Below are 115343 nucleotides of genomic sequence, written 5' to 3' on the forward strand. Positions count from 1 at the left end.
ATCATAAGCTGGCTTTCGACTTGATACGACAAACGAGTCATTCGCTCGTTAATTTCGAAAGCGTCAATGGCTGAAAGTTTGCAACGGAACCTGTTGATGGTGACGGACACAATCGGGACGATCCATGCACGGTATTTTGGTCAGCCGGACCTGTCAGTGGTCGTCGGTCACGATCTGCACAATGGGGTGTACCGGCTTTATCCTTCGACCAATGGTGGCGACACCGTCACGGCACATGGCGGGACGTTTGAGGATAACGACGTATTCGCAGACCGATTTGACGACCTGCGGTGGGAGAAGCCTTGCGGTTCGGTCAGCGGTCACAGGATGTGTTGGGCTGGCAGTCTTTCACCACCAAGGCTGCGATCAAGGCGGGTGTTCTCCATTGCATAACACTGGCCTTTCTGGGGCTGTTCTTTGTTGGGCTGATCGGTTGGTCCATCGACTATCAGGGAGAGTGGAATTCCGGCTCGGACAAATCCCTTGAAACCGGATTTAGCTGGCTGTGGCAAATGCACCGAACCCTGTTTCTGGCGGCAGTGTTGGCCAGTGCCGGGGCAATGATAGGGCTGGCGGTTTGGGCCCATGATCCGGATTTGGTCGAAGACTTGCAACCGGGCGACGTCTTCGCGCTGCTGCCGGACACGATCCAGCCCGACAAGGTCATACAAGGGGTCGTTGTCGATCATGCCGCGGAACAGGTTCATTTCAAAAATCAAAGCGGACCCAGTGTGTCTCACTACAATGTTCTGGTCCGGATCAACGAGGTGTTCTCTCATTCGGTCTGGCTAAGGATCAGCCTCGACAACATCAAACCGGTGCGGGATTGGGTGGAGGGCAGCGCCGTTGTCGACGGTCTGCCTCAACCCTTCGTTGTGTAAGGCGATCTGTCGATCATGCCGCAAAACCTGAACCGAACGCGCGTCGGGATCGACGGTGAATAGAGCGCTGGCTGCAGTTTTTTCTTCAGCTAAGACCGCTTTTCAAACGGAGATGACAATGACACCCACCCGATATCCCTAGTTATGCCTGATATTGCCGATGGCTTTGATTGGCACCGGTTGCAGCTCTTCCCAAAACGTCAAGTCTGATGATGCGCAGCCTGCAACAGGCGAGCAGCCGCAGCGCGCGACCATTTGGGAATTCGCCCCCGGTGATGACGGAGATCTGGTGTTGGATTGTGCTGGTGGGTCCATGAACCTCATCGCAAACTCGCAGACCTACCCGCTGAGGGAAGGCGAGTTGCTGGCCATTCCGGTCTCAAAGCCAACCGAAGTGGACCTGGAGTGCAAGGTTGCAAATGGTACTTTCTCGACCGGAAGCAAATGCTTTGATCAGGGGCATCTGCGGGCGCTGTTTCTAGATGGGAAGGCGATCCTCGGCTGCTATAAGGGCCGGTTCCGGCAGAGCTTTGATGCCCCGCCTTCGGTCAGCCGTGCAGGGCGTCGATGATCTGCCGGGGTGTCATCAGATCCTGCAGAGCCCGGTGAATGCTGGCATTTGCCTCGCTCAACGGCGCGTTGCCCACGTTAAACCCCATGAAACTATGCGGCAGGCTGAGCGCCAGATAAAACCGCCTGCCGGAGAAAGCCGCTGCGCAATAGGCCCTGCCGCCCTGATACTGCTTGGCAATGTCCACAAGCGTATAGGTGAATTCAGGTTTGATGTTTTGGGCAAGCTTGTCAGGATCGTCGGTGTAGACCTCAAACACCTGCTCTGCGTCCTGCAGCCCCAGATCCCAGCGATGGGGCGGAAGGGTGTTTCTGGAGGCCCAAGAATAGAGCTTGTTCAGCGTCTCGCCAAAGTCATGCACGAAGACGGTGCGTGGCATGTCGACGGGGCAGTCGATCTCAAGTACGATGCCGGAAAACAGGGTTCTGGTTTTTCGTTTGTCGTCGTGGTCGCGGTAACTTTCAGTGCAACCAACCTTGAGCAATTTGTAGCCCGTATCCCGCCATGTGCCGGTGATGGCAGATTCTTGTCGAACCCGCTCGGATTTTGGCAGGATTTGCAGATCAACAAGCTCATTAATGGGCAGGAACCTGGCAGGGACCTCTTGGTGCAGTTCCATGTTGCCGAGAAACCTGCACAGGATCGGACGCACGAAGTCCGTTACATCCGCGGCGACCTTGCTGCCGCGCTCGAAATAGATGATCAGCGCTGCGCCGCCCCCAAAGGCAAAGGGGAAAATCCCCAACAGCGGGTGAACTTTGAACGAGGCCAGGGCCGCAAGTATCACGGACACCGCAAGGATCAGCTTTACCCAGATCATACTGCGTGCAACTGCGGCCTGACGTTCTTGTTCCTTGTCGCGCAGAAAAGGCGCGATTTGGCGGTCATATACCTCTGAGAAACCGGTCTCATACGGGGCTTGTTCGACGAAACTATATTCTGGCATCTTCATGTCTTTGAACGTTGCACAATTCGGAGTGTAGCAGTGGCAACACTTCAGTGGGATCCCCCGCGATGTGTCAATTGTATCAGTTCTGACCTTGGCGCGCCCTGTCCCAATGGGTGCGTGCAAACTCAGCCAGTATTTTTCACAGATGCCTTGCATCGTATTTTGGGCGGTCTGGATCACCTCTGTGTACTGCGCCAGTGCGTTTAGATCAGCGGTGAAATCGTCAAGATAGTCGTAGTTGAGGTAAACCTTGCAACAGGCACGGCACTTTCTATGCTTACATGCGGCGGGGTGCCAACATAACCTATCTAACTCAAACCAAGGATAAATTCGTCTCGGGCGGTTCAGCTAGGTCCAAGATCAGCAAGAATTCCGATGAAACGTAAATTCGTCACTTCCGGAGGGAACACTATGAAGAGAATATTCCAAACTGCCGCTTTGAGCACGATCGCTTTCGTCTCGGGAATTGCATCAGCGGGTGCCGAAGAGTGGCGGTTTAATAATTTCCTGCCCGAAACCCGCCCGGAATCAGCGGAACTTGAACGCTTTGTTGAAGATGTAAACACTGCCCTTGCTGGCGAGAGTGAACTGAAGCTTTACAGTGGCGGCTCTCTGGGCTTGCCAAATACCGATACGCTGCGCTTTCTGCCCAAAGGTGCAGTTGAGATGAGCCTGATCTGGGCGAACTATCTGGGTCGCGACGCGCCTGCGCTTAGCTCGGTTGTTGTTCAGGGCACCATCGGGTCGATCGAAGAGTTCGAGAAAGCGATCCCGACGGTTCGCGAGATCTATGAAGAGGAATTTGCAGACTGGGGCGTCACGTCCGTGGGATATGTTCCGATTCCGATGCTGTCGGTTTCGGTCTTCTGCCGGGATGAGCCGGTGCGCACGATCGACGCGCTGAAGTCCAAAAAGCTGCGTGTCTGGGCGCGCGACCAGGTTGAAACTTTCACCCGTCTTGGTGTGGCCGCACAGATCATTCCGCAGGAAGAAATGTATGTCGCGTTGAAAACCGGCGTGGTTGACTGCGCTTTGTATCCGGCGCTTTACGCGCACACGGTATCTTTGCAGGAAGTCGCCAAATATGCCTCGTTCCTGTATCCGATGGCGTCCGGGCCCTACGTGATCGGGGTTGCGACCGATAAATGGGACGCCACGGACGACGCCACTAAAGCGGCGATTACCACGGCAGCAGATGCCTTGTGGAAACGTACCAACCAATATGAAGATGACTTTGAACGCGAGCTGGCTGCGCGCGACAAACTGGGCGAGGAAGGCGTGACCTGGGGTGAAGATTTCTCGCAGGAAGACCGCGATCTGTTCGTATCCAACGTCACCGAAATCTGGGCGGAGCTTGCGGAAGAGGCGGGCGGCAACGCGCCTGAATATCGCCAGCGTGTCCTGACCGCTCTGGGTCGCTGACACAAGGATGACGCGCAGCGTGAAACACATGATCGCGCGGGGGCTGGACCGTCTGGCCCTTGCCTGCGCTGCGGCGGCGGCTTTCGGAATGATCGCCATCGTTGGTCTTATCGTGACCAGCGTTTTGATGCGCAAATTTGCCAACACACCGCTGCATATCACCGAAGAAGTTGTTGGCCTGTTGCTGAGTGTTTCGCTGTTTCTGGGCCTGCCCATGGTAACGCTGCGCGCCAAACATGTCCGCGTGTCGCTGCTGGCTGACATGCTGAAAGGCAGGCTGCATGACGCGATGCAAATCGCAGCCCTTCTGGTCGGCATCGCATTTTTCCTCTGGCTGATCGTCGAGACGATCCCCTGGTTCGAATTTGCCTTCAAGCGCAGCCTCAAAACCGAGACCACTCGGATCCTGCTTTGGCCATGGATGGCGCTGATGCCGATCTCGCTTGCCCTGACCATGTCCATCTTTGTGGCGCGGCTGGTCGGTGTTCTGGACCGCGTGGACGACACCGAAGCGGACATCGAATGATCCCCCACGAAAGAGGCCGATAGATGTCGTTCTGGCTTACGTTGACAAGTGCGCTGGTTGCCACCGCCGGTACCGGCGTGGCGCTTGGGGCGGCCCTTGGCCTGACCGGGCTTCTGATCCTGCATTTTTTCTCGAACGGGGCGACCTCGCTGGCCGTAGACGCGATCTGGAGCGTCTTTAACTCGTTCACGCTCAGCGCGGTTCCGATGTTCATCCTGCTGGGCGAAGTGCTTTTACGCAGCGGCATCAGCGAACGGGCGTATTCTGCATTCTCTCCGCTGTTTCGCCGCATCCCTGGCGGGTTGCTGCACACAAATATCGCTGTCTGTACCCTGTTCGGTGCGGTCAGCGGTTCCAGCCTGTCGACCGCAGCGGCGGTGGGCTCGGTCGCTTACCCCGAGATGTCCAAACGCGGTTATGACAAGGACACCATCGTCGGCAGTCTGGCTGGCGGTGGCACCCTTGGCCTGTTGATCCCGCCCAGCCTGTCCTTCCTGATCTATGGCGCGCTGACTGAAACCTCGATCGGTCGCTTGTTCGCAGCCGGTATTATCCCGGGCTTTCTGGTTGGACTGATGTTCATGACCTACCTGTTCGTGAAAAGCACCAGGAACCCGGCCATCGCCCCCCGCGATGAGACCCCGTTACCCCTGCGCGAAACACTGGCTGGTTTCAAACAGATTTGGCCGTTGCTGGCGTTGATCGTCGCGGTCATCGGCAGCATCGTCGGTGGATTGGCAACACCCACCGAAGCGGCCGGAGTGGGCGTGGTTCTGGCCGTCATTATCTCGTCCATTTGGGGCGATCTCACCTGGAAGAAGCTTGTCGAGGCGGTCTATCAGTCCGTCCTCTTGTTCGCCTCGGTCGGGTTTTTGGTGCTGGGCGCCACCATTCTGGCGAAGTCGACCAGCATTCTGGGCGTACCACAACAGATCCTAGAGGTCGTGGCGGAAAGCGGGATGGGCACCTATAGCGTGCTGTTGATCGTGGTGCTGATCTATCTGGTGTTGGGCTGCTTTTTCGACGGTCTTTCGCTGATGATCATGACCCTGCCGGTGGTGTTTCCGCTACTGACCGGGCTGGGTTTCGACCCGATCTGGATCGGGGTTATCATCACCATCGTCATCGAGATCGGACAGGTCACCCCCCCGGTCGGGCTGAACCTGTCGGTCCTGACAGCGTTGACCAATAACGAGGTAAGCCTGGGCCGCGTCGCAGTTGCAACCGTGCCCTATTGGCTCATCCATCTGTTTACCATCCTGATCCTGACCCTGTTCCCGGCGCTGGCGCTGTTCCTGCCAGACCTGTTGTTCTGAGGGCGGCCATTTGCGTTAATGGATTTTAACCTCCAGGAAACCAAAGTGTCATAGCCGCCTTCCACCTGACATTCAGAGGGGGCGGGACTGTATCCGGTTGCATGTACCGGCCCGTTTCCGTTGGGAGGCATTGCCATGTATGACGACATTCAAATCAAAAGCGGACAGTTCGTCGACCATTCCAGAAACGACTTGATCGAGATTGGTCTGAAAGCCGCAAGCCTTGAGTTGCGTGAACAGGTCAAGCTGTGGGAGTGCCACACCGATGAAAAAGCGGATGTCGCCCGCGATCTGATGCGTGGGGTCAGGACGCTGTTGCGGGAATGCGTGCCGGATAGGCGGCTTCGTACACTCTCGATCGGATCAAGCGAAGAGCCGCAGTTTCAGCTGTTGCACGCGCTCTCTGATGATGGACTGTGGCTCTATGATTGCGATACTGCGGCGATTGAGGCGTTAAAAACACGCGCTGAACAGTTGTTGCTGAGCGATGTATATACGGTCCAAGGCGACTATCTTCGGGATTTCCGTAATGCGCAGGCAGCCAATGCCACATTGCACACGCGGTTGGGTGCCGCACCGTTCGATCTGGTGACCCTTCACCACGCGCTTTATTACAGCCAGCCCGAAGACTGGCCGGGACTGGTGCAGACCCTTTGCGATCAGGTTCTGCGCGCACCCGGCAGGCTGCATCTGGCTCTTATGTCCTCATCGACCAAGCGTCCTTATTCGACAACGTGGCTTTATAACCGCTTTGCCGAAAAATTCTGCGGAACGCGCAATACGCAGAACCTGTTGGAGCTGCCTGCGCGGGTCAAAGCGCTGCCAGGAGGTGGGGACTTGTATTTTACCACCCGAAGCAGCGCAGTCAGGTGCCGCCCCGAGCGGTTCGAAGACCTGATGGCGGTTGTCTGGATGATCATGCTTTTTCCGCAGGTTCATGATTTCAGCGTCGATCAGCGGGTTGAGATTACCGAATTTGTGCTGGATGAGTTCTGGCTTCCCGGGCGCGATCTTGTGCAGGTGCAGGACTATGTCACCGTCACCAAATCACTGGAAACAAGGCATGCCTGGCAGGAATGAGTTGGGGCTATTTGGCGCGGTGTTTCTCGGTCCAGTCCAGACAGGATCGCAGCAAGTCGAGATATAGCCGGGGGCTATAGCTGTCGTGATCTGCACCGCGATAGCCTACCAGATGCGCATCCGCGCATCCGCGCCAACGCGCTTCAGCGCGCGGTAGAATTCCTGCAACTGGGTGAAGGGCACATTGTCATCCAGCAGCCCGCCCTGAATCAGGATCGGCGTGGTGACGTTTTTGACGTGAAAGATCGGCGAGCGGTCAAGGAACATCTGCAGATTGTCGATGAAGCTGCCGCCAAGATACCAACTGGTCTGAAAGTACCCGTTTGTGCCTTCAAGGCTGATATAGTCGGTCTCACCTGCGATGGGGCAGGCCGACTTGAACCGGTCGGTCTGGGTCACGATCCAGCTGGTCAGGGTGCCGCCGTTGCTTTGGCCCATGACAAAAAGCTGTTCGGGGTCGGCAAGGCCTGTGTCGATGACATGATCGACACCGCTCATGATGTCCTGATAATCAGGCCCGCCGAAATGGCCGATCAGATCCTCACGGAATGTGCGGCCATATCCCAAAGTGCCGCGATAGTTCACGCGCAGTACAAAGTAACCCCGTGCAGTATAGGCGGCAGTTGCAAAGAACTTGATCAGCGGCAGGTATTCATTGAAATCGGCCCCGTTCGGCCCGCCATGGAGCTGCACCACAAGGGGATAGCTCTGGCCGGACTGATAGGTCTCGGGATAGCTCAGGACGCCCTCGACCTCAGTGCCGTCCAGCGAGGTCCATTGTACAAGTTCGGTCTTGCCCAGCGGGATTGCCAGAGAGGCATCGTTGACGCCGCTGATCTTTTGAGGGGCGAAGGTCCGAATGTCGCTCAGGTAGATCTCGGGCGGTGCGGCCGAGGTCTGGCCGATAAAGGCGAGCTTGTCGTTGTCCGGGCTGACATGCACATAAGACGAGGTCAGATAGGTGTTCAGCCCCGGTGTCGCAATATCCTCGGGCGTGCCAAACACCTTTTTGAAACCGCCCCCATCCACAGGCATCTGGTAGAAGGAATAGCTGACCCTGTCATTTTCGATGTAATAGATGCTTTGGGAATCTTGCGCCCATTGCCAGATGAAGGGCAGCCGGTTTTTTGAGGCAGGCAGTTCGACCACCTCGCCACCGTCCGTAGGCCACAGTTTGATGTCCCAAAGAAAGGACCACATAAACGCTCCGGGGGCGTTGATAAAGGCGATCCACTTGCCATCGGGCGCGTAGCGCGGGAAATATTTCCAGTTGTCATTATCCGGGGCGATTGGTGTGATCTTTTGGCTGGCGGTTTCCACAATCGACAGCTGCGCTTTTGTCCAATAGTCCAGCCCCGGGCGTTCCTGATGGGCAAAGACCAGCGCCGTGCTGTCCGGGGCCCAGTCATAAGCCCAGTTTCCGCCCCACGCACTGACCGAAAACGCGGCCTTCTATGTCAGGTTCACTGGCGCGGTGGCTTTGCCATCCTCGGCCAGCTGCATCAGCCACAGATGGTTTTTGACATAGGTGTCTGCGTCATCCAGCGGCGGTGCAACATAGGTAGGATCGGCCATCACAAACGCGATCGAGCGGCCATCGGGGGACCATTTGAAACTTTGAATATCGGTCTTTTGGTGCGTGACAGGCCGACCGTTGCCGCCCACGGCTGGCACAATCCAGATATTGTTCGCGCCAGTTTCGGATGAGAGATAGGCAACATGTCCACCATCCGGCGACCATTGCGCGCCGGAAATATGCGGCGAAGCCGCCAACAGAGTCTTGATATTCTGACCGGCCAAATCGGATACAACGAATTCGATCAGATAGGCGTCATCCGTCAGCGAGACACTGTTGATCCCATAGAGCAGGTGCTTGCCGTCCGGTGAAAAGGACAGGTCCGACAGACGCTTGACCTTCAGGCTTGCCTCGGGCGTCCAATGTTGTTGCGCCTGGGAGACCGGTGCGGACCAAGTAGCCGAAATTCCGACTGCCAAAGCCAGCGCATATCTCAGTCGGGACAAAGCCATAACGATCTCCGTCAGGTTTCAGGGGCGGGTTCGTGTCGAACCGGACATTTCATTGTGGTCGGGATCGAAGCTAGCAGAGATGGCCCGTTCCATCGACTCTAAGGTTTGGGTGGATAGAACATCTCAACCCGGATATGCTGGCATAACATTTTATCAGCAAAGGCAAATTCATCCTGCGCAATGGCAGATCAGCCCGCAAAACCTAAACCCGGCCTGTTGAGCTGGGTGCGTGCCGAAATCCCGACGGCACTGATTATCGTAACGCTGGGCATATTCCAGTTCGGGGCGGACGGGTTGCTGTACGATCTGACAAACCTCTGGCTGGCGGGGCTGCTATTTGCGGTGATCTTCACGGTCATGATGTGGGCCTGCTTTGCAGTTGTCCGTCATGCCGACGCGCTGGCCGAGCTTCTGGGTGAACCCTTTGGCACGCTGATCCTGACGCTGGCTGTGATCGGGATCGAGGTTTCGCTGATCGCAGCCATCATGCTGACGGGCGAGGCTGCGCCCACGCTGGCGCGCGATACCATGTTTGCGGTGTTGATGATCGTGCTCAACGGTCTGGTCGGGCTGGCGTTGTTGATCGGCGCGCTGCGCCATCGTGAACAGGACTACAGCCTGCAAGGGGCGCGGGCCTTTATGGCAGTTCTGCTTCCGTTGGCGGTGCTCAGCCTGATCCTGCCGAAATTTACCGTTTCAACCGATGATCCAACCTTTTCTGTCCCGCAAGCCGCGTTTTTCGGGATCATCATCGTTCTGCTTTACGCTGCATTCCTGACGGTTCAGACAATGCGGCATCAGGGCTATTTTCTGCAGCCGGAACGCGAGGACAAGACCGGGCATATCGACGATCACGGGCACGGCCCGGTACATTCAGTCGGCTATCACACGTTGCTTTTGCTTTTGACGCTTGTTCCGATCGTCCTGCTATCCAAGCGGATGGCAAAGCTTGTTGATGTCGGCATCGTTCAGGCCGGGGCGCCTCTGGCCCTCGGCGGTGTGGTCATTGCGCTGCTGGTGCTGACGCCCGAAGGGCTGGCCGCGCTCGCCGCTGCGCGAGCAAATCACCTGCAACGTTCGGTCAATCTGTTACTGGGCTCGGCTTTGGCAACCATCGGGCTGACTGTTCCTTGTGTTCTGGCGATAAGCCTGATCACCGGTGCCCACACGGTGCTTGGCCTGAGCGACAGTTCCATGGTGCTGCTGCTTCTGACACTGGTGATGAGCGTCATGACCTTTGGTGGGGTGCGCACAAATGTGCTGAACGGGGCGGTCCACTGCGTTTTGTTCATCGTCTTCGTGGTGCTGATCTTCAGCCCCTGAGACGCAGGCGCGTTAGGCAAATAGGGGACCTATGCCTTAACTAACTTTGGACGGTCGCGTCTCGGCCCAATTTTGCCAACGAACCCTTATGGTTCTGCAGAAGGACCCGCCGTTATTGAACCCATCAGTTGCAAGCCGATTGGCCTGCATACATTCCAAGGCCGGCACCGGCTGCAGTTGCAAGCGTCTGGCCTGTTCCACCGCCGAAACGGTTTCCAACTACGCCGCCAATCGCCGCACCCCCTAATATACCTGCAGCGCAACGGGCGTCATGCTGTACTTGCGCCTGGGTTGCAGTTGTCGGTGCACCACATGCCGCAAGGGCCAAGGTGCCACCGAGCAGGCACGCTGCTGTCATCTTTTTCATGACGGTTTCCTTCCGTTTACTCGTATGTCACTACCTCTTGATGTGAGACATGTAGGTTCGGTCAACGGTCACTCCAACCCATCGACGGCAAAAACTGACAGAATGCCGCGCCTCCGAAGGGCCACGGCACAGGGTTGATCCGAGTTGGCAGATGGTGATGATTGTCGAGTCTCTAACCCAGCCGCTTTTTGAACCTAAGCGTTGCTGCCAGCAGCCCGAAAATCGCAAAACCAGTCATCCAAAGAAGCCCCCAGCGTAGGTCGAATAGCGAAGCATCCCTCAGAACGACGCCCCGGATCATCTCCATGAAATGGGTTGCGGGAAGGACTTGGGCGATGATCTGAACCGGTTTGGGCATCCCGTCAAAGGGGAACATGAAGCCGGACATCAGGATCGAAGGCAGCAGGACAAAGATCGTCATTTGCATCGACTGAAGTTGGTTTTGGGCAAGAGTCGAGATCACCAGCCCCAGCGACAGGCTGGCGATGATGAACAGCAGCGTCACGACCAACAGAGCACCCAGGCCACCGTTGACCGGGACATCGAACAGGACATGCCCGAGGCCGAGGATGATTGCGACCTGTATCAGGCCTAGAAAGATATAGGGGATGATCTTGCCGATCATCAGTTCGATCGATTTGATCGGAGTGTTGATCAGCATCTCCATATTGCCCCGCTCGCGTTCCCGCACGATAGCGGCTGAGGTGAACAGGATCATCGTCATGGTCAGGATCACGCCGACAAGACCCGGCACAATATTCACCGCCGACCGCTGTTCAGGGTTGAAATACAGCGTGACCTCAAAGGTGGGTACCTGCCGGTTTGGTGGTTGCCTCAGAAGTTCGCTCAGGGGCATCGTCCTTAGCGACTTTATCGCGCTGGCGACCATTGTGTCTGAGCCATCGACGATCCAATGAGCCACAGGTCGGCTGCTGGTCTGGTCTGTCGCGTTGGGCAGGCCCAGCCCGACTGACGGGCTGCGGGCAAGGCGTTGGCTGACGTCCGGTGGGATGATCAGCGCGGCCCGCACGCGGGATTCGGTGATCGCGCGTTCGGCTTCTCGCGGAGTGGTCAGTTCTTCGGTAATGGTCACGACCTGCGTGGCCTGAACGACCTGCGCCAAGGTACGGGACAGCTCGGTCCGGGACTGGTCCACCAGTGCCACAGGCACATGGCGCAGGTTGGTGTTGATGGCATAGCCAAACAGCAGCAGCTGGATCAGAGGGATCATGATGACCATGGCAAATGTCATCTTGTCCCGCCGCAGTTGCAGCAGCTCTTTCTTCAGCACAGCAGCGATGCGGCGGGGTGAGATCACTGTTCCGGCCCCCGTGTTGCGCTGACAAACACGTCTTCCAGATTTGGTCGTTGCGGGGACAGGGACAGGCCGGTAAACGCAGCAAGTTGGCCGCGCAGCATGTCTACCGGCTGAGGTTCGGATTTGTCCACCAGAACCCGCAGCCGCGATCCCACTTGTGCGGTTGACAGGATCTTGGGTCGACCGTCCAGCGCGTGTTTGACCTTTCTCAGATCAGGCCCCTCAACTTCGACAACATCGGCCTGCAGATCATCCATCAACTGGCGCGGAGAACCATCGGCCTTTTTAACCCCATGTTGCAGGATCGCCAGCCGGTGACAGCGCTCGGCCTCGTCCATGAAATGGGTCGACACGATCATCGTCGCGCCCTGATCGACCAGATCGAACAACTGTTCCCAGAACGTCCGACGGGTTTCGGGGTCAACGGCCGAGGTCGGTTCATCCAGAAACAATAATTTGGGTCGGTGCATCAAGGTGGCGGCAAGGGCAAGTTTCTGTCGCTGCCCGCCGCTCATGCTGCCGCTGAGCTGATCAATATTGGATGTCAGGTCATAGGTCTGCAGTAACTCTTCAATCCGATCCTTGGCCATTTTCGCCGGGATGCCATAAATCTCTGCTGCGAAACGAAGGTTTTCCAGCACTGTCAGGTCACGGTAGTACGAAAAGATCTGGGTCATGTACCCGATCTCATTTTTCAGCGGTTCTGCAGCCTCGGGCATGGATCGTCCCAGAACCTCGATGGCTCCGCTCGTCGGGGTCAGCAACCCGGTCAACATGCGCATGGTCGTCGTCTTGCCGCAGCCATTGGGGCCCAGAAACCCGTAGATCTGACCAGTGTGAATCTCTAAATCCAGATTATTGACAGCAGTGTTCTCCCCAAACCGGCGGGTCAAGCCCTTCGTCGAGGCGACCACATCGCTCATGGCATGGGAACCTGCACGGGCACTCCGGCTGGTAGGTCCGGTGAGGCGTTGGGCAGGTCGATCTCGGCCAGATAGACAAGGCGCGTGCGGTCATCCTCGTTCAACCCGTAATAGGGCGTGAACGACGCGTCGTCACTGATCCAGCGGATCACACCGTCCAGCGGATCAGCCAGCCCGTCCACGCGCACGTCCAGCGTGTCGCCGGGTTTCAGATTGACGCGATGCGGCTCGGGCACATAGACGCGCGCGTATGGCGTCTGGCCAGTGACCATCACGGCAACAGGGCTGCCGGATGTCACGCGTTCGCCCAGATTCCACGGCAAGGAATCCAGCACACCGTCGCGGGTGGCCGTGACCGTCAAATCGTCCAGCACGGTCTGTTCGGCGGCGACCGAGGCTTCTGCCGCCCGCACATTGGCCTCGGCAACCGCAAGGTCTTCGGGGCGTGTGCCGTTCTGCAACTCTTTCAGGGACTCCTGAGCGCTGGCCAGTTCAGCCCGCGCGGAATCGCGCAGGGCCAGATCATTTGCCACCTGCGCCTCGGTCACGACCGAGTTTTCGACCAGTCTGGCGTTTCGGTCATAGATGGCCTCGGCATCGGCAAGGCGCGCAACAGCGCCTGCAACCTTGGCCTCGGCAATCGCAATCTCTTCCTCGCGCGGGCCCACCTGCAGTTTCAGAAGCGTGGCCTGCGCCTTTTCCAGTTCAGCCTGCGCCAGGCTGAGCTTGGCTGTCTGCAATGTCGGATCCAGCTGAACCAGAGTATCCCCGGCCTTGACAACAGTCCCTTCGGCTACCGGCAAATCTACCACGATTTCGCTGGCCGTCGCTGTTAGGGCGACCCGGTCGCGCGCCAAAACGCCCAAGGCAACGCTTGTATCCGACCCGGAGCACCGGTCCAGAAAGGCGGGAAACACGGCCGCCAAAATCAATGGTATGGGAATTGTCATGTTCAGCAAGGCGTCTCTCCGGCAACTGGCCTCTGATCGTATCGGGCTGGTTTTTGAAGCATACAATCAGCTAATTCGATTTGTATATATCGTCCTTCCGCCTGCTCATTCGGGCAGGCGCGTCAGCCAATCTTCCAGCTTTTGACCAATCAGGTGAGGGTCGTCTTCCTGCAGGAAATGAATGCCCTGTCCGAAATCCACCAATTCGAGATTGCTGATAGCCTCGCGACACCACTCGACCTCTTTTGGCCCGATGGTTCCACCGGGTGTGGCGTAGAACATCAGCATTGGAGTTTGCGTCTCGGCCAGCCAACGGCTGTAACCACTGACAATGTCATGTACATCCGCCGGTGTACCGTCGATCGGAATCTCGCAGGGCCACACCCGAAGCGGTTTGCGGCTACGCGGGGTGGGGAATGGGGCACGATAATGCTCCATCTCCTGCGGGGTCAGGTCGCGCACGATGGCACTTGGCAGGATTTTCTCGACGAACATGTTTAGTCCCGAGATCATCGCCCATCCCAGACCGGGTGTTCGCATCATGCGAAATCCGGCACGGAAATCAGGTGGAAATCCGGCCCATGTCATCGGGCGGACCACGCCTTCCATGAAGGCGATCCCGCGAATATTCTCTGGGTGTCGGTGCGCATAGTGAAAGCCCAATGCTGAACCCCAGTCGTGGATCACGAGCGTCACGTTGGTCAGCCCGAGCGCCTTGATAAACCCGTCCAAAAAGGGAACGTGGTCGACAAAGCGATAGGGAATATCCGGCTTGTCTGACTTGCCCATACCGATCAGATCCATCGCGATGGCGCGACCTTGCCGGGCGGCATAAGGGATGATGTTGCGCCACAGATAGGAAGAGGTCGGATTGCCATGTAAAAACAAAACCGGCGCGCCTTCGCCTTCGTCGACATAGTGGATACGCTGCCCATTCACCTCGACATATCTCGATTCAAACGGGAAGTCGGGTGAAATCGCCTGTGTGCTGCTCATTGGGCGGCCCTTTCTGCATTCTGGGTTTCTTCGATCAAAGCCAGCGCCTCATCATACCATGCAGGCCGGGACGCCCATCCGACGATTGAGTTAACGTGGCCGGTGGACGGGCGCGACAGGCTGCCAACGGGAACAACCAGAAACTTCCCGTTCTGCGTCTCAAAGGGCAAGGTTGTTCCGCAGCTCTCGCAAAACACGCGACGCACCTGGGAATTAGGCACATCGAAAGTTGTCAGTTGATCCTGCCCTTGCAGCCATTCGATCTGATCAGGCGTTGTGAAGGCATTCGCTACATGAGCCGACCCCGAGGCCTTTTGGCAAAAGTCGCAATAGCACAATTTGAAGGCGGCCATGTTGTCCTGCACGCGATAGCGTACCGCGCCGCAGATACATTGCCCGTCGATCATGTTCGGGTGAACCATCGGAATACTCACCTCAGCCGCGATACGCAAAATACGCGCGGACGGATGCGGTGAACGTCAGGCCCATGCCGATGATCGCGATGACAAAGCCGATGACTGCGGTGGCCGGGATCGAGACCAGAAAATCAACGGCAATTGAGGCGCGGATACCGATTAGGCTGCGTTTGAGGATGGACACCACGATGCAGGCAAAAGTCACCATGTACCCCAGCATCGTATAGAGCATCAGGTTGGCGGCTTGCGGGCCGGCCAGCTCCCCGACCTGTAGTCCGTAATATTTGAAAGCAGCGAAGAAGCCGAAGGCCAGCAGGATTTTCAGTGCATTCAGAATGAAGATCACACGCAGGATGATGGGTTTTGAGGCTCCGGTTGTCGGGTCTATGGCGGTCATATCAAGTCTCCATTTCAGTGGGGGCACGCGGCATTTGCTGTGATCCGCTCGCATTGCTATCCATGTGGATAGGAACTAATAACTATCCACATGGATAGAAAAAGCAAGGAGAATTCTGTGGCGCGCAAACGCAAGACGGATCACGACAGTGCTGTGGCAGGCGCGCTGGACCTGTTCTGGCGGCGGGGTTACCACGGTGCCAGCACGCGGGAGCTTGAACATGAGACAGGTCTTACCCGGTTCACACTGCAGACCACCTATGGCGGGAAAGAGAAGTTTTTCCTAAAGACTCTCGACACTTATCTGGACAACGCCGAAGCGCGGCACTTTCCCGACCCCGACACCTGTTCGCTGGAAGACCTCGGCAACTGGTTCCGGAGCATCGCCTCGGCAGATCGTATGCCGAAGATCGAGGATGCGGGGTGCCTTGCCTTCAACTCGATCAGTTCATTTGACCGCACAGACCCCGAGGTGAACGCCCGAATCGAGAGATACCTGACCGCGCTGGAGGGTCGCTTTGCAACAATCCTTAGCCGCGCCAGATCACAGGGCGAGCTGCGCGCCGATGTCGATCCGGATGAAGGCGCAAAACTGCTGATCGGTCTTTTATTGGGGCTTCACACCATCATGAAGGCCCGGACGTCTGACCAGTTCCCGCAGAGCTATGCTGACGCGGCGGTTGGACTGATCAAGGGGTGGAAAAGTCGGTAGGTGACGCGGGACAAGGTTCGAGCCGCTCTGGCGGTGGTCGCTAACGGGGTTGCGATGGCTCGTGGTTCAGGCGAGGTCGCGTATTGCAGCGTAAAGCCTGCGAAATCGCGATAGCCGTTCGGATAATGCTTCGGGGTTGTGCGGCTCGAACCTGTCGGTCGCGTCGGGTTGAACTGCCAGATCGGCAATGGCCAGGGCTCCGTCACCGCAGGCGGCGAGCAAAGCCGCGCCATAAGCCGGGCCCGCGTCTGATCCATCTGACCGTACGACGGGTTTGCCGGTGACCGTTGCGATCAGGCCGAGCAAGAAGTCCGACCGGCTGCCTCCACCGATGGCGGCCAGTTCCGGCAGATGATCTATCGTGTCGCCGAAACTTTGGACTGCATCGGCAAAGCAGAATGCAATGGATTCAACCACGGAACGGCAAATCTCGGCACGCGTTGTCGAATCCTCAAGGCCATAGAAACAAGCGCGTATATGCGGGTCTCCCAGGGGGCTGCGTTCGCCTGTTAGATAGGGCAGGAAAATCGGAACCCGATCACTGTTGGCTGTTTCGGCCAATGCAACTACCTCGGCTGCGGTCAGGCCCAGTTGACCGCCTATCCACGATATGGGCCGCGCTCCGTTCAGCATGGCGGCCATCTGATACCAGCGATCAGGAAGCGTATGGGCAAACGCGTGCACATAGAGATCCGGGTTAGGTTGATAGGCTTGATCCGCCACGAACAACTGGCCAGACGTTCCAAGAGAGATAAAGCCGCGCCCAGGTTCAGTGACCCCCAAAGAGACCGCTCCGGTCGCCGCATCTCCTCCGCCCGCGACAACCGGGGTGCCGAGTTTCAACCCTGTTTCAGTCGCAGCCTGCCTGGTCACGGTGCCCACAACATCGTGGCCGTTGAATAACTGCGGCAACCAGTCGGGTGAAACCCCGGTGGCCGCGACAAGGTCGGCGTGCCATTTGCGCGCAGCCTGATCCAGCCAGAGCGTCCCGGCGGCATCGGACGTGTCGGTCGCAAACTGTCCGTGCAGGCGTAGGCCGACATAATCTTTGGGCAGTAGAATATGGCCGATGCAGGCATAGTTTTCGGGTTCGTTCCGCAGCAGCCATGCGATCTTGGGTGCGGTAAAGCCCGGTAAGGGAAGAATGCCCGCAATATGTCCGATCTGAGGTTCAGCCGCCCGCAACGCATCGCATTCTTCTGTCGCGCGGCTGTCATTCCACAAGATTGCCGGACGTATGGGGTGCCGATCGCGATCCAACAGAACGGCCCCATGCATCTGGCCCGACAATCCAACGGATTTTACATTTGCCAGAGGAATCTGTCCGCCCAGCTGTTGCAAAGCATCGCAGGTCGCCCGCCACCACAGATCGGGATGTTGTTCGGACCAGCCGGGCCGGGGCGAGTTTGTTTCGAGTCCGACAGAGGCCGTTGCAAGAATTCGGCCCGTATCCGCACAGGCAATCTTGACTGCTGATGTTCCGATGTCGATCCCGAGATACATTTGCCTCCCGCGCAGGGCGTGTTGTCCTGTCCAGCTATTGATTTTTAGCGCGCGCAAAGAATATGTAAAACTATGACAAGATCAAGGTGGCGAAGATCCCCAGGCAGACCGGCATGACCAAAATAAAGAATATGGAGGAGTTCGCAGCCCTCAGCGGGATATCGCGACCCACAGTGTCCAAGTATTTTCACGATCCCGACAGTGTTCGCCCGACAACAAGGGCGCGCATTGAAGAGGCGCTCGAACGGTTTGATTATCGCCCGAATATATATGCGGTGAACCAGAACCGGAAACTCACAAAGAATATCGGCATTGTTGTTCCTTATCTGGCGGATCCGTTCTTTGCCGAGATCGCACGCTATCTGGAACAAAGCTGCATCGCCGCAGGCTATCGCCCATCGCTCTTCAGCTCTCATGGCGAGCAGAAGCTGGAGAACGAAATTCTGGACGGCTTGCAATCGATGAAACCCGCCGGTGTTCTTTTGGCCCCTTTGGGCCGAATTTCAGACAGATCAGCGATCGAGAAATTCTGTGCCAATGTGCCGACCGTTCTATTCGACAGCAATCTTGATGGTTTGGGGGCAGCCTTTGTCGGATCGGATAACTTTAGCTTTGTGTCGCAAACCGTCGAATACATGACCCGCACGGGCGAACCGCCTGTATTCTTTGAAATGCGGACACCTGCGAACCCAAACGCGAACAAACGCCGAAAGGCCTATTTCGAGGTGATGGAACGCCTGGGCTTTGAGCCTCATATCATCAGGGTCGATGGCAAGGGTTGGGCGTTTGAAGAGATCGGCCATAAGGGTGCTCTGAAAGTTCTGGCGGAACAAGGGCTGCGGACGAATTCGGTTCTGTGCAGCAATGACCGGCTGGCCATCGGCTTTCTAGCAGCCTGTTACGAGCAGGGGATTCGGGTTGGCCGAAAGGGTGATTGCACGTTGCGCGTGGCCTCGAACGACGATCATCCCTTTGCCAAATTCACCTGCCCATCCCTGACAACGGCGGCGCATGACTATGACAATGTAGCGGCGCGTAGTGTCGAAACCCTGTTCGAACTGATTGAAAGCGGGGGGAAATTTGACACCCGGTCGGAAACGTTGTTCCCAGCGCGACTTGTATTGAGAGACTCGGCGTAGCTGTCAAATTTTAACGCGCGTAAAGTTTATATTGACTGCGCGACAATTATTAATCTACCTTCCCTGCACGACATCCAAGCTCAGGGAGGACAGGGATGTATTTGAAACACGCACTTCGTGCGGCGACTGCGTTGACATTCGTCGCCACGGCAGCAGCCCATGCGCAATCCATCACAATCGCGACCGTGAACAACGGCGACATGATCCGGATGCAGGGCTATACCGACAAATTCACCGAGGCGACCGGCATTGATGTGGAATGGGTGACACTGGAAGAAAACGTGCTGCGTCAGCGCGTAACCACTGACATCACCACCAAGGGCGGCCAGTTCGATATCATGACTATCGGCATGTACGAAACGCCGATCTGGGGCGCAAATGGTTGGCTGGTTCCGTTGGATGGCATGTCTGCCGAATATGATGTTGGTGATCTTCTGCCCGCCATGGCTGGCGGCCTGAGCAATGACGGCACGCTGTACGCGGCCCCGTTCTACGGTGAAAGCTCGATGATCATGTATCGCACCGACCTGATGGAACAGGCTGGTATGGAGATGCCCGAAGCCCCCACTTGGCAGTTCATCCGCGAAGCGGCTGCGGCCATGACGGACCGGGACAACGACATCAACGGCATCTGTCTGCGCGGCAAAGCCGGTTGGGGTGAGGGCGGAGCCTTTATCACAGTGACCGCGAATTCGTTCGGCGCGCGCTGGTTTGATGAGGACTGGAAACCTCAGTTCGATCAGCCTGAATGGAAAGAGGCGCTGACCTTCTTCGTCGACATGATGAATGAATCCGGCCCGGCAGGGTATGCGACCAATGGGTTCAACGAAAACCTGTCTCTGTTCCAACAGGGCAAGTGCGGCATGTGGATCGACGCCACGGTTGCGGCATCCTTCGTGACCAACCCCAATGACTCGACCGTGGCCGACAAGGTCGGCTTTGCACTGGCTCCAAATGCTGAAGGTGTCGACAAGCGCGCAAACTGGCTCTGGGCCTGGGCGCTGGCGATCCCGGCAGGGACCCAGCAAGAGGATGCAGCCAAGCAGTTCATCGAATGGGCGACATCGAAGGACTACATCGAATTGGTGGCCGAAAACGAAGGCTGGGCAAACGTCCCGCCGGGTGCGCGGACCTCGCTCTATGAGAACGATAACTACAAGGATATTCCGTTCGCCAAAATGACGCTGGAATCAATCCTGCTGGCTGATCCCCAGAATTGCTGCGCGCAACCGACGCCCTATACCGGCATCCAGTTTGTTGCGATCCCAGAATTCGCAGGCATCGCCACACAGGTGAGCCAAGAATTCTCGGCGGTCTACGCCGGTCAGCAAACGGTGGATGAGGCGCTGGCCAAAGCGCAGGCCTTCACCGCCGAAGAAATGGAAGCCGCAGGGTACTGAGGCATCCTCCTCAGTGGGGGGCAGGCGATCTGTCCCCTGCTCCCCACTTCCACAATCCGCGTTATTCTCGCAGGCTAGGTTATGCCTGAACAGAGAGGTCTTGCGTCATGGCTACCCAACATTCCCGATCCGTTGCTCGCCTGATGATGGCACCCGCAGTGGTCCTGCTGCTTGGCTGGATGCTCGTGCCGCTGACGATGACCCTGTACTTCTCCTTCAAGAAATACCTGCCCCTTCGCGGCGGTGATCTGGGCTGGGTCGGGTTCGACAACTATGTCCGGTTCGTCTCCTCCAGCACCTTTTGGCCCGCTGTACAGGCAACCCTGCTGATTGTCGGAGGCGTGCTGGTCATAACGGTCGTTCTGGGCGTTTTGCTGGCGATGCTGCTGGATCAGCCGATGTGGGGGCAAGGTGTTGTTCGTATCCTTGTGATTGCCCCGTTCTTCGTGATGCCCACCGTATCCGCGCTGGTTTGGAAGAACATGTTTATGGACCCGGTGAACGGTCTGCTGGCCCATCTGTGGCGCTTTTTCGGGGCCGAGCCGATCTCGTGGCTGTCCGAGGCATCCATGACTTCGATCATCATGATCGTATCGTGGCAGTGGCTACCCTTTGCGACCCTCATCCTGCTGACCGCGATCCAGTCGCTGGACAGCGAACAACTGGAAGCCGCCGAGATGGATGGCGCGCCACCGCTGAAACGCTTTTACCACATTATCCTGCCGCATCTGAGCCGTGCGATCACCATTGTGATCCTGATCCAGACCATCTTCCTTCTGTCGATCTTCGCCGAGATTTTCGTGACCACCGGTGGCGCGTTCGGCACCCGTACACTCACCTATCTGATCTTCCAGCGCGTGTTGGAAAGCCAGAATGTCGGCCTTGGATCAGCCGGAGGTGTCTACGCTATCATTCTTGCCAATATCGTTGCAATCTTCCTGATGCGCATCGTCGGCAAGAACCTGGACGCGTGAGGAGATAAGACCATGGCCCGCGCCGTCACACCCCGCCGCAAATCGCTGAACACCGCCCTCGCATGGGCTGTTGGTCTGCTGATCTTTTTCCCGATCCTCTGGACCATCCTGACCAGCTTCAAGACCGAGGCACAGGCCATCGCCAGCCCGCCCCTGTTCCTGAACTTCGATTGGACGCTGGAGAACTACGCCATCGTGCAAGAGCGTTCCGATTACATGCGGTTCTTGTGGAACTCGGTCATAATCGCAGGGGGCTCGACCATACTGGGCGTGGTCATTGCCGTGCCTGCCGCGTGGGCGATGGCCTTTGTGCCCTCGAAACGCACCAAGGACATCCTGCTGTGGATGTTGTCCACCAAGATGTTGCCCGCGGTCGGTGTGCTGTATCCGATCTACCTGCTGTTCATTCAGTTGGGTCTGCTGGATACGCGCGGGGGGCTGGTCGTCGTCTTGATGCTGATCAACCTGCCGATCATCGTCTGGATGCTCTATACGTATTTCCGCGAAATTCCCGGTGAAATCCTGGAAGCGGCGCGGATGGACGGGGCGACGTTGAAAGAGGAAATCCTTTACGTCCTAACCCCCATGGCCATCCCTGGCATCGCGTCAACTGTGCTGCTGAACTTCATTCTGGCATGGAATGAGGCGTTCTGGACCCTCAACCTGACCGCCGTCGATGCGGCGCCGCTGACAGCCTTCATAGCCAGCTATTCCAGCCCCGAAGGTCTGTTCTTCGCCAAGCTCAGCGCGGCCTCGACAATGGCGATTGCGCCAATCCTCATCCTCGGCTGGTTCAGCCAGAAACAACTTGTACGCGGCCTGACCTTCGGCGCTGTGAAATAAGGAACACGACACATGGGACGCATCCAACTCAAGTCCGTGACCAAAAGCTTCGGCGACGTGCAGGTTATTCCTCCGCTGGACCTGACCATCGAAAATGGCGAATTCACCGTTTTTGTCGGCCCCTCGGGTTGCGGCAAATCCACCCTGCTGCGTCTGATCGCCGGGTTAGAGGACATCACCAGCGGCCATATCGAGATCGACGGGTCGGACGCCACCGATGTACCGCCCGCCAAGCGCGGACTAGCGATGGTATTCCAATCCTACGCTCTGTATCCGCATATGACGGTTCGCAAGAATATCGCCTTCCCCTTGCGCATGGCCAAGCTGGAGCAGGCCGAGATCGACAAACGTGTCGAAGGCGCAGCGAGCGTTTTGAACTTGTCCGATTATCTGGATCGCCGTCCCGGCCAATTGTCCGGTGGCCAACGACAACGTGTTGCCATTGGTCGCGCCATTGTCCGCGAACCGGCAGCGTTTCTTTTTGATGAGCCGCTTTCGAACCTCGACGCTGCCCTGCGCGTTGGTATGCGTCTGGAAATCAGCGAGTTGCACGAACGTCTGGCCACCACGATGATCTATGTGACCCACGATCAGGTCGAGGCGATGACAATGGCCGACAAGATCGTGGTGCTTCAGGCCGGGGTGATCGAACAGGTCGGTAGCCCGCTGGAACTGTACCGGACACCGCGCAACCTGTTTGTGGCGGGGTTCATCGGGTCGCCTAAAATGAATTTCATCGAAGGATCTGAAGCGGCCAAACACGGGGCGCAGACCATAGGGATCCGGCCTGAGCATATCACAGTCTCAGAAACCGAAGGGGACTGGTCCGGGGTGGTTAGCGTTTCCGAACATCTGGGCTCGGATACGTTTTTTCACGTCCACGAGACCGGTTTGGCCGACACAATCACCGTCCGAGCAGATGGTGAGGTCGGGTTCCGTCATGGCGATCGTATCCACCTGACCCCACGCGCTGATGTGATCCACCGGTTTGATGCGAAAGGCTTGCGGATCGAATGACACGTCTGGCAGGCAAAACTGCCCTGATCACCGGGGCTGCGCGCGGCATCGGGCTTGCCTTTGCCAAAGCTTATGTCGCCGAGGGTGCCAAAGTGGCAATCGCGGACATAAACATCGAGCGCGCGCAAGAAACAGCGACCGAGATTGGTGAGGCCGCCCTTGCCATCGAAATGGATGTGACCAACCAACAAAGTATAGACAACGCAGTTGCACAAACGGCGGCGCATTTCGGCCCCATCGATATTCTGATCAATAACGCAGCGATCTTCTCTGCCGCCCCGATTGCCGAGATCGAGCGCGCCGATTATAAGCGTGTCTTTGACATCAACGTGGCCGGAACTCTGTTCACCATGCAAGCCGTTGCGCGCCACATGATCGAACAGGGAACCAAAGGCCGGATCATCAACATGGCGTCACAAGCGGGGCGACGGGGTGAGCCTTTGGTTGCCGTGTACTGCGCCAGTAAGGCCGCGATCATTTCGCTGACGCAATCAGCGGGGCTGAATCTGATCTCGCATGGGATCAACGTGAATGCCATCGCCCCGGGTGTTGTCGATGGTGAGCATTGGGATGGTGTCGATGCGTTCTTTGCCAAATATGAAAGCAAAGCCCCGGGTCAAAAGAAACGGGAAGTGGGCGCGGCGGTGCCATATGGCCGGATGGGTCGTGCTGAAGACCTGACGGGCATGGCGGTGTTTCTGGCCTCGGACGATGCCAGATACATCGTCGCCCAGACCTACAATGTCGATGGCGGAAACTGGATGAGCTGATGGACCCGCTGGCGCGCCTAACACCTCCGGTCCGGTTGCGACGCAACAGCCTTGCAGACCTGCCCGCGACGGTCAGGACGCCGGCATATGGTGCGGCGGACCTTAAACCGGGCATCGTCCATATCGGGCTGGGCAATTTCCACCGCGCGCATCAGGCCTGGTATATCCACAGGTTGATGCAACAGGGGCAGGCGCGGGACTGGGCGATCATAGGGGCCAGTGTCCGAGATTCTGACGCTGATATGCGCGAGAAACTTCTGGATCAGGACTGTCTGACCTCTCTGATCGAGCTTGATCCCAGAGGTATCTCGGTCGAGGTTATTGGTCCGATGATCGGCTACCTGCCGATTGAAGCCGGGCACGTCGCGCTGATTCGAAAGATGGCCGACCCCGACATCCGGATCGTATCGCTTACCGTGACTGAAGGCGGGTATTTTCTGGATACAGACACCGGCGCGTTCAACACAGAGCACAAAGACATTCAACACGACGCGCAATCCCCGGATCGGCCGCGAACGGTATTTGGCGCCATCGTTGCGGCGCTGAAACACCGTCGGGACAATGGTCTGCCCCCCTTTACGGCGCTCAGCTGCGATAACCTTCAGGGCAACGGTGCGATCCTGCGCAGTTGCGTTGTCGAACTTGCCCGGCTGTCCGACCCTGATCTGGCTCTTTGGATCGACCGGCATTGTACGTTTCCGAATTCGATGGTGGATTGCATCGTGCCTGCCACCACCAAGCAAGTCATCACGCAATGTCGCACATTTGGCATAGATGATCACGCGCCCGTATCGCACGAGAATTTTCGCCAATGGGTGATCGAGGATGACTTTTGCGTCGGACGACCGCCGCTTGAACAGGTTGGGGCAACGCTGACGCATGACGTTCACAGCTATGAGACTATGAAACTGCGCATTCTGAACGGCGGCCACCAATTGCTGGCGAATGTCGGAGAGGTGCTGAACATCTCGACGATATCTGACTGCATGCAGGACCCGGATATCGTGGCCTATTTCAGAAAGGTTCAGGCAGAAGAGATTTTGCCCCAGGTCGAGGCTGTCCCTGGAACAACCCCGTCGGAATATCTTGAACTGGTCGAGAGGCGTTTTGCCAACACCGCTATTCACGATACAACGCGCCGGGTCGCATTTGACGGCTCTGCACGCCATCCAGGTTTCTTGTTGCCGTCGCTGCGCGATGCTCTGGCCTCGGGCGCTTCTCCGAGCGGTCTGGCGCTGGCGGAAGCGTTCTGGTGCCGAATGTGCGCTGGCGTTCGTGAAGATAGCACCGAAATAGTGCCAAACGATCCCCGATGGGCTGACCTAAAGCATACCGCAACAGCGGCCAGGTCCAACCCGAAGCTCTGGGTAAAACAGCGCCAGTATTATGGTGACCTTGGTGATGATACGGGTTTTGTCGATGCCTTTTCCACATGGCTGAATACAATTTGGCAGCGCGGATGCCGGGGCGCGCTGTCGGATTTTACCGCTGGGGTTTCAAAACCAGCCTGACAAGTTAGTCAAAACCTCAGAACGGTGCGCTATTGCCCAGTTTCCGGATCACCTGCCTTGGTCGAAGCGATTATTCAACTTCGGATCGGTCACGCGAGCGACGCACACGCTGGTTCAGTCTTCTAGGTCGCAGCCTCAAGCGCTTGGTCCAGGCCAGTTGCAACCTGATCCACGTCACCCATTGACAGACAAAGCGGGGGAACCATGCGCAGGCATTGCTGGAATGGGCCGGATTTTGACAGGATAATGCCCTGCGCACGGCAGGCTTCGAATACTTCGTTGGTCATGTCCCTGTCTGGCGTTTTGCTGCCGCGGTCCTTGACGAATTCAAGCGCCAGCATCAGGCCCTTGCCCCGCACGTCCCCGATGGCGTGGTATCTGTCTTTCAAGTCGTGCAAACGCTCCAGCAGCGCGTCGCCAACTGCGCGCGCGTTTTCCTGCAGGCCTTCGTCGCGCAAGACGGCCAAGACCGCCCGCGCGGCAGCCGCTGAGGTCGGGTTGGCCCCATAGGTATGGAACATGAACTTTTCAGCCATCGGTTCTGCGATATGCTTTTTGGCAACAACCGCGCCGATGGGAAAGCCGTTGCCCAGACCTTTGGCCATGACGATGATGTCGGGCACAACGCCATCGGCTTCAAAGCCCCAGAAATGCGCGCCGGTGCGGCCAAAGCCCGATTGCACCTCATCCGCAATATAAAGCCCCCCCGCCGCGCGCACTTTTTCGGCCGCGCCGGACATGTAGCCGGGCGGCATTTCGATGATCCCGCCATAGCCCTGAACGCTTTCGACGAACATCCCCGCAATCTGCCCGGATGTGGCCGAGGCGATAGTGCGGCCGATCTCGTCCAGATAGGGTTGTGTACCGGGTCCGAAGATGCCGCGATATTGGTTGGGTTCGGGGATAAAGGCGACGTTTCCGGGCATTCCAGGATGACGCCAGCCTGAAATACCGGTGATCGATTGGGCCGCTGCAGTCGGGCCGTGATAGGCGGTGCGCAGGGCCAGCAAGTCCAGATTGCCGGTAAAGGTGCGGGCCATTGTCATCGCCAGATCGACCGCCTCGGACCCCGAATTGGTCAGATGCACCACCCAGTCATGGCCCTTTGGCATTGTGGCCGCCAGTTCCTCGGCCAGATGAGCGGGTGTCGGGTGATAGAACATGGTTGTGCAATGCGTCAGTTCTTGCGCCTGCGCCGTGGCGGCGGCCACCACGCGCGGATGGGAATGGCCGACCGAGATACAGACATTCATACCCAAAAGGTCGGTGTATTGCCGCCTGTCCGTGTCCCACAGATATTGCCCATGCCCTTTGCGGAACACGATCGGGTCGCGAAACGGGGTAAAGCGGGTCAGTGAAGCGGCGTAATACCGGTCACGCCGGGCGGCTGTGTTGTCGAAATTCCAATCGGTGTGCAGGGGATGATCGGTCATGAGATGGCTCCGGCTTTCATGCGGGTGTTGTCGGGGTCAAACGGGGCAGCGGGCAGTACGGTCGCGCGCCGGTGCCGCCCTAGAATCGAAACGGTCAGGCCACCGCGCGCCGATGCGTCGCGCAGATAGGCCAGTGCCAGGACCTTGCCGGTGCGATGACCATATGCGCCCGAGGTGACGATCCCGACGGACCGCCCCTTCTGCCACAGGCCATGCGCATAGAACGGATCGACCTCGCCGCTCTCAATCTCGAGCAGGATCATGTCCCACGGAGTTTCGCGCGCAAGCCTACCCCGCAGGTCCTTGCGCACGAATGAGGTCAATCCAGCCTCGAGCGGGCTGCGTTCGGTGGTCAGGTCGCTACCCCAAGCGCGATAGCCCTTTTCCAGTCGCATGGAATTGGCAGCATAGGCTCCGTAGTATCCAAGACCATGCGGCAAGGCAGCCTGTTCCAGCTTTGCAAACAAGTCCACCGCATTGTCGCGGGGAACGTGCAACTCCCACCCGCATTCACCCAGATAGGACACTCGCAACGCGCGCAGAGCAACCCCGTTCACGTCGGCCTCGCGGGCGGACAGCCACGGCATATCGGCCAGACCGGGCAGGACGTTGGGGGCTTTGGGCCCCATCACTCCGATAACGGCGTAATCTTCGGTCACATTTTCGATTTTGACGTGAAAACCTGCGGCGCGGTTTTGCAGCAGGTCAAAGTCGATCTCTTCCGCCGCTGCGGCTGACGTAAGATAAGCAAGGTCTTCGCGCAGCCGGGTCACGGTGAATTCGGACAACACACCACCCGCAGGGGTCAGCGCATGGGTCAGCCCGATGCGCCCGGGTTTGGGTGCACGATTTGCCCCAAGCGCCTCGAGAAAGGCGGCCACGTCCGGGCCGCTGACTTCGAATTTCGAGAATACGGACAGATCAGCCATTGCGATGCGGTTGGTGGCCGCGTCCACCTCGGCGGCCACGGGCGCGAACCAGTTGGCCCGGCGAAAGGTATCATCCGCTTTGGTATTGGGTGCATCGGTGAACCAGTTGGGTCTTTCCCATCCATGGGCGAACCCCATCACCGCACCGCGTTCGATCATCAGCTCATTCAGCGGCGACAGTCGCAGGCCGCGTCCGGCGGGGCGTTCCTCGTGCGGGTAATGCACACCGAATTGCAGGCCGAAACTCTCGATGGCCTTGGCGACGCGATAGTCGCGATCCACCCAAGCGCCAAAGCGGCGGCTGTCCACGGCCAGCGCGTCCATCGGCGGCGCGCCGTTGGTCATCCAATGTGCCAGGAACCAGCCCGCACCGCCGCCCTCCATCACGCCCATCGAGGACCCGGTCAACAGCCACACATTTTCCAGCCCGTTTGCAGGGCCGATCAGTGGGTTGGCGTCGGGCGTGAAAGTGATCGGCCCATTGATCACTGACTTGACTCCGCCGGTTTCCAGCGCCGGGATGCGGTCCATCGCGGCCAAGATGATATGTTCGACGCTGTCCAGATCGGGGGGCAGCAGATCCGCACCAAACTCGGGCGGCACGCCATCGATAGACCAAACTTTGGCGTTTTTTTCGTATGGCCCCAAAATCAAGCCATCGCGCTCCTGGCGCACATACCAGCTTTCCTCGGGATCGCGGATGATGGGCAGTTCGGGCAGATCATGCGCGATGCGCTCGGCAATTGCAGGCACGGTATCGGTCACCAGATACTGGTGCAGCACCGGGACTGACGGGATGTTGAGGCCCATCATATGCCCTATTTCCCAACCCCAGGTCCCGGCGGCGTTCACCACATGCATTGTCTTGACCGGCCCTTTGGACGTATCGATCAACCAATTGTCGTCCTCGCGGCGGATGTCGGTCACCGGACAATTGCGCCAGATCTGCGCGCCGCCCTTGCGGGCAACCTCAGCCATCGCATGTGTCGCAAGCGTGGGGTCTACGTGGCCGTCGTCTGGCTCGTAAATGCCGCCGATCAGCCCGTCGAGTTTCGCCAGAGGGTGCAGCTCGGCTATGCGTTCGGGAGTCAGAACCTCCAGCGGATAGCCGGTGAAGTCCGATATGCCCGCCACATGGCGGAACTCATCCATCCTATCCGGGTTTCGCGTGATCCGCATCGCGCCCGAGCGATGGAACCCGCAATCCCGCCCTGTCTCTTGTGGCAGGATATCACGGTAGAGCCTGACCGACGTGGCACGCAATTCCTGAATTGTCGGATTATGGGCGAAATGGGTACACAAGCCCGCCGCGTGCCAGGTGGAGCCGTGGGTCAGGTCGTTTTTCTCAACCAACAGCACGTCGGACCACCCGGCCTTGACCAGATGATACATCAGCGACACGCCCATCGCGCCGCCTCCGATGATGACGACCTGGCATTTAGTCATGCGCGCATCCTTTCGTTGGTCGGGTCAAAGGGCGGGTAGCGCAGTGGTGTTGCCGCATAGCTTTGCCCCGCCACCTTGACCGCGAACTGCCGTTGACAGGTCTCGGCCAAAACCTCGCCCGGTTTGGTTGAAACCAGCGCAAGGCACAGGTTCAGCCCGGTACGCGGGCCACGCGCGCCCGAGGTGGTAAATCCCACGTGGCGTTCTGCTTCAAAAACCGGCTCATCATGCAGCATGAGCGCGTCACCTTCGATCTGCATCAGCACCAGCCGTTTACGCACACCTTCGGCCTTTTGCGCGGCAAGAGCATCCTTGCCGATGAAATCCTTGGTCCAGTCGATGGTGAAATCCAGCCCCGCCTCAAGCGGCGTGATCGTCGGATCAAGGTCATGACCCCAATGCTTGAAACCCTTTTCGATCCGGCAGCCATCGACGGCGAAATGGCCCAGAGGGGTTGCGCCCGCAGCGATCAGTTTATCGAACACTGCGGGCGCTATGGCATTGGGCAGCGTCAGTTCCCAGCCATATTCTCCGACAAAGCTGATACGGGTGGCGCGGGCGCGTTCGCCCTCAAGAGCAATGCTGCGCACCTGACCCGGCGGAGCACACGCCCAAGTCGCGTTGGCATTGAGGTGCTGCAGGGTCCGGCCTGCACCTTCACCCATGACGCCAAGTGTGCAGAAGTCTTCGGTCACATCCACAATGGCGAAACCTTCCGGCAAAGCCCGACGCATAAACGACAGATCCCGCGCTCGTGTCGCCGCACCCGAGGTGATGTGGAAATGATCCTGAGCCAAACGCGAAATGGTCACGTCCATTTCGATGCCGCCGCGCGCATTCAGGATCTGCGTGTAAACCGCGCGCCCGACCGGCACATCCATCTGCGCCGTGCAAATCCGGTTCAGCGCCGCGACCACGCCGGCGCCGGTAACGTCGATTTTGGTAAAGGGGCTTAGGTCAATCAGTGCGGTGTCTTCCGCCATCGCTTCGGCCTCGTGGGCCGCATTGGCCCACCAGCTCTGTGTGCCGACGGAATAGGGATGCGCATCGCCGTACCAAAGCCCGCGCTCCCACCCGGCGGTCTGGCCGAATTGCGCGCCAAGCTGCGCCCAATGGTCGTGCAAGGCAGATTTGCGCAAGCCCCGACCCGCTTTGGGTTGCTTATAGGGCCAGTGCAGGGCGAACAGGTCCGAGACGGCCTCTTCCATGCGGGCAGCCATATGAGAGGGCGTTGCCGCGATCGGATCCGCGCGAGCGACATCGACCTCCCACATATTCATCGGTGGGCATTCATCGACGATGCAGTCCGCCAGCGCCCGCCCGATCCCGGCCGAGGACATCACGCCGACCGAGTTCATACCAGCAGCGATAAACAATCCGTCCACATGGGTTTCGCCAACCAGCGGGCGGGTGTCGGTGGTAAAGCTTTCGGGGCCGTTCATAAAATGCTGGATGCCCACGGTTTCCAGCGCGGGGCACAGCGCCAGCGCGGCCTCCATGAACGGCGCAAACTGATTCCAGTCTTCGGCCATTTCCAGAAAGGCGCGGTCGCCTTCGGGCCCATAGGCATCCCAGCATTTGGCGTCGGGTTCAAAACCGCCGATCACCAGCTTGCCCGCATCCCCCTTGATGTAGATGCCGCGATCCAGATCGCGGATCACCGGGAACGGGTCCGTCAGATCGGGCATGGGTTCCGTGACCACATACATATGTTCGACCGCCTGCAAGGGTAGGGCGACGCCCGCAGTTGCCGCAAGCTCTCGCGACCATGCGCCGGTGGCAATCACCACCCTGTCGGCCAGCATCTCGGTCCCGTCGGACAGGGCAACGCCGGTGACCCTTGCACCCTCTGTCAAAAGCCGTTCGACCTGTACATGTTCGCGGATGGTGACGCCCCGTGTCTTTGCGGCGCGGGCATAGGCCATGCACAGGTCCACCGGGTTGACATTGGCATCCTCGGGAACGTGCAGCGCGCCGACATGGCTTGTGAGGTCCAGCATGGGCAACGGCACTTGGTCTGTGGCAATGACCTGTGGCGACAGCCCCTGCACCGCGCCCAGATCGGCAATGCGGTGCAGCTCATCCATCCGCGCGGTCTCGCGCGCTAGCCAATAGCCACCGGTCCGCCGATACCCGGTGGACATGCCGGTTTCGGCCTCAAGCGCCGGAAATACCTCCAACGCGGCCGAGGCCAACCGGGTCATGTTGGGCGTCGCTCTCAACGGCCCGACGATACCCGCCGCGTGCCACGAGGTGCCCGAGGTCAACTGGTTGCGCTCCAGCAGCGTCACATCTGTCGCGCCGCGTTTGGCAAGGTGATAAGCCACGCTCAACCCGATGGCCCCGCCGCCGATGATCAGAACGCGCGTCATCAGAAGTAATCCCGGTCCGGCTGTTCGGCCTTGCGCATCGCGATGTAATCCTGCAGCGCGGCGTCGATATCCGGATCAAGGCCGGGGTCTTCATAGACCTCCAGCCGCTCTTTCCAGATCGTATTTGCCCGGGCAGCGGCGTCTTGTTCCCCCGCCGCCAGCCATTGCTCGAATGAATTGTCATCAGGCGTCCAGGGGCGGAACAGGGCCGACATGAAATTGGCCTGTGTGTGTTCTGACCCAAGAAAATGCTGACCCGGCCCTGTTGCGGCAATCGCCTCCATCGCCTGTGCGTTTTCGCTCATGTCGATGCCATCGAAAAAGCGCCCAATCTTGCCGCAGATGTCGTGATCGAGGATGGTTTTTTCAAAAGACGTCACCAGCCCGCCTTCCAGCCATCCGGTGGCGTGGTTGATCAGGTTGGCCCCGGCAAACATCGACATCAACAGGCCCCAGGTGGCCTCTTGCTGGCTTTGGGCATCCGGTACTTTCGACGCGCTCAGAGTGCCGACCGTGTGCAGCGGCACGCCCAACCGGCGGGCAAGCTGGCCTGCGGCCAGAACCATCAGCCCGGCTTCGGGCGTGCCAAAGGTCGGTGCGCCGGATTTCATTGACATGGTCGAGGCAAAGCTCCCCATCAGACAAGGCGCACCGGGGTTTACCAACTGGGTCAGCGTCATCGCTGCCATGGTTTCTGCCAGCACCTGCGCCAGCGTCCCGGCCACGGTCGAGGGCGACATGGCCCCGGTCAGCACCCACGGCGTACAGGCAACGGGTTGACCGGCGCGCGCATAGGTTTTGAGCGCACCGGACATGTGACTGTCCATCACCAGCGGCGCGTTTGTGTTCGAGACGCAATAGAGCACGGCGTTTTCGGCCAGGTAGTCTTTGTCAAACACGATCCTCGCCATGTCGATGGCATGGCCGGCCCGTTCGGCCCCGATAAAAGCCCCCATGAAAGCCCGATCAGAGTGGCGGATATGGCCGTAAAGCATATCGAGATGGCGTTTATTTGCAGGCAGGTCTACCGGCTCGCAGACCACTCCGCCTGAATGGTGTAGCCACGGCAGGCTGTGATGCAGCTTTATCAGATCGATGAAATCCCGGTGCGAAGCATAGCGACGGCCCCTGTCCAGATCGTGCACGAAGGGCGGCCCCCAGGCGGGGCACAAAACGCTGGCATCGCCACCAAGCTGCACGTTGTTGGCGGGATTACGCGCATGTTGAATGAACTGCGCAGGCGCGGTTGCAGTGATGATCTTGCGGCAGAAATCGGGGGCAAAGCGCACGCGGGTCCCGTCCACGTCACATCCCGACCGCGCGAATATCTCAAGGATTTCGGGATCGTCAGGAAACTCCATCCCCGTCTCGGCCAGAATGGTATCGGCATTGGCCTCGATTTGTTCCAGCCCGGCTTCGCTGAGCACGTTGAATGTCGACAGCTTGCGCAGAATGAACGGCGCGCGCGACCCCGAGGTCGCGCGATCAGTTGCCGCATTCCGGCGGCGAGAGGATCTGAGTCTTGCCATGATCACACTCTTGCGCAGGTGCTTGACCCGAACCAAGAATTTCCCAACAGTATAAGAAAGAATTATACTAAGGATGCGCCATGCTGGATCGCCGTAGCCTGCCACCCGGCCTGATACGTTCGCTTGAAGTTTTCGTCGCCGTGGCGGAAACCGGGCAGATGCGCGCGGGTGCGAAACTGCTCAACCTGTCGCAGCCGGCAGCATCGCAGCATATAACCGCATTGGAAACGGCGTTTGGCACGACGCTGCTGGATCGCAGCTCTCGTCCGGCGCGGCTGACATATGCTGGGCTGCGTTTGCACGGAAAGGCGCAGAGAATACTGGACGCGATATCAGACATGGAAACCGAACTACGCCATGTCGGTCAGAAATCGTTAAGCTTGTTGCGGGTCGGCCTTCAGGCTTCCATCGCAACAACCCTGACCCCATCCCTGATTGATCTCGCCCAGCGGGCATTCGGGGTCGAAGACATCACTCTTCACGCGGGGCAAAGCGGCAACCACGAACACCTGCTTCGGACCAAGCGCGCGGATCTGGCGATTACCTCCAACCCGTTCCTCGACATGGATGGGCTGGAGCGACACCACGTCCTGACCGAGAAATACCTGCTGGTGCTGCCCGGAGCCTATGAAGGCCCAACCAACAGTCTGGAGGCGATCCAGACCCGGCTCCCGCTTGTGCGGTTTGGCGATACCACAAATGCAGGCCGTCAGATTGCCCAGCATCTGCGCCGCCTGCGGTTCGAGCCGAACAAAGTCATCCAGGCTGATCGATCCAGCATGGTAACGTCTTGCGTCTCGGCGGGTCAGGGCTTCAGCTTGCTGACGCCTACATTGCTGATTGACGGCATGGTTGAAAACATGAACCTCCGCCTACAGGAGCTGCCGGTCTCGGGCTTGTCGCGCACCTTGACGGTTGTTGCCAGAAAAGGCGAACTTCGGGATCTGCCCAAGGCTTTTGCGGATGCGTCGAAGCAGAAACTGTCAGAGCAGATCGGCGCGCAGATGGGCGCTATTGCGGATAAAAACGTGGCCTATCACTGAACATGCCAGCGCCGGGTCACGCCGCTGTGGATGCCATTGACTCGCGCGCGGCAAAATGGGTCCTCGAACAAGGACCTGCCCGGACCCTAGTCCGCGTTCAGCAGGCCCTGAGTTTGTAACTGAATAGCCTGCCGTACGCGAAGATCGTTTTCGAACAGAGCATTCGCCTGCTCGGCGGCCTGACGCGCCTTGTCGTGTTCACCAAGTGTCGCGTAGGACCGGACCAGCATCACCCAGCCGTCGGGATCGTTCGGGTCTGAGTCCAGGCGCGCCGCGAGGCCAGCGACCATGCCGGCGATCATGTCGTCGCGCTCGGACCGGGACAGGGTTGCGGCGTCGGCCATGTCCTCGGTTGTGGGGCCGCGGGATTGAGGCGGAAGAAGGTCCAGACCCAGATCGAACTCGGCCTGCGCGATGAGGTCCAGCACAAAGGGGGCCGCTGCAAAGTGGCGGCGGGCCGAGGTGATGGCCTCGGCTGCGCCTTCCGTATCGCCCTGATCCGCGCGGGCGCGGGCGAGCGCGATCCAGCTTTTGTGATCCATCGGGTCCGCTTCGAGTGATGCAACCAGTGCGGCGACCTGATCGGATGCAGCGTCGCTTTGGCCCGAGCTTACAATCTCGGCCCCGGTGGCATCCGGCAGATACATGGTGACATCGGTTTGCAGGAACCGAGCCATGTTGACGATATCGCGCCGGACCAGCGGCATCCACGGGGCATCCGCCGCCGAGTCGCGGGCCAGCAGGGACCAGCCCTGGATCGCGCCCTCGAAATCCTGCGCCTGCGCCTTGGCCAGCGCGACATAGTAGCGGGCGCGGGGGTCGGCGTGATCGGTGGCAAGCTGTTCAAAGATCACCCTGGCGGCACCGGGCACCTTGTTGCCATTGGCCAGTGTCATCGCCTCGGCATAGGCAGACAGAACGCCGGGCCGGTCCTGCGCCAGATCGGCGGCTTGACGGTAGGCATCCGCCGCTGAAGCATGATCACCAAGCGCGGCATAGGATTGTGCAAGGGTCCACCACGTTTCAAAGCTATTGGGCTGCTCTTGAGTCTGTTCGATCAGCAATTGAATGCGGCTGCCGATATCACCGGCATCGGCGCGGCGGATCATTTCTTCGGTCTTGCGCGCCGCCAGCGGCATGTCGGGGTGCCGGGGGTTCCCGATTCCGGAATACATCGCGATCGTCGCAGCGCCAACAAACAGGGCCAGACCCGCCGCTGTTGCCAGCGAACGGGGCGAGGACAGGAAACCCGCATCAAGCCGACGGGCAGCGCCAAGCGCCCGACGTTCGATCTCCATCCTGGCAGACTCGCATTCGCCTTCGCTGATCTGACCGGCCGTGAGATCGCGCTCCAGCTCGTCCAGTTGATCCCGGTAGATTGAAATTGCGCCGTCGGAACTGGTCATTTCGATCGAGCGGGCCCGGAAATAGGGGCGTGCCATCCAGAGACCGGCAAGACCGGTGACTGCACCTGCTATGAGCCAAAATTCCATCACCCAACCTCGTTTTTCAGAATGCGTTGTGCTTCGGCGCGTGCGGCGCTGTCCAGATCGGAGGTGTCTTTTTGTGGTTTTCTTCCGCGCAGGTAAAACGCGGCCGATAACCCGCCGATGGACAAAAGCAGAATCGGCGTCAGCCATAGAATATAGGTATGGCGTTCGACCGGCGGTTTCATCAGAACATAGTCGCCGAACCGCTCCCTCACATATGCAAGGATCTCCTGATCGCTGTCGCCTGCGGTGATCCTTTCGCGCACCACGATGCGCAGGTCCTTTGCTATTCCGGCATTGGAATCGAAGATCGACTGATTGCGGCATTTCAGGCACCGAAGGTCGCGGCCAATCTCGCGCGCGCGTTCTTCCATCGCAGGGTCGGCGAACATCTCGTCCGGGTCCAAAGCGGCTGCACCGGTGGCAAACCCCGCAAGGATGAGTGAGAGGAAAAGGCGTTTCATGTCGCCTCCTATTCTGCTGGTGCAAGCACAGGGTTGCGTTTACCTGCGGGCACGCCGACCCGCAGGCGGCGGTCGGCCACCGATATCAGCGCCGCAAAGGCCATCAAAGCCGCGCCAAGCCACATCCAGGGAATGCCAGGGTTGTAGTAGTAGCGGGTCACAAAGCCGCCGTTTCCGTCGGGGTCGCCGAGCACTGCGTAGAGGTCTCCGTGCCAGGTGGTTTCGATCCCGGCCTCGGTGGTCGGTTTCTGCTCGACGGGATACCATCTGCGTTCGGGGAACAGCACGGTCACCAGATCCCCACCACGCGTGACGCGAACCGCCGCGATTGAGGTCTGGTAGTTTGGTCCGCGTCGGTTTTCGATATCCATCAGAGTGAATTCGTACTGGCCGACGGACACCTCTTCGTCGATGGCGACGGTCTGGATGCTCTCATGGCTCCAAAGGCTTACGGCGACAACACCAGCGGCGGCTGTGGCAAGACCGAGATGACCCAGATACAGCCCCCATGCAGACAGGGGCAGCCCGATCAGACGGCGCAGGGTGGCATAGGGTTTTGCCGTGCCGAGGCCAATTCTGCGACCCAGATCCTGAAGGGTGGCGACCGCCAGAAAGCCGGTTACAAAAACCCCGAACAGACCCGCAATTCCGGGATTGCCAAGAAATACGATGACAGCCACGGTGATGGCAAGCGCGCTGAGGGCTGCGATCCCTGTGCGCCGCAACACCTCGGCACCGCGTGCCCGTTTCCAGCTGAAGAACGGGCCGATCCCCGCCGCAAACATGGTGATCCCGAAGATCGGCAGGAATGTGCGGTTGAAATAGGGGGCTCCAACCGTGATCTTGTCGCCGGTTATGACTTCCAGCGCCAGGGGATAAAGCGTTCCGACAAAGACAACGCCGGTTGCCGCTGCGATCAGCACATTATTCGCCAAAAGCCCGGTTTCTCGGGAAACGGTTGCAAACACGCCGCCTTCGTCAAGATCACCCGCGCGGAAGGCGAAGAGTGTCAGGGCCCCGCCGATGGCGATGGACAGCAGCAACAGAATGAATACACCTCGTTCAGGGTCGGTGGCAAATGCATGTACCGATGTCAGGATACCGGACCGCACCAGAAACGTGCCGATCAGCGACAGTGAAAATGTCAGGATCGCCAGCAGGACAGTCCACTTCAGCAATGCATTGCGCTTTTCCACGACGATGGCCGAATGCAGCAGCGCCGTGCCTATGAGCCAGGGCATGAAGGATGCGTTTTCCACCGGGTCCCAGAACCAGAAGCCACCCCAGCCCAGTTCGTAATAGGCCCACCAGGACCCAAGGGCGATCCCGGCGGTAAGCCCGGACCAAGCCAGCAACACCCATGGACGCATCCAGCGCGCCCATGCCGGATCGATCCGACCCGTCATCAGGGCGGCCACGGCAAAGGAAAAGGCGGTGGAAAAGCCGACATATCCAAGATACAGCAGCGGCGGATGCAGGGCGACGCCAATATCCTGCAGCAATGGGTTCATCCCCTGACCATCGATGGGTGGATTGGCGACACGTTCGAACGGGTTCGAGGTGATGAGGATGAACAGAAAGAAACCGACGCCGATCATGGCCTGAACCGACAATACTCTGGCGCGTATCTCGATCGGGATCATGCGCCCAAAGACCGAGATCAGAACGCCGAACAGGGCCAGCATCAGCACCCACAACAGCATCGACCCTTCGTGGTTGGCCCAGACACCGGTAACCTTGTAGATCATCGGCTTGGCCGAATGCGAATTGAGTGCAACGGTCAGCACAGAAAAGTCCGACACCACAAAGGCATAGGTCAATGCGGCAAACGCGGCGGCGGCCCCCAGGAATTGCACCTGTGCGGCGCTGTCAGCCACACGCATCCCCGAGGCCGATCCGCGCCATGTGGCGACCAGTGGCACCACAGATTGAACCATAGCGGCAACCAGCGCCAAACACAGGGCCAAATGTCCAAGCTCGACAATCATTGTGCGGCCTCCAATGCCGGTGTGTGCAGACGCTGGGTCTCGGGGTGTGGAACGGGAACCGGCAGGCGGCGCGCGACCGCGTCCGCATCGCTCAGAACGAACTCGCTTTTGTTCAGGAACTTGACCAAACCGGATTTCCTGATCCGGCTGAGGATGCGGCTGACGGTCTCTGAGTTCAGGCCCAGATAGTCCGCGATATCCTCGCGCGACATTGTCAGGCGGATGACCGGAACAGCCGGTTGCTGGGCCATCTGGCGCGACGCGGTTTCCGCCAGAAACATCAGCACACGCTCATAACTGTCCAGCCGTCCAAGTGTTGTCATATGCTGCTGGCTGCGCAGCAGGCGGTGATGCACCAGCTTAAAGCTGTCGGTCAGGAACTGTGTGTGCCTGCTTAGATCGTCAGCGGCCGAGGACAGGTCGAGATCGCAGATCAGGCAGGGCTCAAGCGCCTCGAGCCAGCTTGATCGTCCGGGCCCGGCCATTCCGCTGCAGATGATCTCGCCGGGTTCCTCGATTCCAAGGATTTGCCGCCGCCCGTCTTCGAACACCGTGCAGGTGGCGGCTGTGCCCCTGAGCACGATCCAGAATCGCAGGCAATGCGATCTTGCATCGGCCTCGATCCGGTCGCCACGGTCCAGCCTGTGAAAGCGCGGTGCAATCTTTGGCGAGTCGCAAAAACGCACGGGGCACTTGTCCCGTAAGCTGCAGCTGGCAGGGGAGTCTTTCAGAGGCTTGCGGGCCGGAAATTGCATGGCTGTCTCACGGCGGTTGCTGGCTTTCGCAGATCATTTACCATTCGCGCGCAGTTGGCTTTGAGGTAAATCAAACAAAATGGGCCTTATAAATAAGGCGTTCCCGCGCAAACTCGTCTTTTCTGACAATTGTCAGGGCGGTGAAACTCACAGGATTGTTACCATTGCGTGACCGGTAGCCCCTTTCAGGAGTGAGTCCCCGTGAGACGCATTGCAGCCACCTTCTTCGCATTTATGATCGCCGCAGGCTGGGCCGTGGCGCAAGACGCCCCTGAACAAGTCGACCCGGACCGCGCAGCCGAAATGGGCTGCCTGTCCTGCCATGAAGGTATCGAGGATTTCACCACCGGCGTGATGATGGATACGATCAAGGCGCTGGGGCCGGATTACAACGACCCCGACGGCTGTGTTGTCTGCCACGGCGGCAACCCTCAGGGTCTGACAGCTGATGAGGCGCACGCTGGAACACCCACTGAACTGGCCGAAGCGGGCGGGCCGCACACATTCTACCCTGACCCCGGCGCTGTCTGGATCGCGGACAAGTCCTGCGGTCAGTGTCACGATGGATATTCCGAACGCCTGATCAAGTCGCTGATGAACACCGAGGCCGGTAAATTGCAGGGCAACCTGTGGTCCTGGGGCGTTTTGGATACGCGCCGGTCTGTTTATGGCAACTATGATCTGGTCGATGAAGACGGGTACGAGCCTTCGGTGGGCACCGATGCCTATAAGGAATACATGCTGGCCTATGCCGAGTCGCATCCTGATCAGTTGCCCCCTTCGATGGAGCAGGTGCCGGATGTCGATGTCAACGCAATCTCTGAACATCCCAATCTTGCCGGTATCACCTATTCGCGCCAGCAGTGTCAGCGGTGCCATGTCGGTGTGAACGGGCGCGAAAAGCGCGGTGACTTCCGCGGGGCCGGGTGTTCCTCGTGCCATGTGCCGTATTCGAACGAAGGGCTGTACGAGGGCGGCGACCCGATGATCGCCAAAGACCAGCCCGGCAAATTGCTGACCCACCAGATGCAGGCAAGCCGGAAATCCGTCGTCAAACACGGGGATCTGGAGTATTCCGGTATACCGACCGAAACCTGCGTCAGCTGCCACAATCGCGGCAAGCGGATCGGTGTCAGCTATCAGGGGATCATGGAGTTCCCCTATGGCTCGCCCTATAACGAGACCGGCGGCAAGCAGCCCAAACTGCACACCAAGAATTACCTCTATATCAAGGAAGACCTGCACCACGCGGTTGAATCGCGCGAAGGCAACCCCGAGGGCGGGATGCTCTGTCAGGATTGCCACACCACCGTCGATATGCACGGTGACGGCAACCTGCCCGGAACCACGCTCGCTCAGGTCGAGGTCGAGTGTGAAGACTGCCATGGCACCGTCAGCAAATTCCCCTGGGAACTGCCGCTGGGCTATGGTGAGGAATTCCAGACAGATCTGGAGCAGGCACCGCGTGGCCTGACCGATGAGCTGACGGACGAACAGTATTTTGCCGAGGTCTATGATGAGGAAGACGGCTATCTTCTGACCGCACGTGGCAACCCGTTTGGCAACGTTGTCAAGCGCGGCAGCAAGGTGATCATGCACTCGGCCAGCGGTCTGGATTTCGAAGTGCCGGTTCTGGCGCAGATCGCTCGGGACGGGACGTGGAAATCGCCGAACGCAAAGGTCGCGATGGGCAGTGTCAACAAGCATATGGAAAGCATGGAATGTTATGCCTGCCACGCGGACTGGGCGCCGCAATGCTATGGCTGTCACATCACCGTCGACTATAGCGAAGGCAAGACGGATGTGGACTGGATCACCAACGCCAACAACCGGCTGGACAATGGTCTGACGGCGGATGCTCCGCTGGGCACCAACGGTCTGACCGGGCCGGGCAAGGTTTCGGAAACCCGCAGCTATCTACGCTGGGAAGAACCTACCCTTGGCATCAATGGCGAAGGCCGCGTCAGTCCGCTGATGCCCGGTTGTCAGGTGATCACCACCGTGATCGACAAGGATGGCAACACTGTTGTTCAGAACGAAACCTGGATGACGCCGGATGCCGGAGGCACCAAGGGTCTGGATCACGCCGCTGTTCAGCCGCATACCGCCGGACGCGAGGCCCGGACCTGCGAGAGCTGCCACAACAATCCGAAAGCGCTCGGATATGGTATCTCGGGCGGGCGCTTCCTGCAAAACTATGACAAGGGCTTTGTTGTCGATCTGAAAACCGAAGACGGTCAGGTTATTCCACGTCAGTCGCAGTACCAGTCGGTGCCGATCCCGTCGCTGGATCACGACCTGAGTCGGATCGTGACCGAAGAGGGCAAGCAACTGGTAACCGTCGGATCGCATTGGGATCTGACCGGCCCCCTGCCGCAGGAGATGCGTGAAAAGATGGAACGCACCGGCCTGTGTATGGGTTGCCATCAGAACATGACCAACGAAGATCTGTGGGATCAGGTAAATTCCGAGAAGTTCGTCAACAATCGCGAACATCAGGATGTCATGGATCAGGCGCTTCACGCACTGGCCGACAAGAAATCGGATAACTGACACCAGACAAATCCGCCACCTGTGACGGGTGGCGGGTCAACCAAATTATCTCAGGGGATACGTCATGCGCCCATCGATCCTGATCTCTGCCGCTCTGCTGCTCGGTACGCCGGTATTCGCCCAGTCCGAGGGAACATCCGCCGGATATGCCGCGGCAGACCTGATGAAACCCTGTCAGGAGGCCGATAACGACGCGCGTGACGGAGGCCCGGCCGAAACCGAGTGCGAACAATACATCATTGGCTTCGTTCAGGCGCTTGAAGTGACCGGTATGTCCGGCCCGGGAACAGATACCTGCCCGCCCGCGATCAACACCGCTGACGAAGTCCGTTGGGCGCTTATTCGCTGGATTTATGGCGATTTCAGCAATCGCAAAGCAATACCCGCTTCGCAGGCTGTCATGGGCACGTTGAAAGAAGCGTTTCCCTGTTCGAGTTGAGGTTTTCTATCGAAGTTCTCTAACCAGAATGAATTTGAAACGCGTTGCAGATGGCATTGAATGGGTTTGTCTGCTTTGCAGCAAAGATCTGGCCCAGATTCGGCTTCAATCTGCAGCAGAAACTTCCAACCTTTTACCTGTTTCAGGATCAAACAGGTGCATATGCGCAGGCACGACTGAGAACCGCATATTCGGGTGGCGACCCTCGATCGGGTGGACACCTGGAAGGCTGATCGTGATCATCTCGTCAGATCCCGTCAGGTGGCCGTGCAACAGGGTGTTGGCCCCAAGCGGTTCCGCCATCTGAATCCCCGCCTCTATAGGGCCATTTTCATCCAGCACCAGATGCTCTGGGCGTATGCCAAGTTTCAAAGCGGTGTCTGGCCCCTGTGACGCTCCAACGCCGATGTCTCCGATATTGATGGTCCCGTTCTCGCGCCTTGCGTCAAAGATGTTCATCGCGGGGCTGCCAATGAATTGCGCAGCGAACAGAGACTGCGGTGTCTCATAGACCTCAAGCGGGGTTCCGATCTGTTCGGCGATACCGCCGTTCATCACAATCATCCTGTCTGCCATTGTCATGGCTTCGACCTGATCATGGGTCACATAAAGCGACGTGATCCCCAGTTTTTCCTGAAGCTCGCGAATCTCCAGCCGCATTTGAACGCGCAGCTTGGCGTCGAGGTTGGAAAGCGGTTCGTCAAACAGGAAAACCGCAGGTTCGCGGACAATTGCCCGCCCCATCGCCACCCGTTGACGTTGACCCCCGGACAGTTGTCTGGGTTTACGATCCAGCAAAGGTTCCAATTGCAGCAGTTTTGCAGCATCAGTCACCTTTTTGTCGATCTCGGCTTTGGGCAATCCGGCGATCTTCAGTCCATAACCCATGTTTTGTCGCACCGACATATGCGGATAAAGCGCATAGTTCTGGAACACCATGGCGATATCGCGATCCATCGGCTCTTTGTCGTTGGCACGTTCATCGCCGATCCGAATTTCGCCCGATGTTACGGTTTCAAGCCCCGCAACCATGCGCAACAGGGTGGATTTCCCGCAGCCCGACGGGCCGACAATCACGATGAACTCACCATCTGCGATGTTGATGTCGATGCCGTGTATGACGTCAGTTGGGCCAAAGCTCTTTTTGACGTTTTCAAGTGATACAGTTGCCATTTCTTATTTCTCGCTATCGACAAGGCCGCGGACAAAGAGCTTTTGCATTGACACCACAACGATGACTGGTGGGATCATCGCCAGAATGGATGTCGCCATGATCGTCGGCCAATGCGCAAAATCATCGCCCGAAGGGAACATCTGTTTGATACCCATAACGATGGTGTTCATTTCGGGATCAGTGGTGATCAAAAGCGGCCAGAGGTATTGGTTCCACCCATAGATGAACAGGATCACGAACAGTGCGGCGATATTGGTCCGGCTCATCGGCACCACGATGTCGATGAAAAACCGCATCGGTCGTGCCCCATCAACCCGCGCGGCCTCGGCAAGTTCATCGGGGATCGTCAGAAAGAACTGACGAAACAGGAAGGTGGCCGTGGCTGAGGCGATCAGGGGAAAGATCAACCCGTAATAACTGTTGAGCATTCCAAACCCGGCTACGACTTCGAAGGTGGGAACGATCCGCACTTCGACTGGCAGCATCAGGGTCAGGAAGATCAGCCAGAAGAACGTCGTCCGACCCGGAAATCGGAAATAGACAATCGCAAAGGCCGACAACAGAGAGATAATGATCTTTCCAACGGCAATGCCAATTGCCATCACCAGACTGTTAAACAGCATCGTCGCCACTGGCACGTTGACGCCCGAGAACAGCGCCGCCTTATAGTTCACCCAGAACTGATCTCCGGGCACGACAGGCATCGGCGGCGAGACGATATCGGCCTGTGTAACGGTCGATGCGACAAAGGCCAGCCAGATGGGGAAAAAGATGATCAGAACGCCAAGGATCATGAAAGCGTGCGTCAGCCAGATGCCCGCGCCTCGTTTCTCGACCATACCGTGTTGTTGGGCAGCCATCAGTAGTGCACCCTCTTTTCCACGTATTTGAACTGTATGACGGTCAGCAGACCCACGACGATCAGTAGGATAACCGACTGGGCCGAAGACGAACCCAGATCCTGGCCCACAAACCCGTCCGAGAAGACCTTGTAGACCAGAATGGTCGTCGCCTGCTGCGGCCCTCCTGCAGTGATGGTGTGGATCACACCGAAGGTCTCAAAGAAGGCGTAGACGACATTTACAACCAGCAGGAAAAACGCGGTCGGCGAAAGAAGTGGCAGAACAATCGTAAAGAACCTTCGCCAGAAATGGGCCCCATCAATCGCCGCCGCCTCGATGACCGAGCGGGGCACAGATTGCAGCGCCGCGAAGAAGAACAAGAAGTTATAACTGATGCGACCCCAGGCCGAAGCGACAACCACCAGCACCATGGCCTCGGTGTCATTGAGAACGTGATTCCAGTCATACCCGAGTTGCCCAAGATACCAGGACACGACGCCGACGCGTGTGTTGAACATGAACAGCCACAGCACACCTGCAACCGCCGGGGCGACAGCGTAGGGCCAGATCAGCAACGTCCGATAGACACCGGACCCTTTGATCAGACGATCCGCGATCACGGCCAGAAACAGGGCCGGGATCATCGAGCACAATGTCACCAGCGTTGAAAAGATCGCCGTCGTCACGAATGACGCGCGGTAATACTTGTCGCTCAGCAGAAACTCAAAGTTGCCGAGGCCGACGAACTGCGCTGAAAGCCCAAAGGGATCGGGTATGAACAACGATTGCCATACGGCCTGACCAGCGGGATAGAAGAAGAATACCGCGGAAATGATGACCTGAGGTGCAATCAGGGCCAACGGCAAAAGCCAGCCGCGAAATGTGACGCGTTTTTCCATCGATATTGCCCACTAAAATAGAAAATGCGGGCACGATGAAGGCCCGCATTGTATTACGCCTTACTGATTGGCGGATTCGAACCGGCGCAGCAGCGCGTCACCACGTTCTTTTGCACTGTCCATCGCTTCCTGAGCGGTCTTTTCGCCGGACCAGACAGCCTCAAGCTCTTCATCGATGATACCGCGGATCTGATCGAAGGATCCCAGCCGCAGACCTTTGGAATTGGCCGTCGGTTCTTTTGCGGTCATCTGGATCACCGCGATATCGGTGCCCGGGTTTTGTTCGTAGAAACCTGCGGCACGCGTAACTTCGCCAGCATCCGCCGTAATGGGAAGATAGCCGGTGTTCTGGTGCCACGAGGCCTGCACGCCCGAAGATGACAGGAAGCTGAGGAATTCACCCACGCCTTTGTAGGCTTCGGGATCATGACCTTCCATCACCCAAAGCGAAGCGCCACCGATGATGGTGTTCTGCGGCTCGCTCACCAGGGCTTCCCAGTAGGGCAGGGGGCGCACGTCAAAGTCAAACTCGGCCTCTGCCTTGATACCGGCATAGCCTGCCGAACTTTCGGTAAACAGGGCACATTCCCCGGCCCGGAAGTTCGCGCCGCCTTCGTTTCTGCGGCCGGTATAGATGAACTTGCCATCCTTGGCCCAGTCACCCATCGCCGTCAGGTGCGCAACCTGCGCCGGACCGTTCAGCATCAGCTCGGTATCGAGACCGGCAAAGCCGTTATCCTTCGACGCAAACGGGACGTCGTGGTAGGCCGACATATTTTCAAGATGAATCCAGCTTTGCCATGCAGTCACCAATGGGCATTCTTCGCCCCCGGCCTTGAGCTGTTCAAGCACATCTCCGACCTTTTCCCAGGTTGAAAGGTCCGTGTCGGGATCCACACCTGCTGCCTGCATTGCGTCACGGTTGACCCAAAGAACCGGCGTCGAAGAGTTGAACGGCAAGGACAGCATATCGCCATCCGTTGTGGTGTAATACCCTTTGACCGAGCCGATATAAGCATCCGGATCAAAGGAAGCACCGCTTTCGGCCATCACTTCGTGAACGGGTTTGATCGCCCCTTCGGCCGACATCATTGTTGCCGTTCCGACCTCGAACACCATCAGGATATGCGGCTGTTCACCGGCGCGGAACGCAGCGATCCCGGCATTCAGGGTTTCCGAGTAGTTGCCCTTATGGGCTTCAACAACAACAAACTCGTCCTGGCTTGCGTTGAACTCCTCGACCTGCGCTTTCACAAGTTCACCCAGCCGACCGGTGAAGGCGTGCCAGAACTGAACTTCGGTTTGCGCCATGGCCGCCACAGGGCACAAGACGGTTGATACGGCAAGAGCGCCAAGCAAATTCTTTTTCATGATTCCTCCCATGCATCTGGTTCGATGCTTCGTTGAATACCGACCGCAACGCGTAAACGGCACACATGACAATTTCACGACGTTAACGCTACAAGAATATAATTCAAGCCCGGTCTGGTGGATAAAAAAATAACATGATGTTATGAGTCGACGCCAGCGATTGGGATTGAGAATGAATCAAATACTGAGAGTCCGGCAGCTTGAGGCCCTGATGGCTGTGACCACCAACGGCTCGGTCACGGCGGCTGCAGCGGATCTGGGGGTCAGCCAACCCGCTGTCAGCAGGCTACTTTCGGACCTTGAAAAGTCTCTGGGGTTTCAGCTTTTCGACCGCCGCGAGGGGCGATTGTTGCCAACGCAAGAGGTACGCTACCTTCTGCCCAGCGTTGAACGCGTTCTGGAACTGATGAGGCAAATCGCTGATGTCAGTCAGGATATCACCCAGCGCAAAGCGGGGCATATCCGTGTCGCCTGTCTGCCTGGGTTTGCCACCAGCCATCTGCCCGATGTGGTCGCCAGATTCCTGCATGATCGACCCGGCGTCACCCTGACGATCGAGCCGGACCGACCGGAACGTATTCTAGAATGGATGATCGGTGAGCAATATGATTTTGGCATCACCGATAGCTTCAATGGTCATCCTGCCGTCGAAAGCAGCAATATCGACGTTCGGACGGTTTGTGTATTTCCAGCCGGACATAAGTTGGAAGCCAGCACCGAGGTGACCCCGGCGGACCTTGCAGATCAAAAGATAATCCATACACGCCGCGACAGTGCGTTTTTCGGGCGGCTGTCCAAGGCGTTTCAGACTGCAAATGTCGATCTGAATTCCCATATCGAAGTCAGGCAATTCACTGCGGCTTGTGAACTGGCGCTGAAGGGGGTCGGTGTTTCCATCGTAAGTGAGCTGGATGCCGTCCAGTACAAGGCCCGGGGTCTCTGCTGCAGGCCGTTCAGGCCTATGCTGTCACATACCCTCTCGCTGGTGCGCCCGATCTTGAAACAACCTTCGCTGGTGACGCTGGAGTTTATTGAACAGTTCAAAGAAAGCCTTGAGCCGTTCAAGGCCGGATAGCGTTGGAACTGGCCGTTGTCGGATTTGCAAGTCTTCGCGCGTCCTTGCACCATGTTACGCGTTCACGGAGGCAATAATGATCTATGCAATCACGATTTATGGCGAGGCAGGCGTGTTCGAAGCGCTGCCAAAAGATCGCCAGGACGAGGTGATGGCCGGCCACGGCACGCTGCAAGACGCGCTGAAGAAGCGGGGGGAGTTCGTATCGATCAAGCTGATGCCGCCGACCTCTGCCGTGATGGTGGAACCGGGCTCGGCTGAAGGTGCGGCACCGCTAATCACCGACGGGCCGTTCTCTGAAACCAAAGAGAGCTTTCTGGGCTTTTATGCTGCGGATTTCGCGAACCTTGATGAGGCGCTGGAATATGCAAAGATGATTTCGTCGCCCATTGCCCGGCTCGAAGTGCGCCCCGTCGCCTGGGCCGGGGGGGTCATTTCGTCGGAATAGATCATGTCGGATTGGCTCAACGCGACATTCATCCAAAACCGACCGCGTGCCATAGCGGCGCTGACGCGGGTTTTCGGCGATATCGATGTTGCGGAAGAAGCTTTTGCCGACGCCTGTGTAAAGGCGTTGACGGTCTGGCCTCACGATGGGGCGCCGCGCGATCCGTTAGCGTGGCTGCTGACCACGGCCCGAAATGCAGGTCTCGATCATTTGCGCAAGTCCCAGCGCCGCAATGCGATCCTGTCGCGCCATGCAAAGGAGTTGCAGCCGGTGCATGTTGAAGACCCAGACCCGGATGAACTGCGCGACGACGTCTTGCGCCTGTTGTTCATCTGCTGCCACCCCGAGCTGGACCGGCGCGACCAGATCGCCATTGCTTTGCGCGTGGTGGCGGGGCTGAGTGTGGATGAAATCGCCAGCGGCTTTCTGGTCAAGCCCAAGACGATGGAACAACGTATCACCCGGGCCAAGAAAAAGATCGCCAACAACCCGGTCGCCTTCGAAACACCCAGCCCGGCCGAGCGTGGTGCACGTTTGGGTGAGGTTTCGCTGATGATCTATCTGATGTTCAGCGAAGGCTGGTCCACATCCACCGGTCCCGCGCAGATGAAACTGACCCTTTGTGATGAGGCGATCCGACTTGCGCGTCTGCTGGCGGCCCTGTTTCCGGCGATGGGTGAACAGGCGGCGTTGCTGGCGCTTTTGTTGCTGCAACACGCCCGGCGGCGCGCGCGGGTGGACGGGCAGGGCAGGCTTGTCGCTCTGGACGAACAGGATCGCAGCCTGTGGGACCGGACCATCATCGCCGAGGCCACGGCGCTATTGCAAAAAGCCCAAAGGATCGGTCATCGCGGGGTCTATGTCATTCAAGCCTCGATCGCGGCGGAACACGCTCGCGCAGCCTCATCCGATGAAACCGACTGGGCCTTGATCGAGGCCCACTATGCCGCCCTATATGTGCTACAACCAACTCCCGTCATCCGGCTCAATCAGATCGCGGCGCAGGCCAGACTGCATGGTCCGCGATATGCATTGGACGCGATGGAAGCTTTGGAGAGGGAACTGGCCTCTTATCGCTGGTTTCATGCCATGCGGGGTGGATTATTGCAGGATGTTGGCGACCATAAGATCGCGGTTGAAGCGTTTGAGGCGGCTCTGGCTCTTGCGCCGACCGATCTCGAACGCGTTGCAATCAGTGAAAAAATGGCGATCAGCCAAAAAGAATTGGGTAGGGTGTAGGGATCTGGTCACCTTACGCGTCCTTGGATCAGACCCGCACGTGGCGGGCGCAACCAAGGGAGGTACCCATGAGTATTCTTGAGATGACCACTGTCGGCAATTCCGGCTGGATCGGACATTCCGGGCCAGATCAGGGCAAGGCCAAGGCGTTCTATCAAGAGGTGCTGGGCTGGACAATCAACGACATGCCAATGCAGGACGGGTCAAGCTATTCGGCGGCGGTGGTCGGGGAAACCGCTATTGGCGGGTTTTCACCGATGCCCGAAGAGAACGGAAGCTGGACGATCTTTTTCACCGTTGCCGATGTTGATGCAAGCGTTGCAGCGGCAAAGGGCAAGGGGGCAACCGTTTTCCAGCCAGCGATGGACATGCCGGGTGTCGGACGCATGGCCACGCTGACCGACCCGCAGGGGGCAAGGTTTGCGTTGATCACATACGAAAGCATGGCGTCCTGAGCGCGGCGTGGACGGAGAGATCAGATGATACACCCTCCTGAAATCGCGTTGATCGTGACCGCGGTATTTGTGTTGATGAGCATTCCGATGGCCATTGCGGTCGGGGTGCGCCGCGCCCGGACCGGCATCCTTTTGCTGCATGGTGAGGATGACGGGCTTTTGCGCCTGATGCGGGCGCATGGAAACTTTGTCGAATATGTCCCGCTGGCCCTGCTAGCCCTTGCAGGGGCTGAAATCGCCGGTGCTCCGACTTGGCTTCTTGTGATCTGTGGCGGCGTTCTGGTGCTGGCGCGATTGATTCACTATTTCAGCCTTCGCGCTGCTGCCGATGGCAAAGGACGCGCGATTGGTGCGGGCTTGACAACACTGACCATGCTGGTGCTTGCGCTAACAATCCTCTTGCAGCTTGGCAGGGCGGGCTGATGCCTGTCGATGAGACCCTGAACAGCCGTATGCGCGACGCCTTAGCCGCGCATGTGGGCATTTCCGAAAAACAGATGATGGGCGGACAATGTTTCTTTTTGAACGGCAACATGTTGGGGGGTGTGCGGCGGCACAAGGATGGGGTCGGGCGGTTCATGTTCCGGGTCGGCAAGGCGAATGAACCCGCCGCGCTGACGGATCTGACGGCCCGGCCCGTGATCCACGGCACTCGCAAACTGGGCGGGTTTGTGCGCGTTGATGAAGGCGATTGCGATGACGCCGCGTTACGACGCTGGTTACTGATGTGTTTGGAACACGCTGCAGCCCTGCCCGCAAAAAACTGACCGGAGGAAGCAATGACACCAATTGACTGTTTCACGCCCGAGGTACTGGATTTCCTTTCGCGCCTAAAAGCAAACAATACCCGCGATTGGTTTACGGCGCATAAGGCGGACTATTACGCTCATCTCAAGGCACCCAGCCTGCAGTTTGCGGATGACATGGCAGCGGCCTTGGGTGAGCTGACTGGGCAAGAGCACAGCAGTAAGATCTTTCGGATTCACCGCGATGTTCGATTTTCCAAGGACAAGACGCCCTACAACGCGCATCTTCATCTGGCCTTCATGCCGGTCGGACCGGAAGGCCAACCCCCGATGTGGTTCTTTGGCCTGTCGCCCGAGAAACTTTCGCTTGGCTGCGGGGTTTTTCAGTTTGAACGGGGTGCGCTGAACGTGTTCCGCGCGGCGATGGCCGGACCAAAAGGGGCCGAATTGACCCGGCTTATTGCCAAGATGCGCAAAGGCGGCATCCGGGTTGGCGAACCGGAACTGAAGCGCGTTCCGGCAGGTTTTGACAAAGACCATCCCCATCAGGAGGCACTGCGCCGAAAAGGCTTTTCTGCGTGGATTGATCTGGATGATCCGGCATTTGTTCTTGAGTCAAATCTTGTGAGCCGTACAACTGCAGAGTTACGCCGACTTATGCCGGTGTTTGATCTGATGGTCGGGATCGAATAGCCGTTTTTTGGCCTTGGTAGGATGCAGGCAAGGGAACGTTTTGCGCCTATGTCAGGGGTTGTCCTGCCCGGATAAATACCGATCCAAATCCTCGACGCTGATCAGCGCGCTGAGGTCAACTAGGAACGACAGATCCTCGACCCGGACCACTGATCCTTCATCGCGTAAGAACCGGTGTAAATCCATTACCAGTTCGCTGCCTCGGTCCTGATCGAATACATAGCTTTGCATAACGACACCTTCGCCGTCGGGTTCGATCATGTGTTGAACATCGGCGTCAACCTCTCCGGGCTTGACGATCACGCGCTCGACCGACCGGAAGCCCGAGGCCAGCAAACTGTGCGTCGGCCCTGCGTTTCCGTCGACCACATGGGCCAGGTATTCAATGCCGGGCAATGCGTGACGATCCGCGCAAAGTTGCCGGACCATAACCGCCTTGGTCAGCAATGTGTTCAGACCCAGATGGCGCGCGCCCGGATGGATCATCATGCCGCCCACTTCGTATTGCTGCCCCTGAGTATCGGGGGTCTCTTGAATGACGCATGTGCCGATGATGGCTTCGGTCCTTGTATTTACCAGTTCAAACAGATGATGCGCGCGGGCTGCAGTTCTGAAGGCACGGGCCGAGCGATCAAACAGCACACCTTCGTTAAGGGCTTCGATAAATGTGAAGGGAACCCGATACTCGGCCTCATCCGCATAAAGCACACGCAGGATATCCTGGTCTTTGATGATCGCCGGACGGTTCCAGGTCATGGTTTCCTCTGATCGGTCGGGCCTGATTTGAATACTTTGTTTCAAACAGGAGGCTGCTGCAACCGTTCTGACAACGCGCAGCCTCGGACCCAAAGCTTGATTGGCAAGAAATTAGCCACTATATTGTGGCAACAGGAGTGACAAAATGGAAATGCATGACCTCGTCGAAAACCGGTTGATCTCACCAGACCGTTTGGCCCGGCATCTCAAAACCACCAAGCGCGAGATTGGTGAGACCTTGGGTATCGCACCGGAATCCCTGTCGCGCCGGCAGCGGATTGCATCTGTTTCGGTCCAGACGTCTCTGCGGCATCTGATCGAGATCCTGAATGTCGTTGCCCCGGCTGTCGGAAGTTCGCTGATGGCTTATGCCTGGTACCGTTCCGAACCCATCGTGGGTTTTGGAGGGCGCACGCCCGAGGAAATCGTGAAGGACGGTGAAACCAGCGCATTGAAATCTCATATCCTGCGGCGTCTCGAAGGCGGATACGCTTGAAACATGCCATCCGCGTGCGGCGCACGGTCATCCGCGCCGCCAAGCCACGCTGGACATATCTGCCAACATCCGGGGAAGGGGCCGCGCGCCGGGGCGGACGGTTCAATCCTATCGGCCAGCCTGCGCTTTATACCTCGCTTGCCCATGAAACGGCGGCGCGTGAAGTGCGGTTCAGCCTCAATCAGGAACCCTATACCTTTTACTTTCTCGCTGTGGATTGCCATCACATTATCGACCTCACCAACCGTGAGACCCGAGAGATGCTTGGCATCCCGTGGAATGATCTGGCCAATGACAACTGGGAATCTCAGATGCATCAGGGGCTTGTTCCTTCGACCCATAGCGTTGCAGGCAGGCTAAAAAGCGACGGATATGCCGGTATCCTGATCAACAGTTTCGCGCCGGGCGCCACGCCCGATGACATAAATCTGGTTCTGTGGAGCTGGGATGCGGTCGACCAGCTTCCATCGGACAGACCAAACGCGGTCAAGGTGCTTAACCGGAGCGATTTGCCCAGTAATGACGCCTCGTGGCAATAATCCGGCCTGCGCAGCTTATCTCTAACCTCACCGCTTGACCCGGCCCTCAGAACACTTTAGGCGCTGGTTCCCCTTACACAGACATTTCGGAGACATGCGCCATGGTCGCCAACAGCCCGTGGATTGGTGTTGATTTTGGCACGTCAAACTCGGCAGTCGCCTATGTGGATGCAGGCACTACGCGTCTTGTGCGGTTTGATGCGGCTGGTACTCTGCCAACAACCTTCTTCTTCGAATTCGACACGCGCGACACCCTGATCGGCGAACCAGCCAATCAGGCGCTGCTTGATGGGCTGGAGGGGCGTTTTATGCGGGCGCTCAAACGGGTTCTGGGCACGTCGTTGATGCATGAAAAGCGCCAGATCCTGAACCAGAGGCTGACATTCGTCGATATCATCGGATCGTTTCTGCGCAGGCTTCGAGAACAGGCCGAGGCCGAGCGTGGCGTGGCCTGTACCCGCGTGGTCTCGGGGCGGCCCGTGGTGTTTCACGGGGCAGGCGATCCGCGTGAGGCTCAGGCCGAGGCTGATCTGCGCGCTTGTTATGAGGCCGCCGGGTTTACCGACATCCGGTTCTGCCTTGAACCTGCGGCGGCGGCAATGGCCAGCGGGGCAACGGAACAGTCCGAAACTGTCGGGTTGGTCGTGGACATCGGCGGCGGCACATCGGATTTCTCGGTCTTTCGTACCGGCGCTTCAGGGGTCGAAATACTGGCCAATCACGGTGTGCGCATCGGGGGCACCGATTTCGACCGCGCCATCAGCATAGACCGGGTGATGCCCTTGCTAGGCAAAGGTTCGATGATCCGGGATTTGTTTGGCAGCGGCCGGTCGCAAGCGCCGAATGCCATTTTCAACGACCTTGCGACGTGGGAGGTGATCCCGTTTCTTTATACCTCGCAGAACCGGCGCATGGTGGGTGACATGCACAGGCTGGCGGAATCCCCCGAAAAACTGGCCCGACTTGCCGCGGTTCTGGAACACGAACTGGGTCACGAACTGGCCTTCGCGGTGGAGCGTGGGAAGATTGCGGTGAACTCAGGGGTTGCCGACCCGGTGATCGCGCTGGGTATGCTGGAGAACGGGTTGGCCGCGCGGCTGAGCGATGCCGTGGTGGCAGACAGTCTTGCCAACCATGCCGCGCAACTTGAGGCAGGCGCGCGCGATGTGTTGCAACAGGCAGATCTGACGGCGGACCAGATCGACCGGGTCGTCTATGTTGGCGGTTCCAGCCTGATGACCGTGGTGCCGGACACGATGCGTCGTGTCTGCCCGGCTGCTGAACATTCCTTTGCCTCGGTCTTTACCGCCGTTGCCGAAGGTCTTGCGCTTGTGGCGGCAGGCGAGGCCGACTGAGCCGCAGGGTTGCCAAACTTCCCGCCCCTTCGTATCGTCGGGGCATTGTCACATTCAACAACGGGAGGGCACGAGCTGAACATGCGTATCATCCGCCGACTTCAGCATGGCCCGCGTTTTGCCCTGCAGATCCGTTTGCAGGGCTGACCCGAGACACTTTGTATCGACGGTCTGCCCATAGCCGCGCCGCGGCCATACCTTTGTGACCCGAGATACCTTATGACGATCCTTAATATCTCTGCTTTGGGCGTGACCCTTGGCGATCCGCTGTTTTCTGACCTTAACCTGACCATCTCGAAATCCGACAGGATCGGGCTGGTTGCCGCCAACGGGCGTGGCAAGTCCACATTGCTGGCCTGTCTGGCAGGCGAGCTGGACGCAACCACCGGAGAGATCACCTGCGCCCGAGGTCTGCGGACCGGCTATGTAAAGCAATATGTCCCGCCCGAGGCCCTTGAACTGACACTCTATGATTGGGTGCACGCAGCACTTCCGCCCGATCAGGCGGATTACGAAAGCTGGCGCGTTGATGTGGTGCTGGATGAGCTGAGCGTGCCCTATGAGTTGCAGCATAGACCTTTGGCCGAGCTGAGCGGCGGCTGGCAGCGCACGGCGATGCTGGCTGCGGTCTGGATCAATCAGCCGGACCTGTTGCTGCTGGACGAGCCAACCAACCATCTGGACCTGGGCCGCATTGCCCTGCTGGAACGCTGGCTGGCGGCGCTGCCACGGGAAACACCCGTGATTATCACTTCGCACGACCGGGCGTTTCTGGATGCGACGACCAACCGGACGCTGTTTCTGAGGCCCGAGAACGCGCGCGTGTTTCCACTTCCGTATTCGGCGGCCCGCGCGGCGCTGGATGCGGCGGATGCTGCGGATGAACGGCGGCTGGCCAACGACATGAACAAAGCCCGCCAATTGCGCCGACAGGCGGCGGCGCTGAAGAATGTCGGGATCAATTCAGGCTCGGACCTGTTGCTGACCAAAACGAAACAGCTGACCGACCGCGCCGACAGGCTGGAAGCCGCGGCCAAGCCGGTTCACAGGGAACGCTCGGCAGGGGATATTCGGCTGGGCAACAGCGGCACCCATGCCAAGGCGCTGATCACGTTGGATGATCTGGTGGTCGAGACGCCGGATGGGCGGTTGCTTTACCGGACCGGGCAAAAGTGGATCGCCAAAGGCGACCGCATTGTTCTGCTGGGCAAGAACGGGGCCGGCAAAACCCGGCTGGTGCGGCTGATCCAACGGGCGTTGACCGGTGAGGACAGCCCGGTGAAATGCGCGGCGTCGGTGGTCCCGGCCATATCCGATCAGCATCTAAGCCAACTGGATCAGACCAGTACGCCGCTGGATCTGGTAACGGTTGCGTCTGACGTCGGCGATCAACGCGCCCGCGCGGTTCTGGCGGGTGCGGGGATCAACTATCAGATGCAAGGCACCAAAATCGCTGCGCTGTCAGGTGGGCAGAAAGCGCGGCTGGCGATGTTGCTGCTGCGGCTTGAAGATCCAAATTTTTACCTGCTGGACGAACCGACAAACCACCTGGATATCGACGGGCAAGAGGCGCTGGAGGCCGAACTGATCACCCATGGCGCGTCTTGCCTGCTGGTTAGTCATGATCGCAGCTTTCTGCGCAACGTGGGCAACCGGTATTGGTGGATCAATGGCAGCCGATTACAAGAGGTCGACAGCCCCGAGGCGTTTCTGAACGATCAGGAAAAAGAAGGGTAGGGGGATCAGAAACTGTCGCATCGATCCCTCGGGCTTTGCGGCAGTTCGCTTAGCTGGGATCGTACACATACCCGATCCCCCGCACGGTTCTGATCACCTCGGGTTTTTCGGGATTGGTTTCCAGCTTGCGGCGCAATCGGGAAATTCTGATGTCAATGCTTCGGTCAAACGGATCCCAGGATCGGTCATGCGCCTGTTCCAAAAGCTGATCGCGGTTCAAGACGCGTCCTTTGTTTTCTGCAAACACCTTGAGCAGCCTGTATTCCATCGCAGTCAGCGGAACTTCCGAGCCATCCGAGGCCAGAAGTTTCGCGGCCTCTTTGTCCAGCGTGAAGTCCCCAAAACGTGTGCCGTCACCGTCGCTTGCCGAGGATACGGTTTCAGCGATGGCCCCGCGGCGCAGGATCGCTTTGATCCGGGCCTCAAGCTCGCGAAGGTCGACGGGTTTGCCCAGATAATCGTCGGCACCCATTTCCAGACCGATGATCCGATCCACAACATCGCCCGCCGCTGTCAGCATGATCACCGGCGTGGTGTTTTCGGGGCGAAGGGATCGCAGAATGGAAAGACCGTCCTCTTTTGGCATGTTGATATCCATAATCATGACATCCACAGTTTCGGCTGAGACAATTGCCCTGAGTTCTTCGCCTCCGGATGCGGCCGACACCCTGTAGCCACGCTTGCTCAGGTATTCCTGAAGCATCTCGCGCACGTCGATTTCATCATCGCAAACCAGTATATGCGTGTTCTGATTATCCATCCGAGGGATCCTTCTGGTCGGCGAGAAGCGTTCCGACTAGTGTTCTGAGTTCTGCTGGAGAGACGGGTTTTTCCAGATAGGGCAAGCCGGATTCACGCAACAGTCCCAATGAGCTTTCGCCCATGGTATCGCCGGTTATGTATGCGGTTCTGCTTAGCATATGGGGAAAACGCGTCGTCAGCGCCTCGTAAATCTTGCGACCATCAACACCGGGCATGTTCAGGTCACTTAGAAAAATGTCGTAGCTGGCGGAATGCAGACGGTTCAGCGCCTCTTCACCCGAGGTGACAAAATCAACGTCCAGGCCTTCTTTTCTTAGAATTTCCGCGTTCAACTCACCCACTTCAACCTCATCGTCGACAACAAGGGCGCGGTGTCTGACGAAGGGTGCAGGGTTCTCAAGAGGCGCATCAAGCGCATCGTTGTCAGAGGTCGCTACGGGCAGGGTGATACGCAGACAGGTTCCGGGTTCGTCAGCCCGGTCCAGTCCGATCTGACCACCGTGGGACAAGATGATCCGGTGACAGAATGCCAGTCCGATCCCGGTTCCGTCGCCGACTTCTTTTGTGGTGAAAAACGGCTCAAAAATGCGCGGGCGGATGGCTTTGGGGATTCCGGGCCCGTTGTCGCGGACGGTAATTTCCACCATACCCTTGTCTGGTCTGGGTTCTGCAGACAGCACGATTTCGTCACCCGTTCCGGTGGATCGCATCGCCTGCTCGGCGTTGATGATCAGGTTCAGGATAACCTGCGTCAATTGATCGGCATCCCCGGCGATTGCTGGAAGATCGGCAGGTATGTTGCGCCGGATCCGGATTTCATCCGACGTGCTGCCATAACCTGCAACATCCGCCGCCGTGTCGATCATGCCAGCGACTTCGACCTGCTCGATCTTGCTGGGCTGTTGGCGGGCCATGGCAAGGAACGTCTTTACGATCTTTGCACAGCGTTCGGCGGCATTGCCGATTTTTTCGATCCTGACCGTCAGATCGGGGTCTGTTATTTCTTCCTTCAGCATGAGCGAGTGGCCGACAACGACTGAAAGCGGGTTGTTCAACTCATGCGCAACACCGGCGAGCAGCTCGCCCAGGGCTGACATTTTTTCGTTCTGAAAAACCAGCTCTCGTTGTTTTTCCAGTTCGGCTTCGATTGCCAGCTCGTCAGTCAGATCGCGGGTGTTGGAAACGATAACCTCTTCGCCGTTGAACTCAATCAGGCGCGACGAATCCGCGGCCCAGAATTTGCGCCCGCTGACATCGACAAACTCCATGCGCCGGTCTTTCAGAGAACCCGCCTGTCGCAGATCTTTCAGATAGCGTTCGCGCTCGCTGGGATCCGCATAATAGGATTTTGAGCTTTTGGTATCCCCAAACAACGCTCTGATTTCCGGCGTGGCGAAAAGCACTTTGCCGGTGTCGGCATGTGTCATGTTGATGGCGGCGGGATAAGCCTCCATGACCTGGCGGATCAGGGCGTCGGCCTCTTTCTGGACGGTAAGGTCAATGATGCTGGTTACGATGACCTCTTCGCCCTTGTAGTCAATCAACTGAGAAGAAATCGATGCCGGAAAGGTTTTGCCGTCTGCGTTCACCAGATCAAGCTTGTAATCCTTCACCTGCCCATCGGCCAAAAGCAGGGTGATAAAATCCGCACGCTCTTCGGGATTGAGGTAATGCTCTTTCGCTGATCGCGCGGGGCCGAACATCTGAAGGGCGGCGGGGGTGCGGTACAAGATCTGACCGTCACCGATCCGTGCCATGGTGACAATCGCCGAGCTGGCATCCAGCACTTTGCGGATCAGCATATCGCCGTCGCGTTCTTCAACCTCGGCCTGTTTGCGGGCGGTGATATCTTCGCGCGTGACAACAAAACCGCCCAGTTTTGTCGGATGCACGGACACCAGATAGGTCCGCCCATCGGTTTCCGTCAGTTCATAATCCTGAATGAACTCGATCCCGTTGGCTAGCCGGTCAGACACCCATTGCTGTTCGTTGCCGATGGCGTCAGCGTAAATTCCCCGGCGCGCGGTCTCGCGCATCAGTATTTCCCAGTCCAGACCGGGTTCCAGCAGGTCCGAGACCCCCCTGTTCATTTCGGCATATCGTTGGTTGAACATGACAAGGCGGCGATCGTCATCGTAAAGGGCAAACCCTTCTTTCAGCGATTCAATGGCGTCACGAAGAATGTCCCGTGCCTTTTCGATATCTTCCAGATCGTTTGCCATGCCCATCGTCATCCTGATTTTCTAAAGTATCATTGTTTCAGCGCCATTTCAAAATCTGCGCCCTGTGTTTCAATTGTTTCAGAACCGGCGATTCCGTTTCGGCGTCGGCCGAAAACCTGATTGTTTTCGAGATGGATAGCGCGCTGTGTGAACTGGTTCACATAGCTACAAATGAAACATTTTGCGCTGCTTTCAGAAATCACATTGAAACACTGGAAGGTCAGTTATTGCCCATCGCAAATGCAATTGGGTAAGTACGATGACTATTTCATTTAAACCTACTGAAACGATCAACGCACCTATTGTTGCGTTACATTCCTCGGCGTCGAACGGAGGGCAATGGGGCCAGCTTGCAGCAGATCTCGAAGGCCGCTTTGAGGTTCACGCTTTCGATCTGCCCGGCTATGGCAACGCGCCTTTGACTGGAGATACCACGCAGAGCGGTGCGGCTGTTTCCGCAATCCCCGTGATCCGCGAAATCGAGGCGATGGGCCGCCCCGTACATCTGGTCGGGCATTCCAACGGTGGTGGCATTGCCATCAAGATCGCGCTTATGCGCCCGGACCTTGTGAAAAGCCTGACGCTTTATGAACCCGCTGCGTTCCATTTTCTCAAGCATGGGAATGAGGCCAGCCAACGGTTGTTCGCGCAAATCCAGCTTTTGTCAGGGCAGGTGACGGCTGCGGCGGCAGACGGAGATGCCGAGGCCGGGATGCACCATTTTCTGGACTTCTGGAACGAGGTTGGATTCTGGGATGCGCTGCCTGTTGCTGCCCAAAGCCGCTTTGCCCAGCAAATCAGCTCAATCATGACTGATTTTGCCAATGGCTTTGCCGAAAGCTGGACGCTCAGGGATCTGTCCGGTCTCAACGTGCCCGCACTGGTCATGACCGGCCTCGAGTCCCCCGAGATCGCTCAGCACACGTCGGTCGCAATTGCCAAGGCCCTGCCAAATGCGCGGATCGCATTGCTGCCAGAGCTTGGGCATATGGCGCCGGTTTTCCAGCCCGAGTGGATCAATTCGAGAATACTCGAGCACATCGCCAGCGCCGAGCGTCCAACCGTGACCATCAGCTGGCCAGACCGTCAAGCTGCGTAACCCGTCTGCATCCAAGGGTGCAACAGTCAATTCAACCGCTGGTTTCGAACCAGTCATTTATCAGGAGGAACAAGAAATGGGTATTCAAACAACGATCGAAACCATAACGGATTTTGCCGCGATCAAGGCCAAGCAGAACATGGCCTGGGGCTCGGGCGATTACAGCAAGGTCGGGGTGACGCTTCAGATTACGGGCGAAGAGCTGGCCGAGGCCATGGACATGATGCCCGGTGCCAAGGTTCTTGATGTCGCAGCCGGGAACGGCAACGCCACGCTGGCCTTTGCGCGTCGGTTTTGCGATGTCACTTCGACGGACTATGTCGAGGCTCTGCTGAACGCCAGCAGCCAGCGCGCCAAGGCCGAAGGTCTGTTCGTCACATACAAGGTCGCTGACGCGGAAAACCTGCCCTTTGGCGATCAGTCGTTCGACGCTGTTGTGTCCACCTTTGGGGTGATGTTCACGCCAAACCAACAACAATCCGCAGCCGAGCTTCAGCGCGCGGTGAAACCGGGTGGCAAGATCGGCATGGCGAACTGGACACCGGAAAGCTTCATCGGTCAGCTGTTCAAAACCATCGGCAAACATGTGCCGCCACCTGCCGGGGTGAACTCTCCGGCGCTTTGGGGAAGCCAGGACTGGATCAAGGAGACCTTTGGGCCTGATTGCGAAATCATGTCGTTCCGGCGCAAGAACTTCATGTTCCGCTACAGATCGGCAGAGCACTTTCTGGAATACTTCCGGACCTTCTACGGCCCCATGCAGAAAGCCTTTGATGCGTTGGATACGGAAGGGCAGACGGCGCTGCGCAACGATATCATGGCGCTTATCGAGAAATTCGATATCTCGACCAACGAAACGCTTTGTATCTCTTCGGAATATGCCGAGATCGTAGCAATGCGCCGCTAACCGCGAAACACGTCGCCCTTTGGGTCTTGTTCCAAAGGGCGACCAGACGCCTGGACGGGGCGTGAATTGTTAATCAGTTTGTTTGAAGGGGTTCACCATGGCCGAGCGCACACTTTACGAGAAATACGGTGGGTTTTCGAAGATTAGCAAGATTGTGATCTCATTCTATGACGTGCTTTTGGACAATGATGAGGTCGGACCCTTTTTCGACAATGTCGACATGAGCCGGATGGTTGATCACCAGACTAAATTCATCGCATCGCTTCTGGGTGGTCCGGCCTCTTACACGGACAACCAGTTGCGACAGTTGCATTCCCATCTGGACATCACGCACGCTCATTTCGATGAGCTGGAAACGGTGTTGCAAGAAGCCCTGGAAAAACACAACGTAGCGGCAGAAGACATTGACGCCGTTGTTGCGGAGTTTGGCAAACGCCGCCCACTGATTGTTAGGTAAGCCATGACTATAGAAGCCATCAATGAACAACTTCTGCGCGCGATTGGCGTTGGCGTAGCGCTTTTGGATCGCGAGACGCTGCAGTTCGGTTTTCGAAATGACACTTTTGACGAATGGTTCAACGGCGATAATCAGTCTGATCATCTGCAGCATCTATTTCCTGATCTGGATGTAATTGCGGTTCAAAAAAGCCTGTTTGAAACGCGGCGATACACCTCCGAGATAAGCTTCAAGAAAAAGCGCAGAACGCTGGTCATTGCGCTTGATTTTACGGTCGCGGATGACGACGTGCTTGTTCTTGTCTGCCAGAACATCACCCGCATCAAAGAACTGGAGTCGATGATCGATTCCTATTCCATGATGGTCGAGCGCAACACGCGCGAGCTAAAGCGGGAAAAAGAGCAGGTGGAGAAGCTGCTTTTAAACCTGATGCCGCGGTCGGTTTACGAAGAATACAAGACATTCGGCGTTGTGACGCCTCAGCTTTATGATCCGGTTTCGGTTCTGATGCTGGATTTTGTCGGGTTCACGGAAATGGTCGCCTCACAGGACCCAAGCGTTACCGTAACCGAACTGAATGACATCTACAGCGCATTCGACCGGATTGGTGAGCAGTTTGGTTGCGAACGCATCAAGACAATCGGCGACGCCTACATAACCGTCGCCGGATTGCCGGACCCAACCCCGGATCATGCAAAGGCGATTGCCAATACGGCCATCAGATTCGTGCGCTATCTGAACCGCCGCAACCTGAGCCACCCGCACCAATGGCGTTGCAGAATCGGGCTGGCCTCGGGGTCTGTTGTCGGTTCTGTCGTTGGCATTCAGAAGTATGTCTACGACATTTTCGGGCCAGCGGTTAATCTGGCCTCTCGGCTTCAGGAACTGTCCGAACCGATGCAGATTACAGTGCAAGACGACGTTGCACATGTCCTTAGCGAAGAATTCGACATCGAAGATATGGGATCGAAGATGATCCGAGGTTTCGGGGAACAAGGTGTTTGGCGGCTTTCCGACAAGAGCTGAACACGGCGTTTCTGCGAAAGCCTCGGGAACGGTCCTATTCTGACACGTCCCGCAGCACCAGATTGTCTATCTGGCCTCGAAAGGCTTGATTTTGCTGATGCCAGGTGCCGATCTTTATCCTGTCTATGCCATCCTCAAACACAGACGGCAGAAAATCCACAGAGCCGACGGAAACGTTGTTCAGGAACACCCCGGTTTCCGGGCGAGTACGATCAACCAAGACCCGCACGTTGTGCCAGCGTTCCATAAGACCACCCGGTGCAGCGATAACGACTGCTTTCTCGCCCTTGGCGCTTTCTGCGCCGACGCGGAACTTTGGTGCGCCTGCGGTTGAAATCTCGATTCTGAGATGTCGGATTTTGTCACCACTTTTCCCTGACAAAACGAGCATCGTTTGAACCGGCGCACTTTGTTCGTAGGGATTGATCCAGTCCTCGACCAGAAAATCAAACTCGATCTCGACGGCCTCGGCCAGGTTGTTCAGATCCGGTGTCAGAATTATCAGGGCAGATCCATCGCCCTGCGAATGATAGCTTTGGCCAGTAGGCCCGCTGCCAAAGGTTGCCGACCCGTTTTCGATCGCTGCGTCAAAGGAAGGGCCTGACAGGTTTTCAAGATTGTTTTCAAAGGCGAACTGAAAATAGGCTTTGGGATCGAGTTTTGGCTCGTATGTTTGACCCGGCTCGCTAAGCAGCCAGAAGGTTGCACCAGTCAGTAGGGCTGCAAGGCCGACCAAACGTATTGCGTTTCGCATCTTTACCTCTGGGATTATTGCCCTGCGCCCATGTTAGCACCATGCAATCCAATGCGCGGCCCCCGTACGCTCAAGGCGTGATCATTTGGATGTCTCTGGGCAGCTCAGAAAGAACCTCGGGGCCATCGGCACGCAGGATTACAATCTCTTCCAGTCGTAGGCCGAACCGATCCGGCAGGTAGATGCCGGGCTCGATGGAAAAGACCATGCCTTCATCCAGAACAACATCCGAGGTTGCGGTGATATAGGGGGGTTCGTGTACTTCGGTGCCAAGGCCGTGACCCGTGCGGTGGATGAAATAGTCTCCATACCCCGCATCGGTGATGGTTTTGCGGGCGGCCGCGTCTACGACATGTGCCTGCACGCCGGGTTTTGCAGCCTCCAGCGCTGCCTCGACCGCTGCGTTCACGATGGAATGCACCTCGGCAAAGCCGTCAGGCTGTGTGCCGATGACTGCCATGCGGGTAATGTCGGACACATAGCCATCGATCTGACCGCCGATATCCATCACCACCGCATCGCCCTCGGTCAGGACCGAGTCTCCGGTGTGGTGATGGGGAAAGGCACCATTGCGCCCGGTGCCGACGATTGTGAACAGGGCTTTAGCACCCTGATCTGCGAAGCTTTGTTTGATGATCGCCGCGACGTCGCGTTCGGTCATGCCGGGTTTCATTGCCGCCCAGGCCGCTTGCATCGCGGTGTCAGCAGCCAGTGCGTTTCGTTTGAGCAGGGCGTATTCATCAGCGTCCTTGCGCATCCGCAGCGCACCGACGGTATGTTCTGTGAATGTGCGTTTGGCGTTCAACAACCGATCCTGTACAAGTGCGGCGTGATCGGCGCGCATCGTTTCATCCAGCACAAACGCGCCCGCATTGGCGACGCCAAGATCCTGCAGTAATTGGTCCAATGCGGCCCCGGGGCCGTCGGCATCCGCCCATTCATAAAACGGCAGGTCGGTTTGTTCTCGGGCGCTGTCAGCTTCCAGAGCAGGCATCAGGAAACCCACGCCAGCCTGGGAGATACAGGCCAGAACCGCCCGTTCATCGGCGTGTGGGCGAACATCCAGCAGCCATGCCATATGCGCGCCGGGGGCCAGAACGACCAAGTCCGTGCCGGTTTCGGCCATGCGGGTTTGCAAACGTGTGATACGGGTCATCTGTTCCTGTCCTTCAGTATCGACGCAAAAGCCTGCAGCAACGCGCCCCGGGCATCCGAGACAAGGCATTTCAGAACCGCTACGCGTTCGGGGGTGAAATGCCCTTTTTTGTCCAGAATATTCACCGTCCCCTGAACCTGCGCACCATCTGAGACCGGGATGTTCACCGCCGCCTCGCAGCCCAATGCGTTGATCAGCGCATGATCCGAAAAATAAGGTGAAAACTCTGCCGTATTATTGGCAACAAAGGTCTCTTGCTGGTCCAGAACCTGCTGCGTCCAGCCGTTCGGGCTGATCGGTTTGGTGCCGGTCACCGGATAATCATCGGGATGCGAGGAATAGGCCCGCCACGCGACGCCTGCCTCTCGGTCCAGTATGGTTATGGTGAACAGCCGGGCATTGCAGGCTGTTTGAGCGGCCCGGTGCAGCGCGGCGAAGGTCTCGTCTGGGGTCATGACTTGCGAATTCGCATCAGTGTCCCGGGCGCAGGTTGCGCCCAGGCGTTCTGTCTTATTGTTTTTCGACGAGGCGGTAGTAGACGTAATCGGCATTGGCGCCGTTTACAAAACCCGTCACATCATCATCCATGGCAACCTGCTTGACCGCCTGGAACATGATCACAAAAGGCGCTTCCTCCTGCATGGCCTGCTGCAATTCGACATACATTTGGTTGCGCGCGTCAGGGTTTTGCTCAGCCAAGGCGGCCTTGGTCTTTTCGTTGATTTCCGCCGGGGGCATCCAGGCGTTCCGCCATGTGGTGGTCGAGACATATTTGTCGTCGGAATTGTCCGCGTTATACGCAAACGCCTTGGCGTTTGAGTGCGGATCCATGAAATCCGGACCCCAATACAGCAACATGCCCTGATGGGTGCGCGCCCGATACTTGGTGATGACCTGCGCGCCCGTCCCCGGAAGGATTTCGAAATTGATGCCGGCAGGGGCAAAGGTTTGTTGCAGGCTCGCGGCAATATCCGTGAATGGTTCGGCGTTGATGACGTCAAGCTCGATCGTCAGTGGCAGTTCGACACCGGCGTCCTCCAGAATGGATTTGGCCTTGTCGGGATTGTATTCGAACGGAGTATCCGTCAGCGCGCCCGGGAAGCCTTCGGGCCAGAACGCCTGATGCACCTCCATTTGCCCTTTCAGGAAACTGTCTGCCATCCCATTGTAGTCGACCAGATAGCGCGAGGCTTCCCACAGGGCCGGGTTAGTCAGTGGCTCGTGTTTCTGGTTGAAACTGAACCAGTGAACGGCTGTCTGAGGATAGGTTTCCACCTTGATGCCGTCATTTCCTGCCAAACCTGCGATCTGGTCCGGTGTCAGGTTCTTGGCCATATCCACATCACCGGATTCCAAAAGCAGGCGCTGGGTCGCGGCTTCGGGAACGTGGCGGATCATGACACGTTCAATTCCGGGCGCAGTGCTCCAATAATTGGGGTTGGCCTCAAGCATCAGCGCTTCTCCCGGCGCATAGCGGGCAAGAGTGAAGGGACCGGTGCCTGCGCTGTTCTGATTCAGCCAGGCGTGGCCCAGATCGCCATCTACCTGATTTGCCATGGCGGTTTCGATATCCACGACAGCAGCCGGGCGCGCGGCGAGAACATTCAAGACAAAGGAGGGTGCGAAATCACCGGCCCAGCGAACAGTCACTGTATTGCCATCCACTGTGACCATGTCTTCGATGTTATCTGCCGTCCATCCGAGGTTTTCGAGGATAAAGGCAGGGGCTTTCTGCAGAACCAGAACCCGTTTCCAGCTTTCCAGAACGTCGGTTCCCCGCAAGGGATTGCCCGAGGAAAACTTCACGTCATCCCGCAGCTTGAAGGTGACTGTCTTGGCGTCGGCGTCGATCTCCCAGCTTTCTGCCAGCCCCGGAGCCAGTGTTGTGGTGTCTTCGGCGTTATATTGGACAAGCTGGTCATAGGTGTTGGCGACATACTCACCCGAGGTGAACTCATAGGCCGATGCCGGATCAATCGTCACGATATCATCGATATTTTGGGCGATCACCAAAGCGTTTGCAGGTGTCTCGGCCAGAGCTGGCGCAGTCGACAGCGCAATCAGGCTGACAGCCAATGCCTTGGTGAGGGTCTGGAAATGTCTCATCGATCTCTCCTGTCGGTGGGTTCATTGGGTTTCAGCCCGAGCTTTGGCCCGAGCAGGCGGGGCGACGTTCCGGTCCACAAAAGCCGGGCCGGGCAATCGCCCACATTTGCAAAGGAATGGGGTCTTTCGCCGTTAAAATGCATGCTGTCGCCTACGCGCAGAATGAAAGGGTTGCCGTCGATGCTGCTGCGTATCACTCCGTCCAGTACAAAGATCAGTTCTTCGCCCTCATGCGAAACAACTTCAGATTCGTACCCTTCGGGAATGTGCACGATACGGGATGAGATGGTGCCCCCTGGTAAGACAGTCGACACCTCTTCGTAGGACAGCGAAGAAGGTGCCAGCGCAAATTGCGGGCGCTCACCTTCGCGCGTAACGCTGTCGATGGCTTTTGGGGTGGCGATGAAATAATCCACCTCGACCCCAAAAGCTGCGGCAATTCCAGCCAGCGTGCCAAGGCTTGGCGTCGCCTTTTCCCGCTCAACCTGGCTGAGAAATCCAACTGAAACCCCGGCCTGATCCGCCAGCGCCTGCAACGTCATACCAGATTTGCGGCGCAGGTCCCGAATGCGCCCTCCGAACGCGGCGGGTCGGGAATGATCCAGTTTCGAAGCGGGCTCGGACATCGGTTCTCCAAAATTTTTTTCATGCTAGTAAAAAAATTTTGATGCGTCAAAGCGCGTTTGCTAAAGATAAACAAAACGGAGCCTGATTTGACCCGAGCCGTGCCCGCCGCGCAGTTCCTTCTGACCCTTGCAGTGACCTTTCTTGGCCTGCTTGCGATTACTTTCGTGATCGGACGCGTTGTGCCTATCGATCCGGTGGTGGCCGTCGTCGGTGACCGTGCAAGCATCGAGACGTATAATGCCACGAAAGAAGCCATGGGCCTGGACGACCCTCTGTTGGTACAATTTGCACGATATGTCGGGCAGGTGGCGCAGGGTGATCTGGGGATGTCGGTTTCGACTGGTCGCCCGGTGGCCGAAGATCTGGCTCGCGTTTTTCCCGCGACGTTTGAAATGGCAACGCTTGGTATCATCATCGGCGTAACCCTGGGCGTACCGATGGGCGTATTCGCGGCGGCCCGGCAGGGGCAGGTGGTGGATCAGGCGATCCGGGTCATCGGTCTGGCGGGCTATGCCATTCCGGCCTTTTGGCTGGGTCTGGTTGGGTTGGTGATATTCTACGCCAATCTACGCTGGGTCGGCGGTCCGGGACGGATTGACTTTTTCCTTGATGGCACGGTCCCGGTACGTACGGGTTTGTTGCTGGTGGACAGCGCATTGGATGGAAACTGGGAAGCGTTCAAAAGCGCGTTTTCGCATATTGTCCTGCCTGCCTTCATTCTCGGCTTCTTTGCTCTGGCTTACATTTCACGGATGACGCGAAGCTTTATGCTTGAACAACTCGGGCAGGAGTTCATCACCACAGCCCGCGTCAAGGGCGTGCCAGAACGGTTGATCCTCTGGCGGCACGCGTTCCGCCCGATCCGCGTGCAACTGATCACGGTGATCGGGCTAAGCTACGCGGGCCTGCTGGAAGGGTCTGTCATGATTGAAACCGTGTTCAGTTGGCCGGGTATTGGAAATTACCTGACTACGGCGTTGTTGAATGCTGATATGAATGCGGTTCTGGGGGCGACGCTTGTGATCGGGGCCGTCTTTGTCGGCATTAACAAAGGGTCCGACGCACTCTATCGTCTCTTGGACCCGAGGGCGCGCGCATGATCACGCGCGCGTGGCTACTGTCGGACGATCCCGAAACGAGGGTGCAGGCGCGGCTGGGTGTCGCGTATCGTCTTGCCCGCGATCTTGCCCGCAATCCGCTGGCCATGGTCGGGTTAGCAATCATCGCGCTGTTGCTGTTGGTGGCGGCCTTTGCACCGTGGCTGGCACCTTATTCGCCAATCGAAGGAACACTTGCTGACCGTCTGCAGCCGCCCTCTGCAGCGCATTGGATGGGCACGGACGAACTGGGCCGTGATATCCTGTCGCGGGTGATATATGGCGCGCGGATCACCCTGATGATCGTGCTTCTGGTGGCGGTAATCTCGGCCCCTCTGGGCCTTTTGATTGGCACGGTGGCCGGGTATTTCGGCGGTTGGGTTGATCGCATTCTGATGGGGTTGACCGATATCTTTCTGTCTGTGCCCCGGTTGGTTCTGGCGCTTGCCTTTGTCGCTGCGTTGGGACCGGGTATCGAGAATGCCGTGATCGCCATCGCCATCGCGGCCTGGCCGGTCTATGCCCGTATTGCCCGCGCCGAAGTGCTGACCTTTCGCAATGCTGAGTTTCTTGACGCCATCCGGATGCAAGGCGCCTCGCGATTGCGTATCATTGCCTTGCACGTCATGCCATTGTGCATCTCGTCCACGATTGTGCGGGTCACACTTGATATGGCCGGGATCATCCTGACGGCAGCTGGCCTTGGGTTTCTGGGCCTCGGTGCGCAGCCGCCACTGCCGGAATGGGGGGCCATGATCTCGCGCGGGCGGTCTTTCATACTAGATCAGTGGTGGGTGGCGACGATGCCGGGATTTGCCATCGTAGTCGTATCACTGGGGTTTTGCCTGTTCGGCGACGGGTTGCGCGACGTTCTGGACCCAAAGCAAAGGGCCCGCGGATGAGCCTTCTTTCGGTTGAAAACCTGCGCGTCACCTTCCCGACAGATCACGGACCTGTTGAAGTGGTACGCGGCCTGAGCTTCAGCCTTGGGCGTGAGCGGTTGGGGATCGTTGGCGAAAGCGGCTCCGGTAAAAGCATGACCGGTCGGGCGATCATGGGCCTTGTTCCGGCCCCCGGGCGCGTCACGGCCCATCGGCTAAGCTTTGACGGCCAGGATTTGCGTAACCTTTCTGACGAGGCCAAGCGCGATCTGCGTGGCACAGCGATGTCGATGGTCTTGCAGGACCCTAAATTCAGCCTGAATCCGGTGATCCGAATAGGAGACCAGATCGAAGAAGCGATGGCCGTTCACGGTTCGCTTAGCAAGCGCGAACGCCGCAGGAAGATGCTGGAAACGCTGTCGGCGGTGCGCATCACCGATCCCGACCGCGTCGCGCGCCTTTACCCGCACGAAGTCTCGGGTGGAATGGGGCAACGGGTTATGATCGCGATGATGGTCGTGCTGGAACCGAAACTGATGATTGCCGATGAACCCACGAGCGCGCTGGACGTGTCAGTTCGCGGTCAGGTGCTGGATATTCTTGCGGATCTTGTTTCACGCCGCGGGATGGGGTTGATCCTGATCTCGCATGATCTGAACATGGTCGCGCGTTGGTGCGACCGCATCCTTGTGATGTATCGCGGCGAGATTGTCGAAGAGATCGCGTCAGGCACATTGCTCGAGGCGCAACATCCTTACACACGCGGGCTGATCGCCAGCCTTCCGACCATTGACGAGACCCGGGAGCGGTTGCCGGTGCTGGACCGGAGTAAGCTATGATCCACGTCAACGATCTGACCGTCAGCTTCGGCGAAACGCGTGTCCTTCACGATGTCTCTTTTGATGTGGCCGCTGGTGAGAGTTTTGCCTTTGTCGGAGAGTCCGGTTCAGGGAAATCAACGATCCTCAAGGCGCTGGCGGGGTTGGTGCCGATATCAGGCGGGGTCCTGAGCGTCGGTTCAGACCGCGAAAGTAGCCAGCCGCTCAGCGCGAAAGACCGCGCGCGTTTGGTGCAGATGGTGTTTCAGGATCCCTATGGCAGCCTGCATCCGCGCCGTACAATCGACGACGCTCTTTCAGAGCCGTTGTTAATCCACGGGCTTCCCGAACGTGACAAAAAAGTGCTTTCGATGCTGGATGCGGTCGGTTTGCCACGCCGGTTTCGGTTCCGATTGCCTCACCAGTTGTCTGGCGGCCAACGGCAACGCGTGGCCATAGCCCGCGCGCTGATGTTAAACCCGCCCGTACTGCTGCTGGATGAACCGACAAGCGCCCTTGATGTCAGTGTTCAGGCCGAAATCCTAAATTTGCTGAAGTCGCTGCGTGAAGAGAAAAACCTTACCTTTCTGCTGGTCACTCATGATCTGCCGGTTGTCAGCTTTCTGTGCGACCAACTGGCCATTTTGCGCGCGGGGCGCATTGTGGAAACGGCAGACACATCGGCCCTTCGTTTGGGGAATTTGTCGTCGCGCTACGGGCAAGAGCTTTTCTACAAATCCATTCATGGATGAACTTGTCGCTGGGCGCGTCTGAACCGATCGGTGAGGGCGAAACGCTATGCCCTCTTGATCCGGTAAAATCGTTCTGCAGACCTGCCAAACACCTCGGGCAGATCTTCGTTCGGAACAAGTGTGCGATACCGGTTCATGAGGTCTTGGTAGGTGGACGACAGGCTATCGACCGGAAAGTTCGAACCGAACATGCAGCGGTCGGCCCCGAATTGCGACAAGCAGGCCGAGACGATGGGCGCGACGCTGTTTGCGTCCCATCCGTGATCGAACATGCCAAGGCCCGACAGTTTGCAATGAACCTGAGGCAGAGCGGACAATGAGCGGAGCGACCATTTCCATCTCGCCAAGCCTTCGGTGCTGCGGTCATGTGGCGAGCCTGCGTGGCACAGGGCAACCGGTGTGTCTGGGGCCTGCGACAGGACTTTTGCGGTTTGCTCCATCAGTTCGGGCAAAAGTTGTAGGTCAAAGGACAGGCCACGCTTGGCCAGAAGCCTGAGACCGGCCAGAAAGGCCGGGTCTTCAAGCAGTGCATTGGTGCCGGTTTTGGCATCTTCGCCGGGGGCGCGCCCGATGATCTGGCGCACACCCCGGACCGAGGTCAGGGATTGAAAGCGGTCTAGCTGGGTTTCCAGATCGTCCGCTGTCAGATCGCAATAAACGACCTGAACCAACGGCCAGCCGGGATTTTGGTCGGCCACGGACTGCACCCATTGTGCCTCAGCCCAGGGATCAGCGGCGCCCACTTGAATATGAACCGAAGCGGAAAAGCCCTGCGCCGAGGCATCTGCGCGAAACTCTGGCAAGAGATAGTTGCGTTGGATCGGGGTCGGGTCGCCAAAGAACCGCACCGCGCCTTTCTCCATCAGCCACGGATATTCTACCGCATTCAGATCCCATAGGTGATGATGCGCGTCGATCTTCATGGCGTTTCAATCCCTGTCGTGCGGCCCAGAATGTCGACACCCTGCTGTTTCCAGAAATGCAGAAGATCAATGAAGATCCAATTCTCGGCCAGTTTGTCGCCTGCGCGGCGATAGATATCGATTACCCTGAACTCTCCGGGTGTGCCGGTTGCAGGCATTCCCATGAACCCGCCGGATGGCACCGCCGTAAAATTGGGCCAGCCAAAGAAGCCACCGTAATACCCCTCTGCCAATCGGCAGATATGGCGGGTGTTCGATCTGTCGGTAAAGGACGCGCGGAAAGGGCCCGAGTGTTGTTTGGCGTAGCGTTCTATCGTGTAGGTCGCGCCGATCCCCTCGGGCCCCCACCAGATCATGTCGTCATGCCATGTTCGGGACAGTTCATCCTCAAGCGCCAGGCCACTGTTCCATTGCCCAAGATCCGAGATCATGGCGTTGATAAGCGCGAGCGTTTTAGCCCCTTCACCAGCTGGTTGATCGCCCCATAGCAAGCCGTCATGGGTTTGCGGTCCGGGTTGCACCAGATGGGCTGCGGTTTGGGGCGGAAACGGGTTTTGCCCTGCCTGCGCCATCAGATGCGGAATATCAAAGAACATGGCGGTTTCAGCGATCTTGTCACCGATGACCTTATAAAACGCACAATAGCGCAGGAACGCCATCTTGCCGGTTGGTCGGATACCCAGCCACGGCTGATCGAACAACCCGATCAGGTGCCCCATGGACACGACCCAAACGTCGTCTGCCTCGTGCAGAGAGTTCTGACCTGCAAACAGGATATCGACCCGGTTCTGAAGTCGCGCCAGGCTTTGCTTAAGGGGTTGCCAGAACCGTCGCGCGACCTCTTGCGAGCCGACGATCTGATCGAACGGATGAAAGCCGCGCCATAGTAAGTCGGGGGTACAGAATTGATCCAGTATCGAAGGAATTTCCTGCGCATGGGTCGACTCGAGTGCGGTCTGAAACCGGGAGACGAGGGCTTTCTGTGATTGGTAGCTTACAGTATCTATCATTTTTATCAGTTCTTTATGGGATGCGCGCGCCCGCAGTGGGTCGCCTGTTCCGGCTAGTTTTGCATACGTATGCAAAAAAGTCTTGCCAGAAATGATGCACCGCGATTACAGTTTTTGCAAACGTATGCAAAACGAATCCTTCCGGGGGGCACAATGGCGGAAATTCAATTGCGCAATGTCGGCAAGCGCTGGGGCTCGTTTGTGGGGGTTCATAACTTTGACCTGACGATCGCCGATCGCGAGTTTTTGGTTCTGCTGGGTCCGTCGGGTTGTGGCAAGACCACCACGATGCGGATGATCGCAGGGCTGGAGGATGTGACCGAGGGCGACATCCTGATCGACGGCAACGTGGTGAATGATCTGGAACCCAAAGACCGCGACGTGGCGATGGTGTTTCAGAGCTATGCGCTTTACCCCAACATGAACGTTTACGAGAACATTCGCTTTCCGCTGAAAGTGCGCGGGATCGATCCGGCGACCCATGACGACAAGGTGCGCCGCGCCAGTGCGATGGTGGAGCTGGATGATTTCCTGCACCGCAAACCGGCCGAGCTGTCTGGCGGTCAGCGGCAGCGCGTGGCACTGGCCCGCGCCATCGTGCGCGAGCCAAACGTGTTCCTGATGGACGAACCGTTGTCGAACCTCGATGCCAAGCTGCGCGTTTCCACACGGGCGCAGATCAAGAACCTGAGCCACGAACTGGCAGTAACGACGATCTATGTAACCCATGACCAGATCGAGGCGATGACGTTGGCTGATCGTGTTGTGGTCATGAAGCAGGGCGTGGTGCAGCAGGTCGGCAGCCCGACCGAGATCTATGACCGTCCGGCGAACACGTTTGTCGCCAGCTTTATCGGCTCGCCCGCTATGAACCTGATGGATGGTGAGGTGTCGGGCGGTGTGTTCCGCGCCGAGCATGTCGAAATTCCGGTCGATGCCCCGGACGGTCCGATGACGCTGGGCTTCAGGGCCGAAGATGCCAGCCTTGCCGAAGGTGCAGGCCAGATCACCGCGCCGATCTACACGCTGGAACTGCTGGGTGACGCAACCATGATCTCGGTTCGCGTCGGTGGTGCCTTGGTGTCGGTCAAGGCCGACAAAGCTTTTCGCGCCGAGATCGGGGATGATGTCTCGTTCTCGGTGCCAACAGAAATCTGTCACCTCTTCGAAGCTGGAAGCGGTGCGCGGATCGGGGAGTAACCCCCACAACAGCCCATAAGGGCATAACAGCGGTCCGGGCGTCGACGACGGACCCATCCTGACAGGGAGAAACGCATGAAACTCAAGACGATCCTAATGGCAGGGGCCATGGCCATCGCGGCAAGCGGTGCATCGGCAGCCTGTTCCTATGAAAACGAAGTGCCGTTGAAATCGCTGTCGGCAGGGTTCGAAGCCTGGAAAGCGGTGACGGACGCGATGGCCGAATGCGGCAATTTCAGCGCCTCGCTGGACCAGGAATTCCGCGAGAAGCAGCCCGAAGCTTTTGCGGCCGACCCGTCGCTCTATCAAATTGGCGGTGTGTCCAACGCGACCCTGGTTCCTTTGCTGAACGCAGGCACGATCCGTCCACTGGATGATCTGGTCGCAAAATACGGCCAGAACCTGCTGCCGAACCAGCTGATCAAAGTCGACGGCAAGACAGTAGCGATTGCTTTCATGGTCAATGCGCAGCACCTGATGTATCGCAACGATGTACTGGCTGATCTGGGCATTGATGAGCCCAAGACCTACGGCGACGTTATCGACGCAGCGGCTAAGATCAAAGAAGCCGGTGTCATGGACTATCCGATCGGAGGTACATTTAAGACAGGTTGGAACCTCGGCCAGGAATTCGTCAACATGTATCTTGGTGAAGGTGGCACGTTCTTCGGTGAGGGCAATATGCCCGCAATCAACAACGCGCAAGGCGTAGCTGCGCTGGAGACACTGAAAGCGATGACGGACTATATGGACCCGGAATATCTGGTTTCGGACTCCACCTATGTCCAGCAGCAATTCCAACAGGGCAAGATTGCCATGGCCAACTTGTGGGCCAGCCGGGCCGCTGCGATGAATGATGAGGCCGAAAGCCAGGTTGTCGGCAAGGTCACTATGGCCTCAGCGCCAATGGGATCCTCGGTTCCGGCCACGACCGTTTGGTGGGACGGCATCGTTCTGGCCTCGAACATGAGCGATGAAGAAGCCGACGCGGCCTTCCGTCTGGTGATGGAAGGCATCGATGCCGAGATGGTTGGCGCCAACAATGATACCGCTGTCTGGCTGAGCACGGCGTACACACCGGGTGAGCTGGCTGCGGGCGCTGCGGCCTCGGCCGAGGGGGGTGCCAAACCGTATCCTGCGTCTGGTCCGATGGGCATCATGCACACCTCGCTCGGAAACGGTCTGGCCGACTACCTGACCGGCGCAAAGGATGCGCAGACCACGCTGGCCGATATCGAGGCGGATTACATCACCGCCGCGAAAGAGGCCGGTCTGATCAGCAACTGATCCTCCCTGGGGAGGGCCCCGTGCCCTCCCTAACTCCCCACCCGAGAACCATGAGAAAGGCAGAGCCATGAATTTCAGGACATTTGCCGCCTTTGTTGGCCCCTCTGTCTTTATGATGCTTCTCTTTATCGCGTTCCCGTTGGTCAGCGTGTTCAAGCAGAGCTTTTACATCACCCAACCCATTTATGAGACGGTCGAGGTCGAAACCTGTACCCCCGGCTTCCTGACCCAGACCTGCGTGACCGAGCTAAAATCGCAGCCCAAGCTGGATGAGCATGGCGAGGTGATTACCCAGACCGAATATGTCGGCCTGCAAAGCTATCGCAACGTTCTGGAGCCGGAACGTGCGTGGCGCGCGATTACCGAGGGCAACTGGTCGGTGTTGTCCACCATCAACTTCTGGAAGGCGCTGCGGTTCACGCTGACATTCACGCTGATCACGCTCCCGCTGGTCATCGGGTTCGGGTTGGGCATCGCGGTTCTGATCAACAACGCCGCGCGGTCGATCCGCGGGCCAGTGATCTTTATCTCGCTGCTGCCCTTTATCATCACACCGGTGATTGGCGCGCTGTCGATCAACTGGCTATTTCGTGGGGATGGCATCCTGACGGCGCTGCTGGAGTGGTGGTTGAACCGAGACATCGCGCTGTTTGCGCAGGCGTGGACGATAGAAATACTGATGATGTTCTACCGCGTCTGGCACGTGGCCCCGTTTGCGGCCGTGGTGTTCTATGCCGGGCTTCAGACCGTCAATCAGGACAGTCTGGAAAGCGCCGTGATCGATGGGGCGACTCGTTGGCAGCGCATGAAATACATCGTCATTCCGCATCTGATGCCGCTGATCATTTTTGTCTCGATGATCCACCTGATGGACGCCTACCGGGTGTTCGAAGAGATCGTCGGTTTCTCAAGCCAGGCTTATGTCATCTCGCTGCAATGGCTGACCTTTGACTTCCTTGTTCCGGATCAGGCGGGCAACCGGTCGATCAGCCGGGCCTCGGCCAGCGCGATGCTGACCATGATCGGGATCGTCCTTCTGCTGATCCTGCCGCTGCGCCGCACTTGGCGCGACCATAAAGGAGGCCACTGATATGTCCTCGCGCGCGCTTCGCCAACCGCTCAGCCTGCGGCTGACCTCGAATATCTTCCTGGCGTTCTGGTGCCTTGTGGCCGCCTTCCCGATAGTCTGGATCGCGATCATGAGCGTCAAATCCCCCGTGGATGCCTATGACAGCAACGCCTTAAACGTGATCTTTGGCCCCGCGACACTGGCCACGGGGAGTGGGTTGTCGGTTCTGGATATTGTCCTTGGCATCGCAGTGATCTGGGGCGCTGCCATGGTCGTCACCAAAGTGCTGCCCGCGAAGATCAAAGAATACACGTCACCGGGCCAGGAATGGTTCGGTTGGGTGGTCGGAGTACTGGTCGCGCTGATCGCCTTCCTTCTGGTGTTCTTTGTGGTCCTGCCTGCGGTTCTGAACATCCTGAACCCGCTGTTCGGTCCCCTGGGTCGCGATGTGTTGGGCATGACGACTGAACACTACAAAACTGTCTGGGTTGACCGGGGTTTTTCAAACAACTTCAAGAACTCGCTGATTGTGACCGCCGGGGTGGTGACCGTATCGCTGACCGTGGGAACGTTGGCGGGTTATGGGCTGGCACGGTCAGGCTCGACGCTGGCCTTCTGGATATTGCTGATCGCGCTGATCTTCCGCGCATTGCCGCATTCGGTTCTGGTGGCGGGCTATCTGCCAGTCTTCATCAACTCGGCCGAATGGCTGGCGCCTATTCTGGGTGAGAACGCACCGACGCTCTATGGCAAGCCTTTTGCCGTGATCGCGGTGCTGGTTGCGATCAACCAGCCGTTCACGATCTGGATGCTACGCTCGTTCTTCCAGAACATCCCAGCTGAACTGGACGAGGCCGCACGGGTCGATGGCTGTAACCACTTTCAGGCCTTCCGCCGCGTGATCATGCCTGTGATGTGGCCGGGGGTGATTACGACCGGGCTGTTCAGCTTCCTGCTGGCCTATAACGACTTTCTTGTGACCTCGCTGCTGCTGGATGCGCAGAACCAGACGATGGTCCCTGCCATTGCGGGCATGTTCAACCGCGAAACAACCACGACAGATCAGGTCGTCGCTGTGGCCGCTGCGGTGTCGATCATCGCCCCGCTGTTCTTCCTTGTGATGATCTTCCAACGTCAAATCGTCAGCGGCCTGACCGCAGGCGCAGTAAAAGGATAAAGAAATGAAGGGTTCCCGCCCGGAACAAGCCGTTCTGACCCGAGATACGGACATGTCCAAAACGGATGAAACACGCCGCGTTATCGAGACCATGGTCGATGGTCTGAATGACCACCGTATTGACGATATTGGCGAGTTCTTCTCGCAGGGCTTTCGCTGGATGGGCAATCAGGGCTGCGGCACCAAGACCGGCCTGAAAGAGTTTCAGGACAACTGGCAACGCCCGTTTCAGGCCGCGTTTTCCGACAAAACCTGCATTGATGAAGCACGCCTTTACATGGGCGAATGGGCCGCCGCCTTCGGCCGGCAGGAGGCCACCCATTCCGGCGAGTTTCTGGGCATCGCGCCCACCGGCAAGCGGGTTGAAATCCGGTACATGGATTTCTGGAAAGTCGTCGACGGCAAAATCATCGACAATTGGGTGAATGTGGATTTCGCCCATGTCGCGGCCCAGCTGGGCGTCGACCTGTTCAACGGTGAGGGCTGGGAAGCCTATGACCGGGGTGAGAAAACCGCGCCCCGCCCCGACAAGTAAGGATCAGGATTATGGCAATCGAGTATCTCAAACGCGGCAAATCCGACGCTGACCGGGCCGAAGATGACGCCAAGACCCGCGCCGTGGTCGAGGCCACGCTGAAAGACATCGAAATCCGTGGTGACACCGCCGTGCGCGAGCTGAGCGAGAAGTTCGACAACTATTCACCCGCCTCGTTCCGCCTGTCGCAAGAGCACATTGACGAATTGATGGGGCAACTGACTGATCGGGAACTGGCCGACATCAAGTTCGCTCAGGCACAGGTTCGGAATTTTGCGCAGGCGCAACGCGACTCGATGCTGGATATTGAGGTCGAAACCTTGCCGGGTGTGATCCTTGGCCACAAGAACATCCCAGTGCAGTCAGTGGGCTGTTATGTGCCCGGAGGTAAATTCCCCATGGTGGCCTCGGCGCATATGTCCGTGGCGACGGCTTCGGTCGCAGGCGTGCCGCGCATTATTGCCTGTACGCCGCCGTTTCAGGGAAAGCCCAACCCGGCGGTCATTGCCGCCATGCATCTGGGCGGGGCGCATGAGATCTATGTGATGGGCGGCATTCAGGCCATCGGCGCGATGGCGCTGGGGACCGAGACCATTGATCCGGTTCATATGCTGGTCGGTCCGGGCAACGCCTTTGTGGCCGAGGCCAAGCGGCAGCTCTTTGGCCGGGTCGGCATCGATCTGTTTGCCGGGCCGACCGAGACGATGGTAATCGCCGATGAAACCGCCGCCGATGCTGAGCTGTGCGCCACCGATCTGCTGGGTCAGGCCGAACATGGCTATAACAGCCCCTGCGTGCTGCTGACCAATTCTCGCAAACTGGCCGAAGAGACACTGTCGGAAATTGACCGTCTACTGGGCATCCTGCCGACTGCGGGAACCGCGAAGGTGTCATGGGAAGAATATGGTGAAGTGATCGTCTGCGATACTTATGACGAGATGCTGAAGGTGGCCGACGACATCGCCTCCGAGCATGTGCAGGTCATGACCGACCGCGATGACTGGTTCCTTGAGAACATGACCTGCTATGGCGCGCTGTTCCTTGGGCCGCGCACCAATGTTTCGAACGGGGACAAGGTGATCGGCACCAACCATACGCTGCCCACCAAAAAGGCGGGACGGTACACAGGTGGGCTGTGGGTTGGCAAATACCTGAAAACGCACAGCTATCAGAAGGTTCTGACCGATGAGGCGGCGACGCTGATTGGTGAATATGGCTCGCGCCTGTGTATGCTGGAAGGGTTTGTGGGCCATGCGGAGCAGTGCAATGTCCGTGTGCGCCGCTATGGAGGGATCAATGTACCTTACGGGCAGGGTGCGCCTTACCGGGACGCTGCGGAATAGGGGGCTCTGCCCCCGGCCTGCGGCCTCCCCCGGAGTGTTTGGGAAAAGATGAAGTTGGATCGGCACAGCCAGAACAAGGCCCTGATCGCGCCGCTTCGGGCAGCGATGTACGATTTCAATGAACAGGCTGTGCGCGGGGTGCTGGCGGAGTTAAGCGCCCCAGACGCGGTTTTCCGGCTATGTCATCCACTGGGCGACAGTGCAGGCAGCGCGGCCTATTATGACAGGGCATACAAAGACCTGCTGGCGGCCTGGCCTGATCTGGAGCGGCGCGAATATATCGTCATGGCTGGCCCGGATGAACACGGGGGCGATTGGGTCGGTTGCGGCGGTTACTACACTGGCACTTTCACGGGATCGTGGCTGGATATCCCGCCAACCGGCCATCAGGTTACGATGCGGTTCCACGAATTCTATCGCTTTGAAGAGGGCAAGGTGGTTGAGGTGCAGGCGCTTTGGGACATTCCCGAGGTGATGATGCAGGCAGGTGCCTGGCCGATGGCCCCCAGTCTTGGTCGCGAATGGCATGTGCCGGGGCCCGCGACGCAGGATGGGCTGGTGCCGGGACCGTATGATGCCGGCAAGGGACAGGCGACCTGTCAGCATATCATTGAAATGTTGGAGTATCTCAAGAAACATCCCTTAGAGGGTGGCCCGGATGTGATGGAGATGGAGCGATTCTGGCATCCCCGCATGAACTGGTACGGCCCGTCGGGGATTGGCACCGGGCGCGGCATTGCCGGGTTTCGCAACTGGCATCAGATCCCGTTTCTATCCGGGATGCCGGATCGTGGGCAGTATGTGGATGACATTACCTATCATTTCTTTGGCGATGGTGATTATGCGGCCGTCACAGGTTGGCCCAACATGATCCAGACCGTGACCCATGACGGGTGGATGGGAATTGCACCGTCGGGAAAGCGGATCACCATGCGTAGCCTTGATTTCTGGCGCGTCGAAAAGGGTAAAATCCGCGAAAACTGGGTTCTGGTCGATCTGTTGGATGCCTATCTTCAGCTTGGCGTTGACGTTTTTGCCCGGCTGCGCGAATTCAACAAGGCCCGTAACATGGGGCGTATCGACATACCCAATGGAATGAATTGATGAGTGATCTGCCCCGCACCCCTTCGTTTTCGCTGACTGGAAAAACGGCACTTGTAACCGGAGCCTCTTCGGGGATCGGGCAGGGCTGCGCGGTTGCGCTTGCCGAAGCCGGGGCGCATGTGGTTTGTGTAGCGCGGGGGGCCGAGAGGCTGACCGAAACTGTTGCGGCGTTGCAGGCGCAGGGTTGGTCGGCTGAGGCCGCAGTGGTCGATCAAGGCGATCTGGATGCTTTGCGCGGTCTGTTTGATGGGCGTGTGTTCGACGTGGTGGTAAACTCTGCAGGAATGGCGCGGCATGGCCCGGCTATCGAGACCACACCCGAGGATTTCGATGCGGTAACTAACGTTAATCTGCGGTCGGCCTACTTCTTGTCAGCCTATGCAGGCCGTGCACTGATCGCGGCGGGCAAGCGGGGATCGATCATCCATATCTCAAGCCAGATGGGTCATGTCGGCGGCATTGACCGGGCGCTTTATTGCGCGACGAAACACGGGCTGGAAGGCATGGTGAAAGCCATGGCCATCGAATGGGGCAAGCAGGGCGTGCGTATCAACACGGTCTGTCCGACCTTCATCCGCACGCCGCTGACACAATCGACCTTTGACAATCCCGAGCGCGCGGCCTGGATCATGGACAAGATCAAGCTGGACCGGGTGGGCGAGGTCGAGGATATCATGGGCGCGGTCACCTATCTGGCCTCGGACGCCTCGGCGTTGGTGACGGGAACCTCGATGCTGATTGACGGGGGGTGGACTGCGGACTGATGGCCGAGAAAGTCACATCGCTGCAAGTCGCGCAACTGGCGGGGGTCAGCCAATCCGCCGTTAGCCGGGTTTTCACGCCTGGTGCCTCGGTCAGCAAGAAGACCGAAGAAAAGGTCCGCAAGGCCGCCAAGGAACTGGGCTATCGTCCGAACGTTCTGGCCCGTGCCATGGTGTCAGGCAAAAGCCGCATCATCGGTTTGGTGGTGGGCTATCTGGACAACTACTTTTATCCCGAAGCGCTGGAAAAGCTGTCAAACGGTCTGCAGGAACATGGCTATCACGTTTTGATCTTCATGGCCTCGCGGTCTGCGGGGAATATCGACGATGTGATGGAGGAAATCCTCGACTATCAGGTCGACGGCGTTGTGCTGGCTTCGGTACCAATGTCCTCGGATATTGCAATGCGCTGCCAACAGGCCGGGGTGCCGGTGGTACTATTCAATCGCAGCCAGGATATCGAGGGGATCACAACGGTTACCTCGGACAACTACGCCGGTGGCCGCAAAGTGGCCGAGTTTCTGCTGGCAGGTGGGCATGGCCGGATCGCCTATATCTCGGGCTGGCAGGGCGCCTCGACCCAGCGCGATCGCGAGGCGGGGTTTCGGGCCGCCATGTCCGAAGCGGGTCAAGAGGTGTTTGCGCTACAGGACGGGATGTTCCACACCGAAACGGCAAAAACCGCAGCGCGGCAGATGTTTGACGTTGACCCGACGGACCGTCCTGATGCCGTATTTGTCGCCAATGATCACATGGCCTTTGCGGTGATGGATGTAATCCGCTTTGAGCTGGGCCTGCGCATTCCCGAAGATGTTTCGGTCATCGGTTACGATGATGTGCCGCCTGCGGGCTGGCCCGCCTATAACCTCACCACAATCCGGCAACGGGCGAATCTGATGGTGGCCGAAACCGTTTCGGCCCTGTTGGACCATATTCAGAAGCCGCAGGAAATTGAGCCTAGCAAGGTGGCTATTGATGGCCCTCTGGTCGTGCGCACCTCAGCCCGGCTGCCAAAAGGCTGGACCCCACAAAGGACAAGAACATGAAGGGTTTTGACCCCAAGTTCCGGGATTTTCCCGACTATATCATCGGCATCACCAAAGAGATTTGGGAGGATCGCGGGATCGCGACCCTGCATGACTATTATGCCCTGGATATCGTGGTGCGGATGCCCGGTGCCGTCTCGACCGGCAATCAGGGGGTGATCGGGGCGACAATGGCCACTTTGGCCGAGTTTCCAGACCGGACCCTGTTGGGAGAAGATGTGATCTGGTCCGGCACGCCCGAGGATGGGATGCTGTCGAGCCACCGGATCATGTCGACCGCCACCCATCTGGGTGATGGCATGTTCGGGGCCGCGACCGGGGCGAAACTGCGCTACAGGATTTTGGCCGATTGCCATGCCCGCAACAATGCTATCGATGACGAATGGCTGATCCGCGACAATGGGGCCGTTGTGCGTCAGATGGGGTGGGACCCGAAAGATTTCACCCGTGATCTGATCGCGCGCGAAGGCGGGCCAGAGGCTTGCGTCAAACCTTTGACCCCGGCCAACGATCTGGACGGCCCGTATCAAGGGCGTGGAAACGACAACGAATGGGGCCAGCGCCATGCCGATCTACTGACGCGCATGATGGGCGCGGATATGGGTGCGGTCGAACGCGACTATGACCGTGCGGTTCAGACTGAATATCCCGGCGGGGCCAGCGGTCACGGGCGCGGTCCGGTCGACCGTTTCTGGATGTCACTGCGCGCAGCGATGCCCAGTGCACGTTTTACCATCCACCACCAGATCGGGCGCGATGACCCGAACATGCCGCCCCGTTCCGCGATCCGGTGGAGCCTGCACGGCAAGCATGACGGTTGGGGCGCATTCGGCGTGCCCACCGGGGCCGAACTGTATGTGTTGGGTATCAGCCACGCGGAATGGGGTGAGCTGATCGGCGGCGATATTCGGTTGCGCCGGGAATGGACCCTGTTCGATGAAACAGCTGTTTGGAAGCAGCTTTTGCTGGCTACCGGTGACCTTTGATGCCCGATGGTCTGACAAGCAGCGAAGGGGCGCGACGGTTTCACGGCCACCGGGCTTCGTTGCGGGCAAGGCGGCTGAACAATCACCCTCCGGGTGCTGAGGGTTTTTGACCTGTTTGCACCAATTCGAATAACGGAGACATTCATGAGCACCATCCAGAATCGCATCGTCCGCTATGGCGAGCTGCGCCCCTGCAAAACCGCCTTTATCGATGCCCACACGCCCGGCAGTGATCAAAAGGAAAACTTTACAATTGTCGGCGGTGGCGTATCGGAATCTCCTGATCAGCATGTCCACATCACTGACAAGATCGGGTTCAACATCGGTGCGGCAGGCCAGCCGCCGAAATGTCGTAACTCGTTACACAGCCATACCACGGCCGAGGTGTTCTTTGTCGCCAAGGGCCGCTGGCGGTTCTTCTGGGGCCTTCATGGAAATGCGGGCGAATTTATTGCCGAAGAGGGCGATATCTTCAACATACCCACCGGTATCTTTCGCGGGTTCGAGAATGTGGGTCAGGACTACGGCATGATCATGTCGATCCTGGGCGGCGACGATGCAGGTGGCGGTGTGACATGGGCTCCGCAGGTGATCGAGGACGCGCAGGCGCACGGACTTATGCTGGGTGACAATGGCGTGCTTTATGACAGCAAGAAGGGGAAGGACTTGCCGCACAATGTACGTCCGATGCCTCTGCTGACCGAAGAGGAACTGAAAGCTTATCCCGAGGTTCCGGTCGAGGATGTGGTGGGCAAATACGTGGCCCGCTACTGGGACTTGATGGCGCTGTCTGCCAACAAACCGGCGAAGGTGATCGGAGAAGAGGCGCTGATCAAAGACAAACCGGGGTTCGAGGTTGATTTCCTTGGGCGGGGGTCTTGCGTGACCGAACCGGTGGCGGTGGAAAAACCGGTGGTTCTGATGCCCGCCAGTGGGCATTGGCGTATTTCGGTTGATGGATATGAAACTACCTTGTCCGCCGGGGACACGGCATTGGTTCTGCCCGGTGAATCTTATAGCGTGCAACCCTCGATGACCGGGCAGGCGGGTCTGTACCGGATCACCGCAACCGATGACCCCGCCGGAGCGACCTGGACAGGATGACCGCAGACCCAAACGAAACCCATGCCATTTACGAACGGCAAGCGACTGAATTTGACAAGCGCCGCTCAAAGGCCTTGTTCGAGGCGCGCTGGCTGGCGCGCTTCACCGCGAGTCTGAAGCCTGGCGATCACGTTCTGGATCTGGGTTGCGGCACGGGTGATCCCATTGCGCGGTGGTTCAAGGCCGAAGGGTTCGACGTCACGGGTGTCGATTTCTCCGAGGCGATGCTGGCCATTGCGCGGACACGCTGGCCCGACGGGGATTGGCGGCATGGCGATATGCGTGATTTCGAACTGGATCAAACCTTCGATGGCATCATTGCCTGGAATAGTTTTTTCCATCTGACGGCAGACGAGCAAAGGGATTGCATTGCCCGCATTGCCCGTCATTTGCGACGCGGTGGAATGTTAATGCTGACCGTCGGCCCCCGCGCGGGCGAGGAAAGTGGAACCGTGGGATCGGAACGTGTCTATCACGCGTCGCTTTCGCCCGCGGGCTACGCCACGTGCCTTGAACAGAACGGGCTGCAATTAACTGGGTTTCTGGCCGAAGACCCTGAAACCCAAAGCCACACAATCCTGATGGCCCGAAAACTCTGAGGAGGCACCGATGACCGTAAAGACCACGCATGTTGGATCTCTGCCCCGCTCGCAGGACGTGGTGGATTTCATCTTTGCCCGCGAAAACGGCGCGCCTTACGATGCCGCAGCGTTTGACGCCTGCATGACCGAGGCGGTGTCCGAGACGGTGCGCAAACAGGTCGAGGCCGGGGTGGATATCGTCAGCGATGGCGAGACTTCGAAGATTTCCTACGCCACCTATGTCAAGGACCGCTATACCGGTTTCTCCGGCGACAGCCCACGCAATGCGCCTGCGGACCTGAAGATGTTTCCGGGCTTTTTGCAACGACTGGCCGATGATGGCGGCACCCCGCAATACGCGCGGCCCATGTGCACGGGCGCGGTCCGTTCAAAAGGACAAGGCGAGCTGCAGAAGGATATCGCCAATCTCAAGGCAGCGATGACCCGGCACGGGGTCGACCGAGGTTTTATGAACGCCGCGTCACCGGGGGTGATCTCGCTGTTTCTGCAGAATGACTTCTATCCCACGCGCGAAGCGTATCTTGCTGCGCTGGCCGATGCCATGAAAGAGGAATACGAAACAATCGTGGCCGCGGGTCTGGACCTGCAATTGGATTGCCCCGATCTCGCTCTGTCTCGGCATATGTTGTTCACCGATCTGTCTGACGACGCGTTCGTGAAGATTGCAAACATGCATGTCGAGGCCCTGAACCACGCACTGCAGAACGTCCCGCAGGACCGTGTGCGCGTGCATATCTGCTGGGGCAACTACGAAGGCCCGCATTGTTGCGACATCCCCATGGACAAAGTGTTCTCGACTCTGATGGCGACCAAATCGCGCTATGTGCTGTTTGAAACCTCGAACCCGCGACACGCGCATGAATGGACCGTGTTCCGCGATCGAAAAGACGAGATACCCGACGACAAGGTGCTGGTGCCCGGCGTTGTCGATACCACCACGAACTTCGTCGAACACCCCGAGCTTGTGGCGCAGCGGATCGACCGGTTCTCGGGCATCGTTGGGGCGGATCGGGTGATCGCAGGCAGCGATTGCGGTTTTGGCACCTTCGCAGGCTTCGGGGCGGTCGATCCGCAGATCGCCTATGCCAAGTTGGAGGCGCTGTCGGCTGGGGCAAAGCTGGCCGCGTCATGACGCCTTTGATCCTGTTGCCCGGCATGATGTGCGATGCGCGCCTTTTTGGTCCGCAGATCGACGCACTGTCAAACAGGGTGCCGTTGATGAGCTTTCCGCTAAACCATCAGGACAGCGTTGGCGCAATGGCTGCCGAGATTTTGAACAATGCGCCACCGCGCTTCGCTTTGGCCGGGCTGTCAATGGGCGGAATTGTTGCGATGGAAGTGTTGCTTCAGGCCCCGGATCGGGTGGAGCGACTGGCCTTGCTGGATACCAACCCCCTGGCAGAGGCGTCCGAGGTCAAAGCGCGCCGCGCCCCGCAGATGGCCGCCGTGCGCGAGGGGCGCTTGCGGCAGGTGATGCGCGATGAAATGAAGCCCAACTATCTGGCCGATGGCCCGCGGCAGGGCGCAATCCTGGATCTGTGCATGGCTATGGCCACGGATCTGGGGCCAGAGGTCTTTCTGCGTCAGTCGCGGGCGTTGATGGATCGCCCCGACCAGTGCACGACCCTGTCGGCCTATACCGGTAAGACGCTGGTTCTGTGCGGGCGTGCCGACGGTCTTTGCCCTGTCGAACGCCACCAGCTTATGCACGATCTTCTGCCAGACAGCGTACTGACAATCATCGAAGACGCAGGGCACCTGCCCACACTGGAACAACCACAAGAAACCACGGCGGCCTTGATCCGCTGGCTGGAGGACACATGACCCCGTCGCTTTTGTCGCTGCTGCGCAAGGTTGACACCCCCACCGTCTGCAACGCCATCGAAGTCGCGCAGGGCAAGCGCGGCTTTGATCAGTTCACCCGGGGCACCATGCTGTGCTCTGCCCCTGATGAGCCTGCTATTGTCGGCTATGCCCGCACGGCCAAAATCGCCGCCCTTAACCCGCCGACCGAACCTGCGGAGGTGATCCGGGCGCGGCGCATGGCCTATTACAAATACATGGCCGAGGCCCCCGGCCCCTCGGTTGCAGTGATCGAGGACGTGGATTACCCCGATTGCATCGGTGCATATTGGGGTGAAATCAACACGTCGGTCCACAAGGGATTCGGTATGTCAGGGGTTGTAACCAACGGGGTGATGCGCGATCTTGGCGACTTGCCCGAGGGCTTCCCGGTTGTGGCCGGTTCCATCGGCCCAAGCCACGGTTTCGTTCACGTACGCGAGGTCGATACCCCCGTTTCGGTCTTTGGCCTGACGATATGCCCGGGCGATCTGATACACGCTGACCGTCACGGTGCGCTGGTCGTTCCGAACGACGTAGTGGACCAGCTTGAGGGTGCCATCCAAAAGCTGCTGTCGACTGAACGCATCGTGCTGGACGCCACCGAGCAGCCGGGGTTTGACTTTGAAGCGTTCGAAGCGGCGTGGGCTGCATTCGAAAAAGCCCGGGTTTGACCGAACCCTTTGGGCTTGCCGGAAACATCTTGCAGTTCAGGCCCTTTTTCTGAATGGTGAAGGTCTGGCGCGCGCCTCGCGATGGACCCATCCCGGCAGCGCTGTGCCCAGGGCAGTCAAACCGTGTGAGGCCGGGATACATGGCGCTTGAGGACCCTTTCACTGACCTCAAAATCGAAACGCAGCGATCCGGGTTTTACAAGGGATACAGCCTGCCGATTGCACTGGTCAGTAAGCTGACCGTGTCGCTGCTGGTGCTTTGGGCGCTGGTCTGGCCGCTTTCGGCAAACGAAACTCTGCGGTCGTGGAAATCGGGCTTATTGATCGAGTTCAATACGTTCTACAATATCTCTGTCGGGCTGTTTGTGTTCTTCCTGTTGGTCGTCGCGCTGATCCCGGCCACGGGCCGAATGCGACTTGGGTCAGAGGAAGATGAGCCTGAGTTCTCGAACTTTTCGTGGTTTTCGATGATGTTCGGCGCGGGTCTGGGCGTCGGCCTGATGGTCTATGCCACCGCCGAACCGCTGGGCCTTTGGGAGACAAATCCGCTGACCGTTTCAGGCGAGGTCGCCGCCAAAAGCGAAGAGGCGATTGAAGGGGCCTATCGCTATACGTTCCTGCATACCGGCTTTCACGCATGGGCGATTTATGTCGTCACCGGTCTGAGTCTGGCTTACTACGCCTATACCCGCGATATGCCACTGACCATCCGTGCGGCGCTGGCCCCTCTGCTGGGAGAATACACCAATGGCATAACGGGTCATGTGATTGATATCCTTGGGGTCGTGGCGACCATACTCGGCGTCGCAGTGACGATTGGATACGGGGTGTCGCAACTGGTTGATGGCGCGTTCCTGATCACCGGGATGCAGTGGCTGGTCGAAAGCGGGCAGGTCACCATGAAGCCCTCAACCACCGGACTAATCGCCGCGCTGGCGCTGGTCATGACGATGTCGACCCTGTCCGCCGTCTCCGGCGTGGGCAGCGGGGTCAGGTATCTGTCGAACATCAATCTGGTGCTGTCGCTGGTTCTGCTGGCGGTTTTCATCATCTTCGGCTCGTTCCTCTTTTCTGCCACCACCTACGCGCAGGCGATGCTGGACTATATCGTCAACTTCATCCCGCTGAGTTTCAGGGCCTACAGCCCGATTTCCGAGGCCGAGTTTGCCTCGGTCCTGCCAGCCGAAGCTGCGCCCTTTGTCGGAGAGTTGTTTGCCGGTGCAACCGATGCCTGGGGCACGAAAGAGGCGTTTCTGACGGGGCTCAGCGACAACGCCGCAGGACTGTCCGATGCGACAAAAGCTGCAGCCTATGACGCCGGAACAAAAGGGCGGTTATTCGACTGGCAAGCGGGCTGGACCACGTTCTATTGGGCGTGGTGGATTGCATTTTCTCCCTTTGTCGGCCTGTTTCTGGCGCGCATTTCCAAAGGTCGCACCGTGCGCGAGTTCATTCTGGGCGCTGTGATTGCCCCGTCGCTGGTCTGCTTTGCCTGGATGACTATTCTGGGTGGAGCGGCCATTGATCTTGAGTTGAATGGGGACGCCAACGGGGCGATCCTGTCGGCATCTACAACGGCGACTCTGTTCGTCACGCTGGGCGAAATGATCTCGGGCCACTTTCTGACGATCATTACCGTTATGTGCGTGCTGCTGACCATGACCTTCCTCGTCACCTCAGCCGATTCCGGCATTCTGGTGATGAACACGATCATGTCCGGCGGGTCCGAGGATACCGGCGTAATGCATCGCGTCATCTGGGGTATCCTTCTGACGCTGGTTATTGGCACCCTGCTAATTGCGGGAGGTGGCGGGCTTGAGGCGCTGACCAATTCTATGATCATCGGAGCTTTGCCCTTCAGCGTTGTTTTACTGCTGATGTGCGTCTCGCTGGCCAAGGCGATGTTCAACGACCTGCGCCGGTCCCGTGATGACGACTAGCCGCCCGGGCGCATCGCCTCGGGCGGCAGTTTGATCGGGAACCTTGCGCGCACCTCGGTATCCGCCTTGCTACCAAAATAGTTGGGATAGTGGTTGGACAGGACGTCAGTTACCACGGACCGGCTACGCTCGAACATATCCTGACGGCCTGCTTTTTCCCATGTGTCGGTCAGTTCGCGATCCATCAGCGTTGGATAGACATACTCGGTTTCCATATATTGCAGGGTCTGCGGGTTGCCCAGAAAATGGCCGGGATCAACGGCGCACTCGTGGATGACATCGACCGAGAGCGTATCATCGTTGACCTCGATCCCGCGCAGAGTGCGCGAGATCATGCCCGCCGCCTCGTTATCGATGACCATCGATTCAAAGCTGCATCCCATCAGACTGCCCAGCATCCCGCCAAACTCGCACAGCCGGTTGGCACCTGCATGGGCCGCCAGCGCAAAGGTCAGCGCCTTTTCCAACCCGTATTGCGCGTCGGGGATTTTGGAATCGGTCATGCCGCAGCCGACGCTGGTGGGCAGGTTGTAGAAATTGCCCATCTGAATGGCCGCAGCCGAAATCAACGCCTGTTCACCGCTGCCGCCGGTAAACGCGCCGGTGCGCAGGTCGGTGATAAAGGGCCAGGCGGCAAAGACCACCGGCGTTCCGGGGTTGATCAGGTTGGCGATGGCGACACAGGACAAGGTCTCAGCGACAGCCTGCGCCAATGTTCCGGCCAACGGGGCAGGAGAGGTGGCCCCCGCCTGCGGCGGCACGGCAAGGTCGCAGACCAGCCCCATTTTCGCCGTATCGATCAGAATCTCAAGATTTTCCCGTCCAAACCGCAGGGGTGAGACAATCGGACAGCCGCCAAAGATCGCCGATGGTTTTTCAAGGAACTTGCCCTCACCCCCCGAGGCCAGATCGAACAGGTGGATCGCATCCCGAATGTGATCACGGGATCGGAAGGACAGGCAGGCAGGCTTTTCGCTGCCAGCGAGCATGGCGTAGAGCATACTCATGTCATGTTCAAAATCCTGCACCACGTCCGTTGCCAGAACCGTGTCGCCAATCATGTTGATGTTGTCCAGCCGATCCACCAAACGGGTAAAGTCGTAAATGTCCTTCAGGGTCGATGGCCTGTAGCTGCGCGTTTCCGCGTCGAATGTGGTCACGGCTGTGCCTGAGTTTGCGTAATACACCTTGTCTTTGGTGCAATGCATATCGTCCTTGCCCGCCCGCGATCCGCGCGCGTGGACGTAGAACTCGCTGGCCGCTTTGGCCAGCAGATCCTCCATCAAAGGGCGGGGAAAGCAGAGCCTGCCGTGTTCGTTTACGGTGGCTCCTTTGGGCAAGACAAGATCCAGCACCTCGGGTGTCGGATCGCCAATGCCCGTACGTTCCAGAATGGTCATGGCCGCATCGTGAATGCGCGCCATGTCGCTGTCCGACAACGGCCTGTACCGCCCGCCCGAGAGGCCGGGCCAGATCGCTTGCGAGGCGGTGTTGCTGGTCCGCACGGCTGCGCGCGCCTCGCGCCCGCCACGCCGTGTTCTGCGCTGTGCTAGGTCTTTCATGCTGGCTCTCCGATTTTCGGGCGTTTCATTCAGGGACAAGCGAGATCATCTCTCGTTGAAAAAATTCGCGCTCGACGTCAGCCGCGTCTCGTTCGAAATTTCGCGCTGCCATGTGGCCGAAATAGACCGCATCTGCGATCAGGCCGGGATTGGCGGCATCACCGATCAATTCCAGTGTTTTTAGCGAAGAGTCGGCCAGTGCGTGCAGGTCGTCATAAAGCGTGGTTTCGCGCTTTCGCTGTGTTACCAGTACGACCGCGTCGCACTCAATCACTTGGATTTGCCCCGTATAAGCACATTGCGCTTCTACCCATCCGGGTGCGGCGCGGGTCACAGTATGGGACAGTACCAATCGCACGCCCTGCTCAAGAAGGCGGCGCTGCACGCGTGTTTGTTCCAGTGTCAGCTCGGTAAACGGAGATACCATTGGGGCAGGGGTCACAAAGATGACCTGATGACCCACCTGCGCCAGATGATCGGCGATTACACCGCCCAGATAGGCCTGATCGTCGTCATAGATCAGAACCGGCCCGCCGTCCGGCAAATTTCCCGACATGATATCGTCTGGCGTGTAGACCTGCGTACCGGGGGCGATCGAAATACCGCGAAACGCGGATTTGCCGCGCCCGTCTCGCCGCCATGACGCGCCGGTGGCCAGAAAGACATTCGGGACGCCCAGTTCTACGACCTCGGCCGCCGACAGGCGGCTTTCGGTGAACATCTGCACATTGCTCCGTTGCTGCAGGTCGTAAATCCGGTGGTCGGCCACCCGTTTCCACGCTGACAACCCGGCCAAACCGGATTCTTGTACTACACGCCCGCCCAAGTCTGGCCGGGCATCGGCCAGCGTGACCTCATAGCCCCGCCGCGCCAGTTGCATGGCGCATTCCAGCCCCGCCGGACCACCGCCGACCACCAAGGCGGCATCCTCTTGCCCCTTGGGCGCGATCTTTTCGGGATGCCATCTGCGTCGCCATTCTTCGCCCATGGTGGGGTTTTGGGTGCAGCGGATCGGCACGCCCAGCGAGTCGGACGAGACGCAGATATTGCAACCAATACACTCGCGTATCTCGTCGATCCGGCCCTCGCGGATTTTGTTTGGCAGGAACGGATCGGCGATCGACGGACGCGCCGCGCCGATGAAATCGAGAATGCCCTTGCGGACCAACGAGGCCATCAGATCAGGCGAGGTCAGGCGACCGACCCCAACAACCGGCTTTGACGTGACCTGCTTGACGAAGGCGACATAGTCGGTCTGAAACCCGTCGCGCGGCTCAAACCGGGTTGTGGCCGAGTCATTGCTCCAATCCGCGACATTGACGTCCCAGAGATCGGGCAGGTATGACAACATTTCGACCACCGCGCGGCCTTCTTCCTGCGCCTGCATCCCGTCGGGGCCCATCATCTCGTCCACCGCCAAACGCAGGGCGATGGCGCAATCATCGCCGACCTCTGCCCTGGTTTCCTCCAAAAGCTCGCGGGTCAAGCGCACGCGGTTTTCCAGTGATCCGCCATACTCGTCGGTCCTGTCGTTGAATTGGGGCAGCAGAAAGTGATGCGGCAACGTCATATGATGCCCGGCATAGACATAGATGATGTCAAACCCGGCCTCGCGTGCCCGCCGTGCCGCCGCGCGGTGCCATTTGCGGAATGCGCGAATGTCCGACTTGTCCATTGCGCGGGCCTGCTTCGGATAGGCGGTTTGCAATGCCAGCTCCGAGGCGGCCAGTAACGGCGCCCGGCTCAGATGGTTTTGGGCGTGATGGCCGTTATGCACCAGTTCGATCGCCGCCAGCGCACCTTTTTCGTGCACGGCATCGGTCATTAGTCGCAGCGCCGGAATATCCCGCGCGTCCCACAGGCGGTTTTCGGCATAGGGCGAAAGGTCGGAGGTCGGATGAATCTCAGTTTCTTGGTTGGACACAACGGCCCAGCCGCCCTCGGCCTTCATCGCGCGCATCGCGGTCTCGGCCTGCGGGCGCAGATGACCCATGCCGTTGCAATGGGGCACCTGATAGAACCGGTTTCGTGCGGTCACAGGCCCGATCTTCACCGGTTCGAACAGAACAGAATATCTGTCAGAGCCTGACATTGTGCTGTGTCCCCCGGATAAAGTGGTCTGCGGTCCCTATCGGTAAGCCTGAAACCCCGCAGCGAGGCGGGGAAAATGCGCGGCTTAGCGCAGCTCGTCACAACATGGACGACCGTGGGTCTATATCTGGGGCGTCAGGGTAAAATATGTCAACTGAGGTTTTAATGAAGGGCGGGTTAAGGATAGTTCAAATATTTGTATAATAACACATTTCTACACGAAACATCCCCGATCCGGTCCGCGATTGATACGCGGGGACTGAAGGGGTCAATCGGCGATTTCGTTGATCAAGCGTGTCTCAAGCAGCTGGCCGTTACGGTACAACACGGGATAGGCAATTGAGGCGATGTGACTATTGAACTCGCGGAACGCGCGCAAGGTCTCCAGATGGATGTCGCTTGTTTCGAAGCTTTCGGTTGTGCCGTGCTGCAACCGGCGCAGGTGGCGCTTGCGACTGTCCCGCTCGACCCGCTTGATCTCGGTCTTCTCCAGGCTCAGAAGTCGTGCACTTTCCAGATCATCCGAGATCAACACGTTCGAGGCCAGCTTCATATTGGCCAGAATGCCCTCGTGCATCTGAACCAGTTCCGACCAGCCCTCTTGCGAGAAACTTGATCCCTTGGCGCGCATTTCACCGGCCAACACGGTCAGTCGTTTGGCCACAACGTCACCCGCTGTTTCAAGTCGGATCGCAAACTCCATAAGATCCCGCGCGGTTTTTGCATCCTGCTTTTCATAAAGTTCGGGCGGGATCGCGGCGACAAAGGCCCGAATGCCCGACAGACAGTCGTTTACATCCTCGTCAATGGTCTGAACGGACCGGATTTGCTGCTTGTCACCGCTGCGATACAATTCAAGGACGGGGCGGAACATGGTTTCGACTAGATCACTCATTCGCAGCAATTCCCGCTTGAGGCTTGGCAGAGCCTGACTGGGGGTTGCGACATTTTCCATGTCCAGCGCGCTGACCGGCCGGGCGGGTTGCGCAAGTTGTTCTTTCTTCTGATCCGGCAATAGCGTTTCAAACAGGCCCTGCAATCGTCCGCAAAATGGCAGGGCCAGAACCAGCAACGACAGGTTGAAGGCAAGATGCGCGTTAACCAGCATCTGGCCGCCCTGCGGATCGCCCAACAACCCAGCGCGCAAGGCCAGATTTGCTGCAAACAAAGCGATCAGCGCCCAACTGCCCCGCAGCGCAAGGTTGGCATAGGGTATCCGTCGGGCGGTCACGGGCATCCCACGGGTCAGCCAGACCGGAATGAAGGCCGATCCGAAATTCGCGCCAAAAACCAACGACATACCAGCGGCAAACGGAATTGCACCGATCTGCACCAGCGTCACGCACATAAGGATCGCGGCCACCGATGAATGCATCACAAAGGCCAGCGCGCCACCAACGAGGAAAGCGGTGATATAGTCACGGGCCAGATAATCGGCCACGGCGGGCAGGAATGCGCTGTCCCGGATCGGGTCCATCGCCTCGCGCAGGAACCTGAGCGAGATCAGGATAAAGGCCACACCCATCAGAATACGCCCAAGTTGCCGGGCCTTCTTGGCCTCGGTCTTGACGAACAGATAGCCGCCGATGGCCAACAGCAGCGGCACCAGCCAGTCCAGCTTGAACGACAGGATCTGAATGATCAGAGCAGAGCCCAGATCCCCGCCCAACACGATGGCCAGCCCAGCCGGAAAGCTGAGTATCCCGCTGGCGGCGAAGCCCGAGCTGAGCAGGGCAACCGCGGCCGAGCTTTGCAATACAATCGCCATCATAATGCCCACCAGCGAGGCCTGCAGGTAGCTGCGCTGCTGCGTCATCACCCGTTGGAAGGACGCACCATAGCTGCGCTCGATCCCAGTGCGCACCATGCGGACCGCGTAAAGCAGCAACATGGTCGCCCCGGCGAGGCTGATCAGGAAGGTGACAATTGCCATGCTTCGCTCCGACTTCAAACTTTGCTCAGATCATCGCAGTATTCACGCGATACCCTGAAATTAGTGCTAACCTCTTCGTCTACGGCAATGGTGACGTGGCTTCCAGCCGATTTTGTGGCACCCAACCGGTCCGAGCGTCTTTGCGTGACGCCAGAGCGGGCTGAGGGAGTGGAAAGACAAGTCAGTATTCGTCCTCGATGGCAGCGACAACGATATCGATTGCCCGGTCAAGTTCGGCCTGCGAAATCGTCAGTGGCGGCGACAGGGTCAGCACGCAGCCCTGACTGATTTTGTAGCTCAACCCGGCTTCGAGACAGGCATAGTAGATCCGTTCTGCGCACGCGGTTCCCGGTGTTTTGCTGGACCGGTCCTCGACAATCTCGATCCCGAACATCAGGCCGCGACCTCGGATATCGCCGACAATGGGCACATTCTGCAGCGCGTCCATCAGGCGGCCAATCGCGTGTTCGCCCAGTTTGGCCGCGCGCTCGACCAACCCCTCATCCTCGATGATTTGCAGAGTCGTCAAAGCGGCGCGGGCCGTCACTGGGTTTTTTTCATGCGTATAGTGCCCGATGGCAAAATCTCCGCATACATCCAGGTTCGTGCGGGCAATACAGGCTGCGATGGGCAGGATGCCACCACCCAGTGCTTTGCCTACAGTGACGATATCAGGAACGATTTCGTCATGCTGGAACGAGAACATCTGACCAGTTTTTCCCAGCCCGGTCGGGATCTCGTCCAGTATCAGCAGCGCGCCGTGGCGGTCGCAAATCTCGCGCACCCGTTTCCAGAACCCGGGCGGCGGCACGATGGGAACGGCGCGCATCGCTTCGGCCACAACAGCGCAGATATCGCCTTCGCGTTCCAGCACATAGTCGATCATGTTGGCGCAGGCTTCGGCGCTAGCCTCAAGCGTGGTGTGACCATAGGGGCAGCGGGTGGGGTGGAATGGGGCCACATGCTCGGTCCCCGGCAGCAATGGCCCGGCGATATGGCTGCGGAACGTGGCCTCGCCGCCCACGCTGGCCGCACCAAAACCCGCGCCATGGAAGGCATCCCAAAAGCTGAGCGTCTTGAACCGGCCCGTCGCGGCGCGAGCAATTTTTAGTGCCACCTCATTGGCGTCGGACCCGCCGGTGGTAAACAGAACCTTGCCCAGATCACCAGGGGTGATGGCGACCAGCTTTTCGGCCAGTTCCACCGCCGGATCATTGGTAAAGCGGCGCGGGGCAAAGGGCAGATCGTCCAGTTGATCCTTGATCGCCTGCACCAGTCGCGGATGGCCATAGCCGATGTGATGCACCGAGTTGCCATGGAAATCCATATAGCGGCGACCATCCAGATCCTCGATCCAGATACCTTCGGCCTTGGAAATCGTGCTGACGCAGGGGCTGGACAGGGATTGATGCAGGAACACGTCCGCATCGCGTTTCAGCAACGGAGACGACTTTGGTCCGATGGATTTCTTCAGCCAGGTCTTGCGGGCGTCCGAGGTGTTCGATTCACCTTCGGTATGGACAATCTGCGGCATCTCCAATCCTTGCTGTCACTTTGGAAAATACGCGGACCCCAAGGGTCCGCCAGTTTCCGGGAGAAATTTCAGGTGCCCCGCCCGCGAACGAACGGGGCAGGGGGGTCAGCGTGGCCAGGGCAGCGAATAGGTTTTGACGTTTGTGAAGAATTTCATCGCTTCGATGACCCCTTCCTTGACGCCGTTGCCGCTGTCTTTGATGCCGCCAAAGGGGGACATCTCGATCCGATAACCGGGTTGTTCCCAGATGTTGCAGGTGCCCACGTTCAGACCGTTGATATAGGCAATCGCCCGGTTCAGGTCGTTGGTGCACACGCCTGATGACAGGCCGAACTCGGTCGAGTTCGAGATCGCCATCACTTCTTCATCATTATCCGGCACGCGGACGATCGGAACGATGGGGCCGAAGGTTTCTTCCATCACCAATTCGCTGTCATGGGGCACCTTGTCGACCACGATGGGCGGCAGTAGCGCGCCCTGACGACCGGGGTGATAGAGGATTTCCGCCCCTTCTTTCTCGGCCTGATAGACGCGGTTCTCGAACACTTCCGCCGCCTTGTCGTGGATCACGCAGCCAAGTTCGGTTTCAGGATCTTGCGGGTCGCCGAACTTGATCTTCTTTGCCTTTTCCAGCACCAGCGGCACGAATTTATCCGCCACGCTCTCTTGAACCAGAATGCGCTTGATCGCTGTGCAGCGCTGGCCCGAGTTGCCGGTGGCCCCGGCCACGGCAATGGTGGCCGCCTTGTCCAGATCGGCATCGGAAAGGTCGTTCAGAACGATCAGCGGGTCATTACCCCCCAACTCCAGCGCCTGACGTTTATAGACCGCCTTGGCCGCAATCATCTTACCAACCGGCACGCCGCCGGTGAAGGTGATGATATCGATATTGTCATTGACGATCATCTCTTCGCCAATGTCCTGCGGCCAGCCTGTGACCACCTGGAACATCTCGGGCGGCAGACCGGCTTCGTACAGGATATCCGCCAGCGTCAGCGCCGTCAGCGGCGTCAGCTCGGTCGGCTTGCAGACCATGCAATTGTTCGACGCAATCGACGGCGCGATCTTGTGGCTGACCATGTTCAGCGGGTGGTTGAAAGGCGTGATCGCGCTGATCGCACCTACCGGTTCGCGGGTGGTAAAGATCTTACGGTCTTTGCCATTGTGGGTCAGATCGCAGGAAAAGATCTCGCCGTCATCTTTCAGCGCCTCGGCGGCGGCGAACTGATAGACATCCTGCGCGCGCTTGGTCTCGTAGATCGCGTGCTGGTGGCAGATGCCCAGCTCCAGCACCAGCCATTTGGCCAGGTATTCGCGGCGCTCACCGATCAGCTCTCCGGCGCGTTGCAGGATCTGGCTGCGTTCGTACCGGGTCAGCTTGGGCTTGTAGGCCGCTGCGATTTCGAAAGCCTTGCGGGCGTGCTCGGCCTTGCCCGCGGGGACATGGCCAATCACTTCGTTGGTGTAGGGGTAGAGAACCGGCACCGTCTCGTCGGTAAAGACGATCTCGCCGCCAATGCGCATCCCTTCGTTTCTGATCTCAGACACGGTCTGGTCCTTCATGGTTTACTGTGCCGCCGCTGTTGTGGCGTAGAAAAACGCATCAAAGTTGCGCAGATCGGGCGCGTTGCCCAGATCGATCACTCGGTTGACGATGAAGGGCACTTCCTGCTCGGTCAAGCCGCCATGGCTGCGCAGCGGCTCACCCAAAGCAGCCAGATCATGACGATCCTCAGAGGTGCCGATGGTCATCTCGCCGGTGCAGACCATGGTCAGGTCCCCGATGCGGTCGGCGGGCAGTTCGTATTTAGCAACCGCTTCTTCCTTGGTCAGCACTTCCAGCATCTCGGGCAGGGCTGCAACCTTGGCCTTGACCTCACCACGGTCCGCGCCTTCGGGCAGGTAGACAGTGGCAAACGAGCCAAGCGCGCCGTGGTGGACCACATACGGGTCGGTAATCGGCAGGATCACGCGGGCCTTGCCCTCGCCCAGCCACTCGTCGAACACGTCCTGCATGTAGATGACCGACGGCTCCTTCGAGGTCGGCTCGTGCTTGGCTTTCATGCCGTGGTCGGCAGTGACGACAATAGCTGCACCCATTTCATCCAGCTGCGCCAGGTATTTGTCGAACATGGCGTAGAAATCCAGCGCGCCTTGTTCTTCGGGGGCGAACTTGTGCTGCACATAGTCGGTGGTCGACAGGTACATCACGTCCGGGCGCATCTCTTTCAGCAGTTTCACACCGGCGGCAAAGACAAATTCCGACAGCTCGGCGGAATACACTTCCGGAACCGGCATCCCGAGCCAAGCGCTGGCATTGTCGATGCCGTGCTCGGCCTTGGTGGTCTCGCCCGAACGTTCAGCCGAGAAGGCAACAGCGCGGTCGTCGTCGAACTTCAGGCCTGCGCCCAGCAATGCCCGCAGCTTGTCCTTGGCGGTGACCATGGCGACGCGATAGCCCGCCTCGTAGAATTGCGAGAAGATGGTCGGCGCGCGCAGGAAGCGCACATCGTTCATCATCACCTCTTCACCGGTTTCCGGGTCATAGAGGAAGTTGCCGCAAATGCCGTGCACGATCGGCGGGCGACCGGTGGCAATCGACAGGTTGTTGGGGTTGGTGAAGCTGGGGATCACCGAATGCGCTAGACGGTCGGTACCGGTCTCGCGGATGCGCTTGAGCGTCGGCATCAGGCCTTTGGCGATGGCGACCTCAAGGTATTCCGGCTCGCAACCGTCCAGGCAGATGGCAATGGCGGGCACTTTGGGGGCCGGGTAGACGCGCTCATTCGCGGTCACGGGAGTGTGGATGGTCATATTTGATTCCTTTGTTCTCTTAGGCGGCCAGTTTGGCGCGTTCTTCCAATGCCCGAAGGGGGGGTGCTGCGGTGGCGACGCCCATCTCCTCCAGTGATTCTTTTGCTGCGGTTACAACCTTGCGCATGACGTGTTCGTCCATTTGGCCGATACATCCCACGCGGAAACTGTCAACAACCGTCAGTTTGCCCGGATAGATGATAAATCCTTTTTCTTTCATCAGGTTATAGAATTGATCAAAGACAAAGTTCTCGTCCGCGGGGCAGAAAAAGGTGACGATGATCGGGCTGAGCCAGCGATTGTCCAGCAATGTCTCAAAGCCAAGCTCGCGCATTCCGGCGACCATGACATCGCGGTTGCGAGTATAGCGCCCGCCGCGCCCGGCAACACCGCCTTCGACAGCGTGCGCCCTGAGCGCTTCGATAAACGCCGCGACCACATGGGTCGGGGGGGTAAACCGCCATTGGCCGGTCTTGTTCATATGTGCCCACTGCGCATGGACATCCAGCGACAGCGAATGGCTGTTGCCCTCGGCCGCCTCAAGCTCGGATTTGCGGGCAATGATAAAGCCGAATCCGGGCACGCCTTCGATGCATTTGTTGGCCGAGGACACCATCGCCTCGTACCGGATCTCGGACGGTTTCAGTTCGACCGCTCCGAACGCCGACATTGAGTCGACCAGAAGCTTGCGGCCAGCGGCATAGGTGGCTTCAGAAATCTCTTCGACCGGGTTCAGGATGCCCGAGCTTGTTTCGCAGTGGATAGCGACCACATGGGTGATGGCCGGGTCGTCGGCCAGAATGCGGGCAACCTCGTCACCCCGGGGCGGCAGATAGTCGCCCTTGTCCAGAACGATATGCTCGCGGCCCAGGTATTCCAGAGTTTTCGCTGACCGCTGCCCATAGGCCCCGTTGGCCAGAACCAGCGCCTTGCCATCACGTGGAATGAATGACGCAAGCATCGCTTCGACCGAAAACGATCCGCTGCCCTGCATCGGCACGCAGTCAAAATCATCGGCCCCATCGCCCAGCAGCGCCAGCAGGCCGGTCCGCAACTCGCGCGTCATTGCGCGGAAATCGTCATCCCAGCTGCCCCAATCCCTTAGCATGGCCTCTTTCACTGCATAGGATGTCGTCAGGGGGCCGGGTGTCAGAAGATAGGGTTCACCCAGGCGAGGCTGTTCAATACTTAAGTTGGAAGACGTCATGTCCGGGCTCCTGAAAAGCGATTTCAACAACACATTTGCAGGAACGGTTGCTATATGTGAAATTGCAATTATCAATCCAATTATAAGCTCAGCCTATGTGATGTGAATCGGGGATAAGCGATGCGACACAGCCAGCTCAAAGCCTTTCATTTTGTTGCAAAACATGGCGGTTTTTCCCGCGCGGCAGAGGCCCTTTTTCTGACTCAGCCTGCGATTTCCGAGCAGGTGCGAAAGCTGGAGCAGGATCACGACCTGCTGCTGTTTCAACGTGAGCGCAAGCGTGTCACCCTGACCCCTGAAGGAGAGCAACTTTATCGCTATACCAAGCAGTATTTTGAGATCGAAGATCAGATCGAGGATTACCTGTCTGAAACCAAAGCCGCGATTGACGGTGAACTGCGCATCATCGCGGATTCCGCGCATCACATGACGACCTTTCTGGGGCCGTTCCAGAAAAAGAATCCAAAAGTCACAATTACCGTCCGTTCGGGCAATACCGAGGAAATTCTCGAGGAACTTAGATCCTATAACGCCGAGATCGGCGTCGTCGGCAGCCTATCTCCGGGTAAGGACATGGATGTTCTCAGCCTTGGCTCGACCGAGATCGTGGCCTTTGCGGCCCAGGGTGTTCTGTTGGCGTCCAAGCCAACGCTATCCCTGAAAGAACTTTCGAACCTGCCGCTTATTTTCCGCGAAAGTGGATCAAAGACGCGCCAAAAGCTGGAAGACGAAGCCAAAAAGCACGGGATAACTCTGAAACCCGCAATTGTGGCCGAAGGGCGCGAGGCGATACGCGAGCTGGTGGCATCTGGCGCGGGTATCGGGTTTGTGTCGCAGGCGGAATATGGGCATGATGACCGTCTGCGTCAGATCAAGCTCAAGGGTATCAACCTGCAGATGGGTGAAAGCATCATTGCGCTGTCGCAACGGCGCGAGGTCAAGATCATCCGCGCCTTTATGGACTTTGCGCAGCGTCAGCTAAAAGAAAACCCCGCCAATACATGATTGGCGGGGCAGGGCGCTTACGAGTAGTGGCTGTCAGCGGCTGCGCCAGGCTTGCGTTCGGCTTAGGATGCCCTTTGACGCGATCAGGTGAATGATCCGCGCCCCGGCATTGGTGTAAAAGATCATCATCCCCATCGCCGCCGCCGGTGCAATATCCCCCGCATCATCCATGTTCAGCACCGCAATCGAAGCCAGCGTGGTCTTGGGTGAATACAGGAACACCACCGCCGACACCGTCGTCATCGCGTTGACGAACAGGTAGATCGAGATATCCAGCACTGCAGGCAAGCAAACCGGCACCGTCACTCGGGCGAACAGCCTCATGGTGGGCTGTTTTAGCGAAGACGAGACGGATTCGAACTCGCGATCCATCTGCTTGAGTGCCGTTACGGCGGTCAGGTGCGACACGGTATAGAAGTGTGTCACCGAGCAAATCACCAGAATGGCCATCGTACCGTAGATCGCATTCAGCGGGTTTGCAGGATTGTTGAAGAAAAAGATATAGGCCAGACCCAGCACCATTCCGGGTATTGCCATGGGCAACATGGCAAACATCTGGAACAAAGCGCGCCCGGTCTTAAACCCGTTTGACTTTTCAACAAGATAGGCGCCGAAGAACACGACCGAGGTGCCGATCACTGCAGTCAGCAGCGCCATTCTGATCGAGTTAAAGTATGACGCCCAACCGCCGCCATCCATGCGGTTGAAGTCATAGTTGCGCAGGCTCAGGCTCAGATCGTAAGGCCAGAACTTGATCAGTGCTGCGAACTGACAGACCGCGAGAATACCGACAATGAACAGGGCCACCAGGCTGCAATAGATCAACATGATGCGGTCGGTTTTTGGGTTCGGGTTCGGCTGATAGGGCACGGAACGCGCCGACAGCAGCGCCACCTGTTTTGATTGTACCAGCCGGTCTATGGCAAAGGCTAGGATCGCCGGCACCACCAGAACCACGGACACAACAGCGCCCATTTCAAAGTTTTGCTGGCCGATCACTTGTTTGAAGATGTCCACCGCCAGAACATTGAACTGTCCACCAATGACTTTGGGAAGACCAAAATCCGTGATCACAAGGTTGAACACCACGAACGCTGCCGAGATCAGACCATAGCGCACACCGGGTATGGTCACGGTCCAAAAGGTCCGCCACGGGGTCGAACGCAGACTGGCCGCCGCCTCGTAAAGACGGGCATCAGAAATGGCCAGCGCGGTTGAGATGATGATGAACGCATGTGGAAAGGTGAAGAAGACCGAACCTATGATGATACCAATGGGTCCGTAAATACTGGCACCGAACAGCAGTTCCTTGATCATACCCTGGTTGCCGAAGAGATACACCAAGGCGATCCCCGGCAATAGTGACGGCACAAGAATCGGTGCCATTGCAACCAGACGGAACACTCCCTTGAAGCGCATGCAGCTGCGATTCAGCGCATAGGCAAACCAAAAGGCCAGCGTCACCGTAATGATTGTAACAACGACCGAAATCCACAGTGAATTCTTGATCGATTTGAACAGCGCCGGGGTCGAGAAATATCTGACAAAGTTATCCACCCCAGTTGCTTCCACCGGCCTGAGCTGCACCCTGCGGAAGGTGTTGGAATCCAGCTCGATCCAATCCGTGCCCGTTTGCAGATTGGACCCGATCAGGAACCGGCCATCAGGTACGGTATTCCGGATCTGATACATAACCGGGCTGCGGAAACTAAAATCCGGGAAGAATGGCGTGACAGATAGCCGCCCATCGGCCCCGGTTGAAAGATCTTCCTCGGGATAGGCTCCGGTCTCGGCGTTCAGTTGGGCACCGTTCAGGATTGTGCCATCAAAAACACCATTGTCGTCGCTGACCTGAAATTCGTATTGCGACAGCTCCATCTGGTAGGTCGAAAACGACTTGGACAGCATCGCCCACAGCGGGAAGGCAAGTGTCACAACCAGATACAAGGCGATGACCATCATGCCACCACGCATTATGATGTCGTCGCGGCTCAGCTTGCCCTTGATCGTCGGGCCAGCGGGCAGAGAGGTGGTATCCGTCATTAGCCCTCCTCCGCCGGGGTGAAGGCCATTAGGCGGTTGCGGGGCAGTTCGATCATCATCTGTCCGCCATCTTCAAGGCCCAGACGACGCACCGCGTTGATCGAGAAATCGGCGATCAGTTCTTCATCCCCGAAAATCTGGTGCGCCAGCCGGCAGCGCCAGAACGAACCGAGGAATTCCATTTCGGTGATCGACACCTCGAACGCGTTTTCCTGCGTTGTGATGATGTCCGGCGCACCGGGCGAGCGCGCGCCTTCGCCATGCGGAATGATATCCTCGGGGCGGACGGCGGCCACGATGCGGGTGCCTTTCTGATGGTCGTGTGGTTCACATTTCAGAACCGAACCACCCAGTTCCAGCGCCTCGGCATTGCCTGCGATGGCAGGCAACTGGTTCATTTCACCAATAAAGTCGGCCACAAAGAGGTTGGCCGGGTGGCGATAGATTTCGGTCGGAGTTCCGACCTGTTCGATCACGCCGTGGTTCATGACCACGATCCGATCAGCCATGGCCAGAGCTTCTTCCTGATCGTGCGTCACCATCACGGTGGTCACGCCAAGCTTGCGCTGCAACTCCTTGATTTCGTGCCGCAAATGAACACGCACCTTGGCATCCAACGCCGATAGCGGTTCATCCAGCAGCAACAGGCCGGGGTTGGTGGCGATGGCACGCGCCAGCGCGATCCGCTGTTGCTGACCGCCCGACAATTGGGCGGGGTATTTCTTACCTTGATCCGGCAGACCGACCAGCTTCAGCAGCTCTGCCACGCGGACGGCAATCTCGGACTTGCTGCGACCGGTGTTTTCCAGACCAAAGGCGATGTTCTTTTCAATCGTCAGGTTCGGAAACAGTGCGTAGGATTGGAAGACAATCCCGAAATCCCGCTCGGACGGGGGCAGGTTCGACACATCCTTGCCGTCCTGCATGACCGTTCCCTTGGTCTGAAGATCCAGACCCGCGATTGCGCGCAACAATGTGGTCTTGCCACAGCCCGAAGGGCCCAGAAAGCAGATGAATTCACCTTCGTTGATGTCCAGCGAGATATCCCGGAGGGCCAGAAAATCGCCAAACGCTTTCCAAAGGTCTTGGATACTCAGATAGAGATCACCGGGTGAGGTTTTCTTAAGCACTGGGAGGGATCCTTGAGCTTTGCACAGCGGCCACGTCTTGAGAATGGCCAGAAAGTTGCCGCGTGGTTCTTGTGAGTTGTGGGGGAGAGTTTATCGAAAGGAGGGAGGGGCGTTAAGCCCCCCCCCCGACTAGAGTGGTTTATTCTTTGGGTTCAGATTTACCGTCGTAACGCGACTGCCATTCCTCAAGGATGGCGGCCCGGTTGTTGGCTGCGAATTCGAAATCATTGTCGATCATCGCGTCCAGCAGACCTTCGGGGAAATGCTCAACCGGCTTGGCGATGCCTGGGTAGGCAACAACTGCGTAACCGACATTGTACATCTCGTTGGCCTCGGGCGTGACCGAGAAGTCCACAAGTTTCTGAGCGGCTTCCAGTTTGTCGGTGCCCGCAACAATCGCGGTGGCTTCCATGTCCCAACCTACACCTTCACTCGGCACGATGATCTCAAGCGGCGCACCATCAGCCTTGGACTTGGCACCACGGAAGGCAAACGAGATACCGATGGGAATCTCGCCTGCTGCTGCAAGCTTACAGGGTTTCGAGCCGGAATGGGTATAGCGCGCGATGTTCTCATGCAGCGCGTCCATATACTCCCAGCCGCCGTCTTCGCCAAACATCTGCAGCCAGCTGGACACGTCAAGGAAACCGGTCCCCGACGAGTTCGGGTTCGGCATGATCACGTGGCCCTTGTACTGCGCGTCGGTCAGATCTTTCCAAGAGGTCGGCGGCGTCAGACCCAGCTTCTCGGCCTCAACCGTATTGTAGCAAACCGAAGCAACCCAGGCGTCCATGCCGACCCAGCTTGGCACATCGCCGCTGTCAACAAATTTCGGATCCAGCTTCTCAACACCAGCAGGCGCATAAGGCTCCAGCATGTCTTCGGATTTCAGCAGCAGAAGCGAGGTCGCTGCCAGACCCCAAACCACGTCGGCTTGCGGGTTGTCCCGCTCGGCCAGCAACTTTGCGGTGACGATGCCGGTCGAATCGCGAACCCAGTTGATCTTGATGTCAGGATGAACAGCATTGAACTGTTCAGCATAGCGCGCCAGATCTTCCGCCTCGACGGCGGTATAGACCGTCAACTCGGTTTCTGATGCCGCAACTGTTGCCGTCAGCGCGCCGACGGCCAGCGCCGCAAGAAAAGATGTCGTATGTTTCATTGTTATCCTCTGTTGGTGATATTGGCAGTCGCCATTCTCGCGCGGCGATCTATTACGGTTTTGTATCGACAGTGTGACAGATTAAGGCATCAAGAAAAATCGATTATATCTTCAACATCATAAGCTGAACCTATGTACGTGACTGCCGCTGCCTTTTGAAGGGTCTGATTTGGCATCATCGCGCCATGGCCAGAACCACGATCCCGATGGCCACGATGGTCCCTGCCAATAACCGATTGGACTTTGGCCCTTCACCAAACCACATGACCCCGATAATCGACGCGAAGATAACTGAGCTTTCCCTGAGCGCCGAAACCATGCCCAATGGTGCGATTGTCTTGGCGTAAAGTACTAGGCCATAAGCCAAACCCGAGATCACGCCACCCGCAAGCCCTGCCCATACATAGCGTGTTGGCAGCGCCACCAAGCGTTGCCAACGCGTCGTGAAGATAAAGCCCGCAACAAAGATCTCGGCAGCAAACAAGGCCGCGATATACCCAAGTGTATTCCCTGACAAACGGATGCCGATCCCATCGACAATTGAATAGGACGCAATCATCATGCCGGTACCAAACGCAGCCGCGATGGCAATCCAATTTGTGCTTTTGCCCAACCCGGCAAGGGACAGGCACCCGATTCCGACTGAGATGCAGACAATGCCGATCCAGGCGATAGGGGGCAGAAATTCGCCCGCAAAAACAATTGCCCCAATCGCAACTAGGATAGGAGTCATCCCGCGCGAGATGGGATAGACCACCGATAGATCGCCGTGTTTATAGGCAGTGTTCAGAAACCAGTAGTAGCCCCAGTGGATCAAGGTCGAGCCGACGATGAACGGAAAGGCAGCCCAAACTGGCAAGCCGATGAACGGCAACACAAACAGCGCCGGGATCGCATGACCAAGCGAGACCAGCCCCAAAACAATTGCCTTATCCGGCGCGCCTTTGACTACCGCATTCCACAGCGCGTGCAGAAAGGCTGCAGCCAAAACGATAAGAAGCGCGTCAATTGTCATCGCAATCTGACGACCCGGCGCAAAGGATTTCTGTGCATGAAATTCGAACCTCGGGATACGTTACAGTCTGCCGCGTGTCAGGCAGCCCGGATGAATATCCGTCTGGTATCCAACAAAAGAAAACAGGTCAATTTTTTGAACTATCTCAATACGCCAGACTGTTTGTCGAACTGTTCCAATCTCATATTTTGTCTGGGTAACAGATTAGTGGCATTAATTGAACATAATCATCATTATGTGGTGATTGCGTCTATTCACCGCTCTGCTCGACCGCCTTCAGATGCGGGGAAAGCAGGTCCCGTATATCCTCGGGTGGCCGACGTTTTACGAACGCATCGGCGGTTGTGAACACGCTGACCGTCGCGGCTGAAAAACACAAAACACCATCCTGTTCCCCATCGACGCGAAATGCGATTGACGACTCGCCCAGACGGCTGGGCCAGACATGGCATACCAGCCTGTGACGCGGTGTTACCGGGGACAGGAAATCCATTTCGAGCCGCACAAACGGAGTACCGATATTGCGGTCCAGTTCAAGCTGATACCAGCCCTGCCCCAGATGGTGTTCCCACCATGCATTGATCGCGTCCAGGGCAAACCATGGAAGGCGACCGGTATAGGCGATGCGCGCCGGATCGCAATCCCCCCAAGGTCACGCGGATTTCATGACGATACGCAGATGAGGGCCTGACGGACATCTTAGTAGGTTTCGACGTGATAACGCCCATCGTTGCGCATCCGGTCGCGCAGATCCTGCCAGTTCTGATCTAAAGACGCAGATATCTGGCCAAGCGCGTCGTCAACACCGCCTTCCATCTCGCGCAGGCCGCAGATGTAGATGTGGCAATTTGGGTCCAGAAGCATTTCGCCGACGGCATCCTGTTCCTTCAGCATCCGATGCTGGACATATTCCTTTTGCTGGCCGTCCTGGCGGCTGAACACCAGATGCTGCTTTAGCAGGGTCTCAGGGATTTTCTGCAAGGGGCCGAAATATGGCAGGCTGTCCGGCGTTCTGGCACCAAAGAACATCGTCATGCCACCCTGCACCATTCCGATCTTACGCTGCCTGCGCATGGTGAACGCCCGCATCGGAGCGGATCCGGTGCCCGTACAGATCATCAAAATCCGGGCCTTCGGATCGTCGGGCAACAGGAACGTGGCCCCGAACGGGCCGGTAATGTTGACTGTATCACCGGTTTTCAGATCACACAGATAGTTCGAACAGATCCCGTCGTTTTCACGTTTCACCGTCAGCGAGACATTGTTGTAACCGGGTCGCTCTCCGTCCCGCGGGCTGGACACGGAATAAAGACGCGGCAGGTGCGGGGCGTTCTGGGCATCGGTTCCCGGCGGAATGATCCCGATGGATTGACCTTCGAGAACCGGCATGGGGTGGCCTTGAAAATCCAGAATGATGTGTCTGACATCACTTTCAGACTGTTCCGCCGTCAGCCGGTAATTTCCCTGCACAACGGCCTGAACAGGTTTGCCCGGGCTATACAGGTTTATTGTCGGCTTCGAGGCCGAAGCCGGGGCCCGCGATCTCCCGCCTGCCCCCTTATGCGCCTCTTCCAGCAGGGCCGCTATGGCGTCGTCCAACGCCTCTGGCCCCGAGTTTGCCTCGCCGCCTCCGAGATCTTCCTGATCTGGCAATTCGTCCCAGGAATACTGTTCCTCAAGGCTGTAGGGTTCGGCCACCACGCGCCATTCATCGATCGATCCGGTCGGGCAGACAGGAATGCAATCCATGCAGAAATTGCACAATTCCGCATTTACCACGACGTTGGTGTCGTCATGTTCGATGGCCTGAACCGGGCAGGTCATCTCGCAGGTGTAACAGCGGATGCAGATTTCAGGGTCGATCAGGTGTTGTTTGACGGCGCCGCTCACGTTTTGCTTTTCCATCAGGCCATATGGAGTTTCACATATTCATAATCGCCGGGCTTGTTGTCGATCCCGACCTTGGGTGGCGCAATCCAACCCGCATATTTCCCGGGCTCATAGCATGGGACCATAAGCGACTGGATATAGGCGCCATCCTCTTTAGTTGGCAGCCACTTGTTCTTGTTCGCCTCCCAATCCGTATCAGAGATGATGTCGCCATCCGGATTGGCCTTGATCGTAGCAAATACACCGATCTGACGATGGAACGCCTCATGCGGCAGGGTCAGGGCAAAGTCGATGCCTGCCTTCTGAATGATCTTGTTCCAGCGCCCTACCCCGCCGGCTGCATCGCGCACGTAATCGTCGCGCAGCCGCATGTTGATGGCGGTCAGCGCAGGTACATCCTGACTGATAACCTTGCCGTCCACGATACTTTTGACGGCATAGGTATCGTCGCGAAGTTGATGATCGTCGTCGATGCGGATCTCCATATAACGCCCTTTGATGCCCGCATTGAACGCATTGGCGGCGTTGGTCGAAACCTCTTGCCCGAATAGATCCAGCGACAACGTGTAGTGAAGGTTCAGCTTTTTCTGGATCGTCGGCAGATCAATGACGTCCAGATCGCGCACCTTGCCGACGTCGTAGGGATCGGTCAGGCCCGCTTCGTTCATGGCCTCGCAGGTTCTTTGGACGATGCGGCTGACGCCGGTTTCACCAACAAACATATGATGTGCCTCTTCCGTCAGCATGAAGCGACAGGTCCGGCTGAGCGGATCGAACCCGGATTGTGCAAGGCTTTCGAGCTGCATCTTGCCGTCGCGATCGGTGAAGTATGTAAACATGAAGAAGGACAGCCAATCCGGAGTTTCTTCGTTGAACGCACCCAGCATCCGCGGCGCCTCGTCCGAACCCGAGGATCGGATCAGCAGATCATCCGCCTCTTCCCGGCCGTCCTTGCCAAAGTACTTTTGCAGCAGATACACCATCGCCCACAGGTGGCGGCCTTCCTCGACATTGACCTGAAACAAGTTACGCATGTCATAAAGCGACGGCGCGGTGAGGCCCAGAAACCGCTGCTGTTCAACCGAACCGGGTTCGGTATCGCCCTGAATGACGATCAGGCGTTTCAGCATGTTGCGATATTCGCCAGGCACCTCTTGCCATGCTTTTTCGCCTTTGTGTTCACCCATGGGGATTACCCGGTCTTCGACCTCGGGGGCCAGCAGAATACCCCAGCGGTATTCCGGCATCTTCACATAATCGAACTTTGCCCAGCCTTTTGGATCAACACTGACGGCTGTGCGCAGATAGATCATCGATTCCTGAAATTGCTGAGGGATCAGCTTGTTCCACCAATCGATATATCCCGGATGCCATTTCTCAAGCGCTTTCAGAACCTTGCGGTCCTGACTCAGGCCGACATTGTTGGGGATACGTGTGTCGTAACTTACGTTAATGACGTCAGCCATTTCGCTCTCCTGCTGAGTGGGCGCATCAAACGCGTTCCATATCGTATGCGCCACGCACGCCGGTGCCATAGCGTTGCAATGCACCGTCCGGTCCGACCGCATTGGGGCGGTTGAAGATCCAGTTCTGCCACGCGGTCAGGCGGCCAAAGATGCGGGTTTCCATGGTTTCGGGTCCGGCAAAGCGCAGGTTGGCCTCCATCCCGGTCATCGCATCGGGGCTGAACGAGGCGCGTTCTTCTTCGAAAACCCGGATCTCATCGTCCCAGTCGATGTCGTCCAGGATCATTGTCACCAGCCCAAGCTCTTGCGCTGCATCAGCCTCAAGCGCGGTGTTCTTCTGCGCCTTGGCCCTTGTCGTTGCATCCGGGTCACCCCAAAACCGGGTTTCCAATCGAGTCAGATCATTGCCCATCGGCAAAGGACCGAAATTGGCATCGGTCAGCGTGATGGTTGCGATGTGGCGATTGTCGCCTTCGAACTCGTCCTCCATCATATAGGACCGATCCACCGCCCAAAGTATTTCTGCGAGAATGCCGGTGAAACATGACCCGTGTTCAACCAGCGCAGACATCGAACGCGATGTGATATCGATGCGCTTCAACAGGCGTTTCCAATAATGCAGTACCTCATTGGCAAGCCAGTGGTCGCGATTGGCCAGCAAAACCGCCTCATGTGCCTGAAACAGATGCGGATCGCCTTGCGTGCGGAACACAAGTAATCCCAGCTCCATCTCGTTCAGGCGCAGATGCAGGATCGCATCATCCAGTTCCCGCGCCAGTCGCAGCAAATAGGATTGATCCCCGCGGGCAGAAAAGTCATCCATATCCTCAGGTGCTGGCGCATCGGGTCCATTCAGCGTGATCGTTGCCTTTCGGGTGCGCCGGTCAACTGCAATTTCAACCAATGAATAAGTGACCGAGCCATCATCGCTGATGGTTTTGTCCAATGGCCCCAGTGAGATTCCGTTGATGCCATCTAGCTTCTGAATCTTCGTAGCGAACTCACGCGCGCGTTCTGATACTGTGGCATCGAATTTCGAATTCGGGACAACCTCGTCCACCAGACGCCAGTTCAGCGCGCGTTTGCCCTTGACCCCCTCTTCGGTCGAACAGAAGACATCTGCCAGATCGCGCCGCACCTTGCGTTTGTCCGTCACGCGCGTCAGGCCACCGGTACCGGGTAGAACGGCCAGCAGAGGCACCTCCGGCAAGGCCACAGATGAGGTGCTGTCATCCGTCAGCATGATATGATTGCAGGCCAGCGCCAATTCGTAGCCACCGCCTGCACAGGCCCCTTTGACGGCAGCAATGTATTTCTGGCCGCTATCCTTTTCGGCAGCTTCATAGGTGTTACGGGTCTCGTTCGTGAACTTGCAGAAATTGACCTTGTGACTATGCGCCGCCCCGCCCAGCATCCGGATATTTGCACCAGCGCAGAACACCCTGTCCTTACCGGATTGCATCACGACTACCTTGATCTCGGGGTGTTCAAACCGCATCCGCTGGACGATATCGGCAAGTTCAATATCAACACCCAGATCATATGAGTTCAACTTGAGCTGATACCCCTCGAACAGGCCGGCGTCTTCATCGACATCCATGATCAAATTGGCAATCGCACCATCGTATTCGACACGCCAGTGGCGGTATCTGGATGGATCGGTCTGAAAGTCGATGACCGTGGTCATGTGGTGCTCCTGATAACTGTCATGAAAGTTAGTGCGTAGGGTATGACGAGTAAAGCAATATATGCATAATAATACACTCGATGGATACTGGTTTCGCCTGTTATGCGTCCGCTCCTCATATTTAATGCAATATAATGCTGCTATACGAGCCAATTCCAAACACGTCCTGCCCCGCCCGAACAAGCGCTTCGCCATGCAGCTTGGCCGACAGATCAAGCAGGCGGCGTGCCGCCTTGTTCTTTCCCATCTTCTGCTTCAGCCCGGCATTGGCCCGCTGAATGATCGCCTGCACCATCAGCCGTTCAGGTGAGTTATGAGGGCATGCCATCCAGACGGCCTCGAGCACTTCGTGCGCCTCCCAGAAAAACCCCTCGTGCAGAAACGCCATGCCGGATGCCCAAGCTTGTGTTTCGTGCAGACCGTGGGGCGGGGTTTCGCTCAGGCCGGTCTTGAGGTGGTCGAACAGGCCCTCGGGGTGCCGGGGTGTCAGGCCCGGAACATAGGCATATGGAGGTCGCCAGTCTTTGGTCATGCGACTGTTGGGGCCGAATGCTCTAGCCGCTCCAGCCGCTGCGTGAACTCGGAAATGGCGGCAAGGGTTGCCTCGGGCTGGTCTATATGCGGTGCGTGGCGGCAATGATCGAATATGGCGGTTTCGACCGGCGCATAGCTGCGGGTTTTAATCTCGGAGATCTGGGCCAGCGTGCCGTATTGGTCATCCCGCCCCTGTATCGCAAGGGTTGGAATGCGCAGATAATCGATGACATCCGCAACGTTCCAGTCGTGGAAATCCGGGTGAAGCCATGCGTCGCACCAACCCTGAAACGTCGCCTGGGGATCGAGGTGGTAATTTGCCAAACGGGCAGAGAGGTCGCTGGTACTGAACGCCTCTTGCGTGGCTTTGATCGATTGCAGACCGATCTCTTCGGTAAAGAAATGGGGGGCCATCAGGATCAGTCCGCGCACGCGCGGATCAAAGATGGACCCTGCGTAGATCGCAGCGATGGTTGCGCCGTCTGAATGGCCCAGCAGGACGCACCTTTGGGCTCCGGCCTTGTCCAGCACCTGCGGCAGAACCTGACGCGCCTCAGTTGTCATGTAGTCCAGCGGACGCGGCAGTGCCGCGGGGTCGGATTGCCCGTACCCGGCGCGTGAATAGGCAAAAACACCGAACCCGGTCGCCGCGCTGAGTTGCGCGGGAAAGTCGCGCCACATGGCGACGCAACCCAACCCTTCGTGCAGCATGACAAGTGTCGGGGCGGTTTCTGGCGATGGCCCCCAGATGCGGTATTCCAGCCAGACGCCGTCCACCTCGATCCGGCCAGCGCTGCCATCCTGCCAGATCATGGCTCGTCCCTCAGTTTGAAACGCTGAATCTTGCCGGTTGCGGTCTTCGGCAGATCGTCAACCACCTGCACCCAACGCGGGTATTTCCATTTACCGATCCGGTCTTTGACAAACTCCCGGACATCCTGAACCGCGTCGGCGACGTTGCCATCCTTGAGCACCACAAACGCCTTGGGTTTGAGCAGCCCCTGCTCGTCTGGCTGCGCAACAACGGCGGCTTCTAGTATTGCGGGATGGTCGATCAGGGCCTGTTCAACTTCAAACGGGCTGACCCAGATGCCCGAGACTTTGAACATATCATCGGTCCGCCCGCAGTATATGTAGCGCCCTTCCGGCGTGCGTTCATATTTGTCCCCTGTACGGGTCCAGTGCCCTTCGAAAGTGGCGCGCGATTTTTCGCGACGATTCCAATAGCTTTCGGCGGCAGAGGGTCCGCGAACCAGCAGCTCTCCGATTTCGCCGTCGGCGACCTCGTTATCGTCGTCATCTACCAGACGCACCTCATAACCGGGCACAGCGGTGCCCGAGGTGCCATAGACAATGTCGCCGGGACGATTGGACAGGAAGATGTGCAGCATCTCGGTCGATCCGACCCCATCGACGATTTCCGTCCCCATGCGGTTTTCCCAGACCTCTCCCACTTCACGCGGCAAAGCCTCGCCTGCCGAGGTGCAGAGCCGAAGGTGTGAGCCGGCAGGCCCATCGCGGGTATCCAGCTGTGCGTTCATGGCAGCAAAGAATGTGGGCACGGCGCAGAAGATCGTGGGTTTGTGGGCTTCGATGATATCAAAGGCGGCATCGGGCAACGGGCGACCGTTCAGCAAGATTGTTGTTGCCCCAACTGCCAGCGGAAAGGTCATGCCGTTGCCCAGCCCATAGGCGAAAAACAGTTTGGCGACCGAATACACCACATCGTCTTCCCGCAGGCCCAGCACCTGCGCGCTGAACGTGTCGGCGGTGGCCTTGAGGCTGGAATGCACATGCCGCACGCCCTTGGGCAACCCGGTCGAGCCCGAGGAATAAAGCCAGAATGCAGTCTCATCCTCCAGCGCCTCGACGGGTGCGATGGCCCGGGCCCCCTCCATAAATCTGGCGTAGCTCATCGCGTTGTCGGGCGCATCACTGATCACGATCACGGTGTGCAGGCTTGTGTTGCCTTCAAGCGCCGGGGCGACCGTTTCCCACAAGGCGGCTGATACCAACAGAGTTGTGGCCCGACTGTCGTTCAGGGTGGCGGTATAGACCTGTGTTGACAGCAACGTGTTTATCGGGATCGGAATGACCCCCGCCTTGATCGCGCCCCAGAACGCCACGGGAAATTCGATCTGATCCAGCACGATCATCGCCATGCGTTCTTCGCGGCGCACGCCGCGATTTACCAGCGCACCGGCAAATCTGGCGCTTTGATCGGAAAGCTGCCCGTAGGTCAGGCCGCGGCCCTGCCCGTCCGCCTCTCGATAAGCAACCTTGTCGCCGCGTCCTTCCGCGATATGCCGGTCAACAAACCAGAGGGCTGCGTTCCTGTTTTCTGACACGGCGTCCTCCCGGTGGCTGTGCTATGCGATATACTGCAGGATCACCAAGTTCAGATGCAACAGGTATTTCTACAATGTGCACTTTCATGCATGAAAAGCGTGCTATCCGAACGGAATGAGGAACAGTGTGATCGCGGGAAACAGAACCAGCAGGATAACGCGAACCATGTCTGATCCGACAAAGAACAAAACCGCCTTATAGGTCTCCAGCATCGGAGTGCTTTTGTCCATCGCGTTGATCACAAACAGATTCATGCCAACGGGCGGTGTGATCAAGCCAACCTCGACCACGATCAGAACCAGAATGCCGAACCAGATCGCGGTGCGTTCCAGAGCGATGCGGTCCGCCATGCCTTGCGTGACACGGATACCGATTTCCTTTTGCAGCTCACGGCTGATTTCCGACCCCGAGGCGATCAGGCTTTCGATTTCCGCGCGAATATCGGGCGCTATGTCTGTCGCTCCGGCCAAGGCGGTCCGGGCTGCATCATGTTGCATTGCGATCAGATCCACGAGGCCGAAATCCAACACGGAAATCACCGGGTAAAAGATCGGGATGGTCAGAAGGATCATACTCAGGCTGTCCATCACGCAGCCAAGGATCACGTAAAACACAAGGATCAGCGCAAGGATGGCCCAGGGGCTGAACCCCTGCCCCAGCACGTAGTTCGCAAGCTCTTGCGGGACATTGGTCAGCGCAAGAAATCCGTTATAGAACCCTGCGCCCAGAATGATGAAAAAGATCATCGCCGTCGATTTGGCGGTCGTCGTGAAACTGTCCTTGAGCGTCTTTAGCGTCAAACCGCCATTGGCAAGGGCAATCAACCCGGTTCCGGCAGCCCCGACTGCGGCGCCTTCGGTAGGTGTAAACCACCCAGCGTAGATCCCGCCGACCACGCCGCCGAACACCAGCAAGACGGGCCAGACGCCCAGCAACAAGCGGAACCGTTCACGATAGGGGATCGCCTCTCGGGTGCCTGCGCTATCGGGATAGAGACGGACATATACAGAGACGGCAATAACATAGCCAACGGCGGCCAAGATGCCGGGAATGAAGG

Annotated in this window: 106 protein-coding genes (1 of these 106 running past the window's edge); 54 read left to right on the forward strand and 52 right to left on the reverse strand. The window is 58.1% G+C overall.

Annotated elements, in window-relative coordinates:
* Positions 1-302 precede the first annotated feature (302 nt).
* Positions 303-881 carry a hypothetical protein gene (locus ACR0FG_RS15270; protein WP_480893871.1) on the forward strand — a complete coding sequence of 193 codons (579 nt, stop codon included), beginning with the start codon at positions 303-305 and terminating at the stop codon, positions 879-881.
* Positions 882-1041: 160 nt separating this feature from the next.
* Positions 1042-1452: a hypothetical protein gene (locus ACR0FG_RS15275; RefSeq protein WP_480893873.1), complete on the forward strand. Its 411-nt coding sequence runs from the start codon at positions 1042-1044 to the stop codon at positions 1450-1452.
* Here the strand turns inward: ACR0FG_RS15275 and ACR0FG_RS15280 are convergent.
* Positions 1430-2398: a DUF3137 domain-containing protein gene (locus ACR0FG_RS15280; protein WP_480893875.1), complete on the reverse strand. Its 969-nt coding sequence runs from the start codon at positions 2396-2398 to the stop codon at positions 1430-1432. The two genes, ACR0FG_RS15275 and ACR0FG_RS15280, sit on opposite strands and share 23 nt — an antisense overlap.
* A 414-nt stretch (positions 2399-2812) precedes the next feature.
* Between ACR0FG_RS15280 and dctP the strand changes: the two genes are divergently transcribed.
* From dctP to ACR0FG_RS15300, 4 genes are all read left to right on the forward strand, one after another.
* The gene (gene dctP / locus ACR0FG_RS15285) at positions 2813-3823 is read left to right on the forward strand and encodes a TRAP transporter substrate-binding protein DctP (protein WP_480893877.1); all 1011 of its coding nucleotides are present in this window, start codon (positions 2813-2815) and stop codon (positions 3821-3823) included.
* A 28-nt stretch (positions 3824-3851) separates the two neighbouring features.
* Positions 3852-4349 (forward strand): TRAP transporter small permease, encoded by a 498-nt coding sequence (locus ACR0FG_RS15290; RefSeq protein ID WP_480894022.1) that lies wholly within the window; start codon positions 3852-3854, stop codon positions 4347-4349.
* Between the two features lie 23 nt (positions 4350-4372).
* Positions 4373-5665, forward strand: coding sequence for a TRAP transporter large permease (locus tag ACR0FG_RS15295; RefSeq protein ID WP_480893879.1), 1293 nt, complete (start codon positions 4373-4375; stop codon positions 5663-5665).
* 135 nt (positions 5666-5800) lie between these two features.
* Positions 5801-6745 carry a hypothetical protein gene (locus ACR0FG_RS15300; RefSeq protein ID WP_480893881.1) on the forward strand — a complete coding sequence of 315 codons (945 nt, stop codon included), beginning with the start codon at positions 5801-5803 and terminating at the stop codon, positions 6743-6745.
* A 105-nt stretch (positions 6746-6850) separates the two neighbouring features.
* On the opposite strand, the gene ACR0FG_RS15305 is transcribed toward ACR0FG_RS15300, so the two are convergent.
* Entirely contained in the window at positions 6851-8065 is a 1215-nt protein-coding gene (locus ACR0FG_RS15305) for a S9 family peptidase (RefSeq protein ID WP_480893883.1), read from the reverse strand.
* A gap of 132 nt (positions 8066-8197) precedes the next feature.
* Positions 8198-8773, reverse strand: a complete 576-nt coding sequence (locus ACR0FG_RS15310; protein WP_480893885.1) for a TolB family protein — start codon at positions 8771-8773, stop codon at positions 8198-8200.
* Positions 8774-8953: 180 nt separating this feature from the next.
* On the opposite strand from ACR0FG_RS15310, the gene ACR0FG_RS15315 reads away from it, so the two are divergent.
* Positions 8954-10096, forward strand: coding sequence for a calcium:cation antiporter (locus ACR0FG_RS15315; protein WP_480893887.1), 1143 nt, complete (start codon positions 8954-8956; stop codon positions 10094-10096).
* Between the two features lie 124 nt (positions 10097-10220).
* On the opposite strand, the gene ACR0FG_RS15320 is transcribed toward ACR0FG_RS15315, so the two are convergent.
* The 7 genes from ACR0FG_RS15320 to ACR0FG_RS15350 form a co-directional block, all read right to left on the reverse strand.
* The gene (locus tag ACR0FG_RS15320; protein WP_480893889.1) at positions 10221-10463 is read right to left on the reverse strand and encodes a glycine zipper 2TM domain-containing protein; all 243 of its coding nucleotides are present in this window, start codon (positions 10461-10463) and stop codon (positions 10221-10223) included.
* A gap of 172 nt (positions 10464-10635) precedes the next feature.
* Positions 10636-11781: an ABC transporter permease gene (locus ACR0FG_RS15325; RefSeq protein WP_170712215.1), complete on the reverse strand. Its 1146-nt coding sequence runs from the start codon at positions 11779-11781 to the stop codon at positions 10636-10638.
* The gene (locus ACR0FG_RS15330; RefSeq protein ID WP_480893891.1) at positions 11778-12704 is read right to left on the reverse strand and encodes an ABC transporter ATP-binding protein; all 927 of its coding nucleotides are present in this window, start codon (positions 12702-12704) and stop codon (positions 11778-11780) included. Before ACR0FG_RS15330 ends, ACR0FG_RS15325 begins: the two co-directional genes overlap by 4 nt.
* Complete coding sequence (locus ACR0FG_RS15335) at positions 12701-13654, reverse strand: HlyD family secretion protein (RefSeq protein ID WP_480894023.1); 954 nt, start codon at positions 13652-13654, stop codon at positions 12701-12703. Before ACR0FG_RS15335 ends, ACR0FG_RS15330 begins: the two co-directional genes overlap by 4 nt.
* A gap of 105 nt (positions 13655-13759) precedes the next feature.
* A complete protein-coding gene (locus ACR0FG_RS15340; protein WP_480893892.1) occupies positions 13760-14650 on the reverse strand; it encodes a haloalkane dehalogenase in 891 nt (296 codons plus the stop codon).
* Positions 14647-15072 (reverse strand): GFA family protein, encoded by a 426-nt coding sequence (locus tag ACR0FG_RS15345; protein ID WP_480893894.1) that lies wholly within the window; start codon positions 15070-15072, stop codon positions 14647-14649. The genes ACR0FG_RS15340 and ACR0FG_RS15345 overlap by 4 nt, the downstream gene beginning before the upstream one ends.
* Before the next feature lie 13 nt (positions 15073-15085).
* A complete protein-coding gene (locus ACR0FG_RS15350; protein ID WP_480893895.1) occupies positions 15086-15463 on the reverse strand; it encodes a hypothetical protein in 378 nt (125 codons plus the stop codon).
* A 117-nt stretch (positions 15464-15580) separates the two neighbouring features.
* Here ACR0FG_RS15350 and ACR0FG_RS15355 point away from each other — a divergent pair, with 117 nt between their 5' ends.
* On the forward strand, positions 15581-16174 hold the full coding sequence (locus ACR0FG_RS15355) for a TetR/AcrR family transcriptional regulator (RefSeq protein WP_480893896.1): 594 nt from the start codon (positions 15581-15583) through the stop codon (positions 16172-16174).
* 66 nt (positions 16175-16240) lie between these two features.
* Here the strand turns inward: ACR0FG_RS15355 and xylB are convergent, their stop codons facing one another.
* A complete protein-coding gene (gene xylB / locus ACR0FG_RS15360; RefSeq protein WP_480893898.1) occupies positions 16241-17677 on the reverse strand; it encodes a xylulokinase in 1437 nt (478 codons plus the stop codon).
* 113 nt (positions 17678-17790) lie between these two features.
* Between xylB and ACR0FG_RS15365 the strand changes: the two genes are divergently transcribed.
* The 7 genes from ACR0FG_RS15365 to ACR0FG_RS15395 all read left to right on the forward strand — a co-directional run bounded on the left by ACR0FG_RS15365 (position 17791) and on the right by ACR0FG_RS15395 (position 25331).
* Positions 17791-18816 carry a LacI family DNA-binding transcriptional regulator gene (locus ACR0FG_RS15365; protein WP_170712201.1) on the forward strand — a complete coding sequence of 342 codons (1026 nt, stop codon included), beginning with the start codon at positions 17791-17793 and terminating at the stop codon, positions 18814-18816.
* Positions 18817-18911: 95 nt separating this feature from the next.
* Positions 18912-20216: an ABC transporter substrate-binding protein gene (locus ACR0FG_RS15370; RefSeq protein WP_170712199.1), complete on the forward strand. Its 1305-nt coding sequence runs from the start codon at positions 18912-18914 to the stop codon at positions 20214-20216.
* Positions 20217-20323: 107 nt separating this feature from the next.
* Positions 20324-21190 (forward strand): carbohydrate ABC transporter permease, encoded by an 867-nt coding sequence (locus ACR0FG_RS15375; protein ID WP_170712197.1) that lies wholly within the window; start codon positions 20324-20326, stop codon positions 21188-21190.
* Positions 21191-21202: 12 nt separating this feature from the next.
* Positions 21203-22033 (forward strand): carbohydrate ABC transporter permease, encoded by an 831-nt coding sequence (locus ACR0FG_RS15380; RefSeq protein ID WP_480893899.1) that lies wholly within the window; start codon positions 21203-21205, stop codon positions 22031-22033.
* Positions 22034-22045: 12 nt separating this feature from the next.
* A complete protein-coding gene (locus ACR0FG_RS15385) occupies positions 22046-23050 on the forward strand; it encodes an ABC transporter ATP-binding protein (RefSeq protein ID WP_480893901.1) in 1005 nt (334 codons plus the stop codon).
* The gene (locus tag ACR0FG_RS15390; RefSeq protein WP_480893902.1) at positions 23047-23820 is read left to right on the forward strand and encodes an L-iditol 2-dehydrogenase; all 774 of its coding nucleotides are present in this window, start codon (positions 23047-23049) and stop codon (positions 23818-23820) included. Before ACR0FG_RS15385 ends, ACR0FG_RS15390 begins: the two co-directional genes overlap by 4 nt.
* Positions 23820-25331, forward strand: coding sequence for a mannitol dehydrogenase family protein (locus tag ACR0FG_RS15395; RefSeq protein WP_480893904.1), 1512 nt, complete (start codon positions 23820-23822; stop codon positions 25329-25331). Before ACR0FG_RS15390 ends, ACR0FG_RS15395 begins: the two co-directional genes overlap by 1 nt.
* 122 nt (positions 25332-25453) lie before the next feature.
* Here ACR0FG_RS15395 and ACR0FG_RS15400 read toward each other — a convergent pair whose 3' ends face one another.
* The 4 genes from ACR0FG_RS15400 to ACR0FG_RS15415 are packed head-to-tail and all read right to left on the reverse strand — an operon-like array spanning position 25454 to position 33040.
* Positions 25454-26764: an aspartate aminotransferase family protein gene (locus ACR0FG_RS15400; RefSeq protein ID WP_480893906.1), complete on the reverse strand. Its 1311-nt coding sequence runs from the start codon at positions 26762-26764 to the stop codon at positions 25454-25456.
* Positions 26761-29139, reverse strand: coding sequence for a GcvT family protein (locus ACR0FG_RS15405; RefSeq protein WP_480893907.1), 2379 nt, complete (start codon positions 29137-29139; stop codon positions 26761-26763). The genes ACR0FG_RS15400 and ACR0FG_RS15405 overlap by 4 nt, the downstream gene beginning before the upstream one ends.
* Positions 29136-31511, reverse strand: coding sequence for a GcvT family protein (locus ACR0FG_RS15410; protein ID WP_480893909.1), 2376 nt, complete (start codon positions 31509-31511; stop codon positions 29136-29138). The genes ACR0FG_RS15405 and ACR0FG_RS15410 overlap by 4 nt, the downstream gene beginning before the upstream one ends.
* Positions 31511-33040: a trimethylamine methyltransferase family protein gene (locus ACR0FG_RS15415; RefSeq protein WP_480893910.1), complete on the reverse strand. Its 1530-nt coding sequence runs from the start codon at positions 33038-33040 to the stop codon at positions 31511-31513. The genes ACR0FG_RS15410 and ACR0FG_RS15415 overlap by 1 nt, the downstream gene beginning before the upstream one ends.
* 80 nt (positions 33041-33120) lie before the next feature.
* Between ACR0FG_RS15415 and ACR0FG_RS15420 the strand changes: the two genes are divergently transcribed.
* Entirely contained in the window at positions 33121-34083 is a 963-nt protein-coding gene (locus ACR0FG_RS15420) for a LysR family transcriptional regulator (RefSeq protein WP_480893912.1), read from the forward strand.
* Positions 34084-34169: 86 nt separating this feature from the next.
* Here the strand turns inward: ACR0FG_RS15420 and ccmI are convergent, their stop codons facing one another.
* Genes ccmI through ACR0FG_RS15440 form a run of 4 tightly spaced genes read right to left on the reverse strand, consistent with a single transcriptional unit; the run spans position 34170 to position 38711 of the window.
* The gene (ccmI, locus tag ACR0FG_RS15425; protein ID WP_480893913.1) at positions 34170-35576 is read right to left on the reverse strand and encodes a c-type cytochrome biogenesis protein CcmI; all 1407 of its coding nucleotides are present in this window, start codon (positions 35574-35576) and stop codon (positions 34170-34172) included.
* Complete coding sequence (locus tag ACR0FG_RS15430) at positions 35576-36037, reverse strand: cytochrome c-type biogenesis protein (protein ID WP_480893915.1); 462 nt, start codon at positions 36035-36037, stop codon at positions 35576-35578. Before ACR0FG_RS15430 ends, ccmI begins: the two co-directional genes overlap by 1 nt.
* A gap of 8 nt (positions 36038-36045) precedes the next feature.
* The gene (locus ACR0FG_RS15435) at positions 36046-38025 is read right to left on the reverse strand and encodes a heme lyase CcmF/NrfE family subunit (protein ID WP_480893917.1); all 1980 of its coding nucleotides are present in this window, start codon (positions 38023-38025) and stop codon (positions 36046-36048) included.
* Positions 38022-38711 carry a Crp/Fnr family transcriptional regulator gene (locus ACR0FG_RS15440; protein WP_480893918.1) on the reverse strand — a complete coding sequence of 230 codons (690 nt, stop codon included), beginning with the start codon at positions 38709-38711 and terminating at the stop codon, positions 38022-38024. The genes ACR0FG_RS15435 and ACR0FG_RS15440 overlap by 4 nt, the downstream gene beginning before the upstream one ends.
* 270 nt (positions 38712-38981) lie before the next feature.
* Here ACR0FG_RS15440 and ACR0FG_RS15445 point away from each other — a divergent pair, with 270 nt between their 5' ends.
* A complete protein-coding gene (locus ACR0FG_RS15445) occupies positions 38982-41333 on the forward strand; it encodes a multiheme c-type cytochrome (RefSeq protein WP_480893920.1) in 2352 nt (783 codons plus the stop codon).
* 64 nt (positions 41334-41397) lie between these two features.
* A complete protein-coding gene (locus ACR0FG_RS15450) occupies positions 41398-41772 on the forward strand; it encodes a Rap1a/Tai family immunity protein (RefSeq protein ID WP_480893921.1) in 375 nt (124 codons plus the stop codon).
* 105 nt (positions 41773-41877) lie between these two features.
* Here the strand turns inward: ACR0FG_RS15450 and ACR0FG_RS15455 are convergent, their stop codons facing one another.
* From ACR0FG_RS15455 to ugpB, 4 genes are read right to left on the reverse strand one after another with little or no spacing between them, the layout of a single operon-like run.
* Positions 41878-42945, reverse strand: a complete 1068-nt coding sequence (locus ACR0FG_RS15455) for a sn-glycerol-3-phosphate import ATP-binding protein UgpC (RefSeq protein WP_480893922.1) — start codon at positions 42943-42945, stop codon at positions 41878-41880.
* A gap of 3 nt (positions 42946-42948) precedes the next feature.
* On the reverse strand, positions 42949-43785 hold the full coding sequence (gene ugpE, locus ACR0FG_RS15460; protein ID WP_170712252.1) for a sn-glycerol-3-phosphate ABC transporter permease UgpE: 837 nt from the start codon (positions 43783-43785) through the stop codon (positions 42949-42951).
* A 20-nt stretch (positions 43786-43805) separates the two neighbouring features.
* The gene (gene ugpA, locus ACR0FG_RS15465; protein WP_480893923.1) at positions 43806-44687 is read right to left on the reverse strand and encodes a sn-glycerol-3-phosphate ABC transporter permease UgpA; all 882 of its coding nucleotides are present in this window, start codon (positions 44685-44687) and stop codon (positions 43806-43808) included.
* A gap of 60 nt (positions 44688-44747) precedes the next feature.
* Complete coding sequence (gene ugpB, locus ACR0FG_RS15470; RefSeq protein WP_480893924.1) at positions 44748-46058, reverse strand: sn-glycerol-3-phosphate ABC transporter substrate-binding protein UgpB; 1311 nt, start codon at positions 46056-46058, stop codon at positions 44748-44750.
* Positions 46059-46230: 172 nt separating this feature from the next.
* On the opposite strand from ugpB, the gene ACR0FG_RS15475 reads away from it, so the two are divergent.
* The 7 genes from ACR0FG_RS15475 to ACR0FG_RS15505 all read left to right on the forward strand — a co-directional run bounded on the left by ACR0FG_RS15475 (position 46231) and on the right by ACR0FG_RS15505 (position 50714).
* A complete protein-coding gene (locus tag ACR0FG_RS15475) occupies positions 46231-47133 on the forward strand; it encodes a LysR substrate-binding domain-containing protein (protein WP_480893925.1) in 903 nt (300 codons plus the stop codon).
* Between the two features lie 76 nt (positions 47134-47209).
* On the forward strand, positions 47210-47581 hold the full coding sequence (locus ACR0FG_RS15480) for a YciI family protein (protein WP_480893926.1): 372 nt from the start codon (positions 47210-47212) through the stop codon (positions 47579-47581).
* A 3-nt stretch (positions 47582-47584) separates the two neighbouring features.
* Positions 47585-48820, forward strand: coding sequence for an RNA polymerase sigma factor (locus tag ACR0FG_RS15485; protein WP_480893927.1), 1236 nt, complete (start codon positions 47585-47587; stop codon positions 48818-48820).
* Between the two features lie 68 nt (positions 48821-48888).
* Positions 48889-49275, forward strand: a complete 387-nt coding sequence (locus ACR0FG_RS15490) for a VOC family protein (protein WP_480893928.1) — start codon at positions 48889-48891, stop codon at positions 49273-49275.
* 24 nt (positions 49276-49299) lie between these two features.
* Positions 49300-49698, forward strand: a complete 399-nt coding sequence (locus tag ACR0FG_RS15495) for an MAPEG family protein (RefSeq protein ID WP_480893929.1) — start codon at positions 49300-49302, stop codon at positions 49696-49698.
* The gene (locus ACR0FG_RS15500; protein WP_480893930.1) at positions 49698-50042 is read left to right on the forward strand and encodes a TfoX/Sxy family protein; all 345 of its coding nucleotides are present in this window, start codon (positions 49698-49700) and stop codon (positions 50040-50042) included. The genes ACR0FG_RS15495 and ACR0FG_RS15500 overlap by 1 nt, the downstream gene beginning before the upstream one ends.
* 12 nt (positions 50043-50054) lie before the next feature.
* Positions 50055-50714 carry a DUF2461 domain-containing protein gene (locus ACR0FG_RS15505; protein ID WP_480893931.1) on the forward strand — a complete coding sequence of 220 codons (660 nt, stop codon included), beginning with the start codon at positions 50055-50057 and terminating at the stop codon, positions 50712-50714.
* Between the two features lie 51 nt (positions 50715-50765).
* On the opposite strand, the gene ACR0FG_RS15510 is transcribed toward ACR0FG_RS15505, so the two are convergent.
* Positions 50766-51470, reverse strand: a complete 705-nt coding sequence (locus ACR0FG_RS15510) for a GNAT family N-acetyltransferase (RefSeq protein ID WP_480893932.1) — start codon at positions 51468-51470, stop codon at positions 50766-50768.
* A 145-nt stretch (positions 51471-51615) separates the two neighbouring features.
* Here ACR0FG_RS15510 and ACR0FG_RS15515 point away from each other — a divergent pair, with 145 nt between their 5' ends.
* From ACR0FG_RS15515 to ACR0FG_RS15530, 4 genes are all read left to right on the forward strand, one after another.
* Positions 51616-51966 (forward strand): hypothetical protein, encoded by a 351-nt coding sequence (locus ACR0FG_RS15515; RefSeq protein ID WP_480893933.1) that lies wholly within the window; start codon positions 51616-51618, stop codon positions 51964-51966.
* Positions 51963-52505 (forward strand): RES family NAD+ phosphorylase, encoded by a 543-nt coding sequence (locus ACR0FG_RS15520; RefSeq protein ID WP_480893934.1) that lies wholly within the window; start codon positions 51963-51965, stop codon positions 52503-52505. The genes ACR0FG_RS15515 and ACR0FG_RS15520 overlap by 4 nt, the downstream gene beginning before the upstream one ends.
* 101 nt (positions 52506-52606) lie before the next feature.
* Positions 52607-53860 carry an Hsp70 family protein gene (locus ACR0FG_RS15525; protein WP_480893935.1) on the forward strand — a complete coding sequence of 418 codons (1254 nt, stop codon included), beginning with the start codon at positions 52607-52609 and terminating at the stop codon, positions 53858-53860.
* A 219-nt stretch (positions 53861-54079) separates the two neighbouring features.
* Entirely contained in the window at positions 54080-55597 is a 1518-nt protein-coding gene (locus ACR0FG_RS15530) for an ABC-F family ATP-binding cassette domain-containing protein (RefSeq protein WP_480893936.1), read from the forward strand.
* A gap of 49 nt (positions 55598-55646) precedes the next feature.
* On the opposite strand, the gene ACR0FG_RS15535 is transcribed toward ACR0FG_RS15530, so the two are convergent.
* Positions 55647-56357, reverse strand: coding sequence for a response regulator (locus tag ACR0FG_RS15535; protein ID WP_170712135.1), 711 nt, complete (start codon positions 56355-56357; stop codon positions 55647-55649).
* Positions 56350-58581 (reverse strand): ATP-binding protein, encoded by a 2232-nt coding sequence (locus ACR0FG_RS15540; RefSeq protein WP_480893937.1) that lies wholly within the window; start codon positions 58579-58581, stop codon positions 56350-56352. The genes ACR0FG_RS15535 and ACR0FG_RS15540 overlap by 8 nt, the downstream gene beginning before the upstream one ends.
* Positions 58582-58840: 259 nt before the next feature.
* Here ACR0FG_RS15540 and ACR0FG_RS15545 point away from each other — a divergent pair, with 259 nt between their 5' ends.
* The 4 genes from ACR0FG_RS15545 (at position 58841) to ACR0FG_RS15560 (ending at position 62070) form a co-directional block, all read left to right on the forward strand.
* Positions 58841-59680, forward strand: a complete 840-nt coding sequence (locus ACR0FG_RS15545) for an alpha/beta fold hydrolase (protein WP_480893938.1) — start codon at positions 58841-58843, stop codon at positions 59678-59680.
* 76 nt (positions 59681-59756) lie between these two features.
* Positions 59757-60587 (forward strand): class I SAM-dependent methyltransferase, encoded by an 831-nt coding sequence (locus ACR0FG_RS15550; protein WP_480893939.1) that lies wholly within the window; start codon positions 59757-59759, stop codon positions 60585-60587.
* 97 nt (positions 60588-60684) lie between these two features.
* Positions 60685-61044, forward strand: coding sequence for a group I truncated hemoglobin (locus ACR0FG_RS15555; RefSeq protein ID WP_170425103.1), 360 nt, complete (start codon positions 60685-60687; stop codon positions 61042-61044).
* Between the two features lie 3 nt (positions 61045-61047).
* Positions 61048-62070, forward strand: a complete 1023-nt coding sequence (locus tag ACR0FG_RS15560) for an adenylate/guanylate cyclase domain-containing protein (RefSeq protein ID WP_480893940.1) — start codon at positions 61048-61050, stop codon at positions 62068-62070.
* A 34-nt stretch (positions 62071-62104) separates the two neighbouring features.
* Here ACR0FG_RS15560 and ACR0FG_RS15565 read toward each other — a convergent pair whose 3' ends face one another.
* The 5 genes from ACR0FG_RS15565 to ACR0FG_RS15585 form a co-directional block, all read right to left on the reverse strand.
* On the reverse strand, positions 62105-62824 hold the full coding sequence (locus tag ACR0FG_RS15565) for a hypothetical protein (protein ID WP_480893941.1): 720 nt from the start codon (positions 62822-62824) through the stop codon (positions 62105-62107).
* Positions 62825-62894: 70 nt separating this feature from the next.
* Positions 62895-63980 carry a M24 family metallopeptidase gene (locus tag ACR0FG_RS15570; RefSeq protein WP_480893942.1) on the reverse strand — a complete coding sequence of 362 codons (1086 nt, stop codon included), beginning with the start codon at positions 63978-63980 and terminating at the stop codon, positions 62895-62897.
* Positions 63977-64435: a GAF domain-containing protein gene (locus ACR0FG_RS15575; protein ID WP_480893943.1), complete on the reverse strand. Its 459-nt coding sequence runs from the start codon at positions 64433-64435 to the stop codon at positions 63977-63979. Before ACR0FG_RS15575 ends, ACR0FG_RS15570 begins: the two co-directional genes overlap by 4 nt.
* A 55-nt stretch (positions 64436-64490) precedes the next feature.
* On the reverse strand, positions 64491-66086 hold the full coding sequence (locus tag ACR0FG_RS15580; protein ID WP_480893944.1) for an ABC transporter substrate-binding protein: 1596 nt from the start codon (positions 66084-66086) through the stop codon (positions 64491-64493).
* Positions 66083-66712 carry a helix-turn-helix domain-containing protein gene (locus ACR0FG_RS15585; RefSeq protein ID WP_480893945.1) on the reverse strand — a complete coding sequence of 210 codons (630 nt, stop codon included), beginning with the start codon at positions 66710-66712 and terminating at the stop codon, positions 66083-66085. Before ACR0FG_RS15585 ends, ACR0FG_RS15580 begins: the two co-directional genes overlap by 4 nt.
* Positions 66713-66799: 87 nt before the next feature.
* Between ACR0FG_RS15585 and ACR0FG_RS15590 the strand changes: the two genes are divergently transcribed.
* Genes ACR0FG_RS15590 through ACR0FG_RS15605 form a run of 4 tightly spaced genes read left to right on the forward strand, consistent with a single transcriptional unit; the run spans position 66800 to position 70261 of the window.
* On the forward strand, positions 66800-67813 hold the full coding sequence (locus ACR0FG_RS15590) for an ABC transporter permease (protein WP_480893946.1): 1014 nt from the start codon (positions 66800-66802) through the stop codon (positions 67811-67813).
* The gene (locus ACR0FG_RS15595) at positions 67810-68712 is read left to right on the forward strand and encodes an ABC transporter permease (RefSeq protein ID WP_480893947.1); all 903 of its coding nucleotides are present in this window, start codon (positions 67810-67812) and stop codon (positions 68710-68712) included. The genes ACR0FG_RS15590 and ACR0FG_RS15595 overlap by 4 nt, the downstream gene beginning before the upstream one ends.
* Positions 68709-69530 carry an ABC transporter ATP-binding protein gene (locus tag ACR0FG_RS15600; RefSeq protein ID WP_480893948.1) on the forward strand — a complete coding sequence of 274 codons (822 nt, stop codon included), beginning with the start codon at positions 68709-68711 and terminating at the stop codon, positions 69528-69530. The genes ACR0FG_RS15595 and ACR0FG_RS15600 overlap by 4 nt, the downstream gene beginning before the upstream one ends.
* The gene (locus ACR0FG_RS15605) at positions 69527-70261 is read left to right on the forward strand and encodes an ABC transporter ATP-binding protein (RefSeq protein WP_480893949.1); all 735 of its coding nucleotides are present in this window, start codon (positions 69527-69529) and stop codon (positions 70259-70261) included. Before ACR0FG_RS15600 ends, ACR0FG_RS15605 begins: the two co-directional genes overlap by 4 nt.
* Positions 70262-70305: 44 nt before the next feature.
* On the opposite strand, the gene ACR0FG_RS15610 is transcribed toward ACR0FG_RS15605, so the two are convergent.
* Positions 70306-71184, reverse strand: a complete 879-nt coding sequence (locus ACR0FG_RS15610; RefSeq protein WP_480893950.1) for an amidohydrolase family protein — start codon at positions 71182-71184, stop codon at positions 70306-70308.
* A complete protein-coding gene (locus ACR0FG_RS15615) occupies positions 71181-72194 on the reverse strand; it encodes an ester cyclase (RefSeq protein ID WP_480893951.1) in 1014 nt (337 codons plus the stop codon). The genes ACR0FG_RS15610 and ACR0FG_RS15615 overlap by 4 nt, the downstream gene beginning before the upstream one ends.
* Positions 72195-72347: 153 nt before the next feature.
* Between ACR0FG_RS15615 and ACR0FG_RS15620 the strand changes: the two genes are divergently transcribed.
* From ACR0FG_RS15620 to ACR0FG_RS15695, 16 genes are all read left to right on the forward strand, one after another.
* Positions 72348-73394: an ABC transporter ATP-binding protein gene (locus ACR0FG_RS15620; RefSeq protein WP_480893952.1), complete on the forward strand. Its 1047-nt coding sequence runs from the start codon at positions 72348-72350 to the stop codon at positions 73392-73394.
* 75 nt (positions 73395-73469) lie between these two features.
* Entirely contained in the window at positions 73470-74681 is a 1212-nt protein-coding gene (locus tag ACR0FG_RS15625) for an ABC transporter substrate-binding protein (protein ID WP_480893953.1), read from the forward strand.
* A gap of 67 nt (positions 74682-74748) precedes the next feature.
* Positions 74749-75771, forward strand: coding sequence for a carbohydrate ABC transporter permease (locus ACR0FG_RS15630; RefSeq protein ID WP_480893954.1), 1023 nt, complete (start codon positions 74749-74751; stop codon positions 75769-75771).
* 1 nt (position 75772) lies between these two features.
* Positions 75773-76927 carry a carbohydrate ABC transporter permease gene (locus ACR0FG_RS15635; RefSeq protein WP_480893955.1) on the forward strand — a complete coding sequence of 385 codons (1155 nt, stop codon included), beginning with the start codon at positions 75773-75775 and terminating at the stop codon, positions 76925-76927.
* Between the two features lie 4 nt (positions 76928-76931).
* Positions 76932-77462 carry an ester cyclase gene (locus tag ACR0FG_RS15640; protein WP_480893956.1) on the forward strand — a complete coding sequence of 177 codons (531 nt, stop codon included), beginning with the start codon at positions 76932-76934 and terminating at the stop codon, positions 77460-77462.
* An 11-nt stretch (positions 77463-77473) separates the two neighbouring features.
* Complete coding sequence (hisD, locus tag ACR0FG_RS15645) at positions 77474-78805, forward strand: histidinol dehydrogenase (protein ID WP_480893957.1); 1332 nt, start codon at positions 77474-77476, stop codon at positions 78803-78805.
* A gap of 48 nt (positions 78806-78853) precedes the next feature.
* On the forward strand, positions 78854-79909 hold the full coding sequence (locus tag ACR0FG_RS15650) for an ester cyclase (RefSeq protein WP_480893958.1): 1056 nt from the start codon (positions 78854-78856) through the stop codon (positions 79907-79909).
* Positions 79909-80673: an SDR family oxidoreductase gene (locus ACR0FG_RS15655; RefSeq protein WP_170712087.1), complete on the forward strand. Its 765-nt coding sequence runs from the start codon at positions 79909-79911 to the stop codon at positions 80671-80673. The genes ACR0FG_RS15650 and ACR0FG_RS15655 overlap by 1 nt, the downstream gene beginning before the upstream one ends.
* Positions 80673-81716 (forward strand): LacI family DNA-binding transcriptional regulator, encoded by a 1044-nt coding sequence (locus ACR0FG_RS15660; RefSeq protein WP_480893959.1) that lies wholly within the window; start codon positions 80673-80675, stop codon positions 81714-81716. The genes ACR0FG_RS15655 and ACR0FG_RS15660 overlap by 1 nt, the downstream gene beginning before the upstream one ends.
* Positions 81713-82702 (forward strand): nuclear transport factor 2 family protein, encoded by a 990-nt coding sequence (locus tag ACR0FG_RS15665; protein WP_480893960.1) that lies wholly within the window; start codon positions 81713-81715, stop codon positions 82700-82702. The genes ACR0FG_RS15660 and ACR0FG_RS15665 overlap by 4 nt, the downstream gene beginning before the upstream one ends.
* 144 nt (positions 82703-82846) lie before the next feature.
* Positions 82847-83806 (forward strand): cupin domain-containing protein, encoded by a 960-nt coding sequence (locus ACR0FG_RS15670; protein WP_480893961.1) that lies wholly within the window; start codon positions 82847-82849, stop codon positions 83804-83806.
* Positions 83803-84405, forward strand: coding sequence for a class I SAM-dependent DNA methyltransferase (locus tag ACR0FG_RS15675; protein ID WP_480893962.1), 603 nt, complete (start codon positions 83803-83805; stop codon positions 84403-84405). The genes ACR0FG_RS15670 and ACR0FG_RS15675 overlap by 4 nt, the downstream gene beginning before the upstream one ends.
* Before the next feature lie 10 nt (positions 84406-84415).
* The gene (locus ACR0FG_RS15680; protein WP_480893963.1) at positions 84416-85540 is read left to right on the forward strand and encodes a cobalamin-independent methionine synthase II family protein; all 1125 of its coding nucleotides are present in this window, start codon (positions 84416-84418) and stop codon (positions 85538-85540) included.
* Positions 85537-86232, forward strand: a complete 696-nt coding sequence (locus ACR0FG_RS15685) for an alpha/beta fold hydrolase (RefSeq protein ID WP_480893964.1) — start codon at positions 85537-85539, stop codon at positions 86230-86232. Before ACR0FG_RS15680 ends, ACR0FG_RS15685 begins: the two co-directional genes overlap by 4 nt.
* Complete coding sequence (locus ACR0FG_RS15690) at positions 86229-86924, forward strand: RraA family protein (protein WP_480893965.1); 696 nt, start codon at positions 86229-86231, stop codon at positions 86922-86924. The genes ACR0FG_RS15685 and ACR0FG_RS15690 overlap by 4 nt, the downstream gene beginning before the upstream one ends.
* A gap of 140 nt (positions 86925-87064) precedes the next feature.
* A complete protein-coding gene (locus ACR0FG_RS15695) occupies positions 87065-88864 on the forward strand; it encodes a BCCT family transporter (protein ID WP_480893966.1) in 1800 nt (599 codons plus the stop codon).
* Here the strand turns inward: ACR0FG_RS15695 and ACR0FG_RS15700 are convergent.
* The 7 genes from ACR0FG_RS15700 to ACR0FG_RS15730 form a co-directional block, all read right to left on the reverse strand.
* The gene (locus tag ACR0FG_RS15700) at positions 88861-90426 is read right to left on the reverse strand and encodes a trimethylamine methyltransferase family protein (RefSeq protein ID WP_480893967.1); all 1566 of its coding nucleotides are present in this window, start codon (positions 90424-90426) and stop codon (positions 88861-88863) included. The two genes, ACR0FG_RS15695 and ACR0FG_RS15700, sit on opposite strands and share 4 nt — an antisense overlap.
* 25 nt (positions 90427-90451) lie before the next feature.
* Positions 90452-92518 carry an oxidoreductase gene (locus ACR0FG_RS15705; RefSeq protein ID WP_480893968.1) on the reverse strand — a complete coding sequence of 689 codons (2067 nt, stop codon included), beginning with the start codon at positions 92516-92518 and terminating at the stop codon, positions 90452-90454.
* A 267-nt stretch (positions 92519-92785) separates the two neighbouring features.
* Positions 92786-94450 carry a Na/Pi cotransporter family protein gene (locus tag ACR0FG_RS15710; protein WP_480893969.1) on the reverse strand — a complete coding sequence of 555 codons (1665 nt, stop codon included), beginning with the start codon at positions 94448-94450 and terminating at the stop codon, positions 92786-92788.
* Between the two features lie 181 nt (positions 94451-94631).
* The gene (pbfA, locus tag ACR0FG_RS15715) at positions 94632-95984 is read right to left on the reverse strand and encodes a (R)-1-hydroxy-2-aminoethylphosphonate ammonia-lyase (RefSeq protein WP_480893970.1); all 1353 of its coding nucleotides are present in this window, start codon (positions 95982-95984) and stop codon (positions 94632-94634) included.
* A 105-nt stretch (positions 95985-96089) separates the two neighbouring features.
* The gene (gene phnY, locus ACR0FG_RS15720; protein WP_480893971.1) at positions 96090-97532 is read right to left on the reverse strand and encodes a phosphonoacetaldehyde dehydrogenase; all 1443 of its coding nucleotides are present in this window, start codon (positions 97530-97532) and stop codon (positions 96090-96092) included.
* A gap of 18 nt (positions 97533-97550) precedes the next feature.
* A complete protein-coding gene (gene phnA / locus ACR0FG_RS15725; protein ID WP_480893972.1) occupies positions 97551-98798 on the reverse strand; it encodes a phosphonoacetate hydrolase in 1248 nt (415 codons plus the stop codon).
* Positions 98799-98817: 19 nt separating this feature from the next.
* On the reverse strand, positions 98818-100005 hold the full coding sequence (locus tag ACR0FG_RS15730) for a 2-aminoethylphosphonate--pyruvate transaminase (protein WP_480893973.1): 1188 nt from the start codon (positions 100003-100005) through the stop codon (positions 98818-98820).
* 120 nt (positions 100006-100125) lie between these two features.
* On the opposite strand from ACR0FG_RS15730, the gene ACR0FG_RS15735 reads away from it, so the two are divergent.
* On the forward strand, positions 100126-101010 hold the full coding sequence (locus tag ACR0FG_RS15735) for a LysR substrate-binding domain-containing protein (RefSeq protein ID WP_480893974.1): 885 nt from the start codon (positions 100126-100128) through the stop codon (positions 101008-101010).
* 33 nt (positions 101011-101043) lie between these two features.
* Here ACR0FG_RS15735 and ACR0FG_RS15740 read toward each other — a convergent pair whose 3' ends face one another.
* The 12 genes from ACR0FG_RS15740 to ACR0FG_RS15795 form a co-directional block, all read right to left on the reverse strand.
* The gene (locus tag ACR0FG_RS15740) at positions 101044-103053 is read right to left on the reverse strand and encodes a putative 2-aminoethylphosphonate ABC transporter permease subunit (RefSeq protein WP_480893975.1); all 2010 of its coding nucleotides are present in this window, start codon (positions 103051-103053) and stop codon (positions 101044-101046) included.
* Positions 103053-104183, reverse strand: a complete 1131-nt coding sequence (locus ACR0FG_RS15745) for a putative 2-aminoethylphosphonate ABC transporter ATP-binding protein (RefSeq protein WP_480893976.1) — start codon at positions 104181-104183, stop codon at positions 103053-103055. The genes ACR0FG_RS15740 and ACR0FG_RS15745 overlap by 1 nt, the downstream gene beginning before the upstream one ends.
* Positions 104184-104322: 139 nt before the next feature.
* Positions 104323-105345 carry a putative 2-aminoethylphosphonate ABC transporter substrate-binding protein gene (locus ACR0FG_RS15750; RefSeq protein WP_480893977.1) on the reverse strand — a complete coding sequence of 341 codons (1023 nt, stop codon included), beginning with the start codon at positions 105343-105345 and terminating at the stop codon, positions 104323-104325.
* 175 nt (positions 105346-105520) lie between these two features.
* Positions 105521-106360: an EamA family transporter gene (locus ACR0FG_RS15755; protein ID WP_480893978.1), complete on the reverse strand. Its 840-nt coding sequence runs from the start codon at positions 106358-106360 to the stop codon at positions 105521-105523.
* A 250-nt stretch (positions 106361-106610) separates the two neighbouring features.
* Entirely contained in the window at positions 106611-106985 is a 375-nt protein-coding gene (locus tag ACR0FG_RS15760) for an acyl-CoA thioesterase (RefSeq protein ID WP_480894024.1), read from the reverse strand.
* A gap of 74 nt (positions 106986-107059) precedes the next feature.
* A complete protein-coding gene (boxA, locus tag ACR0FG_RS15765) occupies positions 107060-108250 on the reverse strand; it encodes a benzoyl-CoA 2,3-epoxidase subunit BoxA (protein WP_480893979.1) in 1191 nt (396 codons plus the stop codon).
* Between the two features lie 14 nt (positions 108251-108264).
* Positions 108265-109716, reverse strand: coding sequence for a benzoyl-CoA 2,3-epoxidase subunit BoxB (gene boxB, locus ACR0FG_RS15770; RefSeq protein ID WP_480893980.1), 1452 nt, complete (start codon positions 109714-109716; stop codon positions 108265-108267).
* 25 nt (positions 109717-109741) lie between these two features.
* The gene (gene boxC / locus ACR0FG_RS15775; RefSeq protein ID WP_480893981.1) at positions 109742-111403 is read right to left on the reverse strand and encodes a 2,3-epoxybenzoyl-CoA dihydrolase; all 1662 of its coding nucleotides are present in this window, start codon (positions 111401-111403) and stop codon (positions 109742-109744) included.
* A gap of 121 nt (positions 111404-111524) precedes the next feature.
* Positions 111525-111935, reverse strand: coding sequence for a DUF309 domain-containing protein (locus tag ACR0FG_RS15780; protein WP_480893982.1), 411 nt, complete (start codon positions 111933-111935; stop codon positions 111525-111527).
* Positions 111932-112750 (reverse strand): alpha/beta fold hydrolase, encoded by an 819-nt coding sequence (locus ACR0FG_RS15785; RefSeq protein WP_480893983.1) that lies wholly within the window; start codon positions 112748-112750, stop codon positions 111932-111934. The genes ACR0FG_RS15780 and ACR0FG_RS15785 overlap by 4 nt, the downstream gene beginning before the upstream one ends.
* Positions 112747-114285 carry a benzoate-CoA ligase family protein gene (locus ACR0FG_RS15790; RefSeq protein WP_480893984.1) on the reverse strand — a complete coding sequence of 513 codons (1539 nt, stop codon included), beginning with the start codon at positions 114283-114285 and terminating at the stop codon, positions 112747-112749. Before ACR0FG_RS15790 ends, ACR0FG_RS15785 begins: the two co-directional genes overlap by 4 nt.
* A gap of 102 nt (positions 114286-114387) precedes the next feature.
* Positions 114388-115343 carry the 3' portion of a TRAP transporter large permease gene (locus ACR0FG_RS15795; RefSeq protein WP_480893985.1) on the reverse strand. 541 nt of this gene lie beyond the right edge of the window, so the window shows 956 of its 1497 coding nt (coding positions 542-1497); its start codon lies beyond the right edge, outside the window — the gene reads right to left on this strand; its stop codon occupies positions 114388-114390.

The organism is Ruegeria sp. E1, assembly GCF_056534225.1.

Coding starts and splice junctions, on each gene's coding strand:
- ACR0FG_RS15275 (WP_480893873.1), top strand. CDS start 1,042: ATGGCTTTGATTGGCACCGGTTGCAGCTCTTCCCAAAACGTCAAGTCT.
- ACR0FG_RS15280 (WP_480893875.1), bottom strand. CDS start 2,398: ATGCCAGAATATAGTTTCGTCGAACAAGCCCCGTATGAGACCGGTTTC.
- dctP (WP_480893877.1), top strand. CDS start 2,813: ATGAAGAGAATATTCCAAACTGCCGCTTTGAGCACGATCGCTTTCGTC.
- ACR0FG_RS15290 (WP_480894022.1), top strand. CDS start 3,852: ATGATCGCGCGGGGGCTGGACCGTCTGGCCCTTGCCTGCGCTGCGGCG.
- ACR0FG_RS15295 (WP_480893879.1), top strand. CDS start 4,373: ATGTCGTTCTGGCTTACGTTGACAAGTGCGCTGGTTGCCACCGCCGGT.
- ACR0FG_RS15300 (WP_480893881.1), top strand. CDS start 5,801: ATGTATGACGACATTCAAATCAAAAGCGGACAGTTCGTCGACCATTCC.
- ACR0FG_RS15310 (WP_480893885.1), bottom strand. CDS start 8,773: ATGGCTTTGTCCCGACTGAGATATGCGCTGGCTTTGGCAGTCGGAATT.
- ACR0FG_RS15315 (WP_480893887.1), top strand. CDS start 8,954: ATGGCAGATCAGCCCGCAAAACCTAAACCCGGCCTGTTGAGCTGGGTG.
- ACR0FG_RS15320 (WP_480893889.1), bottom strand. CDS start 10,463: ATGAAAAAGATGACAGCAGCGTGCCTGCTCGGTGGCACCTTGGCCCTT.
- ACR0FG_RS15330 (WP_480893891.1), bottom strand. CDS start 12,704: ATGAGCGATGTGGTCGCCTCGACGAAGGGCTTGACCCGCCGGTTTGGG.
- ACR0FG_RS15335 (WP_480894023.1), bottom strand. CDS start 13,654: ATGACAATTCCCATACCATTGATTTTGGCGGCCGTGTTTCCCGCCTTT.
- ACR0FG_RS15340 (WP_480893892.1), bottom strand. CDS start 14,650: ATGAGCAGCACACAGGCGATTTCACCCGACTTCCCGTTTGAATCGAGA.
- ACR0FG_RS15345 (WP_480893894.1), bottom strand. CDS start 15,072: ATGGTTCACCCGAACATGATCGACGGGCAATGTATCTGCGGCGCGGTA.
- ACR0FG_RS15350 (WP_480893895.1), bottom strand. CDS start 15,463: ATGACCGCCATAGACCCGACAACCGGAGCCTCAAAACCCATCATCCTG.
- xylB (WP_480893898.1), bottom strand. CDS start 17,677: ATGTATCTCGGGATCGACATCGGAACATCAGCAGTCAAGATTGCCTGT.
- ACR0FG_RS15365 (WP_170712201.1), top strand. CDS start 17,791: ATGACCAAAATAAAGAATATGGAGGAGTTCGCAGCCCTCAGCGGGATA.
- ACR0FG_RS15370 (WP_170712199.1), top strand. CDS start 18,912: ATGTATTTGAAACACGCACTTCGTGCGGCGACTGCGTTGACATTCGTC.
- ACR0FG_RS15375 (WP_170712197.1), top strand. CDS start 20,324: ATGGCTACCCAACATTCCCGATCCGTTGCTCGCCTGATGATGGCACCC.
- ACR0FG_RS15380 (WP_480893899.1), top strand. CDS start 21,203: ATGGCCCGCGCCGTCACACCCCGCCGCAAATCGCTGAACACCGCCCTC.
- ACR0FG_RS15385 (WP_480893901.1), top strand. CDS start 22,046: ATGGGACGCATCCAACTCAAGTCCGTGACCAAAAGCTTCGGCGACGTG.
- ACR0FG_RS15390 (WP_480893902.1), top strand. CDS start 23,047: ATGACACGTCTGGCAGGCAAAACTGCCCTGATCACCGGGGCTGCGCGC.
- ACR0FG_RS15395 (WP_480893904.1), top strand. CDS start 23,820: ATGGACCCGCTGGCGCGCCTAACACCTCCGGTCCGGTTGCGACGCAAC.
- ACR0FG_RS15400 (WP_480893906.1), bottom strand. CDS start 26,764: ATGACCGATCATCCCCTGCACACCGATTGGAATTTCGACAACACAGCC.
- ACR0FG_RS15405 (WP_480893907.1), bottom strand. CDS start 29,139: ATGACTAAATGCCAGGTCGTCATCATCGGAGGCGGCGCGATGGGCGTG.
- ACR0FG_RS15410 (WP_480893909.1), bottom strand. CDS start 31,511: ATGACGCGCGTTCTGATCATCGGCGGCGGGGCCATCGGGTTGAGCGTG.
- ACR0FG_RS15415 (WP_480893910.1), bottom strand. CDS start 33,040: ATGGCAAGACTCAGATCCTCTCGCCGCCGGAATGCGGCAACTGATCGC.
- ACR0FG_RS15420 (WP_480893912.1), top strand. CDS start 33,121: ATGCTGGATCGCCGTAGCCTGCCACCCGGCCTGATACGTTCGCTTGAA.
- ccmI (WP_480893913.1), bottom strand. CDS start 35,576: ATGGAATTTTGGCTCATAGCAGGTGCAGTCACCGGTCTTGCCGGTCTC.
- ACR0FG_RS15430 (WP_480893915.1), bottom strand. CDS start 36,037: ATGAAACGCCTTTTCCTCTCACTCATCCTTGCGGGGTTTGCCACCGGT.
- ACR0FG_RS15435 (WP_480893917.1), bottom strand. CDS start 38,025: ATGATTGTCGAGCTTGGACATTTGGCCCTGTGTTTGGCGCTGGTTGCC.
- ACR0FG_RS15450 (WP_480893921.1), top strand. CDS start 41,398: ATGCGCCCATCGATCCTGATCTCTGCCGCTCTGCTGCTCGGTACGCCG.
- ACR0FG_RS15455 (WP_480893922.1), bottom strand. CDS start 42,945: ATGGCAACTGTATCACTTGAAAACGTCAAAAAGAGCTTTGGCCCAACT.
- ugpE (WP_170712252.1), bottom strand. CDS start 43,785: ATGGTCGAGAAACGAGGCGCGGGCATCTGGCTGACGCACGCTTTCATG.
- ugpA (WP_480893923.1), bottom strand. CDS start 44,687: ATGGAAAAACGCGTCACATTTCGCGGCTGGCTTTTGCCGTTGGCCCTG.
- ugpB (WP_480893924.1), bottom strand. CDS start 46,058: ATGAAAAAGAATTTGCTTGGCGCTCTTGCCGTATCAACCGTCTTGTGC.
- ACR0FG_RS15475 (WP_480893925.1), top strand. CDS start 46,231: ATGAATCAAATACTGAGAGTCCGGCAGCTTGAGGCCCTGATGGCTGTG.
- ACR0FG_RS15480 (WP_480893926.1), top strand. CDS start 47,210: ATGATCTATGCAATCACGATTTATGGCGAGGCAGGCGTGTTCGAAGCG.
- ACR0FG_RS15485 (WP_480893927.1), top strand. CDS start 47,585: ATGTCGGATTGGCTCAACGCGACATTCATCCAAAACCGACCGCGTGCC.
- ACR0FG_RS15490 (WP_480893928.1), top strand. CDS start 48,889: ATGAGTATTCTTGAGATGACCACTGTCGGCAATTCCGGCTGGATCGGA.
- ACR0FG_RS15495 (WP_480893929.1), top strand. CDS start 49,300: ATGATACACCCTCCTGAAATCGCGTTGATCGTGACCGCGGTATTTGTG.
- ACR0FG_RS15500 (WP_480893930.1), top strand. CDS start 49,698: ATGCCTGTCGATGAGACCCTGAACAGCCGTATGCGCGACGCCTTAGCC.
- ACR0FG_RS15505 (WP_480893931.1), top strand. CDS start 50,055: ATGACACCAATTGACTGTTTCACGCCCGAGGTACTGGATTTCCTTTCG.
- ACR0FG_RS15510 (WP_480893932.1), bottom strand. CDS start 51,470: ATGACCTGGAACCGTCCGGCGATCATCAAAGACCAGGATATCCTGCGT.
- ACR0FG_RS15515 (WP_480893933.1), top strand. CDS start 51,616: ATGGAAATGCATGACCTCGTCGAAAACCGGTTGATCTCACCAGACCGT.
- ACR0FG_RS15525 (WP_480893935.1), top strand. CDS start 52,607: ATGGTCGCCAACAGCCCGTGGATTGGTGTTGATTTTGGCACGTCAAAC.
- ACR0FG_RS15530 (WP_480893936.1), top strand. CDS start 54,080: ATGACGATCCTTAATATCTCTGCTTTGGGCGTGACCCTTGGCGATCCG.
- ACR0FG_RS15535 (WP_170712135.1), bottom strand. CDS start 56,357: ATGGATAATCAGAACACGCATATACTGGTTTGCGATGATGAAATCGAC.
- ACR0FG_RS15540 (WP_480893937.1), bottom strand. CDS start 58,581: ATGGCAAACGATCTGGAAGATATCGAAAAGGCACGGGACATTCTTCGT.
- ACR0FG_RS15545 (WP_480893938.1), top strand. CDS start 58,841: ATGACTATTTCATTTAAACCTACTGAAACGATCAACGCACCTATTGTT.
- ACR0FG_RS15550 (WP_480893939.1), top strand. CDS start 59,757: ATGGGTATTCAAACAACGATCGAAACCATAACGGATTTTGCCGCGATC.
- ACR0FG_RS15555 (WP_170425103.1), top strand. CDS start 60,685: ATGGCCGAGCGCACACTTTACGAGAAATACGGTGGGTTTTCGAAGATT.
- ACR0FG_RS15560 (WP_480893940.1), top strand. CDS start 61,048: ATGACTATAGAAGCCATCAATGAACAACTTCTGCGCGCGATTGGCGTT.
- ACR0FG_RS15565 (WP_480893941.1), bottom strand. CDS start 62,824: ATGCGAAACGCAATACGTTTGGTCGGCCTTGCAGCCCTACTGACTGGT.
- ACR0FG_RS15570 (WP_480893942.1), bottom strand. CDS start 63,980: ATGACCCGTATCACACGTTTGCAAACCCGCATGGCCGAAACCGGCACG.
- ACR0FG_RS15575 (WP_480893943.1), bottom strand. CDS start 64,435: ATGACCCCAGACGAGACCTTCGCCGCGCTGCACCGGGCCGCTCAAACA.
- ACR0FG_RS15580 (WP_480893944.1), bottom strand. CDS start 66,086: ATGAGACATTTCCAGACCCTCACCAAGGCATTGGCTGTCAGCCTGATT.
- ACR0FG_RS15585 (WP_480893945.1), bottom strand. CDS start 66,712: ATGTCCGAGCCCGCTTCGAAACTGGATCATTCCCGACCCGCCGCGTTC.
- ACR0FG_RS15595 (WP_480893947.1), top strand. CDS start 67,810: ATGATCACGCGCGCGTGGCTACTGTCGGACGATCCCGAAACGAGGGTG.
- ACR0FG_RS15600 (WP_480893948.1), top strand. CDS start 68,709: ATGAGCCTTCTTTCGGTTGAAAACCTGCGCGTCACCTTCCCGACAGAT.
- ACR0FG_RS15605 (WP_480893949.1), top strand. CDS start 69,527: ATGATCCACGTCAACGATCTGACCGTCAGCTTCGGCGAAACGCGTGTC.
- ACR0FG_RS15610 (WP_480893950.1), bottom strand. CDS start 71,184: ATGAAGATCGACGCGCATCATCACCTATGGGATCTGAATGCGGTAGAA.
- ACR0FG_RS15615 (WP_480893951.1), bottom strand. CDS start 72,194: ATGATAGATACTGTAAGCTACCAATCACAGAAAGCCCTCGTCTCCCGG.
- ACR0FG_RS15620 (WP_480893952.1), top strand. CDS start 72,348: ATGGCGGAAATTCAATTGCGCAATGTCGGCAAGCGCTGGGGCTCGTTT.
- ACR0FG_RS15625 (WP_480893953.1), top strand. CDS start 73,470: ATGAAACTCAAGACGATCCTAATGGCAGGGGCCATGGCCATCGCGGCA.
- ACR0FG_RS15630 (WP_480893954.1), top strand. CDS start 74,749: ATGAATTTCAGGACATTTGCCGCCTTTGTTGGCCCCTCTGTCTTTATG.
- ACR0FG_RS15635 (WP_480893955.1), top strand. CDS start 75,773: ATGTCCTCGCGCGCGCTTCGCCAACCGCTCAGCCTGCGGCTGACCTCG.
- ACR0FG_RS15640 (WP_480893956.1), top strand. CDS start 76,932: ATGAAGGGTTCCCGCCCGGAACAAGCCGTTCTGACCCGAGATACGGAC.
- hisD (WP_480893957.1), top strand. CDS start 77,474: ATGGCAATCGAGTATCTCAAACGCGGCAAATCCGACGCTGACCGGGCC.
- ACR0FG_RS15650 (WP_480893958.1), top strand. CDS start 78,854: ATGAAGTTGGATCGGCACAGCCAGAACAAGGCCCTGATCGCGCCGCTT.
- ACR0FG_RS15655 (WP_170712087.1), top strand. CDS start 79,909: ATGAGTGATCTGCCCCGCACCCCTTCGTTTTCGCTGACTGGAAAAACG.
- ACR0FG_RS15660 (WP_480893959.1), top strand. CDS start 80,673: ATGGCCGAGAAAGTCACATCGCTGCAAGTCGCGCAACTGGCGGGGGTC.
- ACR0FG_RS15665 (WP_480893960.1), top strand. CDS start 81,713: ATGAAGGGTTTTGACCCCAAGTTCCGGGATTTTCCCGACTATATCATC.
- ACR0FG_RS15670 (WP_480893961.1), top strand. CDS start 82,847: ATGAGCACCATCCAGAATCGCATCGTCCGCTATGGCGAGCTGCGCCCC.
- ACR0FG_RS15675 (WP_480893962.1), top strand. CDS start 83,803: ATGACCGCAGACCCAAACGAAACCCATGCCATTTACGAACGGCAAGCG.
- ACR0FG_RS15680 (WP_480893963.1), top strand. CDS start 84,416: ATGACCGTAAAGACCACGCATGTTGGATCTCTGCCCCGCTCGCAGGAC.
- ACR0FG_RS15685 (WP_480893964.1), top strand. CDS start 85,537: ATGACGCCTTTGATCCTGTTGCCCGGCATGATGTGCGATGCGCGCCTT.
- ACR0FG_RS15690 (WP_480893965.1), top strand. CDS start 86,229: ATGACCCCGTCGCTTTTGTCGCTGCTGCGCAAGGTTGACACCCCCACC.
- ACR0FG_RS15695 (WP_480893966.1), top strand. CDS start 87,065: ATGGCGCTTGAGGACCCTTTCACTGACCTCAAAATCGAAACGCAGCGA.
- ACR0FG_RS15700 (WP_480893967.1), bottom strand. CDS start 90,426: ATGAAAGACCTAGCACAGCGCAGAACACGGCGTGGCGGGCGCGAGGCG.
- ACR0FG_RS15705 (WP_480893968.1), bottom strand. CDS start 92,518: ATGTCAGGCTCTGACAGATATTCTGTTCTGTTCGAACCGGTGAAGATC.
- ACR0FG_RS15710 (WP_480893969.1), bottom strand. CDS start 94,450: ATGGCAATTGTCACCTTCCTGATCAGCCTCGCCGGGGCGACCATGTTG.
- pbfA (WP_480893970.1), bottom strand. CDS start 95,984: ATGCCGCAGATTGTCCATACCGAAGGTGAATCGAACACCTCGGACGCC.
- phnA (WP_480893972.1), bottom strand. CDS start 98,798: ATGACCATCCACACTCCCGTGACCGCGAATGAGCGCGTCTACCCGGCC.
- ACR0FG_RS15730 (WP_480893973.1), bottom strand. CDS start 100,005: ATGACGTCTTCCAACTTAAGTATTGAACAGCCTCGCCTGGGTGAACCC.
- ACR0FG_RS15735 (WP_480893974.1), top strand. CDS start 100,126: ATGCGACACAGCCAGCTCAAAGCCTTTCATTTTGTTGCAAAACATGGC.
- ACR0FG_RS15740 (WP_480893975.1), bottom strand. CDS start 103,053: ATGACGGATACCACCTCTCTGCCCGCTGGCCCGACGATCAAGGGCAAG.
- ACR0FG_RS15750 (WP_480893977.1), bottom strand. CDS start 105,345: ATGAAACATACGACATCTTTTCTTGCGGCGCTGGCCGTCGGCGCGCTG.
- ACR0FG_RS15755 (WP_480893978.1), bottom strand. CDS start 106,360: ATGACAATTGACGCGCTTCTTATCGTTTTGGCTGCAGCCTTTCTGCAC.
- boxB (WP_480893980.1), bottom strand. CDS start 109,716: ATGGCTGACGTCATTAACGTAAGTTACGACACACGTATCCCCAACAAT.
- boxC (WP_480893981.1), bottom strand. CDS start 111,403: ATGACCACGGTCATCGACTTTCAGACCGATCCATCCAGATACCGCCAC.
- ACR0FG_RS15780 (WP_480893982.1), bottom strand. CDS start 111,935: ATGACCAAAGACTGGCGACCTCCATATGCCTATGTTCCGGGCCTGACA.
- ACR0FG_RS15785 (WP_480893983.1), bottom strand. CDS start 112,750: ATGATCTGGCAGGATGGCAGCGCTGGCCGGATCGAGGTGGACGGCGTC.